The following is a 115343-nucleotide window of genomic DNA, read 5'->3' as shown; positions in this document are numbered from 1 at the left end:
CCCTAGACAGTCTCCTGTTGAACGATCTGTACCCACACATACAACCGTAATTGTACTCTCAGCAGGAATGGGTGTCAGGAAATCTACTATTCTGTTCGTGACGGCTGCATGAATGTGAGATTCGGTATGCGCAATTTTGAGAGATGGTAGTTCTTTAATCCGGCTAGAATACAGGGGAAAGGACATATGGGGTTAACCTCCGTCTATGATTTGTATTCCTAGTATATGGATGGAAGAGCGAATTTATACTTCGAAGTGTAGAAGAATCCATTCTATATAGAGAGAGTGAGGCAGAATCATGGGGGCATGGATGCTGATTGCTTTTGATTCAACCCAGCAGGCATTACGTACGGAGATGCTCTTGGAGTTCTTAGATATTGAAATCGATATTTGTCCGACACCGAAGGAAATTACAGCAGGTTGTGCGTTATCAATTCATTTCCCTGCGAAAGAGGTTGAATTGGTGAAGAGGACAATTATAGATGAACAGGTGGAGATCCGGGGGATTTTTGAGCAGCATGAGAATGAATATGTGTTAGTGAAAATGTAGTACAATGGGATAGGGAGTGGTGTAGTGGCTTATTATGCGCTTGCCGAAGAGACAGGTGAGATCATCGAACACAATCTGAATTGGTTCCAGAAAAAAATATGGGGGCCAATGACAAATCCAGATCTATGGGAGAATATGATGTGGGAGATCCTAAAGGTGATCCTTATCATTATCGTATGCCGCGTGTTGATTCGTGTTCTTCATAAGGCAATTAATCATCTGATTATTAAAAAGGGCGATAACCGGTTGCAGTTCACACCGAGACGGATGATTACGATCGGAAAATTGCTCAAAAATGTGACGACATATGTCATTAACTTCGTCATGATTCTCATGATTATTAGTGAGTGGAATATCGTAGATTTAAGACCTATTCTAGCGGGAGCCGGGGTACTCGGACTTGCGATTGGTTTCGGGGCACAGAGTCTCGTGAAAGATATCATAACAGGGTTCTTCATTATCTTCGAGGACCAGTTCGCCGTTGGTGATGTGATCGAGGTGAATAAGAATCGTGGGACCGTTGAGTTGATCGGACTGCGCTCAACGCGCATTCAGAGCTGGACAGGGGAAGTCTTCATTATTCCGAATGGGATGATCAATGAGGTCACGAACTTTTCATTGCATAATTCCGTCGCATTTATCGATATTTCGGTCGCTTATGAAGAGAACGTGGATGAAGCGATTGAGATTATGAGGAAGGCGATGCCTGAACTGAAGGAACGTAACTTGGATATGGTGAAAGTACCAGAAGTGCTCGGCGTGCAAATGATGAGCGCATCGGATGTGAAAATTCGGATTATTGCCGAGTGTAAACCATATACCCAAGCAGGTGTAGCACGATTTGTTAATATTGAAATGAAGCGGCTGCTCGATGCGCATGGCATTGAGATTCCATATCCGCGGATGGTGACCTATCACCGAGCTGAGAAGGAGGGATAGAGCGTGGAACGCAAACAATTCGAACTATGGGATGTCGTACAGATGAAGAAACCGCATCCGTGCGGAACCAATGAAATGGAGATTATTCGGATGGGGATGGATATCCGGGTCAAATGTGTCGGTTGTCAGCATAGTGTTCTCATCCCTAGACAGAAATTCGAGAAGAATATGAAGAAAGTCCTTCGAAATTCGAAGCACATCACACCTCCAATGGAAGGCTAAATTTTTGGGACAATCCTGTTGCAGAAAGCCTTGAAGTGTGATAGAATTAGTTTTGCTGCGGAAAGGTACCCAAGAGGCCCAAGGGGGCTGACTCGAAATCAGCTAGGCGTCGCAAGGCGTGCGTGGGTTCGAATCCCACTCTTTCCGCCACCTTCATACAATAAGCACAACCTCTCTACTCGGTAGGGAGGTTTTTTGTTGTTTATAATCCGCAGAGGAACTATTTTCCTGAAAGCGCGTACATACAGGTACAAACTATAAGTTCAAGAGGAGAGGTTTCAATGTTGAGCAAAACGACCGTTGTACCTAGCGTCAAACAACTGCAGTTTCAAGATTGGGAATTTGGATTATTTCTTCACTTTGGTCTTCGGACATTTTATGAGGGGTATGTGGATTTCGACGCAAGGGCGATGACACCAGAAGCATTCATGCCGACAGGTTTGGATTGCGATCAGTGGATTCGGAATGCGAAGGAAGCGGGAATGGAATACGCCGTGCTGACGGCCAAACATCATGATGGATTCTCGAACTGGCCTTCGAAATATACGAAGTTCTCGGTTGAATATTCCCCATGGAAAAATGGACAAGGGGATGTCGTGCGTGAATTCGTCGAGGCATGCCGTAAATATGATGTGAAGCCAGGTCTTTATTATTCACCTTTCGATGGTTCAGCGGATTTCTATACGCAGGATGCGAAGGCATACGATGATTACTTCGTGAATCAGATCACGGAGCTGCTCGGTGATTATGGCGATATCGATATTCTATGGTTCGATGGCTGTGGATCGGAAGGACATGAATATGATTGGCCGCGGATTATCCGAGAAATTCGCCGTCTCCAACCGAATATTCTCATCTTTAACATCGGGGATCCTGATTTCCGTTGGATTGGTAACGAAGACGGCATTGCACCAATTCCTACGTGGAATGTGACGGATTCCGTTGAATGGTCTATCCTATCGGATACGGAAGATGAACTTGGTGGCCAACTCTGGCTGCCGGCTGAATGTGATGTACAGCTGCGTTCCACTTGGTTCTATAGTGATCAGAATGAAGATACATTGAAATCGCTTGATGAGCTAATGGGGCTCTATTATCATTCCGTGGGTAGAGGGACGAATCTCTTGTTGAACATTGGCCCAGACCGCGAAGGTCTGCTACCAGCGATTGATGTTGAGAGGCTGAAGCAAATGGGTGATGAGGTTCGTCGTCGATTTGGTCAACCGATTGTAGACACTTCAGCATTTGTAAAAGAGAAGCCGTCCACATGGGTGTATCAGACAGATTCACCACATCTGATCGATCATGTTGTACTGCAGGAGAACTTGGAGCAGGGGGAGCGGGTGCGTCGATTCACAGTCTCCATCATCTCCAAAAAGACGCATAAGCAGGTGCAGATCTATGAAGGTATCAATATGGGGCATAAAGCCATTATTCGTTTTCCATCCGTATATGTCCGTGGTGTCATCATTGAGGTGACGGAGAGCGAGGGTACACCGATCCTACGGGAAGCATCATTACACTATATAGGAGAATAAAAAAAGCCACCGCATTCGATAGCGGTGGCTTCGTTCGTTGTTATGAGATTAAGTGTAATAGTTCATCAAAGGACGTAATGATGGCGTCAGCGCCTTCTAATTCACCAGACTTGCGGAAGCCTGCATAATCGCAGCCAATGGCTGTGATCTGATTTTTTTTACCGGCTTCAATATCGGAAGAACGATCTCCGACCATCCACGCCGTAGGGACCTGATGGTTCTCAAGAAGAATGCGCACCAAATCGACTTTCGTCGCGGTTTGGTATTCGCCAGCACTGTACAGACCTTCAAAGAGGTGATCAATGCCCATATAGCGCGTCACATCCTTGACATAGCCTTCTAGGCCGTTGCTGCCGACAAATAGACGTATGCCTTGGTCCTTAAGTGACTGAAGCGTCTCTGCCACGCCAGCATAGAGCTTCCCTTGACCACGGTCCAACAAATCATTTTCATATTCGTGCATGAGTACATTCGCGCGTTCTCTCACTTCGAAGGAAGCGTTCGGCATGAGTCGCTCCCATATATGTTCAAGGAGCATGCCTAGGCAGCCCAGAATTTCTTGATCGCCGGGTACGTCGCCATGATATAGATCCTCTTCACGAAGTTTAGCGTATGTAAGACGAAATGCTTCAATAACGATCGTCTCTGTTTGAAATAACGTGCCATCGAGGTCAAATATCATTGCTGCAGGTTTCTGTAACATTTTTGTATCCTCCGTTATCTAGGTTTTCTATAGTCATAACATAATTGATACGGAAGTACAACCAAGGCAGGGCATAGCTTTGCCGTGTCAAGAGTGAAATAATTAAGAAATTTTCATCGTTTTTTAATAATGATAAGGAATGTGTTGTGCAGCTTAGGGTTAATAAAACGGTGGTACATCATGGAAAAGAGTTCTATGTTACAGTAGGCATGTGGTTAACGAGAGACATTCAAGTTTTACAAAAATAAAATATTGTGCAGACGAAGAGGAGGAACTAAACATGAAAAATCCAACGAACAAACGTATTCATAAAACAGCGGTTGCTATGATGCTCAGTCTTTCGATTACTTTGTCGGCAGGGTTATTCATCCCAGCTCCATCCGCACAAGCAGCTCCTACGACGAATAGCTACTCAATTGCTATGGCAATTATGAACACAGGAGAGCAATTCCTAGGTGTTCCTTATAAATTTAGTGCTAAAGCAGGAAGAACGGATCAGTTCGATTGCTCGTCTTTCACGCAATATGTATTTAAGAAAAATGGCATTGATCTTCCGCGTTCTTCTCGTGATCAAGCTAAGGTAGGTACGCCCGTAGCGAAGAGCGACCTCCAGGCAGGGGATTTGGTATTCTCGGATACGAATCATGATGGCAAGATCAATCATGTAAGTATTTATATGGGTGACGGTCGATTGCTTCATACGTATCGAGTAGGCATTGGCGTTGCGATTTCCAATTTTGAAGGCAGTACATGGGATAAGACTTTCGTTACCGCACGCCGTGTCATTCAGGACAATACGAACTTGAATTCCAATAACTAGAAATTAGATCAGCCCTGTGTTCATTTATATGGATACAGGGCTTTATTCATGTCTTCAATAAGTGGACAAATGTTTGAAAGGTGCAAACTTTTACCTTTACCATAATCCAAGGCGTGGCGCCAAGCTGCTTTTGGAACGCTGTCGAGACATCCTGTATTAGCAATCGATTGCGTGAAGCCTGCCAAGAACGTTCGATACGTGGAAATTGGTCAAGATCGAGCGGCTTAAGGAGGAAGGCTGCGAGGGAGAGCGCGCAGAATCGATCGCAATGGGCATTATCTCGTTATTGGAGGGATCTTTTGTACTGGCACTGACTTATCGCAATACAGAGCCATCAATGCTGGCTAACGAGTGAAGCAAACTAAAAATAGAGAAAAAGATTGGGGATAGGAAATGGAAGCTGCTGTACATGCAACAACGAAAAAGGAAGAACAATCGTATAAAGTCATGCCGATTATGATCTCACTCTTGATCAGTGGATTCATCGGTATGTTCAGTGAGACGGCGCTGAACATCGCGCTTAGTCAGTTGATGGAGATTCTCCATATTACACCTGCAACAGCCCAATGGCTCACGACAGGGTTTCTGTTAACGCTCGGCATCCTCGTACCGGTATCGGGCTTATTACTCCAATGGTTCACGACAAGGCAGTTATTTATCGCGTCGCTGTCGTTCTCGATCGCAGGGACGCTGGTAGCGGCGCTTGCGGGCAGTTTTGAAGTGTTATTAATTGCACGTGTGCTTCAGGCCGTAGGAACAGCTTTATTGCTGCCGCTGATGTTCAACACGATATTGGTTATTTTCCCGCCTGCAAAGCGTGGGGCTGCGATGGGGATTATTGGCCTCGTGATTATGTTCGCGCCAGCGGTGGGACCGACGGCTGCAGGACTCGTTATTGAGCATTTGACGTGGAATTGGATCTTCTGGATTTCATTGCCGTTTCTTGTGATTGGACTCTTGTTCGGTATCGTGTATTTGCAGAATGTATCGACAGTTACGCGTCCTAAAATTGATATTCTCTCCATTATTCTATCGAGCATTGGATTTGGTGGTATCGTATTCGGCTTCAGTAAAGCGGGTGAAGAAGGGTGGACCAATCCCGTCGTCCTCATAACTATAGTTATCGGGGTCGCAGCGCTCGCACTGTTCTCGGTTCGTCAGCTTAAGATGAAGCAGCCAATGATGGACTTACGTGTGTTCAAATATCCCATGTTTGTGATCGGCACGTTGATGGTATTAGTATGCATGATGATTATTCTCTCCACGGTGCTGATTCTTCCGCTCTATATGCAGAAAGGGATGGGATTATCTGCATTCACAGCGGGACTGATCCTGCTGCCGGGAGGCATTCTCAATGGACTGATGTCGCCGCTCATGGGCTCGTTATTTGATAAATACGGCCCGAAATGGTTGGTTATTCCAGGGTTAATCATTGCAGGTGTCTGCTTGTGGTTCTTCACAGGCATGACGACAACATCCGCGATTGCACTCATTATTGTTCTTCACTCTTGTCTCTTCATTGGTATCTCAATGGTATTCATGCCAGCGCAGACGAATGGACTCAATCAACTACCGCCATCGATGTATCCGGATGGAACAGCGGTCATGAATACATTACAGCAGGTTGCTGGAGCGATTGGGACAGCCGTGGCTGTCAGTATATTGTCGCATGGGACTAGCGGTTACTTAAAGACTTCTGCGAACCCTAAGGATCCGTTGGAAATGGTGAAAGGGATGACCGTAGGGGTGCAGAATTCGTTCGTATTCGGATTAATTATTGCCGTTGTAGGTCTTATCTTAGCGTTCTTCATTCGTCGCGTTCATGTGGAGAAGCAGTCCATGAAGGGCCCGACACACTAAAATTAGTTCATTAGAACCCAAAAAGGACCTTTTTAGGGGTCCTTTGTTGGTATCGGTGGTCAGTTAGTTGGAATTCTTGCGATACATCATCATTGTTAGCTTGTTCGACGGATTGCTGTTACGCAATGCATCTCTAAGGTGTTACAGACGGTAGCCTGCGGCACATCCACTCGCTTTCTATGCTGAGTAACTAAAGATATCCTTCTTCGTGTTCATGTTCAACTGAATTGTTCAATGGAACCACACCTCGCTTGCACCGACAAGAGTTATTATGGACAATGGCCCGATTATTATACATTCGATTTTTAGATTTATTTCTGGACACCAAAAAGGACCCTTGCGGGTCCTTTTTCTGGCTGTCGGTACGTTAGTAGCATAAGAAATCATAAGATACACTTCATCATTTTAGCTGTTACATGTGTTGCAGACGGTAGTCTTTAGCACATCCACTCGCTTTCTATGCTGAGTAATCAAAGGCTTCCTTCGTGTTCATGTTCGACTGAATTGTTCAATGGAACCACACCTCGCTTGTACCGACAACAGTATTATGGACCGAATCGGAGAAGATTATGCACACAATCTTTTATCATTTTTCGGCCCGTGTTGTTTAGTGCACCATTGCGTGGTGTTTCTTCTTCCATTTGCGGTCTTTGTTCGTCGTCTCTGGGAATGTGTCACCGCGTTTGAGTTCAATAATCTGCGGGTTCTGGATCTCTGTATGGAAGCTGGCTTCACCAACCTCCATGTACAAGCCGTTATTCGGCGCTTTGTCGCCGGGTTCGTATTCTGTTTTCTCGCCCATTCAGGTCACCTCCTTAAGGGATAAGTGCGTTCCACATTATTGTGAGTCAAAGCGTAGCCGATCATGAATGGAGAATTGTTCCCATGAAGCTACCACAAACCGGTACTTGCAGGTCGCGGCTTAATTTGTTACACTATTTGGGTGCGAGTTTGACTCGTGCCCCTTGCTCTCAACTTGAATTGAGGGCCGCTAAGTCCAAGAGGAGGTGAAAAATATGCGCAAATATGAAGTGATGTACATTATTCGTACTGATATTGAGCAAGAAGTTGTTCAAGCAGCAGTCGAGAAATTCCAAGGCATCATCTCCAACGGTGGTGGAGAGATTACGAAGCACGATGTGCTCGGTAAACGCCGTCTTGCGTATGAGATCAAGAAGTTCCGTGACGGACATTATGTCCTAGTTAACTTCACAGCTGAACCAGCTGTTGTAGCGGAACTTGAGCGTGTGATGAAGATTTCCGATGAAGTCATTCGTTACCTGATCACTCAAGATGTTGCTTAATTGAGACAAGCTTTTGTAATTGAACGTTGAAGGAGAGGATTGGATGTTAAACCGTGTTATTCTTATCGGTCGACTTACGCGTGACCCTGAATTGCGCTACACACCAGCTGGTGTTGCAGTGACTCAATTCACGATTGCGGTAGATCGTCCGTTCTCGAACCAAGGCGGCGAACGTGAGGCGGATTTCATTCCTGTCGTTACGTGGAGACAACTTGCAGAGACTTGCGCAAATTATTTGCGTAAAGGTCGCTTAACCGCGGTAGAAGGTCGTATCCAAGTTCGTAATTATGACAATAACGAAGGTAAACGTGTATACGTGACGGAAGTTATTGCAGATAATGTTCGTTTCTTGGAGTCTGGAAATCGTGAAGGCGGCGGATCTCGCGAAGAGGCTCAAGGCTCAGGTGGTTTCGGCGGTGGCGGATTTGGCGGCGGAAGCGGTCAAGGAAGCAACCGGAATACATCGCGCAGCAACAACCAGGATCCTTTTTCGGATGACGGAAAACCGATCGATATATCGGATGATGATTTGCCATTTTAATTGGAAAGGACTGACAACGAATGAGCTTCAAGCAAAGAGATAACAATGAAGAGCGTGGCGAGAAGAAATTCGGCGGACGCCGTGGCGGACGCAACAAACGTCGCAAAGTTTGCTTCTTCACAGTAAACAAAATTACTCACATTGATTATAAAGATACGGATTTGCTTCGCAAATTCATCAGTGAGCGCGGAAAAATTCTTCCTCGTCGTGTAACTGGTACAAGCGCGAAATACCAACGCTTGCTCACAATCGCGGTTAAACGTTCCCGTCAAATCGCATTGTTGCCATACACTACAGAGTAAGATCTGTGAACAAAGCCTGCCTGAGATGATTCTCAGCAGGCTTTTTATATAATTTCGGGGTAGAAAGCAGGTGCGAAGGATGGGGCTCGGACTCATTGTCGTCGAAGTCTGTGAGAGTAATGCAATGGCCGCTCTACCGCTGGAGGACCTGGAAGATGAATTTCCCGAGGTCGCCATCATGCGGACCGATTGCTTGAATATGTGCAGCTTATGTAAGGCAAAATCTTATGTCATGGTGGATAACCAACGGGTTGCATCTGCGGACAGAGATACATGTCTAGTTAAGGTTAAGGAAGTTATTAAGCAGCATCTTGATCAGTTCTACGGAATTGAAGAATAACGGAAGATGATAGCCGCTGTTCCGATTTTGGAATGGCGGCTTTTTGAAATGTTTTCGGGGGTATTTTGGCATGGAAGTCCAGAAGGGGTTACGCTACAATAGGATGGAAGTACTTACCGATCGGATTCATACATATTGTCATTATTGTTGAAGATGGGGGCTGTGAGATGAAAATATCAGTTGAAGGATTCTCGTTCTTTCACTTATTACAGCAAGAAATGATCGATGTCTTTGGTTATTTGGAGAGCTTGAAATATCGTTACCGTGTCGATGCTGCAGGGCTCTGGAATGGTTATTTCGTCAATCGGAGTGAAGAAATCTGTCCTCTTCGGGAAGTGGACTATATACGCAAGATTAAGCTCGCGCTCGCGGAACGTTCCATGACAGTGCCGAATATGGCGATCGATGGAGCTCATGTCTGGGATCCGAACCCGGAGAAGCGGGAGCTGCTCTACCAGAATGCACTTGCGCATCTCGATGTTGCTGAATATTTGGGGGCTCAGACGGTTCGAATCGACACAGGCGGTTTCGGATCGACCGATATGACCGAAGAACAGTTCGAATACACGACCAAACGGTTCCAGGAATTCGCCCAACGTGCTTACGACGGGGGTTACCGGATTGGACCAGAGAATCATATCGGTCCCTCACGCATGCCGAAATGGATGGTGAAGCTTGCCCAAGCGGTGAATCATCCAGGCTATGGATTTCTACTTCATATGGGGCGGTGGGATAGCGACGTGGAGGCCGGAGACTCACTGCTCGCACCCTGGGTGTATCACGTTCATCTCGATCCGAAATATGTACATCCGCATCAGATTGAAAACCGAATGCAGCTGTTATTTAATCACGGGTATGATGGCTATTGGGGGATTGAGTATTATGCCCAAGCTGCACCATATGCGGAAATTGAGAGCTATGTCAGCGCGGTCAAAGCGGCCTATTTGAAACAAATCGGAGTTATTATACGTTAAACGTTAAGCCACGCACTTAACTGGTGTAATTTGGTTTTTTTGCGAAGCATTCACTTTTTGTTGTACCATGGAAGTAGGCGTAAGTGAGTTGCTGCCGGAAAGGAGATGCGTGTCCGAAGATTGTGCCCATAAATCACCGCAAATAATTGAACCACTGGGTAAGGCACAATAACCACATAACATCATCTTGCAGACAAAGGAAAAGGTTTATGAAGAAACTAAACATTAAAAAACGTTATATTGCAATATCCCTTGTCGCGCTCGTATTGATCGGAGGATTCTTGTTCCGTAAACAGCTCATGCTGCTCGGATTCGATCTTTTCTTGTCCGGACAAGTGGAGAAGAAGCTAGAGGGCTCCTATGAGCCGATTGAGGGGAAACCAATCGAGAATAAAATTACGCCGGCAGGCGACCCGTTCTCCACGTTGCTGCTCGGGATTGATCAGCGCGGCAAGGAGGTCGGACGATCGGACACAATCATCTACACCGTGGCAAGACCTAAGGATGATAAGATATTGATGGTATCGATCCCGCGGGATACGTATGCTGAAATCGTGGGCAAAGATAAGGAAGATAAGATTAACCATGCCTACGCGTTCGGCGGGAAGAAGATGATCATCGATTCGGTTGCTAAGCTCGTGGATGAGCCCGTCGATCATTATGCTACGATTAATTTCCAAGGATTCATTGACGTTGTCGATGCACTAGGCGGCGTGGAGCTTCCGATTACGAAGGATATCGTGAATAAAGGCGCTGAGCATGAGAAATTTACGGTCAAAGGCGGCAAGCCGATCTATTCGGGTCAGGAAGCACTGTATTATGTAAGATATCGGGAAGATGATCATATTAATCGTAGTGAACGAAACATGGTGTTCCTCAATGCCATTATGAATCGCATGACCCAACTGAACCAAATTACGAAGGTCCCTGAACTTATTTCGATTATGGGTGATAATTTCACAACGGATATTGAACCGAAGAAAATCATTGATCTGGCGAAGGACGTGTTCACAGCCGATCATCGTGAACTATATAGCTACACATTAAAGGGAGAAGGCGGACGGAAGGCGAATCATATATGGTACTATATTCCAGACGAGAAAGACTTATCCTATATTCACGATCTGATCGATAATTGGATGGATCCGAACACCAAAACGGACCAATTAATGGTGCCAGTCAAGGAAAAGTAATAATCTAGGCTGCATCGGTCAGGAAACAGGAGGTTATGGGGAAACATGAATATTGCTTTTTTCTTGTTGCCGAAAAATGAGGTTGTCTGTCTGACACAAGAAAGTACCTTGCGGCAAGCATTAGAACGGATGGAATATCATCGGTACACTTCAGTACCGGTACTCACGGAGGATGGAGAGTACGTTGGCACGTGTACAGAAGGGGACTTGCTCTGGTTCATGAAGAATTCATCGGGCAAGACAACCTTCGAGACAGCGTCCAAGGTGGTCTTAAAGGATATTCCGCTGCGAAGCGCCAATAAGCCGGTGCGGATCGATTCCAACATGGAGGACTTGATAAGTCTTGCGAAAGTGCAGAATTTCGTGCCTGTCGTGGATGACATGAACAAGTTCATCGGGATTGTGCGCCGTTCGGAGATTATTGGCTATTGCGAGAAGAGGGTCTTCGCGAACAAGGTATAGAAACAGCAGCAAAAGCATATCGGATGAACAAGGTTCAAGCGACTGCAGCGTCTACGGCACCAACGGGACAATGCAGTCTTTTTTATGATATAATCGAGAGTAAAGCGTTTTTATTCATGGAGAGAGTGTGGGTGACAAAGATGCAGAAAGAAATGGATTTGGCCAAGCGTGCCAAAGTGATTGAATGGCTGAAGACAGAAGTGCTCGATCACGTTTCACGACTGTTTAAATCTTTGTGGGAAGGCAGTACAACACGTGTCGTTGACAGTCTGTCCAGCTTAATCGTGAGCAGCTATATTCTAGGCCGCCGACTCGGTGTGCCCTATAAGGAATTAGATGACAGCATTCTTGAGAAACTTAAGAAACATAAGCAAGAAGGGCATCAGCTTGAAGACTGGTATCAAGACATCTCCGCGCTCGAAGAACATTTACGTAAGAGGTGAACACATTGAAAATGCGCTGGTCTTCGGCATTGTGGAGCGTCCTCGCTCTACTACTGATCTTGTCGCTATTTACACCGTTCCAAATTGTAACGATTAGCTTTATCGCTATACCGATTGTTGTGCTCTATGCGACAACAAGTGTACGAGCATTTATCCTGCATATGCTCTGTGTGTACCTGGTTGCATTTCTGGCCATGGGAACCTTCGGCTCTGCTGCGATCTTGTTCGCCATTTATTTTACAATACCCGCCGTGGTTATGGGCCGTCTGTATCGCCGTAAAGCCTCAGCGATGGCTGTCTTCATCGGTGGTACGATCACCGTACTCGCGGAATCGATCATTATGTTGTTCGTCATGAACACGATCCTTGGCTTTGACTTCAACCTATATCTTGGGGAGACGGTTCGGGCAAGTCTCGAGCCGCTGCAAGCTGCCAATCTCATGCCTGTTGGCTGGACGCCTAAGATGACGGATGATCTGGTTGCGATGATGACGCAGATGGTTCCATTCGCGCTGATCTTCAGCTCGATCCTGATCGCCGCTGTCACGCATACCATTAGTCAGCGTATTCTAAATAGACAGGGAGTCGAAGCTTCGAAATTCAAGCCGCTCCACAAATGGATGCTGCCGAGATCGCTTATTTGGTACTATTTCATTGCGGTGCTCGCAGATATGTTCATTGCCGATACGGACACATCTTTCGTAACGGTTGTCTTGGTTAACTTATTGCCTTTATTAAAAATCGCATTTATGGTCCAAACGGTATGTTTCTTCTTCTTCGTAGCGCATATTAAAAAATGGAATCGCATCCTGCCTATTTTGTTCGTGATTCCGCTCTTCATTTTCCCGCCGCTTCGGATTATCGGCTTGTTGGATATTGCTTTTCCAATTCGCCAAAGTTTGGTAAAACCTAAAATGTAGGGTGAGGAATGGATGCCTAAATATTTATTTCAACGGTGGCACGGTTATCATATGGTGTGGGCATTCATCGTCATGATGGTCATGATTGTTGCGCTCGCATGGCATAACTGGGTGCTCGGTGTAACAGGTCTAGTATTGATAGTGATCCTTGTGATCTTGGCATGGCGTGCGGAGAAGAACTTCCGGAAAGACATGAATGAGTATATTGCTACATTAACGTACCGCGTGAAGCGGACAGGTAATGACGTCATCAATGAGCTGCCTTTCGGCGTCGTGCTCTATGACGAAGAAAAACATGTGGAATGGCATAACCCGTATATGCTCCAGATGTTAGGACGAGAGACGCTAATTGGTGTCTCCTTGAAGGAATTGGTACCCGGTCTGCAGATGCAGAAGGAAAAGGATAAAGAGCGGATCGTTCAGAGCGAGGTTGCGATTGGAGATCGAATTTTCCTTACTGTACCAAAGCAAGAGGAGCGCCTAATCTACTTCCAAGACGTAACGGATTATGTAACACTTCGCCGTAGTTATGAAGCAGAGAAGCTCGTTATCGGCATCGTGATGCTCGATAATCTAGATGAGCTGACGCAGGGGTTAGATGATCAACAACGCGCAGCACTGCTATCTCGCGTAACGAATCATATTACGGAATGGGCGCATGATCATCAGATTTATATGAAAAGGCTCACATCTGATCGGTATTTGATTTTATTGGATCATGAGATGCTCAAGGAAATAGAGATGACTCGTTTCGTAATTCTCGATGAGGTTCGTGAGCTCACGGTGGATAATAAGCTGCCGCTCACGCTTAGCATCGGGATTGCAGCGGGGATTGATAATATTATTGAGCTTGGCCAGCTGGCACAATCCAGCTTGGATATTGCACTGGGTCGCGGCGGTGACCAAGTGGCTGTCCGTGAAGGGCAGCGGCTATCATTCTATGGCGGTAAATCGAATGCGGTTGAGAAGCGGACACGGGTCCGTGTTCGCGTCATTGCGCATGCGCTTCGCGATTTCATGCAGGCGAGTGATAAAGTCATTATTATGGGCCACCGGATGCCGGATATGGATTCCGTCGGTGCGGCGATTGGCTTACTGAAAGCAGCCCAAGCGCTCAATGTCGAAGCGTACATCGTGCTTGAGGGTGTGAATCCATCCATTGATCGTATGATCAGTTATATTAAGCAGAATGATGCGCTATGGGAGCAATTTATTACCCCAGAACAAGCAGTGCAGAAGATGACAGCGAATACACTCGCGATCGTCGTGGATACGCACAAAGCTTCGATGGTGAAGGAGCCGCGGTTATTGCAGCTGACGAATCGCGTCGTTGTGATCGACCATCACCGGCGTGGGGAAGAGTTCCTGCAAGATGCCGTACTGATCTATATGGAGCCTTATGCGTCCTCGACTTGTGAGCTTGTGACCGAGCTGCTGCAATATATTCATGATCGGATTATTTTCCAGCCGCTTGAGGCGACGGTGCTTCTTGCGGGGATTACGGTCGATACGAAGAACTTCTCGATGCGGACGGGATCAAGAACGTTCGAGGCGGCGGGATTCTTACGGCGTAATGGCGCAGATACGATTATGATTCAGAATATGTTAAAAGAAAATCTCAAGGAATATATCGCAAAAGCGGAGGTCATGCGCCTCACGCAAATGCTGTACGGGCATATCGCTGTAGCGGTTACAGAACCAGAACGTAAATTTTCTCAGTTGATGATTGCACAAGTTGCTGATACGCTATTAACCATGAACGATGTGCTGGCTTCCTTTGTTATTAGTGAACGGCCGGACGGTCATATTGGAATAAGCGCTCGTTCCCTCGGTCAAATGAATGTGCAAGTGGTGATGGAACGGCTCGGAGGCGGCGGGCATCTAACGAATGCCGCAGCGCAATTGGACGGAACACTATCAGAAGCCGAAGCGAAGTTGAAGCGGGTATTAGCTGAAATTGATGCGGAAGAGGGGTTATTCGAATGAAAGTTATATTCTTGAAAGATGTTAAGGGTCAAGGTAAAAAAGGCGAGGTTAAAGAGATCTCAGAAGGATACGCACAAAATTTCCTTCTACCAAGAGGGTTGGCACGTTTGGCGACGGAGGGGAATGTGAAGACGCTTGAACAGCAGAACCTGTCGGAACAGAAGCGTAAAGCACAAGAGAAGGCTGACGCAGAAGCGCTTGGGAAGACACTAGAGGAGACTGCAGTTGTTATCAAAGCGAAGTCCGGCGAAGGCGGCCGTCTATTCGGTGCCATTACGAGCAAACAAATTGCTGAAGCGCTTGAGAAAATGAAATTTAAAGTGGATAAACGAAAAATTGAATTGAACGATCCGATTCGTTCACTTGGAACGATGCACGTCACGATTAAATTGCATCCAGAAGTGAAGACACAGGTAAAAATTCAAATCGTGGAGGAATAACATGAGCGAGGATCTGAATCTGAATTTCAATCGTCTTCAGCCGCAGAACCTCGAAGCAGAGCAAGCCGTGCTTGGCGCGATTCTCCTCCAACCAGAAGCTCTGATTACCGTCATGGAGCGGGTGCGGGAAGAGGATTTCTATGATCCGCGGCACCAATTCATTTTTGAGTCGATGATTCAGCTGGGTGAGGAGAATCAGCCGGTCGACCTGATTACGCTGACTGCGAAATTGCAGGATAAACAGCAGCTTGAGGATATTGGGAATGTAACGTATCTCATGAAGCTGGCAAATGCGGTACCGACAGCAGCGAATGTCGACTACTATGCACAGATTATTGAAGAGAAATCGATGCTCCGCCGTCTGATTCGGACCGCGACGCAAATTGTAAATGACGGATACGCTTCTGGGGACGAAGTTAGCGATTTGTTAAGCGATGCGGAGCGTAAAATATTAGAAATATCGAACCGCAGGTCGGGAAGCGGGTTTATCGCGATCAAGGACGTCCTCATGGAGGTATTCGAGAATGTCGAGAACCTGAGCGTAAATAAAGGCGGAACGACAGGGATTCCATCGGGGTTCACGGATCTTGATAAAATGACAGCAGGCTTCCAGCGGAATGACCTGATCATCGTTGCTGCCCGTCCTTCCGTAGGGAAGACGGCCTTCGCACTGAATGTAGCGCAGAACGTCGGCGTTCGGGCCAAAGAGACCGTCGCGATCTTCAGTCTCGAGATGTCCGCCGCACAGCTCGTACAGCGGATTGTCTGTGCCGAATCCAATGTCGATGCGACGCGTATGCGGACGGGTAATTTGGAGAATGATGATTGGGAGAAGCTCACGATGGCGATTGGAGCACTCGCAGAGGCGAACATCTTCATTGATGATACGCCTGGCATTACAGTCGCTGATATTCGTGCGAAATGCCGCCGGTTGAAGAAAGAACATGGACTAGGCATGATTATGATCGACTATTTGCAGTTGATTCATGGCCGAGGCAAGGCTGGCGAGAACCGTCAGCAGGAAGTATCCGAAATTTCCAGAACATTGAAGATGATTGCCCGTGAACTTGAAGTACCGGTCATTGCCTTGTCCCAGTTAAGTCGTGGCGTTGAGCAGCGGCAAGATAAACGGCCGATGATGTCTGACCTTCGGGAATCGGGTTCGATTGAGCAGGATGCCGATATCGTCGCGTTCTTATACCGTGACGATTATTATAATCAGGATTCAGAGAAAAAGAATATCATTGAGATCATTATTGCGAAACAGCGTAATGGCCCCGTAGGGACCGTCGAGCTTGTCTTCTTGAAGAACTTCAATAAGTTCGTCAATTATGAACGAACGCATCATGATCCAATGCCAGGTAGTGCTTAGACGAATGTCGGGTTATTCCCGAACATTCGTCTTATTTGTTTTGGCATTGTTCGTATTTTGTTGACTTTGCTAGGTAACACTGCTAAACTTAACATGCCGCGTAAAGCGGTACAAACTTGGTGTATGAACACCCGAAACGGGGGAATAAGTCTTGTCAACAGTTGTTGTTGTCGGAACCCAATGGGGAGACGAAGGTAAAGGTAAAATTACGGATTATTTAGCAGAGAGTGCTGAAGTCGTTGCACGCTACCAAGGTGGTAACAATGCAGGGCACACCATTCTAATCGATAATAAAAAATATAAATTGAGCTTAATTCCATCCGGCGTATTCTATACGGATAAAATTTGTGTGATCGGAAACGGCATGGTCGTCAATCCGAAGGCATTGATCGAAGAAATCAACTATATCCATGAAAATGGATTTACAACAGATAACCTACGTATTAGCGATCGCGCACATGTCATCTTGCCATATCATATGGTCCTTGATGCATTAGAAGAAGATCGTAAAGGTCCGAACAAAATCGGTACGACGCGCAAAGGGATTGGCCCAGCTTACATGGACAAAGCGGCGCGTAACGGAATCCGTATTGCAGATTTAATGGACGCAGCTGAGTTCGAGCTGAAACTTCGTCATATGGTACAAGAGAAGAATCAATTGATTCAACAAGTATATGGGGCAGAACCACTGAACGCGGACGAAATCCTCAAAGAATACTTAGAATATGCAGAATTCATTCGTAAGTACGTAACGGATACTTCGGTTGTATTGAACGATGCGATTGATGCGGACAAGAGAGTATTATTCGAAGGCGCACAAGGCGTCATGCTGGATATCGACCAAGGTACGTACCCATTCGTTACATCGTCGAACCCATCTGCGGGCGGCGTATGTATCGGTTCTGGCGTAGGTCCTTCGAAGATTCAACAAGTTATCGGGGTTGCCAAAGCGTATACAACACGTGTAGGTGATGGTCCATTCCCAACGGAATTGAACAATGAAATTGGGGATGCGATTCGTGAAGCAGGCCATGAGTACGGTACAGTTACGGGCCGTCCACGCCGTGTAGGCTGGTTCGACAGTGTTGTCGTCCGTCACGCACGTCGTGTTAGTGGGATCACAGGCTTGTCCTTGAACTCGCTTGACGTACTAACAGGTCTTGAGACGGTTAAGATCTGCACAGGCTACAAATTCCGTGGTGAGATCATTACGCATTACCCTGCAAGCCTGAACATGCTCGCAGAGTGTGAAGCGGTATATGAAGAAATGCCAGGTTGGTCGGAAGATATTACTTCGGCGAAGACGCTTGCAGATTTGCCTGAGACGACTCGCAACTATGTGAATCGTGTATCCGAGCTGACAGGTATCCCAATCGCGATCTTCTCGGTTGGCCGTAACCGTGAGCAGACGAACCAAGTTCTACCGATCTACGTATAATTAGTTTGTAATCATATCGCTTCAACCTTTCGCTACTGCGGGAGGTTGGAGCTTTTTTAATTTCGGGGCCCCCCGCAAAGTACCTGATTCAGCTACGAAGCCGAGTCCCCACTTTGTGGGGTTATTTATTGCCCGGGAAAAGTGGAAGTAGAGCGAGCTAGGCACATGGTTCAGTGAATTGGATTTTTTTGAAAAATAAGTATTGACCACGTCGGTCAACAGGAATATAATCAAAATTGACCACAGTGGTCAACAATGCAGGAGGTTATTATTTATGGTTGCTAAATTTCTTAATCTGAACCCCGATAAACAGGAGCGAATTATGAATGCCGCGATGAAGGAATTCGCACAGAAAGGGTATGAGCAGGCCTCAACGAATGAAATCGTGAAGGATGCTGAAATATCGAAGGGGATCCTATTCCATTATTTCAAGAACAAGAAGGAAATGTTCCTCTTTCTGTTCGACCGTGCGGTAGAGTTGATGATGGAAGAGTTCCTCGCGAAGCTGGATGCGGAGGAGCGGGATTTATTCGTGAAGTGGCGTCAGGCCGCGATGTTGAAGCTGGACCTCATAACCAGGCATCCGGATCTGTTCGATTTCCTCCGCGTCGCCTATGTGGAGGATGCAGCGGAGATTAAAGACGATTTGAAGCAGCGCAATCATGACCTCATGTCCACGGGATTCAACGTGATGTTCAGTCATATCGATACGACGAAGTTCAAAGAGGGCACGGACATTGAACGAACGCTCAATATTATTTTCTGGACGCTTGAAGGATTTGGCGCACGTCATCAAGATCGCATAAAGTCCTCGCCGTTTACCGAAATCGAAATGAAAGAGCTAGTGGCGGAGATGGATCAGTATATGGAAGTGCTCAAGCAAGCTTTTTACAAATAAATTTGAGGGTGGAAAAGGAGTGTTCAGGATGCATGTCATTGAAGTCAACAACCTGACGAAAACCTACGGAAGCGCAAGAGGGATTACGAATTTGAGCTTTCAAGTCGAGCAAGGTGAAATCTTCGGATTCATCGGGCCGAACGGGGCGGGCAAATCAACGACGATTCGGACACTGCTCGGGCTGATCTATCCGACGAGCGGGAACGCAAAGATCTTCGGCAAGGATTGCATTCAGTACGGTCCTGAGATAAAGAAGGAGATTGGTTATTTGCCCTCGGAAGTCTTCTATTACGACAACATGAAGGTAAAGGATCTGCTGCAATACTCTGCGAGCTTCTACAAGAAGGATTGCCGGAAGCGTATCGCTGAACTTGCAGGCATCATGGATTTGGATCTGAACAAGAAAATCGATGATCTATCTCTCGGGAACAAGAAGAAGGTCGGTATTGTCCAGGGACTGCTGCATGAGCCGAAGCTCATCATCCTCGATGAACCTACGAGCGGCCTCGACCCGTTGATGCAGCAGCGATTCTTCGATCTGCTCGAAGCCGAGAATAAACGAGGGGCGACGATTCTGTTCTCATCGCATATCCTGAGCGAGGTGCAGCGCCTATGTGATCGTGTCGCGATCATTAAAGAAGGTAAGTTGATTCAGCTCGAGAAGATCAGCACGCTGCAGGAGAATAACTATAAACGGTTCAAGCTGGAGACGAAGGCGCCTGTCAGTCCAGACTACTTCCAGTTAAGCGGTGTGAATGAGCTGAAGGTTGAAGGAACGACCGTTTCATTCCTCTACAGAGGCAATGTGAATGCGATGATGAGTAAAATTGCTGCCATTGATCTGGCGAACATCCTGGTGGAGGAACCGGATCTGGAAGAGATCTTCATGCACTACTATGAGAAGGAGGACTAATCCATGAATATGGTCTTGCATGAACTCAAGGCTTATCGCAAATCGACCATCATATGGACGTGTACGCTCGTTGCGGTGGTCGTGCTTCTCTTATCGATGTTCCCGACCTTCGCAAGGGATGCAGATCAGTTCAAATCGCTGCTGAAGACGATGCCCGAGGCCGTACTCAAGGCGGTTGGCGTACAGATCGAGACGATTACTACCATTCTGGGCTTCTATGCTTATGTATTTATGTATATCTCGCTCTGTGGCGCCATTCAGGCGATGAATTTAGGAACTTCGATCTTGTCGAAGGAGATGCGGGAGAAGACGGCGGATTTCCTGTTAACGAAGCCGGTAACCCGGACCCAAATCGTGACCTCCAAGCTGCTCGCAGCTCTCATCTCGCTCCTGATTACGAATGTTATCTATCTCGCTGCGGCGACGATTATGGCAATGGTTGTGAAGAATGGTGACTTCGAGATGTCGAAGCTGATGATGATCTCCGTGACGTTATTTTTTATCCAATTGATATTCATGGCGTTAGGATTCTTCGTCTCGGTCCTGGTGCTTAAGATCAAATCCGTATTGCCGATCTCCCTTGGCACGGTATTCGCGTTCTTCATCATCGGCATGCTCGGTGCGACGACAGGGGACGGGACGATTCGGTATTTCACGCCCTTTAAATATTTCGACCCGGCTTACATCATGCAGCATGCCAGCTATGAGGGGCCATTCCTCTGGCTTGGGCTTGGGATTGTCGTGGCGGCCATCGCCATCAGTTATGTCGTGTATCGGAAGAGAGATATCCATGCCGTCTAAGGCTGCAGGCGATGCTGTAAGCTTGCGTATGGATAAAGGGAGGCTATAATCATGAATCTCTGGATTCGAGAAATGAAGGCGCATCGCAAGTCGCTCATTCTATGGTGTATCGGGATTGTTGCCATGGTCGGTGCGAGTATGAGCAAATATGCGGGATTGTCGATGTCCGGTTCAGGTGAGTCGATGAATGAATTGATGGCGGATATGCCGAAATCGCTGCAGGCCGTCATGGGTGTCGGGACGTTTGATTTATCGAAGGCAAGTGGGTATTATGGGGCGATTTTCATTTACCTACTCTTAATGGCGACCATCCATGCCGCGATGCTCGGTGCGAATATTCTCTCCAAGGAAGAACGGGATAAGACAGCTGAGTTCCTGCTCGTGAAGCCGATCTCCCGCAGCCAGATGCTGACGATTAAGCTCCTAGCAGCTCTGACGCAGCTCGTTATATTCAATCTCGTGATGCTGGGGAGTTCCATTCTCCTCGTGAACCCATACAGCCATGGGGAATCGGTGAATCAAGACATCATGCTGCTGATGGTCGGAATGTTCTTGCTCCAATTGTTGTTCCTCGGGATTGGTCTAGCCATAGCCGGAGTGAGTCGGTATCCGAAACGGGCGGTCTCGATCTCAACGGCCATTCTGTTAATCACGTTCATTCTATCGATAGCGATCGATATTAGCGGGAATATCGATTGGATGAAATATCTGACGCCATTCAAGTATTTCGATGCGAAGCATGTGATGTATGGCGGAGGGCTTGATGGACGATTTATCGGGCTGACGGCGCTGATCCTGGTGGGTTCGCTTATCCTTACGTATGTGGGTTATAACAAACGAGACTTGCACGTATAGACGTGTATAGGAACAGGGACTCCAATCTGAGCCGTGAAGGCAAAGGTTGGAGTTTTTTTGCGGGAGGGAGGTACCTTCTCCTTACGGTAGGCTTTATACTGAGGGGGAGGTGATCGGGACGGTGAAAATTACGGAGGTAGCGAGTCAATTGAATGTATCTGCACGGGCGATTCGGTTCTATGAGGAGAAAGGGCTGATTACGCCGGACAAAGAACCGGGCAATCAATATCGCCTATTCACAGAGGAGCATATTGGACAGCTGAAGACGATTATTGCCCTTCGAGAAATCGGCGTGCCAGTAGAGCAAATTAAAGTGATGCTGGAGGGTCTGGATCAAGGAGATACGGCCCCTCTACAAGATGAACTCGAACAGCATCGAAATCAGCTTTATCGCGAATTTCTGGAGATGAAACAATTGATTGAGACGGCGGACCGCATGCTGGAGCGGGTACAGATGGAGCATAAGGTGGATCAGACTTGGCTCTATAGGATGGCGGAAGGCTCGAAGCGGCTGCGAGATTCCCGTAATGCATGGAAGGATCGGTGGGACTTCGACCAATTGGCGGGAAGTATGCGCTACTATTGGATCGGATGGTCGAATGGATCGCGCCCCGCGCAGGGGAACAAGGGCTGGATATTGGCATTGGAACAGGGAATTTGACCGAACGATTTCTAGCGCAAGGCGCCTTAATGTCGGGCCTGGATCAGTCACAATCGATGCTGAATGAGAGTCGGCGCAAGCTTCCTAACCTTCCGACAAGACTTGGGAATTGGTTATCGATCCCCTATTTCGAGCGGACCTTCGATTTCGTCGTGAGCAGCTTCACGCTCCATCATCTGACCGAGGAACAGAAGCCACTCGCTCTAGAAGAGATGACACGCATGTTGAAGCCACGGGGCCGAATCTGTCTCGTCGATGTCATGTTCGAGCATGAGGAAGCTCGAGAACGATACCGGCAGATGAAGGAAGCCGAAGGGGATCAAGACGTATTGCGATCACTTCAGGAGCGGATGTACGCTGATAAATCGAAGCTCCTCGGTTGGCTGCGCGATCACGGCTATGTCACGATGCATCAAGCATATGCCGAGGTTCTGCATATGGTCTATGCGATTCGAGCTTCAGATTAGGACTTGAGCTTCTCCTTACGAGAACCTCTATGCTGTGGATGAAAACATGAACATAGAGGAGGAATTCGAATGGGTCAGAAGGAGAAACAGGTGGCGACGGAGACCGGCGTGCAAGGAGCGGGCAGTCTTCGCAGTACGGAGGTATATGCACTGCCCGTTTCAGAGCGTTATGATGCCTTAATTACGAAGGAAGATCGTGCAAAGAACATCGATTATTTCCTAGGGAATGTCTGTGCAGGTGCAGGGAAAGTTCTCGATGTGTTGGATCTAGGAGCAGGGACAGGCAGGCTCTCCTGTATTGTAGCCCCCCATGTCAGGTCGATTACAGCCTTGGATGCATCCGAAGGGATGTTGAAGCGGGCGGAGGCGAAGCTTGCGGGGACAGGACTTCAGCACGTTCGAGTTCAGGTTGCAGATCTGCGGGAAAGGCTCCCGCTTGAAGACCAGTCGGTAGATCTCGTCATGGCTGGCTGGAGTATCTGCTACTTGGCAAGCGAGAGCAATCCACAGCAGGAACACCATTTGAAGCAGCTGATGCAGGAAATTCGGCGGGTGCTGAGACCGCAGGGGAAGGTGATGATCCTGGAGACGCTGGGGACAGGCCATGCGCAGCCAGAGGCTCCGGATTTTCTCGCGAATTATATGAGGGCGTTGGAAGAGGAGTATCGCTTAACGAAGTCGATTCTGGATACGAGCTTTGCGTTCGATTCGGTGCAGCAGGCGGCGCTGTTATGCCGAGATTTCTTCGGAGATGCGGTGGGTGATCAAATCGAGCGGGAAAATAGCCCGATTGTTCCGTCTTGGACGGGCATATGGTTCGGAGAACTATCATCTAAGGAATAAGAAGCATATGATTCGAGCGATACTATGGAAGAATGGCAAGAAATGAAATATTTGTTATAGGCATGCGTCCAGGAACATGGTACAGTGGAGTTCGTCCAATTGGACAGAATTTCAATCGATAAGAGCAGCGCGATGCGTTCGCCGCTTCTTATGTATCATTTTCTAACAGATAGGAAGGATTTATAACATGGTACAACCAGAGGAACAGTCACCTCGAGAACGCTGGATGAAACTCGTACAGGATCTCTGCGTCACGATCATATGCGGGATACTCGTCGGGCTTGGTATTCAGTTATTCTTAACGCCTCATCAACTATTAAGCGGCGGTATTCCGGGGATCGCGATGATTATGCAGTATGCAGCGAATTGGAATGTATCCCTCGTCTATTTCGTCCTGAACGTACCCGTCATCGTGTGGGGCTGGATTTCGCTCGGACGTAGGTTCATTCTACTCAGCTTGTTATCCGTCGTCGTTACGACGATCACCTTGCAATACATACCTGCCTATCATGTCACGTCAGACCCGATTATGGGAGCGATTGTTGGCGGAATTGTCATTGCGATTGGCGTAGGATATTCACTGCGTGTCGGAGGATCGACGGGCGGGTTCGATATTATCGGATTCATCGTGACGCAAAAAAGAGATTTCCCGCTTGGTACCGTGTTGTCGGTACTGAACTCGGTGATCATCGTGTTTCTCGGGTTCTTGGTCAGCTGGGATGTTGCATTCTATTCATTACTCTCCTTATTCATTAAAGGCAAATGCATTGATATGATTCATGTGCGGCATATGAAGGTAACAGCATTTATCATTACACAGAAGAGTGACCTCATGGCGGAAGAACTAATTAAGTTCCCGCACGGTATTACGATGGTGAAGGCATATGGATGTTACAGCCATACAGAGAACTACATGCTGATGACCGTAACGACGCGCAGTGAGCTGCCGGTTCTGCGTAAGCGCGTGCTTGAGGTAGACCCGAGAGCATTCATTAATATCGTCCAGACGGCAGAAGTGGTGGGAAGATTCCGCCGCGTCATCTAACTATATATCAACGACGTAACGCGCCTTCGGGCGCGTTTTTTATATGTCTCCAGTGTGAAAAAAATGTGCGTTACAGCGAATGGTACCCTACGTTTCCGTTAATACTAAGAAGTATGTCTGTTTAGCAGGAAATGGAGGAATGGCCTTATGGTACGACTGCTTATGAAACTATCCAAGTTATTAGGTCTCGTTATTCTTGTCAGTTCATTAACGCTGATTACAACCGGATTGATTGTCAATTCGTATATAGATAGCGTATTGAAGAAATTTAACATTCAGCTCGAAGGCAAGCCATTCGCGCTGTCTTCGCTGTGGGGCGGGAGCAAGCCGAGCAGCACGGGCGCCGGCTCCACTCCCGCGAAAGCAGACGACGCGGCGGGGTCGTCGTCTGCCAAGCCGCAAGATGGCGCCGTCCCCGCGTTCGGCGGGGTAACGGCGCCGCCAGCGGCACCTGGCGGCGGCCATGACGATGCCGCTGCTGGTGGGCAGGGCGCCCCTGCGGGAGGCGAAGCGCCGGGCGCCACGGGCGCAACTGGCAGCAGCAGCTCTGGCACGGCGACGGCCGATCCTGCGCTGCCTTCTGCGACCACGCCGAAGGAAGACGTGATCATCCCTTCGGATGCCATCGCCAAGGCGAAGGATGGCTTGTCTACAGAGGAGAAGGAGAAGGTGTTCACGACACTGATCTCGAAAATTCCAGCGAATGAGCTTCAGACGGTTCTGAATGCCGTGGAGGATGGACTCACTGGAAGTGAATTAACAGAGGTAGAACAGATCATTGCTAAATATGTGAGCACCGAAGAATATGACAAATTGATAGAATTATTGAAGCAATAGACACGAGGGACAATATGGAATCCATGGACTGGAAAATTGTCTAACGTACAAGATATGGTATGCGGTTTCAAAATAAGAATCAATCCATAGACAAACAGGAGAACATCTGTTTGTTTTTGTCTTTAAAACCATGCCAAAAGACGCTGATTTGACATATTCGACAAATTATGGAACGTGCCTCTATTCCTACTTGTGTAGTTGAATTTGGTAGGAAAGCTGTGGTAAAGTAGTTTCGTTGAGCAAAAAGGTTAAAATTTTGACACTTTTTGCAGACCTGAAATGGAAAATACCACGCAAAGGAGAATAGTATGTCAGATGTAAATGAAAAATCACGTTTTACGTTACCAGCATGGCTGAAGCGTCCAAAGAAACAATTGATCATCGCCGTCGGTAGCTTGTTCTTCGTAGGTGTGGCTGCTTTTGCAGGCAACCAGTATGTAACAGCGAACACGGTCGAATATTATAAAGTATATATGAATGGCAAAGAAGTAGGCTCCGTCAACAACAAAGCGCTTGTGAATCAATTGGTTGCGCTGAAGACGAAGGAAGCGAAGAAGGACTACCCGAATGTACATATGTCGCTTAATGCAGATCAGATTAGCTACAGTACAACGAAGGAATACAAACCGACGGTGGATAATAATGAAACGTTAGCCAAGCTAGGCAAGCTTCTCGTGCCAACGGCAACGGGGGTTGCGCTTGAGATTAATGGCAAAGTCGTCGGAACGGTGAAGGATCAGGATACTGCAGATGCCATTCTCGCGAAGGTGAAGAGTCAATATGAGCCTGCCGCTAAAGCGCCAACCAAACAAGTGAGAACTCTCTCTGTGAGCGCATCGCCGACGAACAACGTTAAAACGCCGATGAAGCGTCTAGAGTCGATCGGTTTCAAAGAAGAAGTGGAGACGGTTCCCGTGAAGTCAGATCCGTCTAAGATTCTATCCGAGAAGGAAGCTTATCAGCTATTAACGAAGGGCGAAATTGCTCCGATTACCCACAAGGTTAAGGAAGGCGACACAATCTCAGGGATTGCGCATAAATATGGTGTAACGCAAGGGGTTATCTATAAGAACAATCCAACGGTAGATGAGTTCACGCTTAAAATTGGTCAAGAGATCGATCTAACGGTGACGAAGCCAGCGATTACGGTTGCAACCGTTGAGAAAGTAACAGAGAATATTGTGATTGAGCCGCAGACGATTATCCAGAAGGATCCGAAGATGCGGGCAGGTGAGTCGAAGGTGATCCGTCAAGGGAAGCCTGGATTGAAGCAAATGTCGTATATGTTAACCAAGCATAACGGCGATCTGGTCATTGAACAATGGCTAGGACAGAAGGTTATTACGGCAGCCATTCCGGAAATTATTGTGCGCGGGACGAAGGTTGTTATTGGTGAAGGTTCAGGGAACTTCGCTTATCCTGTCTCGGGTGCGAGTTTATCGAGCCCATACGGTAAACGTTGGGGACGTATACACAAAGGGGTCGATTTGACCTCGTCGAACCACAATATTAAATCGGCAGATGACGGCGTTGTTACTTTTGCAGGTACGAAGAGCGGTTACGGGAATGTCATCATTATAGACCATAAGAATGGCTACCAGACGCTGTACGGACATCTGAGCAGCATTAAGGTGAGGAAGGGTGCAGTTGTGGAAAAAGGCCAGCTTATCGGCATTATGGGTAACACAGGACGTTCCACAGGTACGCATTTACATTTCGAAATTCACAAGAATGGTTCGTTACGGAATCCATTAAGTTATCTATAGGATTTGTGATTTTGTTGAGTATAGCACTTATATCGAATAATAAGGTTTGATCAGAGGAGAGCACCATGGAGCGGGTTACCGTTCACTGGTGTTTTTTTCTTTATCTAGGACCTGCGAGTTGTTAGGAAAGGCTCGTCTCTATGTGTTAGAATAGAAGAATCATTGTATAGTTAGGGGCGGTTTATCCTATGATCGGAAAAATTCTTGTAGTCGATGATGAGCAGCCGATTGCCGATATATTGAAATTCAACTTGGAGAAAGAAGGCTACCAGGTCATTTGTGCGTTTGACGGGGGCGCGGCGGTGGAGCTTGCGCTTCAGGAACAGCCGGATTTGATCCTTCTTGATCTTATGTTGCCAGTAAAAGACGGCATGGATGTATGCCGCGAAGTGCGGCAGCATCTGCAGACACCGATTATTATGTTAACGGCGAAAGATACGGAGATCGATAAGGTGCTTGGTCTTGAGCTGGGGGCGGACGATTATGTGACGAAGCCGTTCAGCACACGGGAGCTACTCGCGCGCGTGAAGGCGCATCTGCGCCGTCAGACGAAGGTCGTACAGACTTCGGCGGTCGATACGTCGGTCGAAGAGCGGCAGGGCGTTGCTTATTTCAATCTGTTCATTGATACGGATATGTACGTTGTCTATAAGAACGGTGAGCCGGTAGATTTGACACATCGGGAATTTGAGCTTCTGCACTACATGATCCGCAGCAGCGGGAAAGTGATGACCCGGGAGCATCTATTGCAAGCCGTATGGGGCTTCGAATATTTCGGCGATGTACGGACGGTCGATGTGACGATTCGCCGCTTGCGCGAGAAGATTGAGGATGATCCAAGCAAACCGGAATTTATTACGACGCGTCGCGGTCTTGGTTATATGATGCGCAGCCCAAAAACAGGAGGACTGTAATTTCATGAAATGGGTACGTTTTTTTCGCACGATCCAAGCGAAGTTAATCATTATCTATGTGCTGCTCATCTTGATTGCGATGCAGCTCATTGGTGTGTATTTCGTGAGCGTGATGAAAAATTCGTTAACAAGCAGTTTTACGCGGGATTTGAATAGTAAAGGCGAGATGCTCTCCATCTATGCCGTGCGATATTTGACACCGAAGGTGGACGAGCAGACGTCAGATTCCTTGAATATAGAAGGGTTGAATGACCTCGTACGTGACCTCATTAATATTAACGACGGGGAAATCCAGGTGCTGGATGCGACGGGGAAAGTACTGACGACCTCGCTGCAAGCGCATCAGGCCTATATTGGCCGTAAAAATACTCAGACGGTTGTTAGCCGTGCTTTACAAGGTATTCGCGACAATGAAGACGAGATGATCGATGAGAACCGCGTACGGAAGAAGATTGTGGCTAAGCCGGTTATGAATGGCACGAAGGTCGTAGGTGCGATTTATATCGTCGCTTCAATGAAGGAGCTCTACGATACGATCGAACGCATTAATAATATATTTGTCTCTGGGACATTGATCGCGCTTGGATTGACGGCTCTGCTCGGGGTCATACTGGCCCATACGATCACGAGCCCGATTAAGGAGATCACGAAGCATGCGACAGATGTCGCCGAAGGGAATTTCGAGCTGCGATCGCCCGTCATGGGAAATGATGAGATCGGCCAGCTCAGTGAGGCGTTCAACTATATGACGCAGCGGCTTCACCATGCGTTATCCCTGCATGAGGAAGAGAAGGAGAAGCTGCAGTCGGTCCTCACCAATATGAGTGACGGCGTGCTTGCGACCGATGAACAGGGACATATCATTGTCATGAATCGTCGTGCGAAGGAGATGCTCCGGGTTGAGGAGCGGGGCGCGACAGATCAAGATATCACGGAGCTGCTCGGGATCTCGATGCAGCATATTAACACGATGGAGCAAGAGGCTAGACCTTCAATGCTGATGAATCTGGGCATCGACCAGGAGCAAGAACAAGAGTTGATCTTGCGTGTCATGTTCTCGACGATTCATCGCCGTGGTGAAGGGGTAACGGGGACCATCGTGGTCCTTCAAGACGTCACCGAGCAGGAAAAGCTGGAGCAATCACGGCGCGAGTTCGTCGCGAATGTATCGCATGAGCTGCGTACGCCACTTACGACGATTAAGAGCTACGTCGAAGCGCTCGATGACGGTGCACTTGAGGAGCCGCAGCTCGCAGGGAGATTCGTTGGTGTCATTCGGAACGAGACGGAGCGGATGATAAGGCTCGTTACGGACCTGCTGCATCTATCACGATTAGACTCGAAGCAGGCGATTCTGCGGAAGAAGCCGACGAATATGGTGGAGATGCTGGAGGAAGTGGCTGACCGGTTCTCCTTCCAGATGAAGCAACGGCGAATTAAGCCCTCGATATTCATTGCGAATGGCGTTGATCAGGTTGTACTGGATCGGGATCAGATCGATCAGGTACTGGATAACTTGATGTCCAATGCAATCAAATACACGCCAGACGGCGGTGTCATTGAGCTAGAGGCGCATAAAGCAGGTAAAGACCGCATTGCAATCTCAATCAAGGATACGGGGATGGGGATTCCGAAGAAGGACCTGGACCGTATCTTCGACCGTTTCTACCGCGTCGACAAGGCAAGGTCACGCAGTATGGGCGGTACGGGGTTAGGGCTGTCCATTGCCCGGGAAATTGTGAAGGCACATGGCGGAACGATTAGTCTTGAATCTGAGCTGGGCGTCGGCACCAAGGTGACGTTCACGATTTCCACACTGGATGAAGGAAGTGAGGCATCATGATGGAGAAATCCAAGACTCTTATCCTGACTTTCTTGGTCGTGCTTAGCTTGGTACAGAGCTACTTCCTATCCTACAGCATGCCGAATTTCGAGCCCATTCAGAAGTCCGAGAGCAGTTATGTGAAGACGGAAGAGATGGGGCCGGAAGAGAAGATCGAGAATCTGGTCTTCCCGGAGCAGATGGTACTGCATTTGGGCGGGGGCAAGCATACGGTATTCTCACCGGATTATATTTTTTACAAAGAAATCTTCAAACGCCTGCAAGGACGGAAATTCGATGGATTCCAACGGACTTCCACGCACTTGCTTGACCTATCCCGTATTCGAAACGAAGATCCAGGGATCGAGCTGGTATACGGACAAGGAGTGCCTGTGACCTTGCTGCGCAAGGTGATGCAAATTCAAGGCGATCCTGAATTCGGGGATGAAATGATTAACCGCATCTGGATCTTCACCTCCGACGATAAGGAGACGGTGCGCGCTCTGTTCTTCAGCAGCAAAAATCAGGTGGTCTATGAGGCTACGAAGGCTGATTTGACGGTGCAGGACGTGAAGCAGCACGTGGAATTCGGGCAAGCGTGGGACAGCTATCGCTTGTTGTATGATCAGTATTATCTGCCGGATAAGCCGCTGAATATGGTTCAGATTGAAGTGCCGTATGAGGTGTTTACGGCGGAGCAGATGCAGCATAATCTCTTCTTCGATCCGAGTACGACACGCAATATTAAGGAGAAGGATGGCTCGGAGATTTATACAGATAGTAAGCGGAGCTTGCAGGTACGTCCCGAACATCAATGGGTGACGTATTCGGACCCGGTTGCTCGGGTGGAGGGTGCGAATGACGTCAGTGAGAACGTACTCTCGGCTGTGCAGTTCGTGAATCAGCATGGGGGCTGGAACGGCACGCATCGGCTTTCGATTTCGCCCGTTCAGGTGGATGGTACGGAAGTGGTCTTCCAACAGTATTATGGCGGCTATCCGATTGTGACGGATTCGATGTTCCGCTTCGGCAACATTCGTCTGAGCGTGCAGCAGGGGGTTGTCACGAGCTATCAACGATCGCTCATTTACTTGGATGATCGTGCGTCACTGAAGCAGCTGCGGACGCTGCAAGGCGGCGATGAACTCGCGATGATGTTCAAACGTTATCTCGATACTACGAATAATAAAGTGCAGTGGGTTTTCCCAGCATATCGCCCTTTCCTGACGGATAAAGTCATTCGGTTAATTCCGACGTGGGCGGTTCGTCTGGAAGATGGCTCGATGGATTATTTGAAATAACAGCAGGTTGTATCATTTTCGCCGAAAAGGAGGGTGTCCATGGATTGGAGTCGTGCGAAGAGTGTCTTGATTCTTGCTTTTCTGATTCTCAATATTATTCTGGGGTACCAGTTATGGCTTGATGTAAGGGAGCAGCTCAGCTCCAATCTGGACTGGACCTCGCTGCCGGAAGATACGAAGAAACAAATGGAGATGAAGCTCATTCAGGTGCAGGGCAAGATCCCATCTGAGACACCGGCGCTCATCGAGCGGACGTTCCAATTCGTCGATGAGGAGCAGGATACGAAGCGGGTGGATCTGCCGGCGCCGGTGTCGAGTCAGTTGATCTTCAATGAGAAGGAATTGCGTAAAGCGTTGAAGGATGAGGTTCCAATGATTGAGAGGTATGTCTTTGACCCGGCTACGAGCCCGCCTACGAGCCCGGACGGTGTATTTCGACTGCAGTATATGCTCGATAACAAGTGGCCGATGTTCGAAGTAAGTCTAGAGCTACTCTACGCGAATCAGAACATCGTGGCGTATCGGGAAAATAAGGTGATTGAGCTCGAATCGAAGGAAAAAGCCGATAAGGAGCAGAAGGTGCTGCCGGCGACGAATGCTTTGGGGATCTTGATTGAGAAGTTCCTGCCGACGGGCTCGGTTGTGAAGGAGATTAAGCTTGGGTACCATGGGCAGGTCTATAATGAGACGCTCGTGACGGCGCCGGCATGGCGGATCGTACTTGAGAGCGGGGATATATACTTCGTGAATGCGATTAGTGCAGAAGTGTATCATCCTAAGGGAGAGCAGCAAAAGGAGTAGTGAAACATGGGGATGCAGTTTACCGTGTTGTCGAGTGGTTCCACCGGCAATGCGACAGTAATACAGAATGAGTCTGCGACGGTGCTCGTCGATGTCGGTCTGAGTATGAAACGAATGAACGAATTGTTCGAGGAACAAGGAGTTCAGCCTGCGAATATTGATGCGGTCATGATTACGCACGAGCATTCGGATCATATTAAAGGGCTTGGCGCACTGGCGCGTAAATATGATTTGCCGATCTATGCAAATGAGGCGACATGGGAAGCGTTAGAGAAGCATATTGGTAATATTGCAGAGGAAAAGAAGGTCGTGATGCAGACGGGGGAAGCGCTGGATTTCGGGACGCTGCGCGTAGAATCGTACGGTATTTCGCATGATGCAGCCGAGCCTGTCGGGTACTGTTTCTATGATGGAGAAGAGAAGCTGAGTCTAGCGACAGACCTCGGCTACATGAGCGATAAGGTGAAAGCGGCAATCTCGGACTCGGATGTCCTTGTGCTGGAGTCCAATCATGATGTGGAGATGCTGCGTATGGGCCGGTACCCTTGGAATATTAAGCGGCGTATCTTGAGCGATGTTGGGCATTTGTCCAATGAAGCGTCGGGCGAGGCACTGAGTCAGTTGATGACGGCGAAGCTGAAGCGAACGTATCTGGCACATTTAAGCCGAGAGCATAACCTGATGGATCTCGCCAAAATGACGGTACGGGATGTGATGGAGGATCATGGGCACTTTTTCAAGGAAAAAGAGTTCGAATTGAGAGATACGTACTATGATCGTCCTACGCCATGGGATAAGGTGGGAAAACCATAAGCTGATCGAGCTCATTGGCTTTGGCGGCGATTTCTTCCCGGGTGAACAGACCTTTGTCTACGAGCAATTCGATGAGTGTGCAAAGGGCAAGCGTGTTGCGATAGTGCTCCTCCTTGAGGTCTGCGAGCTTCGCTACTAGGTTCACATGATCCAAAGTTCGATTGGCCATTGTCATTGTAATTCGTCTCCTTTCAGGGGTTGGTTTATGTTATGATAGGGAAGAATAATAGAGAAGTAGATTTGTCGTCTTCTCTATAATCTAGCTTTTATCGTCTAGTATTATTGTAGGCAGTTAGGGGTCAAAACATTCCTACGATTTTTGCGAGATTGAGAGAGGGGATGACCCGAGTGAGCTTTTTCGATGATGATTTCTATTCACCGAAGGTTTCTAGGCCTATCAAAAAGTTAGTGGCTCGTAGAGCTACACGCAAACTGGGTCCCAGAAAGCGTTGGTCAACGCTTCAAATATCGGTTGTGAGTTCAGTATGTAGTGCAGCTGTAGGGATTGTGTTATTCAGCTGGATTACAGGTGTTGGTGGCCATATCGAAGGGACAGCACGTGCAGGCCCGGGCATGGAGACGAAGAATCAGAGCACGTTGTCGGGAGATCCGTTCGAACGAATTATCGATGTGTCTGATCAAGTGAGCCCGTCTGTTGTTAGCGTCGTGAACCGTCAGAAGAAAGATGATAAGACGGTGGATGCGGGGCTGGGTTCGGGGATTATTTTTAGAAAAGAAGAGGGCCGGGCACTCATTCTCACGAATGCGCATGTTATAGAAGGTGCGAATGACGTGCAGGTGGTTCTTAACAATAATGCAAGGAAAATATCGGCTACGGTCGTCGGGAAGGATCATACGACGGATATTGCGGTCTTGTCGGTGGAAGATGATAACCTGCCAGAAGCTGCTGTAATCGGGGATTCCACGAAGTTGCGGCGCGGTGAGATGGTGCTCGCGATTGGCAATGCGCTTGGTCTAGGCGATTCACTGTCGTACGGGATCATCAGTAAGACACTCCAAGTCGTCCCTGTATCGCTGAATGGCGATGGTACGTACGATTGGGAGGCAGAGGTCATTCAGACCGATGCGGCGATCAATGAAGGCAATAGCGGCGGCGCGCTGGTGAATTTGCAAGGGCAAGTGATCGGAGTGAACTCGATGAAGATCGCTGATGTTGGCGTCGAAGGCATTGGCTTCGCGATTCCGATCAATCAGGCGATGAAGATTGCCAATGAGATCATCCAAGAAGGCCGCGTCATTCGCGCCTACATGGGTGTCTATACGATTGATCTGAACAATGAATATGCGCCGATTACGGAGGAGCAGCGGAAGAGTCTGAAGCTGCCGTCGTCCGTGAAGGATGGCGTGATCGTCATGGAAGCAAGCGGTCCTTCGGAGACGGCAGGACTTGAATTGAATGACGTCATTGTGAAGCTGGATAACGAGGAGATCGCATCAACGCTGGATCTTCGTAAGTATCTGTATCAGCATAAGAAAGTCGGCGATACGATGCTGGTCTCGTATTATCGGGAAGGCAAAGGAATGACCACAGAAGTGAAGTTAACCGATCGTCCTCAGGAGTAGACCGGGGTCGAATCGGATACGCTAATAGCAGCTAAGAGAAAGAGGGACATGTGCATGTATGTCGTATGTAAAGATCACGTTGAATTAGCCATCGATCGATTTGTCGATGAATTCGAGGATGCACCAGATGTGGTGGATCTGAACGAGGTGGATTTCCCGCAGTGGAAGCCGCCGGTCAAATGCATGGAATGCGAGCATGAAGCGAAATTCTTAATTGTGTAGGTGAAGGGCCCGAGAGATCGGGTTCTTTTTTTTGGGCGTTGAGGGCTGTGGATATGTCGGTAAAAGGGCGTTTTGGGTAAAAATAAAAGATATCCACAGGGTTTCGGGTGGATTTTACAGGGTGGAGGTTGTTGATAACTCCATCTATTGGTGTTGGGCCGAGGGAGATGTATGGTGTATGGCATGTAGGGGATTGTGGGAAGCTGTAAAGGGCGAGAAGGGTTATGGAGGAATTGATCCGTCTCATATTTTAAAGGGGCTTCTAGGGACTATAGAATCGGTCTTGTGTTTATTCTCGATATTCATGGTTTTGCATGATTTACAGCTGGATGAAGATCGTCTTCTGTAAACGCAGCAGGCGGCAATCCGTTTAAATTGATTTTTCATCCTACAGTACACCTTTGTAGCCGAAAAATCGTTCTGACAGCGTCCTATAATGGTCTGTTTTTGGGTAAAATCGTGAGCAAGCAGGGGTCAAATTTACGAATTTTATACATTACATATATATAACATTAAAATTGAAGTTTATGTCATGTATTTTCGAGTCGTTTGTAACAAAAACCCATATGATGTCACTTTCTATTTCATCCCCTCCCTCTTTTTTCGTTTTTTCACCCTATTTTGACGATTTTCACTGGATTTCGCCCTGTTTTTCTATCCAAATTCCGCGACGATTCGATTTTGTAAGATATTAGGTGTCGTTCACTATATCACCACTATTCATATTATAGTATTACTTTATAGAACTACTATAATGGTGATTCGCATATATTCATCTCAAATCCCTTGCCTGTGATATAATAATGCGATTATATGGGTCGATGCCAACAACGTTAGAAGGAGCGATTTTCGTTGAATATACAGATCGTGTGTGTAGGAAAATTGAAGGAAAAATACCTCGTTCAGGGGATTGCAGAGTATAGTAAGCGTCTTGCGCCGTATGTGAAATTAACCGTACATGAGGTACCTGATGAGAAAGCGCCGGAGAACATGAGTGATGCAGAAATGCGCCAAGTGCAAGAGAAGGAAGGCGATAAGATTCTAGCACATATCAAGCCCGATACTCATGTCGTGGCCCTAGCCATCGGCGGTCAATTGTGGTCGAGCGAGGACCTCGCGGCGCATATGGACAAGCTCGGAACCTATGGTACGAGTACCATTGCCTATGTGATCGGGGGCTCGAACGGACTCTCGGAGGCCGTCCTTTCCCGCGCGCAGTCGAAGCTCTCCTTCGGCCGCATGACGCTGCCGCATCAATTAATGCGGCTCGTGCTCGTGGAGCAGATTTATCGAGCGGTGAAGATTAATCGGGGTGAACCGTATCATAAATAAAGGAGATACAAATAATGTATACAGAAATAATTTAGTTTAATTGATTTTCGAAAAGAAAAAGAGTATGTCGAGAAAAGATGCTTCTCACATACTCTTTATGTTTTTTAAATAAAAGTGAATAAATTAAAAAAGATAACCTGCTGTCACGTGGAAACGTAGCAAGCATTAAAAGAGCGTGGGGTCACACAGAGTATGTCACGCAAAGGAAACTGTTATGATAATGCCGTTATCGAAAGCTTTTTTGGTAATAATCACAGGCGGATTAAATCAAAACTAAAGGGCATGAGCCCGGTACAGTACCGGGCTCATGCCCTTAATGTCACCTAACAATATAGTGTCTAACTTTTTTGGGTCACTTCATTTCAGAAGTGGCTTTGTTTTATATGGAGATGTATATTTTGGCAAGTTTTTTGGTCGCGGACCTTTATTTTTTGACCACAGGCACCCAAAATTCACCGTAGAAAGTGCCGTCGCCGTTATCTTTGCGATACGTCGCATTTGGACCGCCAATGTAAGCATAGTCGGTGATTTTGGCTAAGACTTCGCCAAAAGCACGGTAAGTCAGCTGATCAAACAAAGTTTCCTTGTCGCCATTTCCTGCGACCACGATATAATCGCTCTCTGGAAACTCGATGATTCGCGTTGCGTCAGCCACTGATTTGCCAGCTTCTACCGCGAAATAATTCCACGGTTTGCCTTGATAAACCTCATTGACTGACCATTCGAGATCGTCCTTTGCGGCGTCTTTGAGCTTAGTAAACCGCCCGTCAGCCTTGAGTTTGCCCCAAAACTCGGCTTTTTCCTTTTGCATAGCCGGCATGTCTTGAAAATTCGACTGGATTGAAAAACCATAAGCGGTCAATGTGAATGATTTTTTGTGTTCAAGCGTGTAATTTGCCATGGGATTGCTCCTTTTATCTAAGAGATTAGCGGTCGATTTTTTTTGCGCGAAGCCACATTTCGCCGTAGAAGTCACCGTTTTCAGCTGATTTGACGAAAGTAGAGTTACCGGGCCCCACGTATTTGTAGTCCGTGATTTCTTGCAGTATGCTGCCGAAAACTTTGCCTGTGATTTCGTCAGCAAGGCGGTCTTGGTCCGTGCCTGTGCCAGACACGACGATGTAGTCTCCTGCGAGGAAATCGAGGACGACCGAGCCTTCCACGTCGAATTCGCCCATCACGCCGAACCCGCGCCAAGCCTTACCGTCGAGGACGTAGTTGATTTGATATTCTTGCCCGTCAGCGAGCGCGAGGAGTTCGGCAATCTTGCCGTTTTCGGTGATTTCAGCTTTTCTCGCTGCAGTTTTTGCTGCATTACCTGTCCAGTCGTTGTAGTCTTCAAGCGAAACACCGAAAGCCGTCATTTTGTAGTTTTCTGAGACCGTTTTGATTGAGTAGTTAGACATAGGATTCTCTCCTCTGTGGGATTTATTTCTTACAAGACTGATTCTATTTCCTTAATGTATCAAAAAATGATACTTTTTATTTGTTACATTTTGATATAATAAAGTCATGAAAAAAACAGAACGAGTGAACCTGATTATGCGCTACATCAATAACCGCGCGCATTTTACGATTGCCGAGATTCAGCGGGAGTTCAAGATTTCCCGCGCGACGGCGATCCGCGACATTAACGAAATTCAGGCGTTGGGTTTTCCGCTGACGACCGAGCTTGGGCGCGGCGGCGGCTACTATGTCCTGCAGAATCAGTATCTGCCCTCCGTCCGCTTCACGCCAGAAGAGCTGAAGGCGATTTTTATCAGCTTTATCGCCTCGAAAAATTCGCAGTTGCCTTATCTGCATAATCGCCGCTCTATCACTGAAAAACTCATCGGCATCGCGTCGCAATCCCAGCAAGACGAATTGATTGAGCTGAATAATATCTTGCTTTTTGAAAATACGAATCCTGCCAATCCGAATCTCTTGGAGCTTGATGATGCGGCGCCTGCGGAGCTGAACCAGTTGATTTCGCTTGCTGTGAGGGATAAGCACTTACGCTTGACGTATGAGATGAGTCCCGGCTGGCCACAGTTGATGGATGTTTTTTTGCTACATATTTTTAACTCGAACGCGCAGTGGCTGGTTGAGGTTTACGATCTGGATACGGATGAGTTTCGTTATTTGCCTGTTGATATGCTCCGTGATTCGGCTATTTCCGAGCGGGAGATGAAATGGTCCGAGCAAGAAATACGAAGCAAAAAACGGAACCGTGCACGTGAGGCCAATCTTGTTGTGAAACTTGATGCGACTGGGATTCAACGCTTTAAGCGTATGCACCCGCCCGGGATCATTTTGTCGCTTACCGGAATGTTTCAGTCGAGCGGGATTTTCAATGTTCAGCTGGATGTGTTTGATGCTGAGGCGCTAGCGTACTATGCGGATTGGCTTTTGTTTTTGGGGAAAGGGGTCCAGTTTGAACGGATTCCCGAAGAGCTACGCATCATTTTGGAGGAGCGTTTAGCCAATTTAAAATTTTCTTGAGGTTCAGGTGATAGTTCAACAAAGAAAGATCAAAGAAGGGCCATCCCACAAAGGATCAACCGTCTGATGCTGCATATTTCCACACGTCCGGCTCGAATGTCACGTGATTGGACGGATCCAACTCCACGTGGGTGCTTCCGCGATCGTCGGTCAGCACGAGCAAGCGCGAACCAATGATGGGGACGCGTTCGGCGCTGGTGTGCATGTGTGCTAAGACGACACGTGTCCTGCCGTCGACGTTGTAGCTTACCTCGACCGTGAATATTGGGAGATTGAAGAGCCATACAAATGGATTGAAGTTGGTTGTAAACAGTGTTACTCTTACAACGGTAAACTCAAACTCTATGCTCTACGATACTTTCAATAATAGTCACAAATTTAGTAATAAAGAAAGGTAATACCATGATAAAAGTTGAAAACTTATCCTTCTCATTTCCACAAAAAGAACTATATACAAACATTTCATTTACGTTAGAAGAGGCACAGCATTGCGCTTTTATAGGAACAAGTGGCAGTGGTAAAAGTACACTGATCGATATACTGATGGATCCAGAAAGATATTTGTTCGAGGGCAAGTTAGAGATAGATCCAACCTGCACAATTGGGTATGTAAGTCAGTTCTCCCAACTAGACAGAACGAAAGAAACAACCGTTTTTGAATATATTGGAGAAGAATTTATTAAAATACAAAATGAAATACAATCTCTTTGTACTGAAATGGAAACATCATCGGATATTGAGCCGTTACTCGAAAAGTACCAATTAGCTTTAGACGCATTTGATGCAATCGGCGGCGATAGTTTTGAAAGCAACATTAATAAAAAACTAAATCTAGCAAACCTCATGAAGCTAAAAGATGTAAGGGTATCCGAACTGAGTGGTGGAGAATTCAAACTTATTCAAGTGATGAAGGAGATGCTTAGTAGTCCCGACTTGATGGTTATGGATGAGCCCGATGTATTTTTAGATTTTGAGAACCTAAATGCGCTTAAAAATCTTATTAATTCTCACAAAGGCATACTGCTAGTTGTTACTCACAACCGATATCTATTGAATCATTGTTTCAACAAAATTATTCACCTTGAAAACATGGAGATCCAAGAGTTCGATGGGCGATATATTGAGTATAATTTCTCATTACTTCAGACAAAAATTGAGTTGCAAGAAATCGCAGTCGCTGAACAAGAAGAAATTGAGAGATACGATAACATTATTGATAATCTTAGAGCTATCGCAACTATTAATTCAGAAGCATCTAGAGGGAGAGCGTTAAAAGCTAGAGTTAGATTTCAAGAGAGATTGGAAGCGCGTAGAATTAAAGCGCCATTTGTTGATATTAAGCAACCGAATATTAGTTTTGATATTGATCATGAGATTGAAGACACCATTGTTGTAAATGTCAGTAATTATAGTGTTGCCTTTGATGAGCTGCTGTTAGACAATGTTAGCTTTGAGATAAAATCTACGGATAAAGTAGCCATTATCGGTCCAAACGGTACCGGAAAAACGACTTTACTCCGAGATATCTTTAACAATAATCATGAATCCATTGAAATAAATGCGGATGCTAAAGTGACTTATCTATCTCAGCTTCAAGGCGAAGTGTTAAAGGATTCTAATACAATACTAGAAGAATTCATTGATGCTGGGTTTAGCACTTATGATGAGGTTAGATCGTATATATCTCACTATGGCTTTGAAGGAGAAATCGTTAATCAGAAGATAGCATCTTTATCTGGTGGAGAAAAAAATATACTCCAATTGGCTAAAGTTTCTGCTAGTAAGGCAAATGTATTGCTTCTTGACGAACCTACAAGCCATTTAGATACCTATACGCAAATCGCGCTGGAAAAAGCCATTGAAGATTATAAAGGTGCGATTCTCATGATATCTCATGATTTCTATTCTGTTGTAAATGGTATGGATTATGTATTAATTATTGAAGATAAGACGATTAGAAAAATGACTATGCGAAAATTTAAACAGATGATTTATGCTAGTCATTTTGATAAAGACTATTTAGAAGCGGAACAAAACAAAAAAGCAGTTGAAATGAAAATAGAATTGGCTTTAAAAGATACTGATTTTGAACTTGCAAAAGTATTAGTTGATGAGCTAGAAGAGCTGATTAAGTTGCTTTAAAATTACGACCCTCTGATTGAAATGAAGACCCCACAGGAATTAGATGAGAAGGCACCCGATCGGGTGCCTTCTCTTTCGCTCAATAGATGATATGCTGAACCGTACCATAAGTAGGGCGAAATTATTACATTGACCTCCTTCTAATCGTTGTCCAACAGTGCACTGAACCTCGCTGCCGAATACTCAGTATGGTGCTGACGCCTTTCATAATGCATAATAAGTGGAAGGGAAGGGGGAGTGATTTGTGCCGAACATTAAGGTGCTTATTGCCGACGACAATTCATTCATTCGCGAAGGGCTGAGAATTATTCTAACCACGTTTGAAGGATTTGAGGTTGTGGCCACGGTTCAGAATGGACAGGAGGCTGTTGCCTATTGCGAGCGGCATGAGGTCGATGTAGCGCTGCTTGACGTGCGAATGCCGGAAATGAACGGAGTGGAAGCGACCAAGCTGATCGTCGAGCGTACAGCAACAAGGCCGCTGATTTTGACGACGTTTGATGATGACGAATATATAAGGGATGCAATTACATACGGGGCCAAGGGCTATTTGCTGAAAAATAACAACCCCGAGCGGATCAGCGATGCGATTAAAACCGTGTATTACGGTCATAATGTGCTGCAGGATACGGTATTAGACAAGTTGAAATCGGATGTTGCTGGGGAAAAGACGGGGAAGGACACAGAGCCGCCCGCACTTAGCCAAGGGCCCGGGATCGACAAGAGCCTCTTTACGGAAAGAGAACTGGATATCATGGCGCTGATCGCTAAGGGACGGACAAACAAGGAAATTTCCAAACAGATCTATATCTCTGAGGGCACCATTGCCAATCACGTTACTTCTATATTAGGCAAGACGGGCCTCACGCACCGCACCCAAATCGCCATTTACTATTTGACAGGTGAATTGACCTGATGAGCGAACCAAGAGATGCATCGGAACTGTTGAAGATCGGCTATAAAGTGGTCCTACTTGTCTTTACAGTCGGCCAATCCCTATCATCTGAAACGAGCATAACGCCCTGGTATATTTTATCCGTATTATTATATCTAAGTACGAACCTGCTGTTTTATATGTTGAAAAGAGAGAGCTTTCGCCCCCTCGTCGCTGTGTTATCCATAGGAATAGCCATCGCCATGTTCCAGGATCATCCGCTGGTAATTTTGCTGCTTCCGGCTCATCTTTATGAGTTGGCGTCAATCTTTGCCGGTAAACAAGGAATTGCGTCGTCCCTCCTCATGATGATCCCCATATTACTCGTGCCGCGGCAACTAATGCTTCTCTACATACTCATTGCGGCAGTGACTCTGATCTATTTTTCCACACTAAAGTTATACGATAACAAGCTGCGCGGACAGCACTCTGAACTGGAGCGAATGCGCGGCGATCTTGAACGGGTGCACACTCGGCTGCAGGAAAATGACGAGTTTCTGCGGCAAGCGGAATATACGCTTAAGCTGGAGGAGCGCAACCGATTGTCCCAGGACATCCACGATAACATCGGACACGCGATGACCAGCGCACTGATCCAGATGGAGGCGGCAAAGCGCTTAATCAAGATCAATTCAGACCAAGCGTCGTTGCTGCTGGACAATGCTATCCATATATCGAAAGAGGGCATCGAAAGCATTCGTTTCGATCTGAAGAAGATGAAGCCGCCTACGGAACAGATGGGCGTCAACCGGATGAAATTGTTCATTGATGAATTTTCAGACAAACACCCGATCCGTACGGCATTTACCTATGAAGGAAATATGGACTTCATCTCGCCGATCCATTGGAAGATCATCCAAGATAATATGAAAGAGGCATTCACTAATATGATGAAGTACGCCGGAGCTACCGCGGTTTCAATCCATGTTCAGGTGCTACCTACACTAATTAAGGCTACAGTTACTGACAATGGCCAAGGGAAAGGAAAGATCGTGAAGGGACTCGGTATTATTGGAATGGAGGAAAGGGCGGCGGCAGTAGGAGGAAAGGTCATTGTCGACGGTTCGCGGGGGTTTTCGGTCACAACGTTAATACCATATACCCCATGAATGTTTGAAGGGTGATAACATGAATAAATTCATGGGAAGAGGATGAACTTGTGCACTTCTGCAAGGACGTCCTTTTTTTGTACGATAAGAACATCAGAAACGGACTTAACGGGAGGGTGAAACAACGGTGAACATGCTGGAAATCAAACAGTTAACGAAAAAATTCGGAGAATATACCGCCGTGGACAATTTATCGCTATCGGTGCAAGAGGGAGAAATTTTCGGATTTTTGGGGCCTAATGGCGCAGGCAAGAGCACGACGATTCATATGGCTGCTTCCTTGCTCTCCGCGACGAAAGGTGAAATCGAGATCATGGGCCGGAATATCACCAAGCACAGTAGGTTTGCGAAGCAGGCGATCGGCTTCGTGCCCCAGGATTTAGCGATCTATGAAGATATGACTGCTTATGAGAATGTACACTTTTTTGCCGGGCTATATGGATTAAGGGGAGCAGAGCTGAAACGCAGCGCAATCGAAGCCTTGGAATTCGTAGGCCTTGCTGATCGGCAGGGGAGCTATCCGAGGAGCTTCTCAGGTGGAATGAAGAGAAGGCTGAATATCGCCTGCGCGATTGCTCACAGACCTAAGCTGATCATAATGGATGAGCCGACGGTGGGTATCGATCCGCAATCCCGCAATTATATCTTGAACTCGGTTCGGAAGCTGAATCGAATGGGCAGTACAATCATTTATACGAGTCATTATATGGAGGAAGTTGAAGAAATCTGCTCGCAGATCGCGATTATCGACCATGGGAAGATCATTGCGGAAGGGACGAAGGCAGAGCTTAAGGCGATTATTACGAATCAGAAAAATATTAGCATTACAGTTCGATCGACCGAACGTCTTCCGATGGAACAGTTGAAAAGTATTGTCGGTGTGAACACGGTCGAAGCGGCGGAACAGATGATCAACATCAGCTCCGCTGAAGAAATCAACAACTTAAATCCAATCATTCAGCTGCTTGTGGCAAGTGGCGTGGAAATTCGGGGCGTGGAAGCACAGGAGCCCAGTCTGGAGACCGTGTTCCTGACTTTAACCGGCCGAACGCTGCGAGACGAGTAATCAAGGGCCATATTACGAATAAGAAAGAGGAAGGGGGCGGAACGAATGAACATTCTGCGTATCGCCGGGAAAGAATTGAAGGTATTTAGGGATATCAAAATGCTGCTGTTTATGTTGGCGACACCTGTCCTGCTAATGCTCATTTTGGGAACGGCGCTCTCAGGTAATTTCCACGGAACCGTGAAGGTCGATCCGATACGCGTGTTATATAGCTATGATAGCACTAGCAGTGCGGTAGGGAAGCAATGGGAGGCTTTTCTGCTAGAAGCGAAGGCCTCCGGCATTCGCTTTGAAGAGGTTACGAACAGAACGGAAACGGATGTCGAAAGGGAAGTGCAAAATGGTCTTTATACGGGTTATGTGCGAATCGTCGATGACGGAATCAGCTATTACGGCAACAGCGGCAACGGAATGGAAAATGGTATCGTTCAGGGCTTATTGGCAGCGCAGGCGGATCGCTATAGATTGACGATAGCAGAGACCGATCTTCCCACACCAGATGGAAATTATGTGACCGAAGCTTCGGTCGATGCGGTTAGACAGCCAGGGGGCTTGGACTATTTTGCCGTTGCGGTGACAACCATGATCATCCTGTACAGTGCATTAACGGCTGGGCAATTAATCGAAACGGAAAGAAGCAGGCATACCGATCTCCGTCTGTTAGCATCGCCGATCACGAAAGGAGAAATTTTCGCAGGGAAAATCGTCGGGACACTCGTGCTTAATGCCATATTTGTCGCGATTACCGTGCTACTCAGCAAATATATGTTCGGCGCGAATTGGGGAGAACATCTGTGGCTTGTTTTCCTTGTCTTATTAACTGAAATTGTATTGGCGCTCAGCCTTGGACTCGGCGTAGGCTATTGCCTGAAGGGCAACGCAGCTGGAAGTGTACTTATGATCGTTATCCAAGCGGCGGCGTTTGTGGGAGGGGCTTATACGCCGGTCGATCAAACGACGGGAATGATGAATTCCCTTTCCCGATATTCCCCGTTGCATTGGTCTAATGATGCTATTTTGCAAATTATTTATGCGGGGAACCTTATGGCGGCGCCTCCGGCCATGATGCTTAACCTGGGATGTTCGATACTGCTGCTTGCCCTGGCAATTGTCCTAATGAGAAGAAGGGAGGGGTTGTAATGAGAGAGATGATCTGGGTAGTCCGCAGGATGGCGTTAAGCACGGTCAAAAACTATAAAATAATGCTGTTATATTTATGCTTACCTGTTCTTGGCATAGCGTTGGCTTCGTCAATCTACAGTGGCTCCGAAGAGAGCCCTTTGAGAGTCGGCGTGGTCAATCACGACGACGGTCAGGCGGTAACTGTGGATATGGTGGAGTATATCCGCAAGCTTGATCAGGTGGAAGTCCGGGAAGTACGGACGGAGGAGGCGGAGGGGCTCCTGGCGAGTGGGAATATAGATGCGGTGATAACATTCCCTAAAGGGTTTGCAGGTAGTATGTTGTCCGGCCAACCGGCAAACGTCGGCCTGACATCCGTTCAAGGCTCGCAAGTCACAGCTTATATCAAGTCGTATTTGAATGCACATATCGGGAATCTCTTGTCCATCGGCCGATCGTCCAGAGGGGAGCAGGCAAAGTTCGACCAGATGTATAAAAGCTATCTTCAAGCAGAATCCGGACTCTCGGTCGAAACGGTGGAGGATCGCTCCGTTCAGCACCAAAAGTCGGCTCAAACGGTAGGCTACCTGGTCGTGCTCATGCTGTTCTCAGCCGTCAATTTGTCCGGGATGATTCTGAAGGAAAAAGAAAACCGGACCTATTTCCGAGTGTTTGCCGCACCGGTGACGGGTCGCGCATACGTGGCAGCCAACATCATTGTGAACGTTGTCGTTATGCTGATCCAGATTGCTGTGACTTTAGTGGTTATGACCCGGTTCTTTCATATTGATTCAGGAATACCGGTTCTTCAAATGTTCTTGCTGCTTGGTCTGTTTGCCCTGGTGGCGGTCAGTCTGGCTTTGGCCATCATAGCGTTCTCGTCAAGCTCAATGGTGGCGGGCGGGATACAGACTATGGTCATTATTCCGACCTGCCTGGTCGCTGGATGTTTATTTCCGATCACAACGATGCCAACGTTAATGCAGCAAGCCGCCCATTTTCTCCCGCAATACTGGCTATTGGATACGGTCAGTCGGCTGCAGCAAGGAGAGCCGCCATCCGGCGTGCTGTTGAATCTGGCAATTCTACTCGCCTTTGCGCTCGTCCTATCATTAACAGCCGCTTATAAATTCGGAAGAAACAGAGAGATGCACTCGTTTATTTGATATGATTGTCTACTATATAAGAAAATAATAATATAAAAACGTGCCTCCAGAATCGCTTCTGAGGCACGTTTTGCGTAAAAGAGCTTATCGTTAGCAAGGGGAAACTTTAGAAGGTACTGACTTTACTCGTATCCGGACACCAGCGGGATGAGCGATAAAAACGGATCAAGATATCAACTGCTTCTTCCGTTCGCAGATGGGTAAGTGCTTCCGCTGCATAAGCTCTGACGTAACGGTCATTGCTGTAAAGCGCTTGCTCCAAGGAACGGACAACTTCTTGTACATAGCCTGATTTACCTATGCGAAGCAGGGAGAGCGCTGCCGTATATCCGATTTGATTGGTAATGTAGGTCTGAGATGATGCGTAATTCACCGTCTTATTCACTTGTGAAGCATCGTTAGTTTCGCATTTTAGAGAATCTATCAATACATTTGCTAATGCCGAAACTGCCTGTTCACCAGTATGCTTGATCATACCTAATGATTCAACGGCATTTCGACGAACCCATTCGCTCTCATCCTGTAAGCTTGCGATAAGTGAGGATACCACTTCACCCTCGGATGATCCGATCATCCCGAGTACAAAGATCGCCAACGCCCTGCGCTTCTCATCCTCATGCTTCATAACACGAAGAAGCTCGGGAATTGCCTCGATGCCAGCACCTTGCAATCCATATGCAGCCCGTACTGCTGTCAGGTTCGATCCGTTAATGATTTGCCCGATCAGCTCCTCGATCCCTTGTGTACCAAGTTGTCCAAGCTCATAGGCTGCATTCAAAGAGGTGATTTCCTCCTCTGCCTCAAGCTCTTGCCGTAATGCCAACAATCGCTCTTCACTTATTGTGCCAGCTTGCTTTGCCGATTGTTCTCCGCGAAGCCAATCCCATACGTCTTGCCATAAATTCAAGTGGATTGCTGGCGTTCCTTCCGGCACAATCATCTCACTGCTCTGATGATTCCAGGTCGGAATCTCCGGTGCGCTCAATCTGAGAAATTGAAACTTAAGCATATAACGATCTAGTTCGGATACATTAAGCGAAGCTTTATGCCACAAGTCGAAATGCACGAGTACCATAGTGCCCGCTTTCCCTGTGGGAAGCAGTGTCTCACCGCGGTCGCCGAGAAATTTTTCGTAGTATTGGGTGCCTGGCATGATTGCAGTAGGTCCTAAATCTTCGGTAATATCGTGGGTGTAATAGAAGATCATCGCCCACCAAGGTCGATGGCTACGCATGGAAGACCAATAGCCGTCTTTATGCCATTGCCCGCCACCTGGCGTCGCATTTCCCGGTTGGTTGTAATGACAGTGGCGATGTGGATGCATGTAATAATCAGAACCTAGTACACTGCTTAAGGCTCCCTTGACGGTAGGTGTATCGAAAAGTTGCTGTATGTCCGGAACACGAGGTAGTATATTGTTTCCAGGATTACCCTCATTATGCATAACGTAATTGATTTGGTTCATGATGCTCTGATGAAGCTGTTGAGGAATATCGTTCTGAAGTACAAGATAGCCTTTCGTAATAAATTGCATCATTTGCTCATCAGTCAACAAATAGTTACTTTCTAACACGGTAGTACCTCCTTGGAAATCTATCTACTTTCTTCTAAATGTTACAACGCAGTGAAATTTTTGTATTTGCAAAATCGTCAATTATTTATACAATCGTCATATCAATTATTAAATTTTTGAACAAGGTGGTGATCGTCTATGGATTTCGCCAACTTACATCCTTACGTGTACTATGCAACCAGGTATCCATTCTCCATGGGACAGTCTGCCAGCAATCGGATCTGTTATGCCTCCTCACTTTATTTGATCAGTGAGGGAAAAGGTGTCATTCATACGTGTGGTCGTACTTATGAAGCAACAGTTGGCTCTCTCGTGTACATACCAGCAGGGCAGCCCCATCATTGGGTTGCCGACAAAGAAGATCCGATGGTCCACATCTGCTGTTATTTCGACTGGTCATACATAGATCGTCGGTTCGAGTTCATCGATCCTAGCAGGATTTGTTATGATGAATCTACTCTTGTTCCAGCTTTAATCGGACCAGCTTTCCCCTTTTCTTTACCCGAGCATATGAATGTCGAGAATCTGCGCTTGTGGATAGATTACTTTGAAAAGTTTTATATCGAAAATAAATATACAGACGAGCGGACGTTCATTCGCAGCTTAAAGGTGCAGAGCAATTTCCAGAAGTTTATCGAGTTTTACCTCACATTTGCGCTGAAAGAGGAGCATATCACTAATCTACGCATGTCCAAGTTGCTCGAGCGATTGGATCAGGACTTGATACAAGGCAGTCTGCAGCCTTTGGAAGTCTATTACAGAGAGCTACGCATAAGCCGTGGTTACTTTTTTGAATTGTTCAAACAGGCAACTGGATTGTCACCTACACAGTATGTCACCCAATTCAGAATTAATCGGGTGAAGGACGACCTCCTATTTACGAATCTGAGCATTACTGAGATCGCAGATAAGCATGGTTTTTCATCTTTGCATTATTTTTCGAAGCTATTCCGCAAATTAATTGGACTATCACCACGGGAATACCGAGAAGAGAACAGCGAAGTGCAATGACGAAGTTTCCCCTAAGAAATTGGCAAAAGACCGCCCCTTATAAAATACTCGAATCGGGATTAGTGCCACTTGATACCAAATGAATTATTCCAAGACAATACCTATGTAATTAAGGAAACATTAGGTTAACGTAAAGCGTCTAAATAATATAATCGTTCTAGAAGGAGAAGAGGGCAATGAAAGTAAAAAGGAGTTTGCGAGTGTTACTTCCAATTTTGGGGGCGTGTACGATCTTTGTCGGAACTGCTGTGGCTAGCAATTCTGTTGGTCTGTTCGTTAGTGGTAAAGCGCTGAGTCCTAAAGAAACTAAACTTGATCATTCGGTAAACATTCAAACAGGAATTACAAAGGATATGGTTGAAGATTGGATACGAAAGCAAGGCAATGAAAAGAGGGACTATTATTTTGATGGTCTATCCTTTGAAGAAATGAATGTAGATGGGGATTCCGAACCAGAAGTACTTGTGCGAATTGATGGAGGGGTACATCTTGGTGATTTCTTCATCTTTGACAAACAGTCCAACGGTTCATATAAATTAATCTTTGAGAAACCGTGGCATGTCGAATCTTGGAACATTGAGAATTTTCGAGCTGATGGAATGAATCCTTTATTTAATATAGTCACGCGCACAGGCGGAACAGATGCCGATGTTAGAGAATCTCATCTAATGTATATGAACGATTCTGGAGTATGGACAGAGGCTTGGAAAGGTACTCTTAAAGACCGCTCTGTATTTCAAGGTAAATATCATGTTGCCATGGGTAGTTACCAGTTCAATGATGATAATGGGGAACTTTTCTATTGGCAGACCGAAGTGGACGCATCCTTAGAGGACAACAAGCAAGAGCGAGACTCAAAGACCACGATGAAGATTTTTAATCTTCAACAGGGAAAGTTTATTGAGAAGAAGTGAGCATCAAAAAGCTCGAAGTAATATAAACATAATACAGTCATCAGAGGGAATGATCATCATGAAGAAACGTATTGCTGTAAGCTTACTTATTTTTATTTTTGTCCTAAGTTTGGCCCTTCCAGGACAAGCTTCGATGGAAGCATTTAGCCAAGAACCGGTTATTAAAGATGGAAATCTCGATCAAGCGATTCATTCGTGGTTAGGTAAAAAAGGCAATGAACCACTTACCAAAGCGGATTTAGAATCTCTCACCGTTGTATCTTTAGCGGGTAAAGGAATTAAAGATCTGCAAGGATTGGAGTATGCCGTCAATATCACGGAACTCGATTTAGACCGTAATGAGATTACGGATCTAACACCGCTAAAGAAACTTTCAAAGATCCGTAGTCTTAGCCTCAAAGCAAATCAAATCTCATCGATTGAGGAATTGTCAGCTCTGAAGGAGATGAAATATCTAGAAATAAGCTGGAATCAGGTCTCATCCTTGGATGTGGTGAAACAGTTGCCCCGTCTAATCGAGTTGGAGGCCGACCACAATCAAATTTCGAATGTTCAAGGTCTCTCTGGAGCTGCAGAATTAGCGTATTTGAAAATGAGTGACAATGCGATAGAAGACATAGCTCCTCTCGGCAACATGAAGAAGCTGACATATCTTAATGTGTCTTACAATAAGATTAAGGATTTTTCGCCGCTACGGAAGCTATCCAAAAGTCTGACGTATCTGGGGATTGATGGCGACCAGATTACTGATCTTAAGCTGCTAGAAGGATTCAACAATCTCGAAGGTCTCTCTGCCAATAACAATAACATCGAGAGTCTTGCCCCTTTAGCGAAATTAACTAACTTGTCTACATTGGATCTATCCTCCAACGAGATTAAAGATTTAGACCCGTTAAAACAATTGAACAAGCTAGATACCCTCTACTTGGATAACAACCGAGTATGGAATTTGGAACCGTTAAGAAATTTGAAATCCCTAAGAATTCTAAATTTGAACAATAACCGGGTATGGGATCTGGAGCCGATTCAAAATAATAGTTATGACTTTCATTGGGATACGGGGGCGGAACGCTACGGACTGCAGTTGAACGATAACTACTTGGACTTAAGCCAAGGAACCAAAACCTATAAAATATTTAACAAATTGAATGCGGATCGTTATGGTATTATGTCTCAGCGTAAGACTCAACGCTTGATGATAGGCAGCAAGACAGCCTATGTGGGCGACAGTATCTACAATATAACAGCAGCGCCATTCATTCAGACAGGCCGTACCTACGTACCTATTCGTTTCATTTCCGAGAAACTTGGGGCAAAGGTGAATTGGAACCAGAATACGAAAGAGGTAACGATTCAAAAAGACGGTCAAACGATTCGTTGGCGTGTGGGGAATAAGCAGGTTAAGGTAAACCAGCAAATCGTGATGGTTGACGCTCCTTTACTACAGAAAAATAACAGCACTTTCGTTCCTGTACGCTTTGTGTCGGAGCAACTTAATACTTCTGTTGAATATTTAGGCAGCAAAAAAATGGTCATCATATTCGAAAATAAGACCGCATAACAGAATTCAATCTAGGCGCATTGATCTAATAGATCAAGCGTCTTTTTTTGTCAGATTGTTTAAATGAATTTCATACTAATGAAATTATTTCATTATATATTGAATGTTGCTCTTATATATATTACATTATTCATAAATATGAAATTTAGGGTGAAGAAATGAATATAGGGATGGAAATAAAGAAACTGAGGACTGAAAAAGGAATTACTTTGAAAGAGTTAAGTGAAAAAAGCGAACTATCTGTTGGATTTCTGTCTCAATTAGAAAGGGGGCTTACGACCATAGCAGTTGATTCACTTGAAAAACTAGCTGATATTTTGGAAGTGCATTTAACATACTTTTTTGATCATCCACTTAAAAGGGAAGATATGGTGCTCAGAAGTTATGAACAAGAAATAATGGATTCAGCAGAAGGTGGTTTTATTAAGTATAGTTTAAGTACAGATTTGGAAAATAAACAACTTGTTCCAAGGCTTATAGAAATTCTTCCTCAAAGGAGAGATGAAGAAATATTATCCTATAAGCATGAGGGAGAAGAGTTCATTTATGTATTAGAGGGTATATTAACCGTTTATATAAATGGTACGAGGCATGAAGTATATCCTGGTGACAGTGTTCATATGGACTCAAATATTGACCACAATTGGGCTAATTATACGAACAAAAAGGTCAAGCTTATCGCTGTTAATACGCCTAATTATATCTACAATAGTCGGGTTAACAATGGATAAATTAATATTATATCTCATCGGTTCTTTTTTTGTAATCGGAGCTATTGATTATATTACCGGAAATCACTTGAAACTGGGTGGGAAATTTGAGGAAGGCATAAAGACCATGGGGGCTCTAGGGATTGGCATGATAGGAATAATTTCTTTAGCCCCTATATTTACAAATTTTTTATCTGGTGCGATTATTCCAATCTGTAGAGTGCTTCATTTAGATCCTTCTATCGTTCCTGCAGCATTGTTAGCTGTAGATATGGGGGGATATCAAATCGCTGATAAGCTAGCAATAACAAAGGAAATGGGGGCATTCTCAGGAATTATCATCGCATCTACTTTAGGAGCCACAATTAGTTTTTCAATCCCCGTCGCGTTAGGGATGCTCTCTAAAGAGGATGAAAAATATTTCTCTAAGGGTGTGCTGGTTGGAATTATTACTATACCGATAGGATGTCTTGCAGCAGGCATATGGCAGAAAATAAATATCGGCATATTAGTATGGAATCTGGCACCTATATTTGTTTTTGCCATTATTTTAGGGGCCGGATTATTAAAAGCTCCACATGTTTTTATAAAAGTTTTTAATGGTTTTGGAAAGCTTATCATGAGTTTGAGTATTGTTGGATTACTTTTACAAGGTATAGATGTGATATTTGGCGTAAAGCTTGTCTCAGGATTAACACCCCTATCTGAATGTACAGTTATCGTAGGCAAGATCGCATTAGTTTTAGGTGGAGCATATCCTATGCTAGCGCTTATCAATCGAATTTTTAAAAATAGTTTTGAAAAAATAGGGGAGAAATTTGGAATTAATTCCGTGTCAGTAGCGGGGATTCTAGGAAATTTGGCTAGTAATCTGTTGATATTCGGAACATATAAGGAAATGAATCCTAAAGGAAAAGTGGTATGTGCTGCCTTTGGAGTAAGTGGAGCATTTGTATTTGGTGGTCAACTTGGCTTTGTGTCAGGAGTAGCCCCTGAAATGTTAGGAGCGTTTATCATATCAAAGCTTACAGCCGGAATCATTAGTATTGTACTAGCCGTATGGCTGTATGATCGTGAAAGTAAAGAATTTAGCCTTAAGAAAAATGGAGGTATTCGTAATGATTATCAGGGATAGAGTCGAAAAGTTAAGACAGCTAATGAAAGAAAATCAAATGGATGCTTATATTATTCCCAGTTTTGATGCACATCAGAGTGAATATGTAGCAGAACATTGGAAATCTAGACAATGGATATCAGGATTTACAGGGTCTGCAGGTACTGTAGTTATTACATTAGAGGATGCTGGGCTATGGACAGATGGCAGATACTATATTCAAGCTGAAAAGCAGCTTGATGGATCAGGAATCAGATTATTTAGAATGATGGATCCTGGGGTACTCTTTTATACAAAATGGCTAGCAGATGTTCTTAATGAAGGAAGCATTGTGGGCTTTGATGGAAATGTTTTTTCATTGGATATGGTTAAAAAGATGGAAAAAGATCTAAAAGCAAAGAGAATCGAATTAAAAATGAATCAAGATTTCATTGGTGATCTGTGGGAAGATAGACCGGAGATTCCTAAAGGATCAATTTTTACTCATGACGTAAAATATGCAGGCAAATCGCGAGTAGAAAAATTAAATGAAGTAAGAGAAGAAATGAAAAATATAGGAGCAAATTATTATATTTTAACTTCTCTTGATGACATTGCATGGCTATTGAATATAAGAGGGGCCGATGTGCCTAACAATCCAGTTGTAATAGCAAATGTTATCGTTGCAGAACATAAATGTTATTTATTTATTGATTCTAGCAAGGTTCCCTCTTTGGTTAAAGCAGAACTGGAGGCTGAAGGAATCGAGTTAAAAGCGAATCATGAAATACAAACATTCTTGGAAAATATTACAAACGAAGATGCGATTATTTTAGATTCGAATAAAACAAATATCAGTTTATATCATGCCATAAACAGTAATACAAAGAAAATTGAAAGTCCTGACATCACGACTAATTTAAAAGCTATTAAAAATGAAGTTGAGATAAAAAATTTAAAATGGTGTGGAATAAAAGATGGTTTAGCCATGGTGAAATTTATAAAATGGCTAAAAAACGGTGTAGATAAAGAAGAAATTACAGAGATTACTGCAGAAGAAAGATTAGAAGATTTCAGAAGGGGACAGGAAGGATTTGTTGGACCAAGCTTTGATACGATAGCAGGTTATAAAGAACATGCTGCGATGATGCATTATAAAGCCAATAAAGAAACGCAATATACGCTTAAGAATGAAGGTCTTTTTTTAATTGATTCAGGCGGACAATATTATGATGGAACAACCGATATTACACGAACGATTGTTTTAGGAAAACTTACCGATGAACAAAAAAGAGATTTTACTTTGGTGTTAAAAGGATTTATTGCATTAAGCTCAGTAAAATATTTATACGGAGTAACAGGCTCTAACTTAGACGTTTTAGCAAGACAACCCATTTGGCAGTATGGTTTGGACTATAAATGCGGGACAGGACATGGGGTAGGTTTTTTCTTGAATGTTCATGAAGGACCACAAAGCATAAGAAATAATAATCATGTTACATTAGAAAAAGGCATGATTATTACGAATGAACCGGGAATATACCTCGAAGGTCAATATGGAATTAGAATTGAAAATATGATGTTAGTCGTAGAAGACGAGAAAACAGCGTTTGGTCAATTTATGAAGTTTGAAGCCATCACGTATTGCCCTATTGATTTAGCCGGTATCCAGATTGATATGCTAACAGAGAGTGAAAAGCAATGGTTAAACAATTATCATCAAGAGGTATACACAAAGCTAGCTCCTTATTTAAATGAAGAAGAGAGCGTATGGCTAAGGGAAGAAACTAGGGAAATATAAATAGGAATTACCGTTTACAAGTAATATTTTCGCCTTAAAGTAAGCAGCGATCCGAGAATAGAATAAACAGAAATTCCAACTCTTCCGGCATAGGCAAGATTTTATCGGACATTGAAATGGCAATAAAATAACCCTCGGCATCGTAGTTGGTAGTGAATTACCACGATACCGAAGGTTATTTGGTTTTATAAACAGTCCATAAAAATTAGAGTTTTACACCTAATAATTCAAGTGAAAAAATATCTCCGGGCAACACAGTTGTCGGTTGTTCAATTTTATATTTCTCGGTTTCGGTAGAATAGGTACCGTAGCTTTAGAAATATTTTGTGTCAAAAATAAACTATTATTGACCTGGCCATACTTTGATAACGTTCATGCTGTCATGGATGATTTCGAATGGACCAGGGAAAGGATTGTACTCATCCCGTGACTTGCCTAAATAATCCTTGTTCAAACAAATCGGGGTTCCATCAACATCCTCATAAGGCAGCTCCGTTATACGCGTTTTACCAAGAAGCTCCCCTGTAACAAGGTTGCGATTTCTTTGGTTTTTCCAATTTGCTTGACCTTTCAAATGAAGATAAACCCCATCTTTCTCCACCGTGAGCTTGACTTCAGGGTCAAAATCATCTATTTGAACAGGCGCCATCTCATGATTGGCAGGCTGCGCACCATTCAGATACAAATTGCCATCTAAGAAAACAGGGAATGCGGGTTCATCAAATTTGTCTAATCCAATCGGCTCTCCCTGCCCAATAAACATGTTGTTGTAAAAACGATCGTCTCCGCCTGGTATATCATGTGTTCCTGCAACGCGAGTGGAATGCGCATGCAGATATGGCGTAAAGCGATTGAGCTCCGGCTTTAATAAAATTGTACCCAAGAATAAATTGTGAGCGTAAGCGCCACCCTGCGACATGTTAAATAAAGCATTCGCGGCGCCTCCCGAGAGAAAGAGGTTATGATCCACCATGCACGGACCATGGCTCACTTCGATAAAGAGATCGTACTGCGTGTTGTCATAGAGCAGGTTGCCGGTTACGTGCGTTCCTTGCGTCATCCAATCCAACCAAATGCCCATAACACTTCGATGAATATGGTTTTTACTGATCAAGGTATCAATCGCGCCATGAAACTTAATGCCGGCCATCTCATAACCGGAGAAAGTACAATTGATATGAATATCGTGTATATAATTTTCGGTAACTACACTGTTAATAGCCCCTAAACTGCCGGCAATTCCGGCCATCCCACAATAGGAAATGGTGTTACTTCTAACGATATGATGACCAACCTGCTCACTGTTCCACCCATTTTCCAACGCGCGTTCGATTGTTTTATGGTAAGATTCGGTTGTTCCGTCGTAATTGTCCCACTCATCGCCATATTTCCCTAGTGTAATACCCGTGCATCTCGAGTGGCTAATGGTATTGTGTTCAATAATCCACCCTTTGCTCCAGTGCGTACCTACCAAACCAATCTGTTCAGCAGTCGGCGGGGCCCACGGCGTTGCCGCATGGCGCATGATAAACCCTCTGACGGTAATGTAATTGACTCCAGGCTTCTCGGGGTAAAACACTGTTTGTCTTACATTGATTTCGACGAACTCCTCATTCGGATTTGCGCTGCTGAAATTCGCCCAGATCATCGTATTCGACTCATCGACACTTGCAAACCAGAACAGCGCGCTGCCCTCGTTTTGGAGGACATCATCTAGCTTGGCTGCTTCGTCTAGTCCATCCCCGTTCAAATACACCGATCCTGTATGGTGATCCCGTTCATTAGGAAGAAACCAATCCCCTTTGATGAGGTCATTGTATGGATTGAATGCTCCGAAAATGGTGTTTGGAATCGTTGTCTTCCATACGTTTTCGTGTACGTTTTCCCAATCCTTCACGATTTCGGAGCCTTTTATTTCAACTCGCTCACCCGATGCTGCTTGATAGATAATTCGTAACGAATCCGATTCTCCGCCGCGAGGTGGACTGATTCTTTCCCGATAGACACCTTCATGGACGGTGATGACATCCCCCGGCTGTGCCATCATTGCAGCGGCAGAAATGGTTCTTAAAGGTGCTAAGGATGTTCCTTCCCAGCAGTCATTTCCCGTCATCGATACATGAAATTCTCTTCCTTGATGAATTGACAAACATCATCACTCCTATAGTACTGATGAAATTAATGGCTTACTTTTATTATAAGAGCTTAGCTTAACTCCACAATGTCTACAATTGACATATTCTTATCCGCGATTGATTTCATTGTACTATTAAATAAGAATTTATCCCGATTTTATAATGTCTACAATTTATATATTTTTATCTATAATTGATTTCATTGTACTATCGAATTACTTATTATCACTTAGCTAATGGTCATACCGGATGTCAGTCGGCGGTTGGTCGGGTTTTCTTTGAACAATTATAAAAATCATTTTAGGTGATACTAAGTAAACATTGTGTGTTGAAGGTAAATATAGGGGAGGAAAATGTGTGTCAAACACAAACACAACCAGAAAATTGACTTTAGTAGCCCTAGTATTAATGATTTTTACTTCTGTTTATGGATTCAACAACATTCCAAGATCATTTTATAAGATGGGTTATGCTGCTATTCCTTGGTTCATATTTTCAGCCATAGCCTTCTTTGTTCCTTTTGCATTAATGGTCGCTGAATATGGTTCCGCCTTTAAAGATGAAAAGGGTGGGATCTATTCTTGGATGGAAAAATCCATCGGTCCCAAATTTGCATTTATAGGAACGTTTATGTGGTATTTTGCTTATGTAACTTGGATGGTTAATGTCGCATCTGGTATGTGGGTTCCGGTGTCAAATGCTATCTTTGGACAAGATACAACACAAAGCTGGACTATATTTAATCTTCAAGGACCTCAGGTTTTGGGGGTTTTAGGAATTGTATGGATTCTTATCGTAACCTACACATCAACAAAGGGTCTGGATAAGATCAAGAAAGTAACCTCTTTAGGTGGTACTGCGGTCTTGTTATTGAATGTATTTCTTTGGGTGGGTGCAATAGCAGTACTCGTAGGCAATCATGGACATTTGGCACAGCCAATTACAGGATTGCATTCATTTACGCAAACACCAAATCCTAAATATGCAGGAGATCTTATTGCTTCGTTAGCGTTTATCGTATATGCTCTTTTTGCTTATGGCGGACTTGAAGCAGTGGGCGGTTTAGTGGATGTAACAGAGAATCCGGAAAAAACGTTTCCGAAAGGAATTCTTATATCTGCAGCTATCATTTCTGTAGGGTATTCATTAGGAATCCTATTAATTGGAATATTCACAAACTGGGCATCTGTAATGGGTATTGCAAATGTTAACCTAGGAAACGCAAGTTATATCGTTATGGCCAATTTAGGCTACTCATTAGGCACCGCTTTTGGAGCAAGTGATGCTACAGCTACAGCCCTGGGGCATGGGGTTGCAAGATTTATTGGACTTTCAATGTTTCTGGCACTTTCCGGTGCGTTCTTTACCTTAATGTTTTCACCGTTAAAGCAGATGATTGAAGGAACACCTAAAAAATTGTGGCCCGGAAAAATCGGAGAAACAAAAAATGGGCTGCCTGTTCATGCGATGTGGATTCAAGCTACTATAGTTAGTGTAATGATCGCATTAATCGCTTTCGGCGGAAGCACAATGACCGCATTCTTCAACATACTCGTTTCGATGACTAACGTGGCTATGACAATACCGTATGTATTTATAGCCCTTGCATTCCCGTATTTTAAGAAAAAAGTTGAAATCAATAAGCCGTTTATCGTATATAAAACAAAGTTGAGCGTAAATATTTGGACATGGATTGTTGTTCTAACCGTTGGATTTGCAAATTTCTTTAGTATCATACAGCCAGCTTTAGAAGGGGATATGCAAACAACCATTTGGAGTGTGGCTGGACCCGTTATTTTCTCCATTGTTGCATGGTTAATGTATAGCAAATATGAAAAAAAGAAAATATGTTAGCTTAAAATTTAGGTTAGACCTCGATTTGGGCATAGTACTCAAAGGGGTGAACCTCTAAAATAAAACGTATAAAAGCGCCAGTGAAAACATCTGAGCCACTAATGTGTCGGTAAACACCTAGGATCAGGTTTTTTCAACTGGCGCTATTCACTGTATATCGATCCACGATCCGTTACATTAGTAGTTTTATAAAATAGTTTTCTTTCATTTTTGAATGGTTTATGCTCATCAGAAGCTGGATTTCATGGTAATATAGTATGCAAAGATTACCAATTCATAGTTATGGAGGCGTATACTTATGGACCAACAATTGCAGCAAGAGGGGTACTTCGGAGAGTTCGGAGGCAGCTTTGTACCACCGGAATTGCAGGAAGTGCTGAACTATTTGAGTGAGCAATTTTACAAGTTTCGAGACGACCCGGACTTTAAGGAAGAGCTTAGCTATTACCTGCGCGAATATGTTGGTCGCCAGAGCCCGCTAACGTATGCGGAGCGGCTGTCCGAAGCTTGGGGAGGCCCTAAAATCTACTTAAAGCGCGAGGACCTGAATCATACTGGTGCGCATAAGATTAACAACGCGATTGGCCAGATTCTGCTCGCGAAGCGGATGGGAGCTAAGCGGATTATCGCTGAGACAGGAGCCGGGCAGCACGGTGTCGCTACGGCAACGGCCTGCGCCATGTTTAATATGGATTGCGTCATTTACATGGGAGCTGAAGATACGCGCCGCCAGGCGCTTAACGTGTTCCGGATGGAACTGCTCGGCGCAACCGTCATTCCGGTTCACAAAGGACAGGGACGACTGAAGGATGCGGTGGATGAAGCGTTAGACGATCTGGTTCGCAACTATAAAAATACGTTTTATTTGCTCGGATCCGCGGTTGGACCACACCCGTTCCCGACGATGGTTAAGCACTTCCAGGCCGTCATCAGCGAAGAGTCGAAACAGCAGATTGTCGAGAAGGAAGGCCGTCTGCCGGATGTGGTGGTGGCCTGCGCAGGCGGCGGCAGCAATGCGATTGGCGCATTCGCACACTACATCGACGAGCCGAGCGTCCGCTTGATTGGCGTCGAGCCCGACAAAGCGCCGAGCTTGACCCAAGGTGTCCCCAGCATCATTCACGGCTTCAAGTGCTTAGTGCTGCTAGACGAGGAGGGCCAGCCGCAAAAGACCTATTCGATCGCCGCAGGGCTCGACTATCCGGGCATCGGGCCGGAGCATAGCCACCTGAAGGTGACAGGAAGGGCCGAATATGCGACCGTCACCAATGAGGAAGTGCTGGAAGCCTTCCAGGAGCTGTCCCGCACGGAGGGGATCATCCCTGCCCTAGAGAGTGCGCATGCAGTTGCATACGCCAAGAAGCTAGCGCCTACAATGGGTCGGGGCCAAATTCTCATCGTGAACCTGTCTGGCCGTGGGGACAAGGATGTTGAACAAGTGTATCAAATGCTCAAATAATAATTGAAAAGTGCTGTGGCCGCCAGTAGTTGATCTGGCGGCCTTTTCTCCATTATGATTTCGTGGTTGTAAAATAGGATTCCCCTAGAAGTTCCTTCACTTGATAGCTGCTTGGTGAAAGTTCTTTTTCAACAAAAGCGTTGATTTCCGACTTTTCAATATCATACATAACTTCAATTTCTTTAGAAAATAATAGCTTTTCTTTTTCAAGCAAGTTCGAAAGGGATGGTTGTTGTTTCGGTTGTATTTCTTCCGTATTTAGAATTTGCTGTAGGCCCTCAACATAGGACTCAAATGGACGACTACCTACGATTTTCAATCCTTTATTTTCAGCGTTGATCATAATGATCGACGGGAAACCTCTAACGCCAAGGCTTCTAGCGAGACTAAAATCTTCATTCAATAATTGTTGGCCGGTTTGGTGTTCGGCATCCCTGACAATAGCTTCTCCATCAAGTCCAAGTTGATTTACGATGTCTATCATGATGGATTCATCGGCGATATTTCGATTAAATACGAAGAGATCTTCTCGTGATCGTCTTAAGTAATCATAGGCTAATGCATCGTTATGATTTTTTTGAATCACTTTAAATACACGAGAAGGCGGGTAGGAGGATTGGACCGGATTGTCGAGCATCAGTGAGCCGTCAATCGGCATGCGCGAATATTCTCCAACCTCTCTCCAGTGGCCGAAGACGTCAGCAGGTCCTGATATTCCGTTACGGGGGTCGACAGGCTCATCACTCCATTTTTCCAGCAACCCGCCCATTACCGTATGAAAGTTAAAATAGTGTCCATACTGCTCTTTGAATCGACGAAGAACAGGTTCAAGCGCCCAGCAGTGAGAGCAGATTGGATCCGTTACATAATATAATTCAATGGATTTTTGGGGTTGATTAAAATCGATCATCTCCATTTCTTCTTCCCCAGCTACGCCACATACACCAGTTTCTAAATCACAAATCATATGATTATCGTTCGCCATTCGTTTATCCTCATTTCCCATGATTGTTGCCTTACAATCAAATTCTAGCCATAATCAATCGATCGGAACACCAATAGATCAGTCCATTTGTCGTTTATGCAACACATTGATACAATTGTTTAAAAAGTCGGAGGGACATGATATGACGCAATCAAAGACAGATCCCCGAGTTTTACGAACTCGTAAGTTAATCATGGACTCTTTTATTGAACTTTCAGGTAAAAAAGAGTTCAAGGATATTACCGTTAAGGATATTACAACAGAGGCTAAGATTAATCGTGCAACGTTCTATTATCATTTTGAAGATATATATGACTTGCTCGACAAATCATTATCGGAAGTATTATTGATTAATTTGAACGTCATCGATTTCGAGAAAAGCGAACTAAATGAAGCATCGATTATTGATATTTTCGTGGCCATAACGGATTTTCAAAGAGCATTGTCCAGTCGGTGTCATAGAGGATACGATGAGACCATCGCCCGCATTATTAGGGAGCAACTCGAAATCATTTTCTATGGCATGTTGCGAAAACAACATACAATTGAAGAGAATGAATCTCTTAAGATTACAGCTGTCATTTTAAGTTGGGGCATTTATGGCGCTTCTGTAGAGTGGAGGAGGAATTGTAACGAATCATCGCCGGAAGCATTTATTAAGTCGGCCATTCCTTTTCTGATGTCTGGGATTGAACACGTGTAAGGCTGCTATCATGTCGAAACTAAGATGAAGAATGAATTTATTCCAATCGTAAGGATGATCTGCATATGAAAATTTTATTAGTCGAGGATGATAAGACGATCGCGTCGGGACTGGAATATTCGCTGCAGCAAGATGGTTATCCAACCGTTCTCTGCCATGATGTCGCCTCAGCCAAAAAGGTGCTCGCTGATGACATCGATCAGTTCGCTTTATGCTTGTTCGATTTACAGCTTCCGGATGGCAGCGGTTATGAATTGTGCAAGATGGTGAAGGAGCGGCGAGACATTCCGGTCATCTTCTTAACGGTGATCGACGATGAGGTCAATGTCGTGATGGGGCTCGACATGGGAGCCGACGATTACATTACCAAACCTTTTCGAGTTCGCGAGCTGCTGTCCCGAATCAAGTCCGTCTTGCGGAGATACCAGAAGCCATCCCAAGCCAGAGCGATCATCGACATCGATCATGTCCGAATCAATACGCTGGAAGGCAAAGTACATAAGAACGGCGCCGAAATTTCCCTCACTGCCTTGGAATATCGCTTATTGCTGATCTTCGGCAGTCACATTGGACAAGTTCTCACAAGGAATCAGCTTCTAGAGCAAATCTGGGACGTGGCCGGCGACTTCGTGAACGATAATACGTTAACGGTGTATATCAAAAGGCTGAGGGAAAAGCTGGAGGATGATCCAGGGCATCCGACATTGATCAAAACGGTACGCGGTTTAGGCTATAAGGTTGGTGATTAGATGCTGCGTAATCGAGAAATTCAACGATTAGTGCTCCTCATGGGCTTGATCAGCTTAGCGGCGCTCGTTGCCGCTGCTTTCATTTCGACTGTCGCCGCGGCGCTCGTATTCATTCTATCCATGCTGCTTATTGGCACAAGCATGTTATTCACAGGATGGAGATATCGCGAGCTAGCGAAGCTGTCCGTCTATTTGCGGGAAATTAGCAACGGCAACGATTCCCTTGACGTTCGCGATAATCAAGAGGGCGAGCTGAGCATTCTCAAGAATGAGATTTACAAAGTGACGCTCATGTTATCGGAGCACCGGTCGTTATTACAGCGGGACAAAATTCAACTGACAGATGCCATCTCCGATATTTCACATCAGCTCAAAACGCCACTGACCTCCATGACGGTGATGGCGGATTTGTTAAGCGCCCCTGACCTGCCTCTGGCCAAGAGATCGGAGTTCACCCATCATATCCGCGTCCAGCTTGATCGCATCGATTGGCTGGTTTCTTCCTTACTAAAGCTATCGAAAATTGACGCGAAGACCATCCCATTCAAAAAAGATCGAATACGCATGAAAAACCTGATCCAAAAGGCATTAGAGCCGGTACTGATTCCGATGGATATAAAGGGACAGTCGGTTTCCATCGCGGGCGATGACGACGTCTCTTTTGTCGGCGATTTCAATTGGACTGCTGAAGCGGTCATCAATATTTTGAAGAACGGCGTAGAGCATACGCCTGAAGGCGGAGCGATCGCCATCGCATTTTCCGAGAACGCGCTATTTACGGAGATCGTCATTGAAGACAACGGCAAAGGAATTCCGAAAGATGATTTGCCTTATATTTTCAAACGTTTTTACAAAGGAAAGAACGCCAGCGAAGGAAGCATCGGCATAGGACTTGCGATGGCTCACAGCATCATTGCCAGCCAGAACGGCGTGATCGATGTAACGAGCGACGGCGGGAAGGGTACGCAGTTTCGGATTAAATTTTATAAGCAAGTGATTTAACGGCACGCCGTAAGTGACTGAATTGTCACCTCCATCGTCACTGGAAAGTCATTTTAGACAGATAAAATGATATTCATCAGCTAAGCGATGGAGGTAAGACAATGCAATTGAAGCAACACCGAAAGATGATGTTGGCTATAACCATATCCTATACTCTTTTGATTCTTTATTTTCTGTTTTTCGCTTTCGGTAGAGTAGGTAAGGTAGATCAAATCACCGAGTACACCTTTATTTTTTTACCGGACGGTTTCTTTAGACTGCCGGGTCTATCCGATCTTCTACATCCTACGCTGATGGACTTTGTGGGTTTCGGGAACATCGCAGCCTTCATCCCTTTTGGGATCTTGATTCCGCTACTATATCGGACCAACTTTATTCGATTCATGACATGGTTCATCCTATCTATTCTCGTGCTGGAGACGATTCAGGCACTAACGTTTCTCGGCAGCTTCGATATAAATGACGTCATACAGAACGCATCGGGCGCAGCCATCGGATTCGGGGCGTTTAAGCTTGGCTTTCGTATGAAAAACGACTGGAGAAATATGGTTGCTACGGGCATTTACAGTGTTGTCCTGATGCTTGGGGTATGGGGGGTCTTCGGGCTGGTTGACCAAACGTTCACCAAAGAAATCGGCCCCTTTGTGGCGATCAACGAATTGCAAGATAGTAACAGAAATCCATCGACGGGTACCAAACGGTACAGTCTTAAGATTAACGGTCAAAATGTAGAACCTAGATATCATGCGTATAGCGTCGAAGGCAAAAAAAAAGAAACGTACACATATACGTTGGGCAATAGGGAGGAGATATATCTCTCTTTGAATTATGGAGAGGTGTAAAATGAATTTTATTAATGAACGAGAAAAGAAATTTACGAAACGACAAATTATATTACTTATATTCATAATAGGATATTATTCCCTTTTAATAATGGCTACCACATTTGGTCGTTCAGCAGAGAATATCTTTGTAAGAACAATTGATTTCGATGTACTGAGCGAGTATCGACAAGTATGGGATCAATTTTCATTTAATTCTTTTTTTCATATCATTGTTAATATAGGTATGCTGTTTCCGTTAGGGATTTTATTGCCTTTATTTAGTGAAGTTTTTTTAAAAGCAAAATGGATGTTAATCAGTTCAGTGACAACATCTTTATTTATTGAAACGCTTCAATTTATAACACGTCGTGGAAGTGCGGAATTAGACGATTTACTTCATAATACCGTAGGAATGATGCTAGGGTATTGCGTATTAAATATAGCTCTTATTATTTTGAAAAAAAAGGGATCATACAAACAAATCGTCAAATATTTAATCTTACCTACTGCAGTAAGCTTCGTCGCACTTGGAATAATTATTTCGTATCAAATGAAGGAATTTGGTAATATGCCATTTGATCCTTATGGGAAAACGGATATGTCCCATGTCACTATAAAAACATCACTAGAGTTAAGTGATGAAGGTAAAACAATGCCTGTTTACGATTCCAAAGGTCAAAAAGTGCGAGACGTCGAAATTATTTCTCCGAATGAAGCATTTCAAAAATTGAAACATGGAGACATTTATCCTATGGGGCCTTTCGGAGCGGGTGAAGAATTTGAAGGTGAGACACTAGTCATTACAGAGTATCATTTAGAGCACGCCACGGATACAAAAGGGTTTTCTCAACCTGTATATATTTTTCGCGTACAGTTAAAAGATAATGACTTAGCTCTTACGGCTCCGCCTATTTCCGCAAGGAAATAATGTGAAATGAGACCCAAGAAAAGGAGGTATAGCCATGGAAATTTTAAAAATCGAGCATCTGTCTAAAATATACGGCAAAGGCGAATCGGCGGTGAAGGCGCTCGACGATGTATCTTTTTCGATCCAGAAAGGCGAATTCGTCGCGATTATCGGTCCGTCCGGATCGGGCAAGTCGACGCTCCTCCATATGCTGGGCGGCGTGGATCGGCCGACTGGCGGTAAAGTTTATGTTGAAGATACGGATATGTATGCCTTGAACGAAACGCAGCTGGCCATCTTCAGGCGCAGGCAAATCGGCCTGATCTACCAATTCTTTAATCTGATTCCCGTTCTGACGGTAGAGGAGAATATGACGCTGCCGCTCTTGCTGGATAACCAAAAGGTAGATCAAAAGCAGTTGGATCGTCTTGTAAATACGCTGAATTTGCAGCATCGATTAAATCACCTGCCGAATCAGCTATCCGGCGGACAACAGCAACGGGTCTCGATCGGCAGAGCACTCATCGGCAATCCTGCGATCATGCTGGCCGACGAGCCGACCGGGAATCTGGACAGCAAGAATAGCAGCGAGATCGTCGACTTGTTAAAAATGTTGAATAAAACCTATCAGCAGACGCTGATTGTTATTACGCACGACGAACGAATTGCCTTGCAAGCCGACAGGATCATTTCAATTGAAGACGGGAGGATTGCCAAAGACGAGGTGATAAGGCGATGAATATTGTTAACACGCTAACCATCCGGCATCTGAAGCAGAACAAGAGACGAACGCTCGTAACCATCATCGGCGTCATCATCTCGGTTGCCATGGTGACCGCCGTCGCTACGCTTGTGTTTTCCTTTTCGGATTTATTGATCAAGCAAGCTATCGCGGATACAGGGGAGTGGCATGTCCAATATCAAGATGTCACCAAAGAACAGCATGCGGCGATACAGGGCGATGACGCAACCAAAACCGTCGCGATGGCAAGAGATCTGGGGTTTGCCCCACTAGAAGGGGGGCAAAATCCCAATAAGCCGTACTTGTTCATCAAGGCATATGACGCGCAAGGTTTCGCGCAATTTCAGGTTGAACTAAGCAAGGGGCGTCTTCCACTTACGGACAAGGAGGTCGTCATATCCGATGCCGTTGCAACGAACGCCAAAGTGAAGTACGACATCGGCGATCGTCTAACCCTTCGCGTCGGCGAACGATTCGAACAAGGGGGCGATCATCCCTTGGATCAGACTGAACCGCTGCGTAGGGAAGACGGCTCAGTGAAGGAAACGTTGCAGCATATCAAGACAAGGGAGTATACGGTGGTAGGCTTCATTAAGACTCCCTTAGGGGAAATGGCCTGGTCCCCGGGGTATACAATCCTTAGCTATGTCGATGACAATATCATCGGGGCAAACGATCGAGTCGATGCGTCGGTGGTGTTACAGCGTGTCAATCCGTTCTTGTTCGCTCATGCGGAGGATTTGGCAGAGAAAAACCATATGGAGTCCGTCCAATATAATAACAGTTTGCTCCGTTATTACGGTTTGTCCAAAAGTAGTGACTCGTCGAGCATGATGTTCTTCTTATCGGCGATCATTATGGGGGTTATTATGATCGGATCGGTGTCGTTGATCTATAATGCTTTTGCGATATCCGTCTCGGAACGTTCCCGCCATTTAGGGATGCTGGCGAGCGTGGGGGCAACGAAAAGGCAGAAGCGTAATTCGGTGCTTTTTGAAGGTGTCGTCATTGGCTTGATCAGCATTCCCATGGGCATCCTATGCGGTCTTGCCGGGATTGGGATCACTTTTTGGTTCATGAATACTATGATTCAAGGGGCATTATGGACCAATGAAAAGCTGACGCTTATCGTCACGCCGTTATCGCTCTTGATTACTTGTGTTGTGTCGATGCTAACGATTTTCATTTCGACGTATCTGCCAGCGATCAAGGCATCCAAGGTATCCGCGGTGGACGCGATTCGCCAAACCACCGACGTCAAGCTTACGGCCAAAGCCGTGAGAACGTCGAAGTTCATTCGCAAGCTCTTCGGGATCGAAGCGGAGATCGGGCTGAAAAACTTAAAACGGAACAAACGGAGATATCATGCCATCGTATTTTCGCTCGTCATCAGCATCGTTTTATTTCTGACGGTCTCGTTTTTTACGGCCGGCTTGACACAATCCCTGGAACTGTCGCGGGAAGGCATCAATTATGATATTGAAGTGGTGCACAGCAATGGAAAAATAATAGACGACCGGTTGATACAATCGATTATATCCCTGGATGACGTCACGGAATATAACGTGATTCGTGAGATGTATGGGAACGCTTGGGTCGATGCAGCGATCATCGCCGATGAATTGCAAGCGAAGGTGAAGAAGGACAAGAGCTTACTGCAAGACGGCAAATACCCTTACGATATTAAGATTCATGCATTGGACGATTCGAGCCTGCAAGCCTATGCCAGAGCGGTCGGCGCAGATTACGCGCAGCTTACGGATCCGGATCATCCCGCCGCGATCGTGATGGATAGGATTCACTACAAAGATATGGACACGGGAAAATACGTCCAGACGAAGGCCATCTATACGAATGTCGGAGAGCATATCGCGTTAACGAACTTCTATAAAGAAAATGGAAAAGAAGCGAAGGCAAACGAAGTGACCGTTGCCGCGTTGACGGATCAAGCTCCGATGGGGATGAGTCCGATAGAAGTAGGTGGGTTAAATATGATCGTGTCGGAACGCGTCATGAATCGATTGGCAGACGACGATCTTGGTAACGTTCAGATGTACCTCCATTTGAAAAGCACGGAACCGCTACGAACGCAGCAGGAAATCGAAGAGATGCAGGAGACCAATCTGAATGTCTTCAATGTATATCAATCCAGGAAAAGCGAAGAGCAACAGATTCTATTGATGTCCGTCTTTTCTTACGGTTTTATCGTATTAATATCTGCGATTTCCATTGCGAACATTTTTAATACGATTTCGACGGGCGTGTCTCTTCGTAAACGAGAATTTGCGATGCTGAAATCCGTCGGCATGACGCCAAAAGGCTTTGCGAAAATGATGAACTATGAAAGTGTTTTTTATGGGGTCAAGTCGCTGCTGTTCGGGCTTCCCGTCAGTTTCGTCGTGATGTATCTGATCTATAGAGCATTTTCGAACAAATTCAGCTACGGATTCACCCTCCCTTGGATGAGCATTCTGTCTGTCATTGTTGCCGTATTTGTCATTGTCGGTTCCGCCATGTTATACTCCGGCGCGAAAGTAAAAAAGGAAAATATTATTGATGCGTTACAGCAAGAGAATATATGATAGCAATAGGCCCTGACTTGATTGAAGTCAGGGCTTGTTTCGCTCTGGTGAGTCTCAACGCAGCTATATACGTGGGGTTTTATTTTATGATTGCAGAGGGCGATGATTTTGCTCGGTACCAGGCAAAGGACTCGGTTATGATATCGAGCAATGCAAGCACGACGATGGCATTTACGAGCCATTCTTTCACATTGGGCCAGTTCGACACAAGGGTTTTAAAATCATTTCCATCGGTGGGTAGAAGGTTCGAGGTAGTCAAATCTTGGATGAAATGGGGATTCCATAGCGTTTTATCCGCAAGCATGATGCACACAAGTATCGTTGGAATAATTGTCATCACGATATGGAAAACCAGCAACTTGCTCGATCTATAACGCACAATAATTCGGACGATTTGCTTCATAATGATAAATGCAGCCACGATCCACAGAAGCGGTGAGTAGTGTCGGAATACATCGATGTTCAGGAACGGAACGGTCGTGAGCACGCCATCGTGGTTCCTCCAAATCCCGAGCAGATCGGTCAAATAGAGACAGACCACCATGACCACAATGGTAAAAAAGATGCCTAAGATTGGCTTTCTCCTTTTGATTTTCAGCTCTGCGTCCGGAATCTGCGGCAAATCGGAGGGCTTCCACGCTTTATTCCTGCTGCCGTTACCGGTAATATTTCTCCGCTGCCTATACTCCATCCAAGTGAATATAACGGTGACCCAAGCGAATCCTTGTGCAGCACCTGTAACGAGAGAGGCCAGGTAGCTTGTAACTGGGTCTAGGCTCCCCGAATGTGAAAGGAATGTCTCGATGGTGAAAACAGCGGTTATCCCTATGACAATCGAGGCCAACACAATCTTGAGCGTAGTCAAGTAAGCGTCGATCAACATTGGGCCGATCAAGTAACGCTCGTACCCGCGATACTTGGCGGCCAGCTCATTCGGAGGCCCTAGCTCAAGCAGCACGCTCTCGATATCCTCTTTTGATGCTTGGCCAGTTGGTATGCGCTCCTCCAGCATATCTTCAATCAGACTTTGCAATTCCCGTTTAATATCCTCTCTTTGCTGCTCGGGCAGACGCTGCGTCACCGCATAAATATAACGGTCAATGATTTCCATGCTACTCTCCTCCTCCAAGATCAGTCAAAACGACATCCATGCTGGCGACTAGCTTGCGCCACTCCTGGTACAGTCCCGTATATACTTCCTTCCCGAACGGGCTGAGCAAATAGTATTTACGGGGGCGCGATTCATTCGTATCCCATCTGCTCTCGAGCAGCCCTTGCTTCTCCAGTCTGCGAAGCAAGGGGTACAAGGTGCCGGGATCAACGGCGATTCCTTTTTCCTCCAATAAGGGTACGAGAGAATAGCCATACCGCGGTTCGGACAATTGACTGAGAACGCCAATGACAATCGTGCCTCGCCGCAGCTCGCTTAATAAACCCATTATCGTTTCATTTACATCCGCCATATGATCAGCTCCTGGAAAATATTATACTGTGTATCACACACTATTGTAAACGGAACAGTATCATTAATTTCACATGATCGAGGATTTAGATGATTCCTCTAGCTCCTTTGGCATCTCGAGGCGGTGGGGGAGGAAATAAGAAAGCCCGATTAGCATATTTTCATTGCTAATGCGGGCGATAATCCTTGCCAGTTTCGAGTTCAAATGTTAGAAATAAACGCGATCATTTTAAATTAACGGGTTGCTGTTGTGTAACGCAATGAATCATACCGCCATCTTTATAAAGTTCTCTCACGTTAATGCCAATAACCTTACGATCAGGGTATAGTTTCTGGATTGCATCGTTTGCTATTTTGTCATTAGGATCATTATAATTAGGCACTAATACAACGGTATTTCCAATGTAATAATTGATATATGAACCTCGGTACCCCAAATTCTTTCCGTTATCTAGCACGACATTGTTTTTGGAAATTGGTAAATACGCATATTGATAAGGCTTGCCAAAGGCATTCTTAGCGTTCATTAATGTGTTAATATCCTTATTGGAGACGCCCCATTCTTCTAAATCCTCTTTTTTCATTGTAATCAGTGTAGACTTATTATAAAACTTAGCAAAACCATCAATATGGAAATCTGTAATATCCAGATCTGGTACACCATCTAACCAAATAAAATTCGTAACACCAAGATTTTCTTCGATCACTTCTTCAATTTCTGCTTCTGATAATTTAGGATTTCTATTCTTGTTCGTAACCGCACTACGTGTTGATAAAAATGTACCATGACCATCTAACTCAAATGCGCCACCTTCAAGTACGACTTCATTGAGATCGATGCGTTCCATACCCAACTGTTTGCTTAGTTTGTTCCCAATGGAGGCATCTTTTTTATACGGCGTTTTCTTGCCCCATCCATTAAAGCCCCAATCCATAAGTTTAAGATTTTTACCTTTGTCGTATACAAAAATCGGAGCTGTATCTCTTGCCCATACATCGTCCGTAGGAATAATATAGAAGTCGATTTTGTCCATATCTATACCCTCATCATATAGAAGATCATAAATATATTCTTTTTCGTATTTATCGTAGGCGATAATATGAACATTTTCCCCTTCGCTTAGAGCGCTTGTCATCTCGATCCAAATGGATTCAAGATTTTCTTTATGGCCGTTACCATAGGTAAAGTTATGGGGCCATTGCAACCAAGTGCCTTCATGCTTGCTGCTCTCATCAGGCATGGTGTATTTGCCTACGTTTTGTTTCTCCATGTTTTTGCCCTCGCCAGCTTTGCTTTGCGTGCACCCAAATAAAATTCCGGCTGCTAATACAACCCCCGTGCACAATACAATCATCTTATTCATGTCCCAATCTCCTTAAGTTCTAGTTGCTTTCTCTTGTAGTAGAATAAGCTTTGACATTGTGTCAAGGTCAAGCAATTATGGTCTTACTTTTGTTGATGATGGGAAAACAGACTTGTGTCACATACTCCTCCACAGGACAATCACATTCTGAACCTTTCAAGTAAGTTTCATAAGGCGGCCCATTCAAGATGTAGCCGTTGCTGTCTATCCACTCTTCAAGCGCCATATGCGCGTATCCGATATCGTCATAACTTCCGATATGCAAGGTCGTAGCAACAAACTTTTGGGGGAGTGTTTTTATTTCCCAGTCACATGATGCATCTTCGTCATTTCCCTGCACGATCTCGATCATCAACTCAATATCGCTGTGATCTGGGGTATATTCTTCGTCGAAAAAAATAGCAGACGGAACACCAAGTAAATGAATATTACTCTCTTCTGCTTTTTCGTATAAGGAATCAATATACTCGTCCATGTTATTAATATTCATCTGCACTCTTTGACTAAGGACATTGACCTCGTTCCTCATGCCGAGCAGGATATCATAAGATCTTCTTTTTCCTGAAATCAAATCCACCTTGAATTCAATCAACTCTTGCATTTCGGCAATAATCTGTTTGTATTGATTCATCTCATATGATAATTCACGGATTTTCGAGTGCATCAATCCGGTAACTGAATCCCTGTCTGATGTCTGAAGGATCGTTCTAATTTCCGGTAGGGAGAATCTATATTCTTTCAGTTTCTTGATCCATAATGCCATCTCTAATTGACTCTTCTCATAATATCTATACCCGTTCGTTGTATCTACGTGTACTGGTTTTAAGAGTTCTTCTTTATCATAGTGTCGTAACATGCGTGCACTCATTTTGCACAGCTGAGAAAATCTGCTGATCGTGTACATATTTCTCTCTTCCTTCGTATGGTATTTCACCATTATATTATTCTAATACATACGATTCATACAATTTTTCGCCGATAGACCCGTTAAGCTGAATAAAAATATCCAAAATTAGGTTAAAAAACAGTTGACTTCATAAACTCCATCATGGTACATTGTGCATGCACAACATACACAATTTAATGAGGAGGTACGGTATGCTGGCATTAGACATTCGTAATTTAAATAAGCAATACCCCAATTTTCAGTTAAAAGACGTATCGTTTCAACTGGAAAAGGGTTATATTATGGGCTTTATCGGAGCCAATGGCGCAGGAAAAACAACCACGATAAAATCGATTTTGAAAATGATTCATATCGATAGCGGCGAGGTATGCATTTTGGGCAAGAATATCGCCGAACACGAAATCGAATTGAAGCAAGAAATCGGATACGCATTCGGCGACATCGATTTCTATACGCGCAGCAAGATGAAAACATTGACCAATGTCATTAAGAAGTTCTACAAGAACTGGGATGATGGAGCCTATTACAACTATCTGAGAAGATTCAAATTAGATGAAAACAAAAAAATTGCCGAATTGTCGACGGGGATGAAAGTAAAGTACAGCTTGGCCCTTGCTCTATCCCATGGCGCGAAGCTTCTCGTCCTTGATGAACCGACAAGCGGACTCGATCCGGTCGCTAGAGACGATCTGTTAGATATTTTTCAAGAACTCATCGTTGATGGCGAAATCAGCATTCTGTTCTCTACTCACATTACGTCCGACTTGGAGAAATGCGCAGATTATATTACTTTCATCGAAAACGGGCAAATTATCGCCAGTTCTGAGAAAAACGAATTTATGGAATCGTATCGTTTACTTAGTGGTAGCGAGAGTCAGCTGCACCAAGTAAAGGACCAGTTGATTTCCTACAAAATCAATTCTTTCGGCTTTACGGGATTGATCCATTCCAGAGACTTCGACCCTTCTTCCGATATTAGAGCAACGACGCCGAGTCTTGAGGAGATCATGATTTATTTCGCGAAAAAGGAGGATATGTATGTATAACTTGGTGATGAAGGATTTGAAATTAGGCGTAAATCCTTGGTTCTTTGCACTTCCTTTACTCATGGGCGCCTTAATGCTTGTTCCCGGCTGGCTCTATTTTCTCGTCCCTCTGTATTTTTGTTGGATAACGATACCGAATATATTTGCCGGGTTTAGAACGCAGAACGATTTGATGTTTACCACGATGATGCCCGTAACCAAAAAAGACATCGTGAAAGCCAGGGTAACCGTTATTGTCATCCTTGAATTATTACATCTTGTCCTTGCGATGATCTATGGCATGATCACGATTCGCCTATACCCGGATCTAACCTACTATTTCTTCGCACCGCATATGGGTTTTTGGGGACTATGTTTTGTCATGCTCGCGATCTTCAACGTGATCTTTATATCCATGTATTACAAGACCGCGTATAAGTATGGCGGGGCAGCGGCAGCATCCATTACGGCCGCTATGCTGTTTGCCGGAGTTGCACAATGGGTCGGAATCCAGAATTCTTTTATCTCTGACACGTTCAATGGTAGCGGAGTTGACAATACGGCGCTTCAAATATCGATTTTGATCGCAGGAATCGTGATATTTATTGCATTCACCATGATTGCTTATCGAATTGCGGTCAAACGGTTCCTAAAAGTTGAAATCTTATGAACGTATCGATCTCGAACACATCTGAAAAACCGATTTATCAGCAGCTTTTCGAACAGATCAGCGCCCAAATTCTGAAAGGCGAGTTAGAAAGCGGCTATTGTTTACCACCCATTCGACAAGCTGCCCTGGAGCTTCGTGTTAGTGTCATCACTGTAAAGAAGGCTTGGGAAGAACTAGAACGAAGTGGTTTGATCAATACCGTAACAGGTAAAGGGTGTTTTGTAGCCGAATTCTCGACCGTTGAGAAGCTGCGAATACGCAACGACATGATCCTGAAGCAAATGGAAAGCGACACAGCATACTACAAGTCCTTTGGCCTCACCCTAGATGAAGTGATTGAGCTGCTGAAAAAGATTTATGAATGATAATTTTTGACAAGGCGCCCAAATGGGTGCCTTTTATTCGCTTTGACGCAGATTTTTTGGCGGGAAATCATGAAGAAGCAACAACGTCGAATATTTAAAGAGGTTTTTGTTAATACCAGTCTATGTAAGCAATTTTCTCTTATATCATTTTTGGTATAATATTTGGTAGATAAGAGGACTAATTTGAAATTTGAGAAGGAGAGATGGAAATGTCGTATATCGTTGATTTTAAGAATGTGTCTACAGTTGGTTTAGAGTCTTCCCCTGTAGCAGAAGCGCTTGCTGGTTTACGTGCGAATGAAGCCCGTTACTTTATGAACAAATACAAGCATGAATTTACGGTTGTACCTGCTAGCGAAAGTCAGGAGACCCTCGATTATGCGAACCGCATTTTGAAAGAAGAACGTAATATTGAGTTTGCGGCCAAACCTTTAGAAACATCACGTTTTCAAGTGGAAAATATCCAATTTGCCTACGTTTTCTACGAGGATGGTCTTGCGATCAATGTCATGTATACGGTGGATGACCCTAAGAAGCGGGCTGTTGGTTTTAAGCTGTCTGAGGGAATGGAAGTGCCACAGGAGTTAGAAGAGAAGTTTAAGTTTGCTAGGCAGAAGTCTAAACTAGCCGGAACCATTCGGGGCTCGTTTTTTGTAATTAAAGGACAATATTAAAGTAAGCAAAGGCTCCCTCCACCATCATGGCGGAAGGGGGCTTTTATGTGCCATTTATTTCTTTGCATCGTGATAGTATTTCATTAAAAAGGAAGTGCGAACAATGAATCTAGAAATGGTTATGCAAGAGCTTGAAGCTCTCGGCAAGGAACGCACCAAGAAGATATACCTATCCAATGGCGCACACGAACCGCTTTTTGGCGTGGCCACAGGTGAGATGAAGCCCATCTTCAGGAAAATAAAACACAATCAACCATTGGCTGAGCAGCTCTATGCTACAGGGAATTATGACGCTATGTACTTTGCAGGAGTGATTGCGGATCCCAAAGCAATGTCTGAGGCGGATTTTGAACGGTGGATTGATGGAGCTTATTTTTACATGCTATCGGATTTTGTGGTAGCAGTAACTTTGGCAGAAACGGATATTGCGCAGGAAGTTGCCGATAAATGGATTGCAAGTGATATAGAGCTGAAAATGTCGGCGGGCTGGAACTGTTACTGCTGGCTGCTCGGAAATCGTCCGGACAGTGAATTTTCCGAAGGGAAGATAGCCGATATGTTGGAACTTGTAAAAAATACGATTCATGATGCTCCTGAACGCACGAAATACGCGATGAACAATTTCATGTACACGGTGGGCGTATCCTATTTGCCGCTTCATGATAAGGCAGTCGAGATTGTGAAGGAAGTTGGCCCGGTCGAAGTCAATCGCGGTAGCGCAAAAAGTAAGTTTTTGAACGCTTTAGATAATATTCAAAAGGCGGAAAATAGAGGCCATCTCGGCTTCAAACGAAAACATGTAAGGTGTTAGTCAATAACGGCGAAAAATTTTGTTCGGATTAAGTTCTGGCAGAATAGAATTAGGGATTACACGATAAATAGGTTATGATGGCAGGTAAGAAAAATGAATGTGATGAACAGGTATTAAAAAACTAGCAGAAGCAGGATAAGAGTGAATGACAAATAATAAAGAACAACGTTACCGTTTTAGTGAAGCACCGATTTGGGATTTGCAGCGCACTTATTATGAAGAAAAAGGAATGAAGGCTTGGAATAACGACCAAGTTCCTCAATATATAACGAGTAATCCGATGATCGCGACTTCCTATGCAGAAATGATATTTGGGTTTCTTCAGGATCGGGCCAGTCAGGAACATGGATCAGAGCCTGTATGGATTGTGGAGCTTGGAGCAGGAGCAGGACGATTGGCTTACCACGTGTTACTTGAGTTATGTCGATTGAGAGATTATGCGGGGATGTCGTTACCTCCGTTCCGATACATTATGACCGATCTGGCAATGAACAATGTGTTAGCTTGGAAGGAGCATCCCGCTTTACAATCCTTTATTGCGGAAGGAGTACTCGATTTTGCGCGATTTGATGCTCTTCATGATACAGCTCTGAACCTGATTGTAGCTGACACAACCATTCGTGAGGGGGATTTAACACAGCCTTTAATCATAGTTGCAAATTACTTCTTTGATAGTATTCCACAAGAGTTGATTTATGTCGGTAATGGTCACATTTACGAAGCGGATGTGATTGTCGAGAGCCCTGAAAATATCGATTCACTTCAACCGTCAGAAGCCTTAAATCAACTATCTTTGCATTATGAGCATCGACGGGCACCGGAATATGAACAAGAAACCTACCCTTACCGTGACATCATTGCCGTGTATCAGGAGCAGTTAGAAGATTCGCATATTTTATTTCCCGTTGCGGCCTTGGTTTGCTTGGAACAGTTGAATCGGTTGTCTCGGAAGGGCTTTCTATTAATAACAGCAGATAAAGGAGATCATCTGCTTGATAACTGGAAATTCTCCGAACCGCCAGAGTTGGTACTACACGGAAGTTTTTCGTTAACGGCAAACTACCATGCTATTCAGGTTTATTATGAACAAAGAGGAGCTACGGCTTTATTTCCCCCGCATCACTATAAGAACATCAATGTGGGTTGTGTTCTCAATTTGGATATTCCGAAGGATTATGCGAATACAAGATTAGCTTATCGTCGATTTATTGAACGCTTTGGGCCGGACGATTTTTTTAGTATGAAGGAATGGGTAGATCGCAATATAGATAGCATGCAGCTACAGCAAATATTAAGTTTTTGGCGTTTAGGTGGATATGATGCGGAATTTCTGATTCAGAGTAAGAAGCAGATCTCTAGTCTGCTGCCAGATGCAAACGATGAAGAAATGTTGGATCTATTAAGAGGCATTCAGAGCATGTGGTCATCGTATTACGTCATGGCGCAGCGTTATAACTTAGCACTGGATGCTGGATTGATCCTGTTTGAGATGGAAATGTACGAAGATTCTAAGCGGTTTTTGGAAATATCGATGCATTCGGACCAGGATCAAATGGCATCAACCGTATTTTATTGTCTGGCCATTTGTTGTATCGAGTTAGAATTAGACGAAGAGGCATTGCAGTACACGCGAAAGTTATTAGAACTTGAGCCTGACCATGAAGAGGCACTGGCATTGCTAAGCCATTTGAATAGAGGATACTGAAACCCAATTTAGTATGCACATAGTCTGTATTAAAAAAAAGAAGTATCAAAGAACAACTGAACGTTCTTGATACTTCTTTTTTCAATTTTAATTGAAAGATTAACTTTGTAGCTTCCCTCTTATGCTAATTTCTTTTGTTTTTGGTCTAAAAGATGACTAAAGAAAGTTAGCATACTTGCACAAACTGCAACAATCCCACCGACCCATGTCACATTCATTAAAGTCCCTTGATGGTATACAATTCCGCCTAATGCAGAACCAAAAGCGATACCTACGTTGCTTGCCACTGGCATAAGTGAAGCAGCAAGCCCTGTTGCTTTTGGCTGATAAATTCCGGCAAGGTCTATTAAATAAAGTTGAGTAGATGTTGTTAAGAGGATGCCCATTAACGACATCAAGCCAATGTTGGCAAGTCCTAAAATAAAATGATTTGTCGTCCAAAATAAACTTGTCAGAACAACTGCCTGCAAGAGAAAAACAAACCGAAGTCGTCCGATTGCATTGTGGCTGGCAATTTTACCAGCGAGGATGTTGCTGAAAATCGAGATAAATCCGTAGCCAAATAAGATTATACTAATTGAATGATTTGGTGCTTCCATTCCCTTCAAGATTGGAACAAGGTACGTATAAACGACATAAGTTGCGCCAAATCCGAGAGCAGGAATGAAAAAAGCCATCAAAATTCGTGGCTTGGTCAATAAAGAAAACTGATCCCGTATCGAACTGCGTATTTGGCTGAGCTTATTAGGCAAAACGAAAAAAGATGTCAAAAACGCCAATCCACCTAGGAAAGTAGTCAACATGAAAGTAGAATTCCAGCCATACCGGTCGGCGAGGACAGTACCAATTGGGACTCCAACGACATTTGCAAGTGTGAAACCACCGAAAACAAATGATATAGCAAGTCCGCGTTTTGCGATTGGCATGGTTTCACTTGCAACAATCATGGCTAAAGAGATTAAAACTCCTGTTACAATCGCCGTCAAAATCCGAAGTGTAAGGAGCATGATATAGCTTGTCGAAATTACGCACAGAGCATTAAGGATTATAAACGATCCTATCAAAAACAACATCCATTTACGCTTTGGAAAATGACTTGTTGCTGACATCACCAGTGGTGTGGCAATGGCAAACGTAATCGCAAACGCAGAAACGAGTGTACCTGCTTTTGCATTTGTCATGTGCAGGCTCGAGGCAATATCGGTTAAGATTCCGACAATAACAAATTCGCTTGTCCCGAGAACAAATGTTAATAAAGTAAGTGTTAAGATGAGCAACCAATGTCTTCTGGATAATTCTGTAGCGTGCATATATACCTCTTTTCTTAGATGAATGTAAATGTGTCACAGGGTAGATACACAATCTAAGCATCATACCATAAACTATTTTAGTTAGAAAAGTCCATACTTATCAAATAGCGGATAATGGATTACCAGGAAGAAAACACACTTTTTTACACGAGTCGAAGCGGGATACAGCATCACTAATCGTGTTAAAGCAGACAAAAACGAACCTCTTGTTCCCCAGAGGTTCGTTATTTATTTTCTTTATTTTCTCGAAGTATTTCATGAAATCTACTTTTTGATAAGAGCCACTGAATCAATGGAATTTGCTTTCGAAAACGTCTATGCCATTTCTCTTCAGGATTATCAGCATATGCGGACTGACATAGGATAAACAAACTCACTCGAGCTATGGCTACAGGAAGAATACTTACTTCTTCTTCCGTAAGACCAATGTACTCTTTTATAAAAAGCTCATCAAAACCCTTGGTGTATGGCAAAATGATATATATTACCCACATGGAATAAGCAATGTCGTGAATTCTTTTTCCATGTTCCATGAAATCAAAATCCATAATACTATATACTTCATTATCTTTATATAATTGATTCCAGAAGTGCCAATCACCATGAATAATGGCTGATGGCAAGTCCTTCTGTGATTGATTCCACGTCGCCATTATATTCTCTGCTATCTTTTCCGCTTCTGAGAGCTGATGACTTGGAATTCCTGGTATTCTCTTCAAATCAGCTAGAGCGTTCGAGTAATAATGAGATGGTCGGTTGAAAGACCAAACAGGCTCTGGTCCTGATTGGGGAAATTGAATCGCTTGGTGAAACGTACTAAGCATACGGGCACTCGCTGCCACTTGTTTGGGCGAGTCTTGAAAGGTTTCCGCTCTCACAAAGGGAGTAACCTGCAGCAATTTATCATTGAAAGAGATGAATGCCTCCCCTTTTTTCGTAAGAATCGGATTTAGGACAGGCAGTCCTTTTTTCGTTAAATTTGCAAGTACTGTTTGTACGTAATTTAGATGCTCAAACCTATTCGGTCGGTTCATTATTCTGGCCACAAATTCTCCTTTACTTGTCTCGATCTTAATATTCAGATTGTAGGATCCTCCTAATTTACGCCCTACCCCTTTAAGCTTTCCGACCGGAAATGAATCGCTTATCATTTTGAGTGCGAATAAAACGTCAGTTGGTAAAGACGTCCCCATACTGATCACTCCTTGTCGCTATATGATCCATCCATATTAAATACATATCTGAATCCAAATCTTTGATGTGCATCATGAATGGACTCAATAATCCAAGCTTCGCTAACCCCTTGAGCATTACCTTAGGTACTGGATACTCCTTATTATAAGAATTCACCAAATCAATAATTTTACAAGTATGCTCGTGGATATAAATGTGAAACAAGGCAATATCTATTCTCGTAAATCCCAGGCGTTTCATTTCATGAATAATGTATAGAATTTGCTCGGATTCAGCTCTTGAGATCGTCTTGGTATTCTCCAATGTTCTCTTTAATGAATGTCCATTAATAAATTCTAAAACCAAGTAATCCTCACCATATTCATATAATTTAGGAATGATCGGAGATCTCTCAGCAAGACGGTAAGCTGTATACTCCATACGTGCATGTTCCTTATTCTTGTAAAATTTAATGCAGCGGTCGGCTGAGATCCGATAGACCATTCCTTGTTTTCCGCGCCCGATTAAAACGGCATCAGTAGGTAAATGTTGCTTATCCACTCCCAATCCCACCCCAGAATGAAATGTATTTAATTTATCATATTTGATATTTAGAAAAGAGACATAGGAGTTTGACCAATTTTAAATACGTTTATCTAAAATCCACGAATGTACAATCATCCATTCACCTAATGACATATGCATAGAGATAGAAGAGACCAACCTGTTATGTGGAGGTGATTCCATGCTAAAGAAAAAACGGGGAACACCAAAAAACACCATTATACCAAGAAAGAGAAGGCAAACTTCTAAGCCAAAAAGCGTTATTCATACTCCCCCCCCTGTAACCATTAAGACTCCATTTTTAATTAATCGTTCGGTTCCAATGCGAATCTTAATGGTGTTAGATCAGTTAAATATAGGTGGTACTGAAACCTATACACTTTCTGTTACACGCGAACTTAATAAAAGAGGAGTATTCGTTGTTATCGCTTGTAAAAAAGGTAAGCTTCGTGAACATTTTCTCGGGCTAGGCTGCCCTGTTTATGAAATTGATTTTGTTATGGATAATTACGAATTCGATGACCAGAATCAATATAAAAATTTGGAGTTGTTAAAATCTGTTATTAGCTCGGAAAAAATTGATCTCGTTCACTGTCATCAAGTCCCATCAGGCAGTTTAGCGCTATTAGCAGCTAAGCAATTGAATATTCCTTGCGTATATACCGTTCACGGAGACTACTATGACATGAATATCTTAAATTCTTCACAGAGAAGATTAACAATTACTTGTGTGAGCCCTTCCATTAAGCGGCTTCTTCTATCCAAAGGAATCGATACGGAGATCATCTCCAATGGGATAGATAATCACGAGTATCATAATTATGGTCCTGCTTATTTACAGCATTTCCGTTCTAAGCTAGGGCTTTCCCGAGACGCTATCGTGGTCTTGTACGCTGGTCGGTTATCCTGGGAAAAGGGCGAAATATGCGAAGAAATAATTCATACCGTAGATTCATTACGTAAAAATGGCTACTCCCATTTGCATCTAATTATTGCGGGTGGAGGAAACAAGCAACAGGATATTTTAAAACTCATAGATAAGAAGCATCATCTGATCAATGAACATTTCATTCATTATGTCGGGGAAATCACGAATATGGGGATGTACTATTCCATTAGCGATTGTGTTATTGGAACGGGAAGAGTAGCACTTGAAGCCATGTCCTGCGAAAGGCCTGTTATTGCAGTCGGTACTAAAGGATTTTTAGGTATTGTCAATCCGGATAAGTATGAGAAAGCGTGGGATAGCTGGTTTGGTGACCATGATGATGACAATAAATACTCAAGAGATATGTTGACTTTCCATCTTAGGAAACTAATCACAATGGAAGCTAACGAAAAGTCTTATTTGGTCCATTCCGGTAAACAATTTGTAACAAAGCGGTTTCCCATTTCGCAAACTGCAGAGAGCTTAATAAATATCTATTTGCGCTCAATATGTGAAGATAAATATAACGATGTTGATCAGCAGTAATTATCCTTAGCTATTCAAAAAAAAAAATTATGGAGTGATGGTGGTGGAAAACTATCAAGTCGTCCCTTGGGCTGAGCAAGATTTACCCCCTGATGTAGTGCATGAACAGTATGTACCTCCAGAATTTGAAATGTTGGCAAGACGGGTCATGGAGCAATATGATATGCAGGTTAATGAAATGGTTCTGATAACATCCAAGCCTGACAAAGGCGTAACTATTTGGAAAATAAATACAGATAAAGGAAATCGCAGTATTAAAGTTCTACACAGACGTCCTCAAAGAAGTCTCTTCAGTATTGGAGCGCAAGAGTACATGTCTGGTTTGGGATATCGGGTCCCTTCTTTCATTCCAACCCGAGATGGAAGTATCTATGTTGAAGCAGGCGGTAAACTGTGGATTGTGACGGAATGGATAGAACCATTGCTGCCTGTTTCTAAAATAGATTTGGAAGGAGCCGCTGAGCTTTGCTATGGCTTAGGAGAGTTTCATAAAAACTCCAAAGGTTATGTTCCTCCTTATGGATCGGAAAGATCGTCAAGGATATACGGATGGACCAAATATTATGAAAAATTAATTGCCCAAATAGGTTGGTTCAGGGATATTGCACAGGCTTACCCGGAAACCGCAGCTAGTGGAAGCTTACTCGCAGTCGTCGATGATTTCGAGAGGCAGGCTATTGAAGTTTTTGAAAAGTTCAAGCTGTCTCCTTATACGAAAATGATAGCCAAAGGAGAGCCTCATTGGGGACTTGCTCACCAGGATTATGGTTGGTCTAACGGTCAAATGGGTCCGGGTGGTATTTGGGTTATCGATTTAGATGGAGTGTTCTACGACCTTCCAATTCGCGATTTACGTAAGTTAATTACCAGTACTATGGATGATATGGGCGTCTGGGACGTGACCTGGATTCGTGGAATGATCGATGCCTATCATCAAGCAAATCCAATTGATCAGGAGACGTTTGAAATATTGTGGTTGGATATGGCATTTCCTAACGAATTTTACAAGCATGTTAAAGAAATTGTATTTGAACCTTTGTCGTTCCTTCAAACAGAGCTGGAACCGATCCTGCAAAGAGTCATGGCAACGGAAGCAAGCAAATGGCAGGCTTTAGCTGAACTTGAAATGGATAAATCAAAATACCCTGCTGGAGATTATACGACGGAAGAAATTACGCCATTTGTCTTAGATCGTCCGGTCCTTATCCCAGGTAACATGATTCTTACTGATCCTGTAGCAATCAATCCTGAACGAATTGCTTCCAATACAACACGGGCACAAAAGAAATTTACTCTCCGAATACCGAAACGCCGTACCTCAACAGAACCAAAGCGTATCAAAAAATTAAGCAAATTCAAAAAGAAAAAGCAAAAGAAACTTATAAGAATGAAACCAGGCACAAAACAAAAAAAAGGATTTAGGAAAACCACAAAAGCACTGAAAAAGAAGAAAAGTTACTTAAGACGAAAAACGGCTTGAAGAAAGAAGTTGTTAACAAGTGAACATTTTGATGATCTGTACGGAGAAGCTGCCTGTCCCCAACAGGGTGGAGTGTAACCGGGCTTGATACCGATTCTATGAAAATCCAAGCTTTATCAGTAGGCAAGCTTACATTTTATGAACAGGGGCTGGATGATTTACTACTGAAACACCTTAAATCTGGTAACATACGCTTTACCTCCTCGACGAAGCAGGCAATACGTGACAACAACATCATATTCCTTTGTGTAGGTACTCCTTCGGATAAAGATGGAAGCGCTGATCTTCAGTTCATCCGTGGAGTTGCCGATAGTATAGGTAGATATATGAATGAATATAAGTTGATTGCTGTGAAAAGCACTGTCCCCATAGATACTAACTATAAATTGGTCCATTGGATCCGTGAGGCTCAATCTACTCCTAACGAATTCGATGTTGTATCCAATCCGGAGTTCCTTCGGGAAGAGGCCTCAAAGCCGAGATTCTCGATATAGTTAATAACCCTTTCTTATAACGTATGCCAATCAGAACGCATTACAGTCGTAATGTGTTTTGAGTTACATAGATCGAATAATCTAATTCTCCCGTACTAGGTATACCCCTGTAAGTTAATATTTTACAAAAAACGGTACTTTAGTCCCGCCTCATTTAAGGGTTATTATCTTATAATTGATAGGATGTAACCGACAATTAACGACATTTATAGAAAAGGTGAGGTAAAAAGTATGATTTCTCCTTTCCTCAAAAAAAGGAAGTCCTCTGAACGGCAATCCGAGGGGAGCTTTATTGAACATACGGTTTCTGAGGATTTGCAACAGGACCCGTTGGAAAATTACAGTACGTCAGGGGCCGAGGAAGAGTCAAGCTCCATTTTAGAAAAAAAGTCGCATTTGGATAAGAAATCTCTCGATTTGGTATTTGCTGTCGAACAGATGATACAGGCCAAGCAGCGTGTTGAGACAAGCAATTACGAGATGCAAGATCGGTTAAACTATGCGAACGGGCAAATTGACCGGTTAAACAAAGACCTGAAGAATATGAATAAAGTCATTGAGGATCGTGAGAAAAGCATTAGGGACTTGGAGCAGAGGCTGGCCGAGAAAAACCTAAGAGTGGACCAGATGTTGGACGATTACCGGGAGCTCCAATCTACCTTGTCCTACGAGATTGAGGAGCTAAAAAGTTTAAATGAGGTTGAACGCCAAAAATATGCGTCCTTGCTGCAAAAGAATACCGATACCCTTGCTGAGAAAAACAGGAAAGTCAATGAGCTTGAGGAGAAGATTGGTAAACTCGAAATTGAGCATGGGCATATGAAGCAGAAGTTCGAGACACTTCGTCAGGAGAAGACGCATCTTGTTAACATTGTCAACGACTTTGCTGCCCGCATGACATCTCCTTTTGCAGCGAAATCAAGCGAAAATGGTGAGATTTCATCGGATTGAGGTTTAGAGCTAATTGGCTAGAAGGACGATGAGTGAAATGGAGACGTATAACACACAGGTGATAGAGCTATTGTCGCTTGGGAAATTACCGAATGGCTGTTACCACATGAATCTCGGGATCTCCCATCTAGACAAACAAGCTTCATTCGTGATTGAAATAGATGAATTTACATATCTGCAATTGAATGCCTTGCAGCCGTTGAACGGGGGGAGAGTTCGACTTTCTCCTTACCCTAAGTGGGATCCTTATCGTAACACGTATTATAGCGCTTTAGTCCGAACGACAGGTACCTTTAGGGAAACGCTTTATTTTTCATGCAGTGAAAAATTTAAGGCACAGATGCAAGAGATCCAGCTAGGGAAGGTTATTTCCGTCCCAAATGACGATGACGGTCAGAAGAGGGAGACTGGGATCGAGGGAAGCGAACAGCGCCATGCAAGGCATGTCTCCAATCTAATCATGCTGCGGAGGGGACTGCTACTGGTAACCGGTGCTTTGTTTGCCTATCTATGCATCTGGTTCTATAGCGATTGGATCACGAATGATACCAACAGCACAAAAAGACAATTTGGTACTATGATGGCAACGACATCAACCGATTCACGGTCGAACGAGTCTACTATTAAGGAAGAGGATCAAGAAGCCACCGTCGTTAAGCTTGCTAAATACGACAAGAAGGATACGGCTCCCCTAATAGGTAAGTTGCCCCATAATTCTACAGTTATTCAAAAGAACTACGAAGTCATGGAGATTAGTGGGGATCAAAGCTTCTTTGCGCTGCCAGAAGGATACGTCGCTTTAACGTTCGATGATGGTCCGTCGGTATATACGAAGAAGATCGTGGATACTCTGATGGAACATAGAGTGGCGGCGACCTTTCTTTTTGTTGGAGAAAATGTGAAACGACACTCGGATGCGGTCATCTACGCGAGTGAGCACGGTATGTCGGTCGGGAATCATTCCTGGGATCATAGTGTGCTTACAAAGGCAGGCGGTGAGAAGCAGGTCAAGAATCTAGCGAAGACCTCCAGCCTTATTGAGTCGAATACCCATAATCCTGTTACCTTATTCCGTCCCCCATACGGTGCTGTTAATGGTGGTCTCATTTCCAGCGCGAAGGAACAGCAATTGAAGGTTTTAATGTGGAATCGTGATCCTGAGGATTGGCGCGCGAAAAAGCCGGAGGACATCATTAAGTATTTCGAAAAAGTAACACCTTCCGGGGGTGTGTATGTGCTTCATGAACACAAGAATACGGTAGAGGCATTGCCGGCTATTATCGAGTTATTGGAAAAGGCCAACCTGAAATTTGTTACGTTCAAGTAATATTGTGCCAGTACGCTTAGGTGTCTGGCATCGACTGACGTGCAGGAATGATGAAAGGGCATCCTAAATAGGGTGCCCTTATTCGTATTAATTCGCCGTTAGACTCGGAGATAGTAGGGAGAATACGGATGGCTAATAAGACCCGTTAAGCAATCGGGTATAGCTTAGTTTAAGGATGTGACTGGTACTAAGGGAACAGTTCTAATCATATTTTTAAAAAAGGAATCAAGAGGAGGGAGTGCTGAAGTTAGTTGATACAAGTTAAGGTTAGTTTACGGCCCATTGTAAGTAAGATCAATATGCCCACTGTTTTGAAAACAGCTATACTCCCGGGTGATTCCATGGAGAGTCTATTTATTGCTACCCAGGTAGGAGAGATCTTTTACATACGAAACGAAGTCATAAGGACTTTTTTAGATATTAGCCCGCGAATCATAAAACTAGGTGTTTCTAGTGGAGGATATGATGAACGGGGATTGCTAGGGCTAGCGTTTCATCCCGAATTTTATTATAAGGGTCTTTTCTATCTTCATTTTACAGTAGCCGGGACACAAGGTCCTGGTGCCCTTCCAGGCGCTTTTGAATCTTTTAAGCCTAACCCGTGTGATCCCAGAACTTTAAACCTAAGGTGGACAAATAGAGAAACGCAATATGATCATATCGATACAGTTGAAGAATGGATTTTACAACCGAATGGTCAACCTCACAAACGACGGACATTACTTAATATAAGAAGACCATTTTTAAACCATAATGGTGTCAACAGTTTAAACTTTTCACCTGAAACTGGAAAACTTGTTTTAACAACAGGAGATGGTGGGTCAGGCTACGATCCATTTAATTTAAGTCAGGATGATATGGAGATAGCCGGCAAAATTATTGAAATTGATGTCTTTAAGAATATGTTCATCGATAATCCACCCGTAGTTACACGCTTTAATGAACTTCCCGCACCTATTCAGGAGACGCTTACAGTCATTGCCAAAGGAGTTCGCAATATTCCAGGCATTTCATTTCAAAGGTTCTATAATTACTATATCAAATATGTGGGAATTGTCGGACAGGATTTGGTAGAGTCGATTTTTTCGTTCGTTCATCACCAACCAATACCGGTTACCCAGCTTGTTCAAGCTTCTTTAATGAATTCTGAACCGGACCAAAATGGATTTATTAACTTTGGCTGGCGAGGGTGGGAAGGTGCTTTTCCTACTTCGATGATTAGGCGCTGTTCTGCAAATCCAGCTTTGGATGAGAAAACAATTGCTTATTACGATGAAGCAGTAAAAACTTCAGTGAGGCGTCTTCAGCCTTTAACGAGTTATTTTCATAAAGAGCCAAGGCCCGATAAATTTGGAGGTACTGCACTAACAGGAGTCCAGCCATATATGGGGAATGGAATCCCCGATTTGACGGGAAGCGTTGTGTTTACCGATCTTGCCCGGAATGAAGGATCTCACCCTCCAGTTAGAGGGGTTTTGGCTTATACCAGGGTAAAACCAGATTGTAAACTAAATGATTTTAGTGTGATTGAAATCGATTATAATTTTGGATCTCAATCAGCTTATTATGTTAGCCTGGGCACGAATCTGGATCAAACCAGACTATATTTAGGGGTTTATGGTTCTATGAAAGTGGCTGATTTTAACCAAGGTACCGTTTTTGAAATTGTTCCATAGCAAGAGAATAGCCCAACCCGCCCGCTGTCAGCGCACGGATTGGGCTATTTTTGCGTTTTCTGCTTACTTGTAAATCTTGTTCAAGATGCGGTACATGAACACAGCGACTTCCGCTCTCGTTGCGTTTCCTTCAGGGTTCAGCGCCTGACCATCGCCTTGAATCAGACCTTCCTTAACCATTCCGGCCAGATTGTCCGCCGCATAAGCAGCGACCTTCGTATGATCCGCGAAACCGGTTAACGTCTCAGCGCTTGCAGTCATGTTCAAGTTTCTGGCCGTACTCAGCGCTCTAGCCGTGATCGTAAACATATCCTGGCGGGAGATTTTTTCTTTTGGATTAAAGATCCCTTCGCCGGTTCCTTCGATGATGTTCAATGCCTTGGCCGTGCCCAGCGCTTCGTAGTAGTAATCATCGCTGTTCACGTCCTTGAAGTTGCCGGTTACGGTAGCGCTCAGCTCAAGCGTTCGAACGAGCATGGCAACGAAATCCGCTCTTGTAATGCTCGATATCGGGGCGTACGTGCGCTCATCCATGCCCTGAATGACGCCGCGCGCCGCTAAAGCCTTGATCGACGGCTTAGCCCACGCATAATTCGCAATATCTGCAAAGGAATTGTCGACAACCGCTACGGCATAGGTGCTGAAGTGCTTCACTTCAAAGCGCACCGTTCCTGTCGCTGGATCGTAGATGCCGCTCGGCACCGGAGTCACGCGGCCCGTCGCATCGATGTATTGGATGACAATGCTGCCTGGGTTCTCCAGTTCCTTTGCCGTCGGCTTATACGGAATCGCAATCCGTACGACCGTATCTGGATTGTTCCACGCGCGGCGCGTTCCTTTTTCCATGACCTCTAGATTAATGATCGGACGGCTGCCGATATCTTTCCGGGCGTTAGTGTTTAGTGAAGTAGGGTCGACCTTGCTAATGATGATACTCACGAAGTCGGTATCCAATACGTTCTTATCCTTCAGGAAATCCGAAGATAAGGTGACGATGCCAATCGACGTCACGATCTCGATTTTGTTGTCCGGCGTCGGCTTTGTTACTGACTTCTTAGGCAGCGACACTTCCACGTGGTTCGCGGCTGATGCACCCTTCACTTCGACACGGACGACTTTAGCGCCATCGGTGTCTGGCTTAGCATCCTTCTGTGCGCGCTCTAGGTCTTCCGCGCGAATCTCAACTTTAGCGGTTCCCTCATCGACCTTCGCATCTACGGAGATATGGCCTGGTGTTACCGTCGCCTTGCCTGGTGTCACAGCTGGAGGCTGCGTGTTTGTAACTCTCGGCGGCTCAGGACGTGGGTTGTCGTCCCGTTCCTTAACGATTAGCTCCAGCTGCGCGTACTTGGTCGGATCCATTTGGCTCGCGGCGCGGATGAACACCGTTCCCGGGTTCAATGCGGTAACCAGACCTTTGTCGGTCACATTCGCGATTCCCTTCGGACCTTCCACAGACCAGATCACATTTTTGTTAACAACGTTCTCCGGCAGTATTTTGGCCGACAATTGCAGCGTATCTTCTGCCTTGATGACCGCTCGCTCGCGATCCAGCCAAACTTCGCTGACCGACGGATTGGTCGGCTTATCCGCTTCTTCCACGGTGAGCTGGAAGTCTGCGTATTTGGTCGCATCCGCGGCGCTCATCGCGCGGATCGTTCGTGCCCCTGGCGAGATGGCCTTAATCAGACCCGTGTCGGAGACGTCGGCCACTTGCTTCGACGCATCGCCGTACACGGACCAGATGACGCTCTTGTTCGGCACATTCTCAGGCAGCACGGTAGCGTTCAATTGAAGCTCTTGCCCAACTTTCAATGTGCCGCTCGATGGATCAAGCCGCACTTCTTCCACGTGAATCTCCGGTAGTCGATCTACCGTGATGACGCTGTCGGCGTATACATTGCTCCATACGCTTGTCGCACGAACGACGGCGCTTCCTAAATGCTGGGCCGTTACCAAACCGTCCGCACCTACCTGAACGACGTTGTCCGCAGAAGAGCTGTACACGGACCATGTGACGCTCTTGTTGCTGGCATTGGCCGGCAGCACGGTTGCGTTCAACTTCACGCTCTCATTTACAGCCAGATTGACATTCGGTTTATCGATGACGACCGATTGGGCTGGGAATTTGACCAGTCTAAACTGATCGACCACGCGGTCGTTGATGGTCTTCACGACGAATTTCATCTCGTCCCCGTCGATCTCGGCAGAGACGTACATCTGCACTTGCTCGCCGTCGGTGACCTTTTGCCAATCCCTTGCCCATACTTGGTAGAATTTCGGCCCAGACGAGCCACCGACGATATACGTCGTTCCTTCGCCATCGCCTACGGGCTTTTTGTCCTTCATCGGATAGGTCCGTACATACACGTGATCGTGGCCGTTCATGACAAGATCGACTTGGAACTCGTCAAAAATCGGCGTCCACGTGTTACGGATATGCTCGGAATCGTACATGCTGCCGAACGGTCCGCGGTGGAAAGCGACGATCTTCCACTTCTTGTCGGTGGCGGCCAGATCTTTGCGCATCCATTCCTTCTGCTGTTCGAAATCATATTCACTATTCAGCACAATAAAATGAGCATTCTTGTAATCAAAGGAGAAGTTGCTTCCTTTAAGACTATCAATTCCGTTCTGCGGGTGGTTGAAGTGAGCGAGGTAATCTTCCGTTTTGCGCGTACCTGTCACTTCATGGTTGCCGACGACAGGCACGATGGTTGTCTGCATCAAGATGCCTTGCGCTGCATTGAACCACATGTTCCATTCGTTTTCCTTGAAGCCGTCCTCGACCAAGTCACCGCCCTGCACGACGAACTCCGTATCTGGATGATCCGTCATCGCTTTTTTCAGGATATCGCCCCACAGCTTGAAATCCGCTTCTTTCGTTGCCTGTGAATCCGCCAGGAACAGGAACTTGGTCTTCTCGCCAGTCGCAGCCGCCGTCTGGAACGAACCGTTCGTGCTGTAGTTGCCGTGTCCGTCACCTACGCGGAACATATAGTGCGTTCCAGGCTCTAGTCCGCTTGCAATGGATTTATGAACCCGTACGGTTCCCGTATCGGTTGTGGTGAACAAATAGCTATTACCATCAAATCGCAGCACGTTCGATGCGTTGAAGTCTGTGAACTCCGACTTCTTCACGACCTCGACCACTGTATCGGTCGTAGCCGGGTTCGTATGCCAGGTGAAGGCTTTGGAGGTTGTCGTATCCGCACCCATCGTGACGCTAATGTTGCTCGGCGTTGGGTTGCCGGCCAGCGGAGATACTTTGAATTTCAGGATCGGGCTGTAGGTGTTGCCCTTCACCGCTTGGAGCCGGTATTCCTTCACTTCAGAAGTAAGCTTCTCCGTCATCAGCGTACCTTGCGCGTCGGTTGCTCCGATTTCGGAACCGGCAACATCAGTGACTTTCGCTCCTTCGATCGGAGCACCGTTCTCACCGACGACGCGTAACGTGGTAGGCATCCCTTGCACGTTGCCATGCTCATCCCAGCTCAGCTGCAGATGGTGCTTCACGACCGCTTCCACCGGCAAGCCGAAGAAGCCGAAGCTCGTATCACCTTTGTCTCTAAACGTAATAGCCCCCGATTTAAAAGCAAACTTGACCTTCTCCTCGGCATTGGGCTTAATTCGGTATTGAATCTGACCGAGCAGATCCTGGTCCGTCAAACCTGCTGTATAAATGTTATTGAAGCTAAGCTTTACGATACCCGTAGCCTCATCGATCTTCGAGACGAGTTGGCTATCCGTCAGCTTGTCGCCTTTCAACACGTTCAATCCGTCTACCTTCTTCGGATCGAAGTTGAACTCCATCGTGCTGCCTTGAATGTCCGCTGCCTTCAGCGCTTTAATATCCACGGTGTACGTATTTCCGGCATAGACGGTTGTCGGAGCCTCGTAGACGATCTTCGACGAGCCCGTATTGACCGTAAAGGTCCATTCTTTCTCCGTCACATTGCCGGACAGGTCTCTGATTTTGATCTTCGCCAAGTGGACTCCATCAGCTAACGGCACGTTCGGCGTATAGTGAATTTGTCCTTTCGGTGGATACAGCGTATGCTGCACCAAGACACCGTCGACGTAGAAGCGGATTTTGTCCGGATCGATCAGCGTCGTTCCCGGATGGGTCACAGGATCATACCCGAAATCTTCGCCGATTGCTTCAATTTTCGGCGTATTCGTTGTAATCGTGCTGCCTTCCGCCGGTTTGAAATCTTTCAGGATCGGCGGATCCATATCGTCGTTGGTAGGTCCGTATACCGCCCGGATTTGGTCGATGTAGAGGACGCCTGCCGTCTTATTATCGTTCTTCGTCTCCATATAGCGTACAGGCTGATCCATGCGTAGTGGAAGCGGTCGCCCCTTTGGCACATCGGCCTCCAGGTATCGCCAGCCCGTAAAATCGACGCCCACCGATTCATTTACGTAATCAATACCGACGGCCGCCCCGTTGCCATCGCGGATTTGTCCGCGCAGCCAGTGCTTCTTCCCGTCGCCGTATACCCATAGACCGATTTTCTCCGGATAGCCGGGAATTTGAATATTGCTCTCCAGATCTTTCGCTGCGATATACGCGCCGGACGTCCCGATCGTCTCCGTGAAATCGTACGCCAATTTCGCCGCTTTATTGCCTAGGCGGACGAAGTCCTCATCCGTCTCCTCGCTAAGCTTCACACTCTTGTAACGCGCGCCGGATTCGATCTGATACTTGCCCGTACCGTTCTCGAAATCCTCCAGCACCACCGGCGGAAGCCCGACCTTGACGTCCATCGACGTCACAACGTTGTTGTATTTTACGATAATTTTGCCGCTCTGCTCCGTATCGTTCGTTGCGGTAAAGACGCCGTTCTGATCGATGCTTCCGATCTTCTCATCGTCGACTTTCCATTCGAACATGTTGTTTTGAGCTTGAATGAGCTGCCCGTTACGGAGCGCACTGACGGATAACGTGAATTTCTCGCCTGAGGTGAAGGTTTTCACGGCGTCAGTGAATTTTAGCTCGGTTAATTCATCCACGACTTCCACCTGCCCTGTGCCGTTCAATCCGCCTGCGGTCGCCGTAATTTCGGCTGTTCCCGCCCGATTGCCGGCCGTAAATCTCCCTGCGTCATCGATCGTTCCGACGGGCGCCCCGAGACGCCATTCAGGCGTTCCGGTCATTGAGGCGGGATGACCGTTCGCATCCACCGCGGCTGCTCTGAACGTAACGGAAGATCCGACCAGTACGCGCTCCAAGTTAGGCTGCACGACCAGCTTAGATGCAGCGCCTTCGGGCGCTTTGTTTACGAGCAGAAGTCCGTTCGCCGTCTTCCGCTCCGAGCCGTCGGAAGGCCGGTTTAGAACTTGACGCTTCGTATCGCCGGGCAGCTTGGCGACGAACGTCGCGGAACCGCCGCCGTCCAAGCACAGTGCATTCACGGCGCCCATCTCCTTCATGATCTTGCCCAGATCGTCGTAAGACACGCCTTCGCTAAAGCCCGGCGCTCGGCCGTCGATTTCGACCATGATGATCGATCCGTCGGCTTTGGTGCCGATCCCGACCCGCGGATACAAGGCTTTGTCTTCATGGGTTTGGGCTACGCCGTCCTTCACCAGCATGAAGACGCCGCCCATCGCCATCTTGACATCTTTCCATTCATCTTCCAGCTCGAAGCTGGCCGTGACCTCATCGCCAATGTTCAGCCCTGCCAGCTCGGCCCGGTATTTGCCCGATGCGGACAACACGACTTGACCCGCTTTGAGCGGCGTATTGCCTTTACCTTTATGTATCCCGGCCACTTTGAGCTTCAAGCTCTTGCCGCTCTTTACTTCGCCTTCCAGCACGTCGAGCACGACTTCGTCCCCGAGATCATTCGTCATGGTAGAGGTATGGAAGGAAGAGGTATATAGCATTAGTTCTTCTATATTCGTATCTCGCATCCGATTGATGTGAGAGATTGGCACCGTCTTACCCCCGATCGTAAGCGTACGGTTCAGATCCGGGCTCAAGCCGTAAATGGTCGTGCCGTCATTCTTCAGGCCGAAGGCAAGCCAACTCCATTTCTCCGGCGGACTGGTCAGAATCTCGCCGTCCCCCATGAACAACCCGAGTGGAACGCCGGTCGCCATATCGTAAAAGTCGCCGTTGATGGCCGCAATGACCCGGTTCCCTGGGGCGTCGGCGTCGTCGGCCATTTTGGTGACACCCTGCATCCCGTATATTTTGCCGTTTGTTTTGCCCGGCTGTAGGTCGAGCATCGTATTCTTCGGATCAAATTCGACAGAATGAATTTTCTCCAAGCCCTGCGGCAGCTTCATCTCCTGCCAGGTGTACTTTGCACCTGGACTGAGCTCCATCTGGCGCGAATCCAGAACTTGTCCGAATGCCGCCTGGGGACTATCCGTCGCTAGCGCTTGTCCCAAAGGAGAGACCAAAGAGAACATGATAATAAGGTTGAGACATATTGCGATGCTGCGTGTCTTTCGTTTCATCTCGTTTCTTTTCCTCCTTGCTAGATTCTAGTCGTCTAAATGACGTGTCCTAGTATAATATGCAAGGCCGGAAAAGTAATGAACCGTTCTTATTGTTTCTGAGCCGATTTTCTTCTTAACGAAATCTTTAAAAGCCAGCTCAAATTCCAAGTCTTCTACGGTATTCCCCCGGCGTCATATGTACATGCTGCTTGAATACTCTATTGAAATATTGCAGCGTGTCATACCCCACCTCGCCAGCTACTTCGTAAATCTTATGATTGGGCTGCAGCAGCAGCTCCTTGGCCTTCTCGATTCGGACGCGGTTCAAGTAATTGACGAACGAATAGCCGGTATATTTCTTGAACTGCACGCTGAAATAAGAGATGCTCATGCCGAAGCGCTCGCTGACCTCAGCCAGCGTATGATCGCTCCGGTAGTTCTCCCGGATATAGTCGCAGGCCCGCTTTACGTTCAACTTCACGCTGCTATCGGCCGGCGAGGCAGACTGGGCGATCCAGAATTCGCATAGTCTCTGAAAATAAGCGACAGCCTCATCTTCGCCCTCCCATGAGAAAGGCTCGTCGAACTCAAGCCCGCGTTTCATGAGAACGTAATGCCATTTGGCATAAAGTAGGCGGAACAGGCCCAGCCTCTCTCCCTGCTGGCCCTCCTCGAAGCTCTGTATTCTTCGGATCATCTCGGCGTGCCTCTCGATGAACTCGCCCGGCTGAAGAAGATCCAGCCTCTCGAAAAACTGCTGCGCTTGCACGAACTCGCGATGCGCGCCGTGGAAATATACCACTCGCTCTTCCGCCCGCCGCAGCGCACGCCTCAGCTCTTCGCCCTTCACCGGCTTTTGCAAATAATCGATGGCGCCTGCTTGCATGGACTGCCGGACATAGTCGAAGCGCGTGCTGTCGCTCAGGATGATCGTTACTACGGGAATACGCTGTTCGTACACCTGTCTCACCAAGGCAAGTCCTTCAAGCCGGGGCAGCATAAGATCGGTCAGGAGAAGTGTGGGCCAGCCCTGTTCCATCAATCGTAATGCTTCTTCCCGGTCACACGCCTCCCCGACGACGATATGCCCCATCCCTTGCACCATCTTTTTGATTGCCGCACGTTTATCCGCATGAGGCTCTACAATTTGTACATGAAGCATCGCTGATGTCCTCCCTATCCTCTGAATTGGGTGTAGTCCGCTCGTTCGTATCTAACGTTTCTTCGGCTGAATGGTTCCAGGAAGTGAGCGCCTTTGCAAAACCTTTAAAAAGGAACAGTTGGATAAGTAGGCCTAAATCACGGATAAGGAAGGAGATTCGTACGCAATTTGCGGATCTTTATGCGTATATTGGTTTAAATATCCATTATTCTGTGAAATAATCACTGGCGTGAAGATAATCGGAAATACAACGTCTCAATAAAAAACGGAGGAATTAAAGGCTGATGAACATACCAGGGATCCGATATGAACACTTCAGTGAAAAAGACTATAATGCCGCCAGAGAATTATTAAGCTATGACGTCGACGCGAGTGAAGACATCCTTCGGGTGCTTGCTGAAGAACCGGAACTGTTTATTACTGCGTTTATTGAGGATAAGCTTGTTGCACTGGCCCAAGTGAACGAGCCTGCATCTCAGACCTATTTAACGGTGTTCGTCGATCCTCAGCTTCGTAGGCAAGGAATCGGTTCCGCCATGGTAAAGTATGCTGAAAACGAATTGCGAGCGGGCGGATCCCAAATAGTCAGGAGCTCCTGTCGTGCCGGTCATCAATCATCTCTTGCATTTGCGCGCAAGCTCGGTTATGACGAATACTTTTCATCGGCTTATATGCAGCGAACCGGCGATTGCTTTCCCCTGGAGGAGCTTCCGGTGAGGCTGTATACGGATGAAGACTATCTTCCCACTCAGTCGCTGTATGCCACAGCTTTTCATGAAATGCGCGTCCGTGTTGGGTGCTTTCCTGATTCTGTGATTGCAGAGCCCAGTGAAAAAGGACGAAGAGCATGGATAGAGGATGCGGAAAACCGTTTTGTCTACGAAATAAACGGGGAAATCGTCGCTTATAGCCACCTTTGTGGTCATGAAATCAGCAGTATTTCCGTACGTACAGACTTTCAGGGGCAAGGGATCGGAAGAAAGTTCGTGATGTATTTATGCAACGAGATCTATCAGCGTGGCAGCGCAACCGTCGACCTTTGGTGTGTCGTCGGGAATGATGCCAGAAGTTTGTATGACAGCCTTGGTTTTAAGGAAAAGTATGTTAAGGAATTTGTGCTGAAAACGCTCTGATCGTGATTTATCGGGGAGTTGCACCCCCTGAGCCGGAGCAATCCTTGTTCCTCTCCCATTGTGCACAATTTACCAAATGAACATAAATTGTTTTCATAAGGAAAAGATACTACAATATAATTAATCAGTGGAGTAATTTAAGATAGGTCATTAATGACTTTAGAGAGCGCTTACAAAATAAAATTAACGTCTACTTCGTCATTGTAAGATTTTGCAGCTTGTCCAAAATAACAGCTAAGAGAGTAGCAGAGGGAAGGGGAACTGCAATGAAAAACAATGAATTAAAGAGGGGTCTCGAAGCGCGTCATATTCAGATGATTGCTTTGGGCGGCACAATCGGTGTCGGGTTATTTATGGGCTCTGCAAGCACGATCAAATGGACAGGTCCATCGGTAATGCTTGCGTATGCCATTGTCGGGATTTTTATATTTTTCATCATGCGCGCAATGGGGGAAATGCAGTACGTAGAACCGAGCACGGGGTCATTTGCGACCTTTGGTCATAAGTACATTCATCCTTTGGCAGGGTATACGACGGCTTGGAGCAACTGGTTCCAATGGGTTATTGTCGGGATGGCGGAGATTATTGCCGTTGGGGCATATATGAAGTACTGGTTTCCAGATTTGCCTGCTTGGATACCAGGGATCGTCGCAATGGTGATTCTCGGTGCAGCCAACCTATTCTCTGTGAAATCATTTGGTGAATTTGAGTTTTGGTTTGCAATGATTAAAATCGTAACCATCGTATTGATGATTGTTGCAGGGTTTGGTCTGATTTTCTTCGGGATTGGCAACGGCGGGAATGCAATCGGATTTTCTAACCTGTGGAAGCATGGGGGCTTTTTTACCGGTGGATGGTCGGGTTTTTTCTTCGCTCTCTCGCTGGTGATTGGGGCTTATCAAGGTGTCGAACTGATCGGGATTACAGCAGGTGAGGCGAAAAACCCGCAAAAAACGTTAATGAGCGCGACGCAAAGTATTATTTGGCGGATCTTGATCTTCTATATTGGCGCGATTTTTGTGATTGTAACGGTCTACCCATGGAATCAATTGCAAGCCATCGGCAGCCCGTTCGTTGCAACGTTTGCGAAAATCGGCATTACTGCAGCGGCAGGGATCATCAACTTTGTCGTCATCACCTCTGCTATGTCAGGTTGTAATAGCGGGATTTATAGCGCAGGACGCATGCTTTATACATTAGGAGTCAATGGACAGGCACCGAAAATATTTACGAAACTGTCCCATAACGGCGTGCCCCTGCTGGGAACGATTGGTGTGATCGTGGGATTGGGCATTGGCGTGATCTTAAGCTATATTGCACCGGAAGATCTGTTTGTGCATGTGTACAGCGCCAGCGTACTTCCCGGTATGGTACCGTGGTTTGTTATTCTAATCAGTCAAATCAAATTCAGAAAAGTCAAGGGGGCTGCATTGGATCAACATCCGTTCAAAATGCCTTTTGCCCCAGTGTCCAACTATGTCACCATTGCCTTTTTGCTTATGGTTCTGGTCGGGATGTGGATAAACGATGAGACACGCATCTCCCTCATTTCCGGCATTGTTTTCTTAAGTATTGTTGTGATTAGTTATTACGCTTTCGGCGTTAGCAAGGCTGTTCCAATAAGTGATCAAACAAATGATGAACATACGAGCAGCTAACTGTCAGACATCCATTTGACTAAATCAATAAACATCCCATTCTCCCTAAAGAGGAGTGGGATGTTTTTTTTGAGATCGAACCTGTCGTTTCAGATGGATGCGATTTCATTGTCGGCAACGTGACGTATACTGCGGGAACAAAAAAACAGCTCTTAATTTTTCATTAGGGCTGTTCACGACAATAGCCGATCCTGCGTAAAGGGTCGGCTAGTTAAGTATGATTTGTGTACTTCGTGCCTGTTGCTTCCTGGCTTTTCCAGTGTATCATGGAAAGATAGGAGCCTTTACGTTGGTAAAAGGGCTTTACATGACATTTCAGAAAAAACACGTTAATAAAGCGGAAAGCAAGCTTCATATTATTGTTGAATCGGCGATTCCTGATTTTTTATCGTACTTTACATACTTTTTACGACGGAGTTTGATAGGAGGCTAAAATAGATGGATTCCAAGGCCAAGAAAATATTGATGAACTCGTTTTGGAGCTCTGGGCGCTGGAGAGAGGGCGGATTCTCCTGCTCGGATGAAGACTTCCAATATGCGAAAAGCAAGGGACTGATGTTCGACCGGGTGACCCTGTCGCACGATGAATGCGTCCTAAAGTTAAAAGAGCTGCACGAGCAAAAAATCACCAAAGAAAAGGCGGTGCGCGCCTTTCTGCACAGTCTGTCCACGCGCAAAGTTTATTTGAGAAGCGCCTTGTCTAGCTTTGCATTGACGCAAGATCTACCGATCCATACGTTTGCGCAGCGACCGGCAGAACATATAAGCTACTGTGCTTGCGGGGATTGCAATGACAGAAAGCTGACCGCGAATGAACAATATGTTGACGAGGACTTAAATGTCCTTAATTTTGAACGAATCAAATGGGGCGGCGTCCGCTTGAACTGGCTGATCTATTGCCTGATGGATCTGGAATTCCTCAGTAAGGAAGAGGAGTTTGAGGTCCGCAGCGAGGATGTTACCATACTTAAGCGAATGATTCAGGCCGTAGAAGCCTGCAGTGAAAAGGATGCAGCCAGGCAGCTGGAAAAGCGCTGGAAGGATATTTTCCCTGCTAACCAGTATGAACGAGACTTCGTGATGGAAATTTGGGGGTACGCTGGTCTGCTGCAGTCCCATAACGATTACCGCAAAGAGCGCGGCCGAGGAACCGACTTTATGTCGATGGCGACCTGGAGAGGTGAGGATGGATATTCCGTGGAGAAGCTGGAGTTCTATTTCGGGGAATATTTATAGTTCGCCTATGACGAATGAAAGAACATCATCATAACGGAGGTAGAGTAGCCGTGACGGAACGTATTCCATGCAAAACGGAAGGCTGCAGGGCGACGATCCTGCCGACCACGGTCGCCAAAACAGGCGGTTACTGCATGCCCTGCCATCAAGAGCAGGAACGGCAGAAACGGCAAGCCTATATTGAGCAGCACCGTAAAACGGTGAACTTATATGAGGACCTGGCGGATCCGGTGGAGATTCTTAAAATTATGCATGCACCGAGGTCATATGACCCGCTGATCCAATATGTACCGTACCCGCGCAGCAAAGAGCAGATGTACGTATCCTTAACAGCTGAAGAAGCGGGCCGAATGCTGAAGTATGCGCTGGAGCTTCTGGCTGCGGGCGATAAGAGTGAAACCGACCAAATATTATTGTCGCTAGTGTGTTACCGCAATGATAATATCACCGGAGCTCTGCCCGAGCTGATGGAACACAGGATGTACCATTCCGGCATACTATTCAAAGATGCGTCACCCGACATCCGGGGCCGCCTGCTGCAGCAGGTGGAATGGGACGAAGATAACCGCAATCATCTTCTGCTGATTTTGAGCTGGATTGGAGATCCCGTGGTTGTCAGTCGGTTTCAGGAATGGCGATTACATCCGCCGGAGTGGGCGGGGCAGTTGTTCGTCGGGCCTGAAATTTATACCCTGGAGGGTGGCTGGGAGCTCACACCGGACGGAGAAAGGCGCGATTTGATCCACGGTTTGAGCTATGCGATTAGGGCAACGGGTGAGCAGCGTGATTCTGCAGCCGAAGCGCCCACCGCCCGTTTCCTGCAAACAAGCGCCTCTAATTGCCCGTGGTGCGAAGGGAAGCTGACCATCCTGATGGATGCGGACACCTCCCATCCTTCCCTGGCGTATCTCGACCTGCCGCTGGATCGCCTGCAAGTCGAGACCTGCGAGCGCTGCGGATGCTTTGGCACCATTTACATGGAACTGGATCGTCAGGGCATGCCGGTCTGGAGCCGCTTTAACCGGGAACCCGAGTATTTGCCGAGTTTTGATGCCGAGGACAGCGGCGGCGTGGCCGTGCCAAGGCTAACCCTTTCGGACGAGCCTCACTCCCCATTTTATGCCGCGACTTGGACATTATCTCAGCAGGATTCGCAGATCGGGGGTCACCCGAGCTGGGTGCAGGATGCTGATTATCCGGTTTGCCCTTGCTGTGCCAAACGCATGCGGTTTATCGGTCAGGTGGACTGGGCGGATTTCGATAAGTTTGGGGAAGGTATTTTTTATATGTTTGTTTGTCCAGAGGACAAGGTGACGGCTACGTTGTATCAGCAAAGCTGAGCCACGCCCGATGTGCACGCAGATTAGCTGGCCAAAGTCCAGAGGTAGTTGAGAGAGGAGGAGAAACCGTTGAATCACGCAGTAGAAGCTTTTCTGAACGAGGTATGGAACGAAATCACGGCAATTTACGCAAAAGAAAGCAAGAGGATTAATGAGCTTAAAAATAGAAGCAGGCTGCAAGCCGGAATCATGGATTATCTTCGAGTAGCATGGAGAAAAGGAAAGTTTACATGGGCAAATGGACGCATACATATCGATGTGCACGAGCCCTTCTCTTGGTCTGATAGCCCCTATAAAGTTGAAGCGGGTTCATATATAACAGAGTTGACCAATGAACTTCTAGTTGAGGAATTCTTTCCTGCCTTGTGTGAACGTATAGATCGACTGTTTCGCTCTGAGGAGCTGGGAGCGCGTTTCTTTGATTATAAGTTTGAAGTGGTATTGGAGTTTGAATGGGAACAGTCGAAATTATCGCTTAACCAGCAGCTAATAAATGAGCCTAAGTTGAGTGAACTGAAACAGACACTGGAGCAATTTATTCAAACAAAGGTTTTGCCTGATCCACCAGAGCTACCCGAAAAAGACCTCTTCTTTTTTGCCTATCATTTGGTCAATCCGGATCTGATGGAACAGAAATCGGAAGAGATCGAGCCTCTGATCCGCCGCCTCTCTGACAAGCTAAAAAAGAACCAAGAGCTCAAAAACGATTGGATCAGCCGTTATACTTCGGCCTTCAACAGTTGGGTGAGGGATCACTTTTTACCGCAGCATTTTACCCGATCCGGTTATTATGGAAACGAGTGGGTTTTGAAGGAGGAGCCGGTTCATCCTTCCGTAGATGCTGGAGAAATGGATTTCTTTCTTTATGCAGCCCTGCAGATCGGCTTCACCGAGCCGGATACTCGGCATGAGTACCTGAAACTTGCTGTGCAATTGGGTTCCAAGCGAGCAGCGGATTATTTGAAAATAGGCAGCGGAAAATTTGAGAGTACCTATCGTGGAGAGCGGGTGGAGGCCCGAAACAATGACGTGACGCAGACGATCGAAATCCGAATCCTCTCTGAAGAAGAGGCGGCTTACGGGGAAGCGCTCGATTATATCATCAATCTTTTGCGGCAGGGTTTTCCCAAAGAATACAACCTAAAGCTGAAGAGCAGCCAAAAACATTTTCTTCCGTTTAAAAAACTGGCGAAGTCCAAGCTGCATCAGTTCTTTGCCAATGCGCTTAGCTACCCAGCCTTATTCCCCAAGATTGCGGAATATGCGGATACGGCAATGGAGGAGTTCGCGTGGTACAGCGATGTGGAGCCGAGCGAGAAATCGGCTATGCCGGGCACTTATGCCGTACTAGGCCTCGGCTTATACAGCGAGGATTATTTTCCCTTGGTATGGCGTTATATGGGCCTGGTGGATACGGAGCATCAAATGGTGCAGGACGGCTATCCGCAGGCATTTATCGAGGCGCATGGCGTAAAGGCAGAGCATATGCCGGTGATCGTATCCATTTTGCTGGCAGGCATTGACGAGGGAACACAGGTAAAAAACCTAACCATCGACCGTCCTGAGCTTGCCGAGGCACTTATCGAGGCGCTGAAAGGCAAAGAGATTTATCAATGCGAAATGGTACTGTACCGAATCTTTGGAAGCGTGAAGAAGCTGGAAGGAGCGGCCCGAAAAGCACAACCGCCGCTAAAAGAAGGACTGGAGCAGCTGTTGGCGCTGAATGGCGGATGAACCGGTAGAACAGTTGCCCTATACCTCCGCACTGGGGAGCCATGGAGTATCTGGTCTCAATAAATATAAAAAGAAGAAGAGCCCACGTTGAACGTGGGCTCTTGTCGTTGCTTGCATGATCCGGGTCAGCCTTTTAGGCTTCTCGCAGCTGCTTAATCACTTCCGCTGCGAACTGATCCGTAAACCGAAGGCGTCCATTTTCCTGTACGATCCGTCCTTCCTGCATGCGGCGGTCCAGCCATTCGGTAATCCATCCTGGGGCATAGCCGCCTTGACCGAATTCTCCACCGAAGGCGATCATTTTCTCATAGATAGCCAAGTATTGTTCACGACTGGTATCCGGGTATGACTTTGTGTATAGCCAAAATTGCACATCATACATCAGATACGATAATTCATCCGCATGAAAAGAAAAATGGCCTTTTTCTTCGACAATCCGTGTACAGATGCTGCGGATTTTCTGTTCGATCTGTTCCAATTCCGATACTCGAGTGCAAAGCTCCCCCAGCAAGGGGGAAAATTTCCCGTGGGCTACTTTGTAAAGATCCGCTTCTTTGTCCTCCTCGGAGGTATCGAATTCTTCTTCGCTCACTAGGCCACTAATAAACGCTTCGAAATTTTCGGCCAGGAAAGTAATTTCATAATCGTCCTCCTGATCGACGTGAATCACTTCGGGTTCACCATCTCTTCCGCATGCCCGGTAGTCTAACATCACGACGTCATGACCTGCTGAAGGACAATCGCAGATTACTACGCCAATGTCGGGATATCCCCATTCCTCAATCATAAACCCACTGCCGAGATCCCCGCAGAGTGAATAACTTTTCTCCCGGCCAATGCCCATAATGCCCGTAATGGCAATATGATCCTCAGCCCAGGAGGTCGATTCCTCCGCTCTAAAGCAGGTGTTCTTCGGAATTCCACCATTCTGCTGCTTCATCAGAGCAATATATGAGGCAGGGAGTTTATAACCCAGCTCTTCCTCGATCGAGGCGATGAGTGCATCCGTGGGCGGCTCGGATAGATAGGACTTCCTCGCGTACTCGCTGTCGTCCCAAAAGTCAACAAGCGACATGTTCGAAAAAGGAACTTCCTCTGCTCCCGAACCACGAGAATCCATGGCCGCTGTCCTTTTGGCCGCCATCCGACACTCTTGCCTTTGCTGCTTCTCCGCTTTTTGCAAGCTCCACTTTAACCATAATTCAGTATCTTGATCACCGGCTTCTAACTTGTCTGAGGTACGGAATGCCTGTGCCGCCTCGTTATATCTTTTTAAATGATAAAGAGCAAAACCTACCCGATAGTGCCATAGTGGATCTTGTTGACCTATTTCGGATATTTTTTCAAATTGATTGAGTGCTTCTTCATAAAGCCCCAAGTTGTTATAGGCTCTGGCCAGTCGGCTGACTGCCTCATAGTCCCGTTCCTTCTCGGGAATAGCTAACAACAAGTCCACAATTTGCTGCTGTTCGTCTTCTTCATGCCATTGGTTCAATTGTTCGATAAGCGCTTGGTCCATTGCAGCCTCCAAAACTATTATTATTCTATAAAAATTTAGCGGCGTTTGCCCTCAAGGGTTACATCGATGATAGCCACGCGGCGCTGCCGCCGACGATCGTTATGATTACTCCAGCCGAAACTCCCCATATATGCTTTTTATCTAATCTAAGTTCTCCAATGAAACGAGGCAGCAGCCATTTAAAAGCAAGGAGCACGAAGACACCCTGTGCGGTTCCTAAAAGCACCAGTTTCTTGGCCTGATTCATGTAGGCATCGATTGGAACAGAACGTGAGAACGCCAATGTTCCCCCGGTGCGTGCACTCCACAATGTAATCGTCATATATATCATCAAAGTTAGCAAAGTCAAAAAGACCGTGAGTGTAAATTTGATCATGTCGGGTGATAACCATTTTTTCGAGGACTTGGATGTCGGTAATCCAATTAGGAAGAATACAAAGCCTACAAAAACCGCGCAACCTACAAAGGCACATAAAGCGCCATTCACGATGGCTCCCGCCATCAAAAGAATAAATAACATACGCCCCTCCAGTAGATTTGGATAATAGGATTTCGACATCTCCCGATTAGAGCTCACTGCGGGTAACTAAATCGGTGCATCGCGAGCAAATACGAGCAGGCCTTGACCCCGGAGTTGCAGTATATAACGCTTGGTATCTTCTACCTTTACAAATAGTAACATCAAAAAATGGCTGTGTACAAGAGAATGATTCCTGGGAATGAATCATACTGGATTAATATTAAAAAAAGGCGAGGAAGAGGGAGAACGGCTGGATAAGCTTGATAATAGATTTTGGGAAGACCAGGATCAAATCGCGGAAATTGTACATCGGTTTTACGTGCAGCAGCTGGGAATATCCGCTCCATCATAAGGTGACATGGTGGACAGTATCAAGAAGGCAGCCTAGTACGGGAGAGAACAATTACAGATCCAGCTTTTTATGATCGCGTTGTTCAAGGTTGCGGGCCGTCTGACTAAGCTTAACCTTATTGTGGTCCTCAAAGGTTCCCAATACGTAATCAAGCACCGGATTGGTGACGCCATACCAGTAATTTTCATTTTTATAGTGATGCCATAAATGGATTTTCTTCATCCAGCGGCCCCAGGGGGAGAATGGGGTAATCGGACGATGGGCGATATAATGCTTCCACTCATAAAACAATAGAAACAGGATCACGCCAGCGATAAACGCATTTGTAATTACGAGGCTGGTAGAAATAAAGTAGGCAATTGTTCCCGCAATGGCGATGTTCGGCAGAGAATACCACAAAGGCAGAAACAATAAATGTAGGTCATTCGGATTGGAATGATGATCATAGTGTAAGCGCTTAATTAAATTTAAATAGAATGGATTTTTCGGAGTCTTCATGTGAAAAAGGAAACGGTGTGTGAAATACTCGGCAGCTGCATAAGCGGCCATGCCTATGATGAAAGCAACCCATGGGCCGATAGATGTCAGGTTGGGGATGAGGAAGCCAAAGCTGACCAGGAAGATTCCGCACATGATGCCTATGTCGGGGAAGAAGAAAAACTCTTTTACATACTTATCCCTCATTCAAAAACACCTCCTAATTATCGTTACTGGGCAACGTTACAGTATTTCTTGTGCAATGGCCTCTTTGTCACGCTAATCTATGAATATGCAGGAAATAATGAATTCATTTCAATTTTACCCCTCTATGTACTCGTCTGATTCAGCCTAGTACATGTCTCTTACAGGCGTCTGAAGATGAAGATACCTGTGTTAAAGTGATATTGTTACAAAATTCACAAAGTGGGGGTAACAATAAAAATGAAGAAATGTAGAATAACCCTGAGTCTGGTGTTATGCATAACTTTAATTCTTTCCGTTGCAGGTTGTGGGGGGAACAAAGATAGTTCAAAGAGTCCACCATCTGACAAATCAAGTTATAAAGCGGGCACCTATACAGGAGTTAGTAAAGGCAACAATGGCCCAATCAAGGTTGAAGTCGTATTTTCGGATGATCGCATTACTTCCGTTGCCATTAAGGAACACAATGAAACACCCGGGATTTATGAAAAAGCAGCAGAGCGTATCCCAGCGGATATTTTGGAACATCAATCGCTAGCTGTGGATGCCGTAAGTGGTGCGACAGTAGTAAGTACCGCCATTATTGAAGCTGTTGCAGATGCTGTACAACAAGCGGGTGGGGATGCTCAAGCGCTCAAATCGGTTGCCGTTAAAAAGCAAGTAGGCAAGGCAGAAGAAATGACCGTTGACGTTGTAGTTGTTGGAGCAGGAGCTGCCGGTACGGCTGCTGCATTGGCATCTCTCGAAAAAGGTGCGAACACGCTTCTGATCGAGAAAACCGCAGTGGCAAGTGGTGCGGGAACGCTGGCAGGCGGGATGTTCGCGTTAGATAGCAAACAGCAGAAAGAACAGAACAAAGTCGTCGATAAAGAATGGTTATTTAAAAAGTACATGGAAACGAGTAACTATCATGCGAATGCAAGATTGGTTCGCACAATCATGGATAATGCAGGGAAGACGGTAGATTGGATGATTGAGAATGGAGCCAAATTAGTCCTTACGGATCCCGGGCAAAGTGGTCAAAAAGCTTTAGTAGGTACTCCAGCTACCATTCATGGATATGTTGAGGGTGGCTCCGTTGCCTTAGAGAAGCTTCGGAAGCAGATTGAAAGCAAGGGTGGCAAAATCATGTTCGAGACGCCCGCAGAACAATTGATCAAGGATGACAGAGGAAACGTTACAGGCGTTATTGCCAAAAAAGCTGACGGTGGAGAGTTAAAAATACATGCTAAATCCGTAGTACTTGCAACTGGAGGATATGGCGGTAATGCGGAAATGATGAAAGAACATTTCGGAGAAAAAGCAAAAACAGGTTTGATCGCTTCTGCTACAGGAGATGGACTAAAAATGGCTTGGGGAGCTGGCGCAGCTGAGTTTGGTACAGATGTGGCACAGTGGTACCACTACATGCCAAATCCAGATTTGACAGGGAAAATGAAAGATCCTTATGACCTTTGGGATTTAACGGCCTTGCCGCTTCTATGGGTGAATAATAATGGTCAACGCTACATTAATGAAGACATTGTGTTTGACTTTGCCTATGGGTCATCGGCCATCTATGAACAACCAGGTGCCTCGCACTGGGCTCTTTTTGACCAACAATTGATTGAGACGGTAAAGACCAAGGGTCTTATTGCATATGCCGACCTATATAGCTCGTTCAAAGGTAAAAAACAAGGCTTTATGGAATTTAATGAACCGTTTGATACGGATACCAACTATAAGTCGACGGTTACGCCTTTTGATTATACGCCAACTATTGAAGAAGCGATTCAATCCGGGGTTATTGTAAAAGGAGACACCATTGCAGAGCTGGCAAGCAAAATTGGTGTAGACGAAAAGACACTTACGGCTAACGTTGATCGTTATAATGGATTTAGCAGAAAGGGCGTTGATGAGGATTTCTTTAAAAATAAGGAATATCTCCATCCTGTAGAAAAGGGTCCATTCTATGCATTGAGTACTTCGGCACGTGGTCTGGGAACACTTGGCGGCGTGAAGATCAATGAGAATATTCAGGCAGTGAATGATCAGGATAAACCTATTCCTGGACTATGGGTCGCTGGAAATGATGCAGGCGGGATGTATGGCAATACTTATATTACAATCGAAGGCGGTACGCTTGGTTTCGCCTATACATCAGGCAAACTGGCTGGAGGAAATGCCGCTGCATACGCCAAAAAATAATAACCAGGTAATAAAATAAGAACAAGTCTCTTGAAGCACCCTCTATAGTAGGCATTGGATCGACACCACTGGTGTTCATAACCGATGAATAGCTATAGGAGGTGCTTTGCTATGTCGTGTGATAAGTTGCCTTTCCTTTCCATGACAGAAGAAATAAACTTTGTGAGAGATGTAAGCAGGGGGAATAAGGGATGCAGAGTATCTTAGCATTGTTGCAATTCTATAATACCTATGATCACGATGATATATATTTTAGTGTGGCTAAAAATTTTATCTATCAATTTGATCAGATCAGTGACATGAGTCTCGTTGAAATCGCTGAAAAATCATATTGTTCGCCTTCTACCATTACAAGGTTTTGCCGCCATTTGTATTATTCCAGTTATCCTGAACTACGATTAGAATTATCAAGATTAAGACAGCAATATGTTCTCAATGTGCTTTCCACGAAGCAAAAAGTCTCGATGATGGAGAATTCATTAGTTGGTGGGAAATATATCATTACGCAAACGATTGATTGTTCACTAGAACAATTGGATTCATCACAAATGAATTTGTTCGTTAACATGCTGCTGTCCAAGATGAAGATTGGTTTCTATGGGTATAGTGTTCCTCAAGCTGTCTGGCTGTTGCAAATTGATTTACTTATGGATGGTAAAGAGTCCACTGCATTTTTAGACCCGAAGTATCAAATCGAAGATGTTCAATCTTTAGATGAGCATAGCTTCGCTATATTTTTTCACTATACGAATGACGAGATATTATCCATTGAACAAATGATGCAAGAAGCCTCACAAAGGGGAGCTAAAGTGGCGCTCATAACGAATACATCGACGCTATTTTCAACTCAACATGTTGATTTTATATTTGAGCTCTCTTATCATCCACTGGCTCTTAGTTTAATGATTGTCAACGCATTTATTACGCACATGTCGCTGGAATACCAGCAACAAAATAGGAATTTGGCCATTGAAGCAATAATTTCAATTTAGAAATATAAAACACAAAAAGAACCCTAAACTGTTGGTTTAGGGTCCTAATCATGAACTAAACGTAATCTATTTCGTCGCTTTTCGTCCTACGAATACCCAGTACAGCGATAAACTCAAAAGGGTGATGAGTACGAGAATGAATAGGATATTACTAAACATGGAAGCATCCGAATTGCTCGAAATCCCTAGGATGCTTGTTCGCATAGCGGAATGGTCCATCATGGCTGCTGTATAGGCAATTCCGATTGACATCGCGACACTTAGTGTTAAATTGAAAAATCCCACGGCTGTTCCTGTTTTTTCTTTTTCAATCGTACGAATGCAAGAATCAAGTATTGGTGCATACATGAATGCAAATGAGCTAGAGAATAACACCATCGATATCACGAATACAACAACAGAAGATTGTATAAAGAATGCGCCTAATAATAAGCTGACCACAATACAAGACATCGCGATTGTAATACATTGCTTGCTTCCCAGAAACTTCGCGATTTTTCCGGAAAGAGCCCCGACGACCGTAGCTGCTACAAAGCCTGGAATCATTAATAGTGAAATGGTATCAAGCTTCAAACCATACATCTTTTCAAGTAAGAATGGAAATAAGAAAATATACGCTAACTGTACAGAGTAAATAACAAAAGCAACACCAAGCAATGAGATAAACTGTTTATTTTTAAAGAAGGATATGCCAATAAACGCTTTTGAGTTTTTACTGATATAAACAAGGAATAATGTAACTGCAACAACAAACAAGATCAGGTAAAGCCAATTGAAATCGGTAATATACAGGAGTAGGGCTGCAGAAATGGTTCCCACTAGGAATAATCCTAATACATCGATATGACGTTTTTTCGTTTCTTCCTTAGGAAGATATTTTAAAATAAAAGGAAGGGTGAGCAGGGTTACTAAAGAAAGTAAAAACAGGCTTGTCCAATGGAAGTACGTAGAAACGTAGCCTCCAGTTAATGTACCTATGAGCTGCGAAAGAGCAAAACTGCTAGTACTTAATCCTAAAAATTTCTTTTGTTCATTTGCAGGTAAATGTTTGGTTACAAAGATAACATATAATGTTTCGGCTGATGCTAAACCTGCCGTTTGGATCATTCGTGAGATCACAACGAGCAAATACGAATGTTGAAACATGTATCCCATGACTGAACCGACACATATTAAAGTGATACCCGCGATAAAAAGTTTTCTGATACTAATGGAATCCGCCAAAGCTGCGTACACCACCGCCCCAATTCCAATCACAAGGCCAGCTAGGGTGGCTTGCCAACTAACTGTTGTCGCTGAAATGTTGAAATCCTTAGCCATATCAACAGAAATGATCTTAAACGAATTATCAATGATTAAGCATAGTAGAAATAATAGTAAGGTAATAGGCACTGCCTTCTTAATATTAAATTCCTGAGTTTTCTTCATGCTCACATCTGCAGTAGTGGTAGACATAGCGATATTCTTCTCCTTTGTTGTTTCAATCTAATGATGTCTAATAAGGTAGCGCTTCCATGAATACCCCAAAATATTATCCCTTTTGGTTACGATTTCATGATCATACATGATGATTCTTTGTTCTGTACAACATTGTATAGTTGTCTAAAAACTTGTATACGTTTTAATAATGAGAATGGTAACACAGCTTTATCTCGAAAAACAACCCATCTTTTTTGCGCATTTTGTCTTTTTTGTTACAAAAAAGCGATGTATTCATAAAAAATACACCGCTTCCAAATTAATGAATTATTTATTCAGTTATTTTGATGTTTTAATCTTCATTTGACTAAATTCTATAGGTATATAGTATTTATTGTAAACAACAGGGTATTTATCACTGATATATACACTTTCTAAAATCAAATCACATTCCTCACTGTGGGAAAGCTGGTATTTCAATGACGGCGTATTGACGGAATTCGAACGTTTAATTTCAAGGGTAGAGGAATTAGCGAGTTCATATACTTTATTCTCCAACATATCCAACACTTGTTTATCGTTTTGTAAGTCAAGATTTAATTCGGAAACGGCTTCGATCGGCATCATCGTAAAAGCAAAAGCTACGATTTTATCGTTACTTTTATACCAGCGTTCCAACGCAACAACTGCAGTCGTCTGTTGATGTAATACTTGCATGGCATAGTCCGTTATTAGTTCAATTCGAAAAATAAGTTCGATATCATCGATGTTTCCCGTATAGCATTTATATAGAGGATTCCCGAGCTTCTCCAAGCCATCCATATGATCATTATTATGGAATTTGGTAATGAAATTTCCTTTACCATGGATGTTTTTAACCAATCCATCTTCCTGCAAAAGGGCCAAAGCATGTCTCAATGTCATTCTGCTCACACCAAATTTTTTGGCCAATTCGGGTTCTGTTGGAAGCTGGCTGCCTTGAGGAAATGCTCCATCCATAATTAATTTATACAATTGGTCATAGACAATGACGGATAGTGGTTTTTTTTGTTTATGGAGTTCATGAAGTTTACTAATCATTTTCTTATGCCCCTCGTTCTTCTTTTCATGAATCTATTGTAACGTACTTTTCTACTGAAATTAATACGCTTTCAAAAATCTATTATAAAAACCTTCCCCGGAGGTGGATACGTTCGCAAACTAGTATACAAATTATCCGAACAACCATTGGCGCGAAAATACGATAAAAGGGGCAGTTCCAAAGATATCTAAGGAATTGCCCCTTCATTTGTTCGACATAAAGCGTAATTAAGTTTCTTTTATGGTTTCATGCAATTGTTGAAGGACCTTCTCCGTTACTTCTCTCCCACTTTCAAAGCTTCTTCACGAGAGATCAGGCTGCCGCCTGTCTTAAGCCCCATGTTCTCACGAATCTGGATTAGCTCTGCTAGTCGCTCTGTGCTCAGCTCCTCTAGTTGATCCGTGATCTTCTTCGTATGAAGAAGCGTCAAGGAGTAGTGCTCCAGTGATTCCATACGATAGTAGGCTTCAATGATGTCTCTTCCCCAAGTCAATGCCCCATGATTCGCAAGCAATACTGCATTGTAATCTTTGCAGAATGGTGCGATGGAATCTGGCACCTCTTGCGTACCTGGTGCTGCATAAGGAGATACAGGTACTTTCCCGAGCAAAATGACGCCCTCTGGTGAATAGGCACGATCCAGTGCAACACCTGCCATCGCATAAGCCGTCGCTGCTTGTGGATGTGCATGAACAACAGCTGTCAGCTCCTCATTCTCCACATAGACTCTCAAATGCATCTTCAGCTCTGAAGAAGGCTTCAACTTCCCATCTAATACTTTCCCTGTAAGATCCACCTTCACGAGCATATCTGGCGTCATGAAGCCTTTACTCACCCCTGTTGGTGTAGCCCATATTTCATTCGGACCCACTTTGATGGAAATATTGCCATCATTGGCTGCGACAAAGTTTTTGTTATATACGCGTCTTCCGATCTCACAGATCATTTCTTTCGCTTCAGCATCACTTAAATATGTCTTGTTATCTAGCATATAATCCCCTCCTGTATACCCATGCTGTATCCGTCCTTCATCAACTTACCAAACGAACAGACCGACTAAACCAGCACTTAGCAAGGATACTAATGTTCCGGAAAGAACCATCATCCATACGCCTCTGGACAAGTTATTTGCTTTTTCCTTGCTCACAATACCATTGAAGCAGCCTAGAATCATTCCCACGGTGGAGAAGTTCGCAAAGGATACAAGGAAAGTACTAAGAACGGCTTTCATATGCGGACTGAATGTATCCATAATCGGCATAATCTCGCCCATCACGACGAATTCATTCGTTACCAGCTTCGTACCCATGTACTGAGCCGTTTGGAATGCTTCACCAAGTGGCAGACCCAGAAGTAGGGTGAACGGTGTCATGATGGTTCCTAAAATACTGCTCAATGTAAGCCAAGGTGCAATGAGTAGAAGAATCTTATCAATAAGTGCTGCCAAGGATACGAAGGCAATAATCATCGCTGTGATGATGAGAATCAACTTACCAGCACCAAGGATCGAATCACCAAGGAAAGAGAAGAACGGTGGCTTTTCATCCTTTTTCATTTCAAAGATAACATCCTCTTCCTTCGTCAGCACGACAGGATTCAGGATACTCGTTATAATAATGGCGTTAATAATATTCAGTGGCACAGCCGTTAGAACGTATTCCGCCGGCAGCATTTGTGTATATACGCCAATCATCGCTGCGGATACACAGCTCATGGACATAAGAGAAACCGTGAATAGACGCTGCTGACTCATCGATTTTAATTGTCCACCCGATACAGCTAATGCCTCTGTGTTCCCAAGGAACATCATTTCAATCGCATAAAAAGACTCAAACTTCGGTTGACCTGTAAGCTTGGACAGCCCCCAGCCTAACCCTTTAATAATTTTAGGAAGAACCCCAAAATAAGTTAAAATATCAAATAACGGTACAACCAACAGGATTGGCATTAACGCACTGAACACAACGTCCATTTGTTCAACGTGAACCATACTTGCAAATGCAAAGCCAATTCCAGAAAAAGCGGTCTCGATTAACCAGTTAAAACCGACTGCGACTTGTCCAACGAACCATCGGCCACCGGAGAATGCCGTTAGCAACCAAGCTAAGAATAGATTAAAAACAAGTAGTATACCAATGGACTTCCAATTCACATTTTTCTTATCTTTGGAGAATATAAATGCTACTCCCATAAAGGCCAGTATACCGATGATGTTGATCAGTAAAAAAAAGTTCATGTGACCCTCCCGCTAAAATGAATTATCTTTTGATGTCATGTGCCTAGTTGCCCATACAGAGGTAGAGGGCTTGTTATATTATTCGAACAAAGCTTTCAACTTGTCCGTGTAAGGGGCTTGAAGAATACCCTTTTCCGTAATAATTGCAGTAATCAATTCATTTGGTGTTACATCAAATGCAGGGTTGAACACTTTTACGCCATCGGGTGCCGTCTGTTTGCCGAAGCCTTGCGTAATTTCTGTAGCAGAACGCTCCTCGATAGGAATCTCCGCTCCCGTTGTTGTCTCTAGATCGATTGTCGATAGAGGACTTGCAACGTAGAATGGAATATTATGTTTCTGAGCTAGAACCGCAAGACCGTAAGTACCAATCTTGTTTGCAGTATCGCCATTCGCTGCAATGCGGTCGCAACCTACAATTACCGCATCGACTTTACCTTGCTGCATTACCATCGCAGCCATACTATCGGTAATCAAGGTAACATCTACGTCCGCCTGCATAAGCTCCCAAGTCGTTAAGCGAGCGCCTTGCAATAGAGGTCTTGTCTCATCCGCGAAAACTTTAATATCCATGCCACGCTCTTTGGCAAGATAGATCGGAGCAAGCGCTGTTCCGTACTTCGCTGTAGCAATACCACCTGCATTACAGTGAGTTAGCAGTGTCATACCATCTTTTAATAGTGTTAGACCATACTCCCCGATTAATTTGCAGATTTCAGCATCATCCTTACGAATGGCTTCTGCTTCTTGGTTAAGAAGGTTCTTAATTTCTGTAATCGACTTATCTTTGTTGTCCACTAATGTCTTTTTCATGCGATTAAGCGCCCAGAACAAGTTAACTGCTGTTGGACGGGATGATGCTAGATAATCGGAGATTTCTTCGTATTTTACCAAGAAGGAATCATAATCGGTCTCCGTCAATTGGCTCGCACCGAGTGCAACACCATATGCCGCTGCAATCCCAATCGCCGGCGCACCACGAACCTTCAGTTCGAAGATGGCATCCCATAAGTCCTTCATCGTTTCAATTTCAAGATATACTTCTTCTAGAGGTAATTTGGTTTGATCCAGAAGGATGATTTTTGTTCCATCGTATTTCACAGACTCAATATTTTTCATGTCGTTCAATCCTTTACATTAAGGAATATTTTGGATCATCCTTCTACAGATCCTTATCTTCGACGCACGATATGAAATTTCATAATATTGTTCACAATCAAGCTTTTGCCGTGAAATATCGGGTCGTTAGCGTTGGAGTAAAAGGTTTGTTCCAAAACTTGTAGTGCTTCATGCTGGATAATGCCGAGCTTCTCCGCATCTGCCGCAGAAGCATTCTCAGCAAATAAACTGCAATGAGAGCT

107 protein-coding genes, 1 tRNA gene and 2 pseudogenes (2 of these 110 cut by a window edge) are annotated in these 115343 nt (G+C 45.2%); 83 read left to right on the top strand and 27 right to left on the bottom strand.

All coding sequences use genetic code 11. The features are described 5' to 3' along the window. Nucleotides 1–186: the 5' end (the start) of a spore protease YyaC gene (gene yyaC, locus ACFQZR_RS28880; RefSeq protein WP_379351742.1), read on the bottom strand. 420 nt of this gene lie to the left of the window's left edge; only the first 186 of its 606 coding nucleotides appear in the window; its start codon is at nucleotides 184–186; its stop codon lies off the left edge, out of view. A gap of 112 nt (nucleotides 187–298) precedes the next feature. Between yyaC and ACFQZR_RS28875 the strand changes: the two genes are divergently transcribed. The 5 genes from ACFQZR_RS28875 to ACFQZR_RS28855 all read left to right on the top strand — a co-directional run bounded on the left by ACFQZR_RS28875 (nucleotide 299) and on the right by ACFQZR_RS28855 (nucleotide 3249). Beyond that, nucleotides 299–550: a putative Se/S carrier protein gene (locus tag ACFQZR_RS28875; protein WP_379351741.1), complete on the top strand. Its 252-nt coding sequence runs from the start codon at nucleotides 299–301 to the stop codon at nucleotides 548–550. A 24-nt stretch (nucleotides 551–574) separates the two neighbouring features. Next, the gene (locus ACFQZR_RS28870) at nucleotides 575–1489 is read left to right on the top strand and encodes a mechanosensitive ion channel family protein (RefSeq protein ID WP_379351740.1); all 915 of its coding nucleotides are present in this window, start codon (nucleotides 575–577) and stop codon (nucleotides 1487–1489) included. 3 nt (nucleotides 1490–1492) lie between these two features. Further along, nucleotides 1493–1711: a DUF951 domain-containing protein gene (locus tag ACFQZR_RS28865; RefSeq protein WP_379351739.1), complete on the top strand. Its 219-nt coding sequence runs from the start codon at nucleotides 1493–1495 to the stop codon at nucleotides 1709–1711. 59 nt (nucleotides 1712–1770) lie between these two features. Continuing rightward, nucleotides 1771–1861: transfer RNA gene (locus ACFQZR_RS28860), tRNA-Ser, on the top strand. A 131-nt stretch (nucleotides 1862–1992) separates the two neighbouring features. Beyond that, the gene (locus ACFQZR_RS28855) at nucleotides 1993–3249 is read left to right on the top strand and encodes an alpha-L-fucosidase (protein WP_379351738.1); all 1257 of its coding nucleotides are present in this window, start codon (nucleotides 1993–1995) and stop codon (nucleotides 3247–3249) included. Between the two features lie 40 nt (nucleotides 3250–3289). Here ACFQZR_RS28855 and ACFQZR_RS28850 read toward each other — a convergent pair whose 3' ends face one another. Further along, nucleotides 3290–3952, bottom strand: a complete 663-nt coding sequence (locus tag ACFQZR_RS28850; RefSeq protein WP_379351737.1) for an HAD family hydrolase — start codon at nucleotides 3950–3952, stop codon at nucleotides 3290–3292. Between the two features lie 280 nt (nucleotides 3953–4232). Here ACFQZR_RS28850 and ACFQZR_RS28845 point away from each other — a divergent pair, with 280 nt between their 5' ends. From ACFQZR_RS28845 to ACFQZR_RS28835, 3 genes are all read left to right on the top strand, one after another. After that, the gene (locus tag ACFQZR_RS28845; RefSeq protein WP_379351736.1) at nucleotides 4233–4772 is read left to right on the top strand and encodes a C40 family peptidase; all 540 of its coding nucleotides are present in this window, start codon (nucleotides 4233–4235) and stop codon (nucleotides 4770–4772) included. A gap of 178 nt (nucleotides 4773–4950) precedes the next feature. Continuing rightward, on the top strand, nucleotides 4951–5127 hold the full coding sequence (locus tag ACFQZR_RS28840; RefSeq protein WP_379351760.1) for an LmrA/YxaF family transcription factor: 177 nt from the start codon (nucleotides 4951–4953) through the stop codon (nucleotides 5125–5127). 38 nt (nucleotides 5128–5165) lie between these two features. Beyond that, nucleotides 5166–6632 (top strand): DHA2 family efflux MFS transporter permease subunit, encoded by a 1467-nt coding sequence (locus ACFQZR_RS28835; protein ID WP_379351735.1) that lies wholly within the window; start codon nucleotides 5166–5168, stop codon nucleotides 6630–6632. 607 nt (nucleotides 6633–7239) lie between these two features. Here ACFQZR_RS28835 and ACFQZR_RS28830 read toward each other — a convergent pair. Then, nucleotides 7240–7434: a YjzC family protein gene (locus tag ACFQZR_RS28830; RefSeq protein ID WP_018754173.1), complete on the bottom strand. Its 195-nt coding sequence runs from the start codon at nucleotides 7432–7434 to the stop codon at nucleotides 7240–7242. Between the two features lie 214 nt (nucleotides 7435–7648). Here ACFQZR_RS28830 and rpsF point away from each other — a divergent pair, with 214 nt between their 5' ends. The 28 genes from rpsF (at nucleotide 7649) to ACFQZR_RS28690 (ending at nucleotide 33084) form a co-directional block, all read left to right on the top strand. Continuing rightward, nucleotides 7649–7936, top strand: coding sequence for a 30S ribosomal protein S6 (gene rpsF, locus ACFQZR_RS28825; protein WP_152395825.1), 288 nt, complete (start codon nucleotides 7649–7651; stop codon nucleotides 7934–7936). 43 nt (nucleotides 7937–7979) lie between these two features. Then, on the top strand, nucleotides 7980–8477 hold the full coding sequence (ssb, locus tag ACFQZR_RS28820) for a single-stranded DNA-binding protein (RefSeq protein WP_379351734.1): 498 nt from the start codon (nucleotides 7980–7982) through the stop codon (nucleotides 8475–8477). Nucleotides 8478–8497: 20 nt separating this feature from the next. Beyond that, complete coding sequence (gene rpsR, locus ACFQZR_RS28815) at nucleotides 8498–8779, top strand: 30S ribosomal protein S18 (RefSeq protein ID WP_018754176.1); 282 nt, start codon at nucleotides 8498–8500, stop codon at nucleotides 8777–8779. A 79-nt stretch (nucleotides 8780–8858) separates the two neighbouring features. After that, complete coding sequence (locus tag ACFQZR_RS28810; RefSeq protein WP_018754177.1) at nucleotides 8859–9119, top strand: DUF1450 domain-containing protein; 261 nt, start codon at nucleotides 8859–8861, stop codon at nucleotides 9117–9119. A gap of 167 nt (nucleotides 9120–9286) precedes the next feature. Continuing rightward, complete coding sequence (locus tag ACFQZR_RS28805; RefSeq protein ID WP_379351733.1) at nucleotides 9287–10093, top strand: sugar phosphate isomerase/epimerase family protein; 807 nt, start codon at nucleotides 9287–9289, stop codon at nucleotides 10091–10093. 209 nt (nucleotides 10094–10302) lie between these two features. Then, nucleotides 10303–11286 carry an LCP family protein gene (locus tag ACFQZR_RS28800; RefSeq protein ID WP_379351732.1) on the top strand — a complete coding sequence of 328 codons (984 nt, stop codon included), beginning with the start codon at nucleotides 10303–10305 and terminating at the stop codon, nucleotides 11284–11286. A gap of 45 nt (nucleotides 11287–11331) precedes the next feature. Continuing rightward, entirely contained in the window at nucleotides 11332–11748 is a 417-nt protein-coding gene (locus tag ACFQZR_RS28795) for a CBS domain-containing protein (protein WP_379351731.1), read from the top strand. Between the two features lie 140 nt (nucleotides 11749–11888). Next, on the top strand, nucleotides 11889–12191 hold the full coding sequence (locus ACFQZR_RS28790) for a MazG-like family protein (RefSeq protein ID WP_026263646.1): 303 nt from the start codon (nucleotides 11889–11891) through the stop codon (nucleotides 12189–12191). Between the two features lie 11 nt (nucleotides 12192–12202). Beyond that, nucleotides 12203–13111, top strand: a complete 909-nt coding sequence (locus ACFQZR_RS28785) for a DUF2232 domain-containing protein (RefSeq protein ID WP_379351759.1) — start codon at nucleotides 12203–12205, stop codon at nucleotides 13109–13111. A 12-nt stretch (nucleotides 13112–13123) separates the two neighbouring features. Continuing rightward, nucleotides 13124–15097, top strand: coding sequence for a DHH family phosphoesterase (locus ACFQZR_RS28780; RefSeq protein ID WP_379351730.1), 1974 nt, complete (start codon nucleotides 13124–13126; stop codon nucleotides 15095–15097). Then, nucleotides 15094–15537, top strand: a complete 444-nt coding sequence (gene rplI / locus ACFQZR_RS28775; protein WP_018754184.1) for a 50S ribosomal protein L9 — start codon at nucleotides 15094–15096, stop codon at nucleotides 15535–15537. Before ACFQZR_RS28780 ends, rplI begins: the two co-directional genes overlap by 4 nt. A 1-nt stretch (nucleotide 15538) precedes the next feature. Further along, nucleotides 15539–16909, top strand: a complete 1371-nt coding sequence (gene dnaB, locus ACFQZR_RS28770) for a replicative DNA helicase (RefSeq protein WP_379351729.1) — start codon at nucleotides 15539–15541, stop codon at nucleotides 16907–16909. A 151-nt stretch (nucleotides 16910–17060) separates the two neighbouring features. Then, nucleotides 17061–18347: an adenylosuccinate synthase gene (locus tag ACFQZR_RS28765; RefSeq protein WP_379351728.1), complete on the top strand. Its 1287-nt coding sequence runs from the start codon at nucleotides 17061–17063 to the stop codon at nucleotides 18345–18347. A 274-nt stretch (nucleotides 18348–18621) separates the two neighbouring features. Further along, a complete protein-coding gene (locus tag ACFQZR_RS28760; RefSeq protein ID WP_379351727.1) occupies nucleotides 18622–19245 on the top strand; it encodes a TetR/AcrR family transcriptional regulator in 624 nt (207 codons plus the stop codon). A 28-nt stretch (nucleotides 19246–19273) separates the two neighbouring features. Beyond that, entirely contained in the window at nucleotides 19274–20158 is an 885-nt protein-coding gene (locus ACFQZR_RS28755) for an ABC transporter ATP-binding protein (protein ID WP_379351726.1), read from the top strand. A gap of 3 nt (nucleotides 20159–20161) precedes the next feature. Then, nucleotides 20162–20959, top strand: coding sequence for an ABC transporter permease subunit (locus tag ACFQZR_RS28750; RefSeq protein WP_379351725.1), 798 nt, complete (start codon nucleotides 20162–20164; stop codon nucleotides 20957–20959). Between the two features lie 51 nt (nucleotides 20960–21010). Continuing rightward, on the top strand, nucleotides 21011–21814 hold the full coding sequence (locus ACFQZR_RS28745) for an ABC transporter permease subunit (RefSeq protein WP_379351724.1): 804 nt from the start codon (nucleotides 21011–21013) through the stop codon (nucleotides 21812–21814). Between the two features lie 121 nt (nucleotides 21815–21935). After that, the gene (locus ACFQZR_RS28740) at nucleotides 21936–22475 is read left to right on the top strand and encodes a MerR family transcriptional regulator (protein ID WP_379351723.1); all 540 of its coding nucleotides are present in this window, start codon (nucleotides 21936–21938) and stop codon (nucleotides 22473–22475) included. Further along, nucleotides 22406–22942 (top strand): class I SAM-dependent methyltransferase, encoded by a 537-nt coding sequence (locus ACFQZR_RS28735; RefSeq protein WP_379351722.1) that lies wholly within the window; start codon nucleotides 22406–22408, stop codon nucleotides 22940–22942. Before ACFQZR_RS28740 ends, ACFQZR_RS28735 begins: the two co-directional genes overlap by 70 nt. Nucleotides 22943–23011: 69 nt before the next feature. Beyond that, nucleotides 23012–23785 carry a class I SAM-dependent methyltransferase gene (locus ACFQZR_RS28730; RefSeq protein WP_379351721.1) on the top strand — a complete coding sequence of 258 codons (774 nt, stop codon included), beginning with the start codon at nucleotides 23012–23014 and terminating at the stop codon, nucleotides 23783–23785. Between the two features lie 187 nt (nucleotides 23786–23972). Further along, the gene (locus tag ACFQZR_RS28725; RefSeq protein ID WP_379351720.1) at nucleotides 23973–24830 is read left to right on the top strand and encodes a YitT family protein; all 858 of its coding nucleotides are present in this window, start codon (nucleotides 23973–23975) and stop codon (nucleotides 24828–24830) included. A gap of 162 nt (nucleotides 24831–24992) precedes the next feature. Next, a complete protein-coding gene (locus tag ACFQZR_RS28720; RefSeq protein WP_379351719.1) occupies nucleotides 24993–25667 on the top strand; it encodes a hypothetical protein in 675 nt (224 codons plus the stop codon). A 308-nt stretch (nucleotides 25668–25975) separates the two neighbouring features. Continuing rightward, entirely contained in the window at nucleotides 25976–27433 is a 1458-nt protein-coding gene (locus tag ACFQZR_RS28715) for a peptidoglycan DD-metalloendopeptidase family protein (RefSeq protein WP_379351718.1), read from the top strand. 188 nt (nucleotides 27434–27621) lie between these two features. Further along, complete coding sequence (gene yycF, locus ACFQZR_RS28710) at nucleotides 27622–28347, top strand: response regulator YycF (RefSeq protein ID WP_379351717.1); 726 nt, start codon at nucleotides 27622–27624, stop codon at nucleotides 28345–28347. A gap of 4 nt (nucleotides 28348–28351) precedes the next feature. Further along, the gene (gene walK / locus ACFQZR_RS28705; protein WP_379351716.1) at nucleotides 28352–30190 is read left to right on the top strand and encodes a cell wall metabolism sensor histidine kinase WalK; all 1839 of its coding nucleotides are present in this window, start codon (nucleotides 28352–28354) and stop codon (nucleotides 30188–30190) included. Then, complete coding sequence (locus tag ACFQZR_RS28700; protein ID WP_379351715.1) at nucleotides 30187–31470, top strand: YycH family regulatory protein; 1284 nt, start codon at nucleotides 30187–30189, stop codon at nucleotides 31468–31470. Before walK ends, ACFQZR_RS28700 begins: the two co-directional genes overlap by 4 nt. Nucleotides 31471–31509: 39 nt before the next feature. Further along, nucleotides 31510–32271, top strand: coding sequence for a two-component system regulatory protein YycI (yycI, locus tag ACFQZR_RS28695; protein ID WP_379351714.1), 762 nt, complete (start codon nucleotides 31510–31512; stop codon nucleotides 32269–32271). A 6-nt stretch (nucleotides 32272–32277) separates the two neighbouring features. After that, nucleotides 32278–33084: an MBL fold metallo-hydrolase gene (locus ACFQZR_RS28690; protein ID WP_379351713.1), complete on the top strand. Its 807-nt coding sequence runs from the start codon at nucleotides 32278–32280 to the stop codon at nucleotides 33082–33084. Here the strand turns inward: ACFQZR_RS28690 and ACFQZR_RS28685 are convergent. Continuing rightward, nucleotides 33053–33259, bottom strand: coding sequence for a hypothetical protein (locus ACFQZR_RS28685; RefSeq protein WP_018754201.1), 207 nt, complete (start codon nucleotides 33257–33259; stop codon nucleotides 33053–33055). The two genes, ACFQZR_RS28690 and ACFQZR_RS28685, sit on opposite strands and share 32 nt — an antisense overlap. 173 nt (nucleotides 33260–33432) lie before the next feature. On the opposite strand from ACFQZR_RS28685, the gene ACFQZR_RS28680 reads away from it, so the two are divergent. From ACFQZR_RS28680 to ACFQZR_RS28660, 5 genes and pseudogenes are all read left to right on the top strand, one after another. Continuing rightward, complete coding sequence (locus ACFQZR_RS28680; RefSeq protein WP_379351712.1) at nucleotides 33433–34668, top strand: S1C family serine protease; 1236 nt, start codon at nucleotides 33433–33435, stop codon at nucleotides 34666–34668. 54 nt (nucleotides 34669–34722) lie between these two features. Further along, the gene (locus ACFQZR_RS28675; RefSeq protein ID WP_018754203.1) at nucleotides 34723–34890 is read left to right on the top strand and encodes a CxxH/CxxC protein; all 168 of its coding nucleotides are present in this window, start codon (nucleotides 34723–34725) and stop codon (nucleotides 34888–34890) included. A 31-nt stretch (nucleotides 34891–34921) separates the two neighbouring features. Further along, nucleotides 34922–35239: a hypothetical protein gene (locus ACFQZR_RS28670; RefSeq protein WP_379351711.1), complete on the top strand. Its 318-nt coding sequence runs from the start codon at nucleotides 34922–34924 to the stop codon at nucleotides 35237–35239. Nucleotides 35240–35742: 503 nt separating this feature from the next. Further along, entirely contained in the window at nucleotides 35743–36222 is a 480-nt protein-coding gene (rlmH, locus tag ACFQZR_RS28665) for a 23S rRNA (pseudouridine(1915)-N(3))-methyltransferase RlmH (protein WP_379351710.1), read from the top strand. Between the two features lie 165 nt (nucleotides 36223–36387). After that, nucleotides 36388–36549: pseudogene (locus ACFQZR_RS28660) on the top strand (IS3 family transposase); the annotation flags it as partial. A gap of 97 nt (nucleotides 36550–36646) precedes the next feature. On the opposite strand, the gene ACFQZR_RS28655 reads toward ACFQZR_RS28660, so the two are convergent. Next, the gene (locus ACFQZR_RS28655; RefSeq protein WP_379351709.1) at nucleotides 36647–37123 is read right to left on the bottom strand and encodes a GyrI-like domain-containing protein; all 477 of its coding nucleotides are present in this window, start codon (nucleotides 37121–37123) and stop codon (nucleotides 36647–36649) included. A 25-nt stretch (nucleotides 37124–37148) separates the two neighbouring features. Further along, nucleotides 37149–37628, bottom strand: coding sequence for a hypothetical protein (locus ACFQZR_RS28650; RefSeq protein WP_379351708.1), 480 nt, complete (start codon nucleotides 37626–37628; stop codon nucleotides 37149–37151). 106 nt (nucleotides 37629–37734) lie between these two features. Here ACFQZR_RS28650 and ACFQZR_RS28645 point away from each other — a divergent pair, with 106 nt between their 5' ends. The 7 genes from ACFQZR_RS28645 to ACFQZR_RS28615 all read left to right on the top strand — a co-directional run bounded on the left by ACFQZR_RS28645 (nucleotide 37735) and on the right by ACFQZR_RS28615 (nucleotide 46242). Further along, nucleotides 37735–38703: a helix-turn-helix transcriptional regulator gene (locus ACFQZR_RS28645; RefSeq protein ID WP_379351707.1), complete on the top strand. Its 969-nt coding sequence runs from the start codon at nucleotides 37735–37737 to the stop codon at nucleotides 38701–38703. A 402-nt stretch (nucleotides 38704–39105) separates the two neighbouring features. Next, nucleotides 39106–40845: an ABC-F family ATP-binding cassette domain-containing protein gene (locus ACFQZR_RS28640; RefSeq protein WP_379351706.1), complete on the top strand. Its 1740-nt coding sequence runs from the start codon at nucleotides 39106–39108 to the stop codon at nucleotides 40843–40845. 244 nt (nucleotides 40846–41089) lie between these two features. After that, nucleotides 41090–41761 carry a response regulator gene (locus ACFQZR_RS28635; protein ID WP_379351705.1) on the top strand — a complete coding sequence of 224 codons (672 nt, stop codon included), beginning with the start codon at nucleotides 41090–41092 and terminating at the stop codon, nucleotides 41759–41761. After that, nucleotides 41761–42888 carry a sensor histidine kinase gene (locus tag ACFQZR_RS28630; protein ID WP_379351704.1) on the top strand — a complete coding sequence of 376 codons (1128 nt, stop codon included), beginning with the start codon at nucleotides 41761–41763 and terminating at the stop codon, nucleotides 42886–42888. Before ACFQZR_RS28635 ends, ACFQZR_RS28630 begins: the two co-directional genes overlap by 1 nt. A gap of 127 nt (nucleotides 42889–43015) precedes the next feature. Then, nucleotides 43016–43954 carry an ABC transporter ATP-binding protein gene (locus ACFQZR_RS28625; RefSeq protein ID WP_379351703.1) on the top strand — a complete coding sequence of 313 codons (939 nt, stop codon included), beginning with the start codon at nucleotides 43016–43018 and terminating at the stop codon, nucleotides 43952–43954. Nucleotides 43955–43999: 45 nt separating this feature from the next. Further along, nucleotides 44000–45094 carry an ABC transporter permease gene (locus ACFQZR_RS28620; protein ID WP_379351702.1) on the top strand — a complete coding sequence of 365 codons (1095 nt, stop codon included), beginning with the start codon at nucleotides 44000–44002 and terminating at the stop codon, nucleotides 45092–45094. Beyond that, nucleotides 45034–46242 carry an ABC transporter permease gene (locus ACFQZR_RS28615; protein WP_379351701.1) on the top strand — a complete coding sequence of 403 codons (1209 nt, stop codon included), beginning with the start codon at nucleotides 45034–45036 and terminating at the stop codon, nucleotides 46240–46242. Before ACFQZR_RS28620 ends, ACFQZR_RS28615 begins: the two co-directional genes overlap by 61 nt. Nucleotides 46243–46348: 106 nt before the next feature. Here the strand turns inward: ACFQZR_RS28615 and ACFQZR_RS28610 are convergent, their stop codons facing one another. Next, nucleotides 46349–47815 (bottom strand): HEAT repeat domain-containing protein, encoded by a 1467-nt coding sequence (locus ACFQZR_RS28610; protein ID WP_379351700.1) that lies wholly within the window; start codon nucleotides 47813–47815, stop codon nucleotides 46349–46351. A 138-nt stretch (nucleotides 47816–47953) separates the two neighbouring features. On the opposite strand from ACFQZR_RS28610, the gene ACFQZR_RS28605 reads away from it, so the two are divergent. The 6 genes from ACFQZR_RS28605 to ACFQZR_RS28580 all read left to right on the top strand — a co-directional run bounded on the left by ACFQZR_RS28605 (nucleotide 47954) and on the right by ACFQZR_RS28580 (nucleotide 54905). Then, a complete protein-coding gene (locus tag ACFQZR_RS28605; protein WP_379351699.1) occupies nucleotides 47954–48826 on the top strand; it encodes a helix-turn-helix transcriptional regulator in 873 nt (290 codons plus the stop codon). Between the two features lie 176 nt (nucleotides 48827–49002). After that, a complete protein-coding gene (locus ACFQZR_RS28600; RefSeq protein WP_379351698.1) occupies nucleotides 49003–49740 on the top strand; it encodes a hypothetical protein in 738 nt (245 codons plus the stop codon). A gap of 58 nt (nucleotides 49741–49798) precedes the next feature. Next, nucleotides 49799–51301 carry a leucine-rich repeat domain-containing protein gene (locus tag ACFQZR_RS28595; protein ID WP_379351697.1) on the top strand — a complete coding sequence of 501 codons (1503 nt, stop codon included), beginning with the start codon at nucleotides 49799–49801 and terminating at the stop codon, nucleotides 51299–51301. Between the two features lie 158 nt (nucleotides 51302–51459). Continuing rightward, complete coding sequence (locus tag ACFQZR_RS28590) at nucleotides 51460–52032, top strand: helix-turn-helix domain-containing protein (protein WP_379351696.1); 573 nt, start codon at nucleotides 51460–51462, stop codon at nucleotides 52030–52032. Beyond that, nucleotides 52025–53146: an ethanolamine utilization protein EutH gene (eutH, locus tag ACFQZR_RS28585; protein WP_379351695.1), complete on the top strand. Its 1122-nt coding sequence runs from the start codon at nucleotides 52025–52027 to the stop codon at nucleotides 53144–53146. Before ACFQZR_RS28590 ends, eutH begins: the two co-directional genes overlap by 8 nt. After that, nucleotides 53130–54905, top strand: coding sequence for an aminopeptidase P family protein (locus ACFQZR_RS28580; RefSeq protein WP_379351694.1), 1776 nt, complete (start codon nucleotides 53130–53132; stop codon nucleotides 54903–54905). The genes eutH and ACFQZR_RS28580 overlap by 17 nt, the downstream gene beginning before the upstream one ends. Before the next feature lie 343 nt (nucleotides 54906–55248). Here the strand turns inward: ACFQZR_RS28580 and ACFQZR_RS28575 are convergent, their stop codons facing one another. Continuing rightward, on the bottom strand, nucleotides 55249–57054 hold the full coding sequence (locus ACFQZR_RS28575; protein WP_379351693.1) for a right-handed parallel beta-helix repeat-containing protein: 1806 nt from the start codon (nucleotides 57052–57054) through the stop codon (nucleotides 55249–55251). Between the two features lie 343 nt (nucleotides 57055–57397). On the opposite strand from ACFQZR_RS28575, the gene yjeM reads away from it, so the two are divergent. Then, complete coding sequence (gene yjeM, locus ACFQZR_RS28570) at nucleotides 57398–58894, top strand: glutamate/gamma-aminobutyrate family transporter YjeM (RefSeq protein ID WP_379351692.1); 1497 nt, start codon at nucleotides 57398–57400, stop codon at nucleotides 58892–58894. Between the two features lie 298 nt (nucleotides 58895–59192). Next, entirely contained in the window at nucleotides 59193–60353 is a 1161-nt protein-coding gene (gene trpB / locus ACFQZR_RS28565) for a tryptophan synthase subunit beta (protein WP_379351691.1), read from the top strand. Between the two features lie 52 nt (nucleotides 60354–60405). Here trpB and ACFQZR_RS28560 read toward each other — a convergent pair whose 3' ends face one another. Continuing rightward, entirely contained in the window at nucleotides 60406–61338 is a 933-nt protein-coding gene (locus tag ACFQZR_RS28560) for a DsbA family protein (protein ID WP_379351690.1), read from the bottom strand. A gap of 142 nt (nucleotides 61339–61480) precedes the next feature. Here ACFQZR_RS28560 and ACFQZR_RS28555 point away from each other — a divergent pair, with 142 nt between their 5' ends. From ACFQZR_RS28555 to ACFQZR_RS28525, 7 genes and pseudogenes are all read left to right on the top strand, one after another. Then, a complete protein-coding gene (locus tag ACFQZR_RS28555; protein ID WP_379351689.1) occupies nucleotides 61481–62041 on the top strand; it encodes a TetR/AcrR family transcriptional regulator in 561 nt (186 codons plus the stop codon). Between the two features lie 65 nt (nucleotides 62042–62106). Beyond that, complete coding sequence (locus ACFQZR_RS28550; protein ID WP_379351688.1) at nucleotides 62107–62790, top strand: response regulator transcription factor; 684 nt, start codon at nucleotides 62107–62109, stop codon at nucleotides 62788–62790. Further along, on the top strand, nucleotides 62791–63792 hold the full coding sequence (locus ACFQZR_RS28545; RefSeq protein ID WP_379351687.1) for a sensor histidine kinase: 1002 nt from the start codon (nucleotides 62791–62793) through the stop codon (nucleotides 63790–63792). Nucleotides 63793–63893: 101 nt separating this feature from the next. Further along, a pseudogene (locus ACFQZR_RS28540) lies at nucleotides 63894–64625 on the top strand (VanZ family protein); the annotation flags it as partial. A gap of 10 nt (nucleotides 64626–64635) precedes the next feature. Then, nucleotides 64636–65544 carry a VanZ family protein gene (locus ACFQZR_RS28535; protein WP_379351686.1) on the top strand — a complete coding sequence of 303 codons (909 nt, stop codon included), beginning with the start codon at nucleotides 64636–64638 and terminating at the stop codon, nucleotides 65542–65544. Nucleotides 65545–65578: 34 nt separating this feature from the next. Continuing rightward, nucleotides 65579–66262, top strand: coding sequence for an ABC transporter ATP-binding protein (locus ACFQZR_RS28530; protein WP_379351685.1), 684 nt, complete (start codon nucleotides 65579–65581; stop codon nucleotides 66260–66262). Next, a complete protein-coding gene (locus tag ACFQZR_RS28525) occupies nucleotides 66259–68847 on the top strand; it encodes an ABC transporter permease (RefSeq protein WP_379351684.1) in 2589 nt (862 codons plus the stop codon). The genes ACFQZR_RS28530 and ACFQZR_RS28525 overlap by 4 nt, the downstream gene beginning before the upstream one ends. Nucleotides 68848–68926: 79 nt before the next feature. Here ACFQZR_RS28525 and ACFQZR_RS28520 read toward each other — a convergent pair whose 3' ends face one another. The 4 genes from ACFQZR_RS28520 to ACFQZR_RS28505 form a co-directional block, all read right to left on the bottom strand. Further along, complete coding sequence (locus tag ACFQZR_RS28520; protein WP_379351683.1) at nucleotides 68927–69958, bottom strand: HAAS signaling domain-containing protein; 1032 nt, start codon at nucleotides 69956–69958, stop codon at nucleotides 68927–68929. A 1-nt stretch (nucleotide 69959) separates the two neighbouring features. Then, on the bottom strand, nucleotides 69960–70310 hold the full coding sequence (locus ACFQZR_RS28515) for a PadR family transcriptional regulator (protein WP_379351682.1): 351 nt from the start codon (nucleotides 70308–70310) through the stop codon (nucleotides 69960–69962). Nucleotides 70311–70533: 223 nt separating this feature from the next. Next, on the bottom strand, nucleotides 70534–71673 hold the full coding sequence (locus ACFQZR_RS28510; protein ID WP_379351681.1) for an agmatine deiminase family protein: 1140 nt from the start codon (nucleotides 71671–71673) through the stop codon (nucleotides 70534–70536). Between the two features lie 67 nt (nucleotides 71674–71740). Further along, nucleotides 71741–72577: a MerR family transcriptional regulator gene (locus ACFQZR_RS28505; RefSeq protein WP_379351680.1), complete on the bottom strand. Its 837-nt coding sequence runs from the start codon at nucleotides 72575–72577 to the stop codon at nucleotides 71741–71743. A 194-nt stretch (nucleotides 72578–72771) separates the two neighbouring features. Between ACFQZR_RS28505 and ACFQZR_RS28500 the strand changes: the two genes are divergently transcribed. From ACFQZR_RS28500 to ACFQZR_RS28475, 6 genes are all read left to right on the top strand, one after another. Further along, a complete protein-coding gene (locus ACFQZR_RS28500; protein WP_379351679.1) occupies nucleotides 72772–73626 on the top strand; it encodes an ABC transporter ATP-binding protein in 855 nt (284 codons plus the stop codon). Next, nucleotides 73619–74275, top strand: coding sequence for an ABC-2 transporter permease (locus tag ACFQZR_RS28495; RefSeq protein ID WP_379351678.1), 657 nt, complete (start codon nucleotides 73619–73621; stop codon nucleotides 74273–74275). The genes ACFQZR_RS28500 and ACFQZR_RS28495 overlap by 8 nt, the downstream gene beginning before the upstream one ends. Beyond that, nucleotides 74272–74640 carry a GntR family transcriptional regulator gene (locus ACFQZR_RS28490; RefSeq protein WP_379351677.1) on the top strand — a complete coding sequence of 123 codons (369 nt, stop codon included), beginning with the start codon at nucleotides 74272–74274 and terminating at the stop codon, nucleotides 74638–74640. Before ACFQZR_RS28495 ends, ACFQZR_RS28490 begins: the two co-directional genes overlap by 4 nt. 209 nt (nucleotides 74641–74849) lie before the next feature. After that, nucleotides 74850–75314, top strand: a complete 465-nt coding sequence (locus ACFQZR_RS28485; protein WP_379351676.1) for a phage tail protein — start codon at nucleotides 74850–74852, stop codon at nucleotides 75312–75314. Nucleotides 75315–75417: 103 nt separating this feature from the next. Next, nucleotides 75418–76125 carry a DNA alkylation repair protein gene (locus tag ACFQZR_RS28480; protein WP_379351675.1) on the top strand — a complete coding sequence of 236 codons (708 nt, stop codon included), beginning with the start codon at nucleotides 75418–75420 and terminating at the stop codon, nucleotides 76123–76125. 145 nt (nucleotides 76126–76270) lie between these two features. Further along, nucleotides 76271–77830, top strand: a complete 1560-nt coding sequence (locus tag ACFQZR_RS28475; protein ID WP_379351674.1) for an SAM-dependent methyltransferase — start codon at nucleotides 76271–76273, stop codon at nucleotides 77828–77830. A gap of 119 nt (nucleotides 77831–77949) precedes the next feature. Here ACFQZR_RS28475 and ACFQZR_RS28470 read toward each other — a convergent pair whose 3' ends face one another. From ACFQZR_RS28470 to ACFQZR_RS28460, 3 genes are all read right to left on the bottom strand, one after another. After that, a complete protein-coding gene (locus ACFQZR_RS28470; RefSeq protein ID WP_379351673.1) occupies nucleotides 77950–79140 on the bottom strand; it encodes an MFS transporter in 1191 nt (396 codons plus the stop codon). Between the two features lie 224 nt (nucleotides 79141–79364). Then, the gene (locus tag ACFQZR_RS28465) at nucleotides 79365–80333 is read right to left on the bottom strand and encodes a phosphotransferase enzyme family protein (RefSeq protein WP_379351672.1); all 969 of its coding nucleotides are present in this window, start codon (nucleotides 80331–80333) and stop codon (nucleotides 79365–79367) included. After that, nucleotides 80311–80874, bottom strand: a complete 564-nt coding sequence (locus ACFQZR_RS28460; protein ID WP_379351671.1) for an RIO1 family regulatory kinase/ATPase domain-containing protein — start codon at nucleotides 80872–80874, stop codon at nucleotides 80311–80313. The genes ACFQZR_RS28465 and ACFQZR_RS28460 overlap by 23 nt, the downstream gene beginning before the upstream one ends. Before the next feature lie 184 nt (nucleotides 80875–81058). Here ACFQZR_RS28460 and ACFQZR_RS28455 point away from each other — a divergent pair, with 184 nt between their 5' ends. From ACFQZR_RS28455 to ACFQZR_RS28430, 6 genes are all read left to right on the top strand, one after another. Continuing rightward, entirely contained in the window at nucleotides 81059–82351 is a 1293-nt protein-coding gene (locus ACFQZR_RS28455) for a glycosyltransferase (protein ID WP_379351670.1), read from the top strand. Between the two features lie 37 nt (nucleotides 82352–82388). After that, nucleotides 82389–83831 carry a CotS family spore coat protein gene (locus ACFQZR_RS28450; RefSeq protein WP_379351758.1) on the top strand — a complete coding sequence of 481 codons (1443 nt, stop codon included), beginning with the start codon at nucleotides 82389–82391 and terminating at the stop codon, nucleotides 83829–83831. Nucleotides 83832–83884: 53 nt separating this feature from the next. Then, complete coding sequence (locus ACFQZR_RS28445; protein WP_379351757.1) at nucleotides 83885–84325, top strand: hypothetical protein; 441 nt, start codon at nucleotides 83885–83887, stop codon at nucleotides 84323–84325. A gap of 396 nt (nucleotides 84326–84721) precedes the next feature. After that, the gene (locus ACFQZR_RS28440) at nucleotides 84722–85276 is read left to right on the top strand and encodes a hypothetical protein (protein ID WP_379351669.1); all 555 of its coding nucleotides are present in this window, start codon (nucleotides 84722–84724) and stop codon (nucleotides 85274–85276) included. Between the two features lie 28 nt (nucleotides 85277–85304). After that, entirely contained in the window at nucleotides 85305–86603 is a 1299-nt protein-coding gene (locus tag ACFQZR_RS28435) for a polysaccharide deacetylase family protein (protein WP_379351668.1), read from the top strand. 251 nt (nucleotides 86604–86854) lie between these two features. Continuing rightward, nucleotides 86855–88279 (top strand): PQQ-dependent sugar dehydrogenase, encoded by a 1425-nt coding sequence (locus tag ACFQZR_RS28430; RefSeq protein WP_379351667.1) that lies wholly within the window; start codon nucleotides 86855–86857, stop codon nucleotides 88277–88279. Between the two features lie 63 nt (nucleotides 88280–88342). Here ACFQZR_RS28430 and ACFQZR_RS28425 read toward each other — a convergent pair whose 3' ends face one another. Further along, on the bottom strand, nucleotides 88343–94750 hold the full coding sequence (locus tag ACFQZR_RS28425; RefSeq protein WP_379351666.1) for a phosphodiester glycosidase family protein: 6408 nt from the start codon (nucleotides 94748–94750) through the stop codon (nucleotides 88343–88345). 139 nt (nucleotides 94751–94889) lie between these two features. Further along, entirely contained in the window at nucleotides 94890–95894 is a 1005-nt protein-coding gene (locus ACFQZR_RS28420) for a helix-turn-helix domain-containing protein (protein ID WP_379351665.1), read from the bottom strand. Nucleotides 95895–96178: 284 nt separating this feature from the next. On the opposite strand from ACFQZR_RS28420, the gene ACFQZR_RS28415 reads away from it, so the two are divergent. From ACFQZR_RS28415 to ACFQZR_RS28395, 5 genes are all read left to right on the top strand, one after another. Beyond that, nucleotides 96179–97027, top strand: coding sequence for a GNAT family N-acetyltransferase (locus tag ACFQZR_RS28415; protein ID WP_379351664.1), 849 nt, complete (start codon nucleotides 96179–96181; stop codon nucleotides 97025–97027). Between the two features lie 266 nt (nucleotides 97028–97293). After that, entirely contained in the window at nucleotides 97294–98685 is a 1392-nt protein-coding gene (locus ACFQZR_RS28410) for an amino acid permease (protein WP_379351663.1), read from the top strand. A gap of 438 nt (nucleotides 98686–99123) precedes the next feature. Continuing rightward, nucleotides 99124–99921 (top strand): hypothetical protein, encoded by a 798-nt coding sequence (locus tag ACFQZR_RS28405; RefSeq protein WP_379351662.1) that lies wholly within the window; start codon nucleotides 99124–99126, stop codon nucleotides 99919–99921. Between the two features lie 50 nt (nucleotides 99922–99971). Then, nucleotides 99972–101261: a DUF1963 domain-containing protein gene (locus ACFQZR_RS28400; RefSeq protein ID WP_379351661.1), complete on the top strand. Its 1290-nt coding sequence runs from the start codon at nucleotides 99972–99974 to the stop codon at nucleotides 101259–101261. A gap of 69 nt (nucleotides 101262–101330) precedes the next feature. Then, complete coding sequence (locus tag ACFQZR_RS28395) at nucleotides 101331–102995, top strand: DUF6138 family protein (RefSeq protein WP_379351660.1); 1665 nt, start codon at nucleotides 101331–101333, stop codon at nucleotides 102993–102995. Nucleotides 102996–103128: 133 nt separating this feature from the next. On the opposite strand, the gene ACFQZR_RS28390 is transcribed toward ACFQZR_RS28395, so the two are convergent. Together ACFQZR_RS28390 and ACFQZR_RS28385 are read right to left on the bottom strand one after the other, a co-directional pair. Further along, on the bottom strand, nucleotides 103129–104514 hold the full coding sequence (locus tag ACFQZR_RS28390; RefSeq protein ID WP_379351659.1) for an SMI1/KNR4 family protein: 1386 nt from the start codon (nucleotides 104512–104514) through the stop codon (nucleotides 103129–103131). Nucleotides 104515–104572: 58 nt separating this feature from the next. Further along, nucleotides 104573–105034 carry a hypothetical protein gene (locus ACFQZR_RS28385; RefSeq protein ID WP_379351658.1) on the bottom strand — a complete coding sequence of 154 codons (462 nt, stop codon included), beginning with the start codon at nucleotides 105032–105034 and terminating at the stop codon, nucleotides 104573–104575. Nucleotides 105035–105233: 199 nt separating this feature from the next. On the opposite strand from ACFQZR_RS28385, the gene ACFQZR_RS28380 reads away from it, so the two are divergent. Further along, the gene (locus ACFQZR_RS28380; RefSeq protein WP_379351657.1) at nucleotides 105234–105386 is read left to right on the top strand and encodes a hypothetical protein; all 153 of its coding nucleotides are present in this window, start codon (nucleotides 105234–105236) and stop codon (nucleotides 105384–105386) included. 51 nt (nucleotides 105387–105437) lie between these two features. Here ACFQZR_RS28380 and ACFQZR_RS28375 read toward each other — a convergent pair whose 3' ends face one another. Then, nucleotides 105438–106070, bottom strand: coding sequence for a sterol desaturase family protein (locus ACFQZR_RS28375; protein ID WP_379351656.1), 633 nt, complete (start codon nucleotides 106068–106070; stop codon nucleotides 105438–105440). A gap of 237 nt (nucleotides 106071–106307) precedes the next feature. On the opposite strand from ACFQZR_RS28375, the gene ACFQZR_RS28370 reads away from it, so the two are divergent. Continuing rightward, the gene (locus ACFQZR_RS28370) at nucleotides 106308–108254 is read left to right on the top strand and encodes an FAD-dependent oxidoreductase (protein ID WP_379351655.1); all 1947 of its coding nucleotides are present in this window, start codon (nucleotides 106308–106310) and stop codon (nucleotides 108252–108254) included. Nucleotides 108255–108445: 191 nt separating this feature from the next. Then, a complete protein-coding gene (locus ACFQZR_RS28365; RefSeq protein WP_379351654.1) occupies nucleotides 108446–109246 on the top strand; it encodes a MurR/RpiR family transcriptional regulator in 801 nt (266 codons plus the stop codon). Between the two features lie 66 nt (nucleotides 109247–109312). On the opposite strand, the gene ACFQZR_RS28360 is transcribed toward ACFQZR_RS28365, so the two are convergent. The 6 genes from ACFQZR_RS28360 to ACFQZR_RS28335 all read right to left on the bottom strand — a co-directional run. Further along, on the bottom strand, nucleotides 109313–110701 hold the full coding sequence (locus tag ACFQZR_RS28360; protein WP_379351653.1) for an MFS transporter: 1389 nt from the start codon (nucleotides 110699–110701) through the stop codon (nucleotides 109313–109315). Between the two features lie 303 nt (nucleotides 110702–111004). Beyond that, nucleotides 111005–111745, bottom strand: a complete 741-nt coding sequence (locus ACFQZR_RS28355; RefSeq protein ID WP_379351652.1) for a GntR family transcriptional regulator — start codon at nucleotides 111743–111745, stop codon at nucleotides 111005–111007. A gap of 275 nt (nucleotides 111746–112020) precedes the next feature. Beyond that, a complete protein-coding gene (locus tag ACFQZR_RS28350; protein ID WP_379351651.1) occupies nucleotides 112021–112737 on the bottom strand; it encodes a class II aldolase/adducin family protein in 717 nt (238 codons plus the stop codon). A 45-nt stretch (nucleotides 112738–112782) separates the two neighbouring features. Continuing rightward, nucleotides 112783–113982, bottom strand: coding sequence for a NupC/NupG family nucleoside CNT transporter (locus ACFQZR_RS28345; protein WP_379351650.1), 1200 nt, complete (start codon nucleotides 113980–113982; stop codon nucleotides 112783–112785). A gap of 78 nt (nucleotides 113983–114060) precedes the next feature. Then, nucleotides 114061–115101, bottom strand: a complete 1041-nt coding sequence (gene mtnA / locus ACFQZR_RS28340; protein ID WP_379351649.1) for an S-methyl-5-thioribose-1-phosphate isomerase — start codon at nucleotides 115099–115101, stop codon at nucleotides 114061–114063. A 53-nt stretch (nucleotides 115102–115154) separates the two neighbouring features. Next, nucleotides 115155–115343: the 3' end of a GntR family transcriptional regulator gene (locus tag ACFQZR_RS28335; protein WP_379351648.1), read on the bottom strand. The gene runs 546 nt beyond the window's last position; the window shows 189 of its 735 coding nt (coding positions 547–735); the start codon falls outside the window, past its right edge; the stop codon is at nucleotides 115155–115157.

It is taken from the genome of Paenibacillus sp. GCM10027629 (assembly GCF_042676425.1).
GTDB lineage: Bacteria > Bacillota > Bacilli > Paenibacillales > Paenibacillaceae > Paenibacillus_K > Paenibacillus_K terrigena.
Note: the sequence above shows the minus strand (reverse complement) of the source record. Positions and strands in the feature narration are given on the sequence as shown.

Excerpts from the sequence above, each read along its gene's own strand:
- ACFQZR_RS28875 (WP_379351741.1), top strand. The coding sequence starts at position 299 with ATGGGGGCATGGATGCTGATTGCTTTTGATTCAACCCAGCAGGCATTA.
- ACFQZR_RS28855 (WP_379351738.1), top strand. The coding sequence starts at position 1,993 with ATGTTGAGCAAAACGACCGTTGTACCTAGCGTCAAACAACTGCAGTTT.
- ACFQZR_RS28850 (WP_379351737.1), bottom strand. The coding sequence starts at position 3,952 with ATGTTACAGAAACCTGCAGCAATGATATTTGACCTCGATGGCACGTTA.
- ACFQZR_RS28845 (WP_379351736.1), top strand. The coding sequence starts at position 4,233 with ATGAAAAATCCAACGAACAAACGTATTCATAAAACAGCGGTTGCTATG.
- ACFQZR_RS28835 (WP_379351735.1), top strand. The coding sequence starts at position 5,166 with ATGGAAGCTGCTGTACATGCAACAACGAAAAAGGAAGAACAATCGTAT.
- ACFQZR_RS28830 (WP_018754173.1), bottom strand. The coding sequence starts at position 7,434 with ATGGGCGAGAAAACAGAATACGAACCCGGCGACAAAGCGCCGAATAAC.
- rpsF (WP_152395825.1), top strand. The coding sequence starts at position 7,649 with ATGCGCAAATATGAAGTGATGTACATTATTCGTACTGATATTGAGCAA.
- ssb (WP_379351734.1), top strand. The coding sequence starts at position 7,980 with ATGTTAAACCGTGTTATTCTTATCGGTCGACTTACGCGTGACCCTGAA.
- rpsR (WP_018754176.1), top strand. The coding sequence starts at position 8,498 with ATGAGCTTCAAGCAAAGAGATAACAATGAAGAGCGTGGCGAGAAGAAA.
- ACFQZR_RS28810 (WP_018754177.1), top strand. The coding sequence starts at position 8,859 with ATGGGGCTCGGACTCATTGTCGTCGAAGTCTGTGAGAGTAATGCAATG.
- ACFQZR_RS28805 (WP_379351733.1), top strand. The coding sequence starts at position 9,287 with ATGAAAATATCAGTTGAAGGATTCTCGTTCTTTCACTTATTACAGCAA.
- ACFQZR_RS28800 (WP_379351732.1), top strand. The coding sequence starts at position 10,303 with ATGAAGAAACTAAACATTAAAAAACGTTATATTGCAATATCCCTTGTC.
- ACFQZR_RS28795 (WP_379351731.1), top strand. The coding sequence starts at position 11,332 with ATGAATATTGCTTTTTTCTTGTTGCCGAAAAATGAGGTTGTCTGTCTG.
- ACFQZR_RS28790 (WP_026263646.1), top strand. The coding sequence starts at position 11,889 with ATGCAGAAAGAAATGGATTTGGCCAAGCGTGCCAAAGTGATTGAATGG.
- ACFQZR_RS28785 (WP_379351759.1), top strand. The coding sequence starts at position 12,203 with ATGCGCTGGTCTTCGGCATTGTGGAGCGTCCTCGCTCTACTACTGATC.
- ACFQZR_RS28780 (WP_379351730.1), top strand. The coding sequence starts at position 13,124 with ATGCCTAAATATTTATTTCAACGGTGGCACGGTTATCATATGGTGTGG.
- rplI (WP_018754184.1), top strand. The coding sequence starts at position 15,094 with ATGAAAGTTATATTCTTGAAAGATGTTAAGGGTCAAGGTAAAAAAGGC.
- dnaB (WP_379351729.1), top strand. The coding sequence starts at position 15,539 with ATGAGCGAGGATCTGAATCTGAATTTCAATCGTCTTCAGCCGCAGAAC.
- ACFQZR_RS28760 (WP_379351727.1), top strand. The coding sequence starts at position 18,622 with ATGGTTGCTAAATTTCTTAATCTGAACCCCGATAAACAGGAGCGAATT.
- ACFQZR_RS28755 (WP_379351726.1), top strand. The coding sequence starts at position 19,274 with ATGCATGTCATTGAAGTCAACAACCTGACGAAAACCTACGGAAGCGCA.
- ACFQZR_RS28750 (WP_379351725.1), top strand. The coding sequence starts at position 20,162 with ATGAATATGGTCTTGCATGAACTCAAGGCTTATCGCAAATCGACCATC.
- ACFQZR_RS28745 (WP_379351724.1), top strand. The coding sequence starts at position 21,011 with ATGAATCTCTGGATTCGAGAAATGAAGGCGCATCGCAAGTCGCTCATT.
- ACFQZR_RS28735 (WP_379351722.1), top strand. The coding sequence starts at position 22,406 with ATGGTCGAATGGATCGCGCCCCGCGCAGGGGAACAAGGGCTGGATATT.
- ACFQZR_RS28730 (WP_379351721.1), top strand. The coding sequence starts at position 23,012 with ATGGGTCAGAAGGAGAAACAGGTGGCGACGGAGACCGGCGTGCAAGGA.
- ACFQZR_RS28725 (WP_379351720.1), top strand. The coding sequence starts at position 23,973 with ATGGTACAACCAGAGGAACAGTCACCTCGAGAACGCTGGATGAAACTC.
- ACFQZR_RS28720 (WP_379351719.1), top strand. The coding sequence starts at position 24,993 with ATGAAACTATCCAAGTTATTAGGTCTCGTTATTCTTGTCAGTTCATTA.
- ACFQZR_RS28715 (WP_379351718.1), top strand. The coding sequence starts at position 25,976 with ATGTCAGATGTAAATGAAAAATCACGTTTTACGTTACCAGCATGGCTG.
- yycF (WP_379351717.1), top strand. The coding sequence starts at position 27,622 with ATGATCGGAAAAATTCTTGTAGTCGATGATGAGCAGCCGATTGCCGAT.
- walK (WP_379351716.1), top strand. The coding sequence starts at position 28,352 with ATGAAATGGGTACGTTTTTTTCGCACGATCCAAGCGAAGTTAATCATT.
- ACFQZR_RS28700 (WP_379351715.1), top strand. The coding sequence starts at position 30,187 with ATGATGGAGAAATCCAAGACTCTTATCCTGACTTTCTTGGTCGTGCTT.
- yycI (WP_379351714.1), top strand. The coding sequence starts at position 31,510 with ATGGATTGGAGTCGTGCGAAGAGTGTCTTGATTCTTGCTTTTCTGATT.
- ACFQZR_RS28690 (WP_379351713.1), top strand. The coding sequence starts at position 32,278 with ATGGGGATGCAGTTTACCGTGTTGTCGAGTGGTTCCACCGGCAATGCG.
- ACFQZR_RS28685 (WP_018754201.1), bottom strand. The coding sequence starts at position 33,259 with ATGACAATGGCCAATCGAACTTTGGATCATGTGAACCTAGTAGCGAAG.
- ACFQZR_RS28675 (WP_018754203.1), top strand. The coding sequence starts at position 34,723 with ATGTATGTCGTATGTAAAGATCACGTTGAATTAGCCATCGATCGATTT.
- ACFQZR_RS28655 (WP_379351709.1), bottom strand. The coding sequence starts at position 37,123 with ATGGCAAATTACACGCTTGAACACAAAAAATCATTCACATTGACCGCT.
- ACFQZR_RS28650 (WP_379351708.1), bottom strand. The coding sequence starts at position 37,628 with ATGTCTAACTACTCAATCAAAACGGTCTCAGAAAACTACAAAATGACG.
- ACFQZR_RS28645 (WP_379351707.1), top strand. The coding sequence starts at position 37,735 with ATGAAAAAAACAGAACGAGTGAACCTGATTATGCGCTACATCAATAAC.
- ACFQZR_RS28640 (WP_379351706.1), top strand. The coding sequence starts at position 39,106 with ATGATAAAAGTTGAAAACTTATCCTTCTCATTTCCACAAAAAGAACTA.
- ACFQZR_RS28630 (WP_379351704.1), top strand. The coding sequence starts at position 41,761 with ATGAGCGAACCAAGAGATGCATCGGAACTGTTGAAGATCGGCTATAAA.
- ACFQZR_RS28620 (WP_379351702.1), top strand. The coding sequence starts at position 44,000 with ATGAACATTCTGCGTATCGCCGGGAAAGAATTGAAGGTATTTAGGGAT.
- ACFQZR_RS28615 (WP_379351701.1), top strand. The coding sequence starts at position 45,034 with ATGTTCGATACTGCTGCTTGCCCTGGCAATTGTCCTAATGAGAAGAAG.
- ACFQZR_RS28605 (WP_379351699.1), top strand. The coding sequence starts at position 47,954 with ATGGATTTCGCCAACTTACATCCTTACGTGTACTATGCAACCAGGTAT.
- ACFQZR_RS28600 (WP_379351698.1), top strand. The coding sequence starts at position 49,003 with ATGAAAGTAAAAAGGAGTTTGCGAGTGTTACTTCCAATTTTGGGGGCG.
- ACFQZR_RS28595 (WP_379351697.1), top strand. The coding sequence starts at position 49,799 with ATGAAGAAACGTATTGCTGTAAGCTTACTTATTTTTATTTTTGTCCTA.
- ACFQZR_RS28590 (WP_379351696.1), top strand. The coding sequence starts at position 51,460 with ATGAATATAGGGATGGAAATAAAGAAACTGAGGACTGAAAAAGGAATT.
- eutH (WP_379351695.1), top strand. The coding sequence starts at position 52,025 with ATGGATAAATTAATATTATATCTCATCGGTTCTTTTTTTGTAATCGGA.
- ACFQZR_RS28580 (WP_379351694.1), top strand. The coding sequence starts at position 53,130 with ATGATTATCAGGGATAGAGTCGAAAAGTTAAGACAGCTAATGAAAGAA.
- trpB (WP_379351691.1), top strand. The coding sequence starts at position 59,193 with ATGGACCAACAATTGCAGCAAGAGGGGTACTTCGGAGAGTTCGGAGGC.
- ACFQZR_RS28560 (WP_379351690.1), bottom strand. The coding sequence starts at position 61,338 with ATGGCGAACGATAATCATATGATTTGTGATTTAGAAACTGGTGTATGT.
- ACFQZR_RS28555 (WP_379351689.1), top strand. The coding sequence starts at position 61,481 with ATGACGCAATCAAAGACAGATCCCCGAGTTTTACGAACTCGTAAGTTA.
- ACFQZR_RS28550 (WP_379351688.1), top strand. The coding sequence starts at position 62,107 with ATGAAAATTTTATTAGTCGAGGATGATAAGACGATCGCGTCGGGACTG.
- ACFQZR_RS28545 (WP_379351687.1), top strand. The coding sequence starts at position 62,791 with ATGCTGCGTAATCGAGAAATTCAACGATTAGTGCTCCTCATGGGCTTG.
- ACFQZR_RS28535 (WP_379351686.1), top strand. The coding sequence starts at position 64,636 with ATGAATTTTATTAATGAACGAGAAAAGAAATTTACGAAACGACAAATT.
- ACFQZR_RS28530 (WP_379351685.1), top strand. The coding sequence starts at position 65,579 with ATGGAAATTTTAAAAATCGAGCATCTGTCTAAAATATACGGCAAAGGC.
- ACFQZR_RS28525 (WP_379351684.1), top strand. The coding sequence starts at position 66,259 with ATGAATATTGTTAACACGCTAACCATCCGGCATCTGAAGCAGAACAAG.
- ACFQZR_RS28520 (WP_379351683.1), bottom strand. The coding sequence starts at position 69,958 with ATGGAAATCATTGACCGTTATATTTATGCGGTGACGCAGCGTCTGCCC.
- ACFQZR_RS28515 (WP_379351682.1), bottom strand. The coding sequence starts at position 70,310 with ATGGCGGATGTAAATGAAACGATAATGGGTTTATTAAGCGAGCTGCGG.
- ACFQZR_RS28510 (WP_379351681.1), bottom strand. The coding sequence starts at position 71,673 with ATGAATAAGATGATTGTATTGTGCACGGGGGTTGTATTAGCAGCCGGA.
- ACFQZR_RS28505 (WP_379351680.1), bottom strand. The coding sequence starts at position 72,577 with ATGTACACGATCAGCAGATTTTCTCAGCTGTGCAAAATGAGTGCACGC.
- ACFQZR_RS28500 (WP_379351679.1), top strand. The coding sequence starts at position 72,772 with ATGCTGGCATTAGACATTCGTAATTTAAATAAGCAATACCCCAATTTT.
- ACFQZR_RS28495 (WP_379351678.1), top strand. The coding sequence starts at position 73,619 with ATGTATAACTTGGTGATGAAGGATTTGAAATTAGGCGTAAATCCTTGG.
- ACFQZR_RS28490 (WP_379351677.1), top strand. The coding sequence starts at position 74,272 with ATGAACGTATCGATCTCGAACACATCTGAAAAACCGATTTATCAGCAG.
- ACFQZR_RS28485 (WP_379351676.1), top strand. The coding sequence starts at position 74,850 with ATGTCGTATATCGTTGATTTTAAGAATGTGTCTACAGTTGGTTTAGAG.
- ACFQZR_RS28480 (WP_379351675.1), top strand. The coding sequence starts at position 75,418 with ATGAATCTAGAAATGGTTATGCAAGAGCTTGAAGCTCTCGGCAAGGAA.
- ACFQZR_RS28475 (WP_379351674.1), top strand. The coding sequence starts at position 76,271 with ATGACAAATAATAAAGAACAACGTTACCGTTTTAGTGAAGCACCGATT.
- ACFQZR_RS28470 (WP_379351673.1), bottom strand. The coding sequence starts at position 79,140 with ATGCACGCTACAGAATTATCCAGAAGACATTGGTTGCTCATCTTAACA.
- ACFQZR_RS28465 (WP_379351672.1), bottom strand. The coding sequence starts at position 80,333 with ATGGGGACGTCTTTACCAACTGACGTTTTATTCGCACTCAAAATGATA.
- ACFQZR_RS28455 (WP_379351670.1), top strand. The coding sequence starts at position 81,059 with ATGCTAAAGAAAAAACGGGGAACACCAAAAAACACCATTATACCAAGA.
- ACFQZR_RS28450 (WP_379351758.1), top strand. The coding sequence starts at position 82,389 with ATGGTGGTGGAAAACTATCAAGTCGTCCCTTGGGCTGAGCAAGATTTA.
- ACFQZR_RS28435 (WP_379351668.1), top strand. The coding sequence starts at position 85,305 with ATGAGTGAAATGGAGACGTATAACACACAGGTGATAGAGCTATTGTCG.
- ACFQZR_RS28425 (WP_379351666.1), bottom strand. The coding sequence starts at position 94,750 with ATGAAACGAAAGACACGCAGCATCGCAATATGTCTCAACCTTATTATC.
- ACFQZR_RS28420 (WP_379351665.1), bottom strand. The coding sequence starts at position 95,894 with ATGCTTCATGTACAAATTGTAGAGCCTCATGCGGATAAACGTGCGGCA.
- ACFQZR_RS28415 (WP_379351664.1), top strand. The coding sequence starts at position 96,179 with ATGAACATACCAGGGATCCGATATGAACACTTCAGTGAAAAAGACTAT.
- ACFQZR_RS28410 (WP_379351663.1), top strand. The coding sequence starts at position 97,294 with ATGAAAAACAATGAATTAAAGAGGGGTCTCGAAGCGCGTCATATTCAG.
- ACFQZR_RS28405 (WP_379351662.1), top strand. The coding sequence starts at position 99,124 with ATGGATTCCAAGGCCAAGAAAATATTGATGAACTCGTTTTGGAGCTCT.
- ACFQZR_RS28390 (WP_379351659.1), bottom strand. The coding sequence starts at position 104,514 with ATGGACCAAGCGCTTATCGAACAATTGAACCAATGGCATGAAGAAGAC.
- ACFQZR_RS28385 (WP_379351658.1), bottom strand. The coding sequence starts at position 105,034 with ATGTTATTTATTCTTTTGATGGCGGGAGCCATCGTGAATGGCGCTTTA.
- ACFQZR_RS28380 (WP_379351657.1), top strand. The coding sequence starts at position 105,234 with ATGAATCATACTGGATTAATATTAAAAAAAGGCGAGGAAGAGGGAGAA.
- ACFQZR_RS28375 (WP_379351656.1), bottom strand. The coding sequence starts at position 106,070 with ATGAGGGATAAGTATGTAAAAGAGTTTTTCTTCTTCCCCGACATAGGC.
- ACFQZR_RS28370 (WP_379351655.1), top strand. The coding sequence starts at position 106,308 with ATGAAGAAATGTAGAATAACCCTGAGTCTGGTGTTATGCATAACTTTA.
- ACFQZR_RS28365 (WP_379351654.1), top strand. The coding sequence starts at position 108,446 with ATGCAGAGTATCTTAGCATTGTTGCAATTCTATAATACCTATGATCAC.
- ACFQZR_RS28360 (WP_379351653.1), bottom strand. The coding sequence starts at position 110,701 with ATGTCTACCACTACTGCAGATGTGAGCATGAAGAAAACTCAGGAATTT.
- ACFQZR_RS28355 (WP_379351652.1), bottom strand. The coding sequence starts at position 111,745 with ATGATTAGTAAACTTCATGAACTCCATAAACAAAAAAAACCACTATCC.
- ACFQZR_RS28350 (WP_379351651.1), bottom strand. The coding sequence starts at position 112,737 with ATGCTAGATAACAAGACATATTTAAGTGATGCTGAAGCGAAAGAAATG.
- ACFQZR_RS28345 (WP_379351650.1), bottom strand. The coding sequence starts at position 113,982 with ATGAACTTTTTTTTACTGATCAACATCATCGGTATACTGGCCTTTATG.
- mtnA (WP_379351649.1), bottom strand. The coding sequence starts at position 115,101 with ATGAAAAATATTGAGTCTGTGAAATACGATGGAACAAAAATCATCCTT.